This is a genomic window from Nocardia sp. SYP-A9097 (assembly GCF_009649815.1).
In the GTDB taxonomy this organism is placed as follows: Bacteria; Actinomycetota; Actinomycetes; order Mycobacteriales; family Mycobacteriaceae; genus Nocardia.
On record NZ_WJIC01000007.1, the window covers coordinates 115,102 to 229,940 of the forward strand.

The window sequence follows — 114,839 nt, forward strand, 5'->3', positions numbered from 1 at the left end:
GACCACCAGCTCGCCGGTCGAGGCCGGATGACCGTTCGTTTCGGTCGGGTCGCCGGCTGAATTTCGTGCGGCGGCAGGCGTTTCCGATGCCGGGATCGGTGCGGGTGGGTTCGCGGGAGCGGCGGAACGGCCATTGGGCACCGCGCTCCCCCCGCCCGTAGGCACGGTGGACTTGGGACCAGAGCCGTTCGGCGCGACTCCCGGCGCGACCGCGGAGCCGTCCCCCGGCGCGGTCGCGGTGTCCGGCATCGCGGTTTCACCGGCGACGGAAATGGGCGGAACCGGTTGCGCTACGGGCCTTTCCCGGAATGAGACGAGTGCCGCCAGGACGACCGCGACGGCCGCCACCATTGCCAGCACGAGCGCGCCGCGCGGACCCGGATCCCACCTGGTGCCACGGAAGCGCTCGGGCACCAGGCGTTCGTGCCAGAGCGAGACGGGACCGCAGGGCTCGGAAAGCCATGCGGGAGTGCACGAACCGCCGGATTCAGCGGACGCACCACGGGGCGGGTCCAGGTCATATCGCACTTCCGAGTCTGGCATGCGCTCGGACGAGATCAGCCACTCCTCGCGCTCAACCGAATCCGGCCGCAGCTCGCGCTCAACCGAATCCGGGCGCAGCTCCCGGTCAACCGAGTCGAGGCGCTGCCCGCGCTCGATTTGATCCGAGTGCTGATCGCACTCGGATGGGTCGGGCTCCCAGCCGTCGGCGTCGCAGCTGCGGGTCGTTCGGCATGGGGTGCGGAGGGATTCCGCGTTCCAGCGGGGTGGGTGGGGTGGGGTCGGGATGAATTGTGGTGGGGCGCCGGGCGGGTCGGTGAGGCCGCCGAGGCGGCGGCTGACCTCGCTGCGTTCGTCGGTTCGTGGCATGGGTCCGACAGTATGGTCGCGGGCGGATTCGGCCTCGGGGGCGACCTGGGGTTTTGCTGAGCCTGTGGATACTTTTCGGCGTTGTGGACAACGTGATTCCACATCACGTCAATGGCGACGCCAACGCTGTGAACTGCGAATTCGCAGCTTCAGCCGCAACCGTGGGGTACCACGAGCGCGCCGACCGCACCCACTCCGAGGTGCACTCCGAGAGTCGGTCCGAACTCGGCGACAATCAGCTCGCGAATGCCGGGAATGAGGTCGCGGAGTTGACCGGCGATGGTGTTCGCCGCATCCTCCGCACCGAGGTGCTGTACCGCTACCGCCGCGCCATCGTCACCGGCCGCATCGACCGCTGCCGCAACGAGTTTGGCAAACGCCTTCGACCGGGTGCGTGCCTTCTCGCGCAGCTCGAGGCGACCCTCGACCATCTGCAGAATCGGCTTGGTGACCAGTTCGGTGCCGAAGAATGCCGCGGCGCTGCTCAATCGCCCACCGCGGCGCAGTTGTTCGGTGCGGTTGACCACGATGAATGCCCGCCCGCGACTGGCGGCGGCGATCGCCGAGTCGTAGACGACATCCAGTGGCGCCCCGGTGCGAGCCCGCCGGGCGGCGGCCAGCACGGGCAGCCCCGTGCCCAGCCCGGCGCTGAGCGAGTCGACCAGGCGCACGCGGCCGGCTGCGTCCATATCGCGCACCGCCTGCCGCCCGGCCTCCCAGGTACCGGAGAGCTGCCGCGAAATATGCACGGCGACAACACCATCCCCGTCGCTGAGCTCCAGCGCCCGCTCGTACGCGCCCTTCAGATCACCCGGCGACGCCCCGGAGGTCGTGACCGTGGACGAGCTGTAGTCGATCTCGCAGTCGTCCACGCCCTCCCGGATCTCCCGATCGTCGACGAGCACATGCAGCGGTACCGCGAGCACGCCCAGCTCGGCGCCGAGATCGGCGGGCAGGCTGGCCGACGAGTCGGTGACAACCACGACGGCCATCGGCTAGCGATCCTCCTCGCGCGCAACGCCTTTCATACAGTCCGTGCCTGACCGGCGGTCACTTCGGAGAGCACCTTCACCATGGCCTGTGCGACGGCGACGTGCCCTTCCCAGCCCCAGTGGATACCGTCCGGATTGGCTTCACCGTGGAAGACGTTCTCGCGCACGGCTTCTCCGAGGTCCACCAGCGGCACGGAGTTGGCCTCCGCCCACTTGCGCGTCGCCTTGACCATCGGTTCGCGTCCGCTGTGATGCCGCGCGTACGCGTCACACTGATGTACGGACGGCAGCACCGCGACCATGGGCAGCTCGGGTCGCAAGCCCGCCAACGCGTTTCGCGACTGTTCGAGGTAGTCGACGCTGACCGCGGGCGGCAGCGCCACCGGCCAGCCCAATGGAGAAAGCTTGGGCTGCAGCCAGTTATAGGCCGTGCGCACGTGTCGCCGGGCGAAAGACGGTCGTACATAACGGATCAGCTCGCGCAGTGCGGTCGGCAGCGGCGACGGCAGGGAATCCATCCCGCCGGTCGCGAATACCACGGCCCCGGCGCGCGGGACGGTCGCCCACACGCGCGGGTCGCCGATGAGTGCCCAGTAGGCGTCGCGGCAGGTCCAGCCGATCCGCGCGACCAGCTCCACGTCCCAACCGAGTTCGGCCGCAACGAGATTCGGCCAGATCTTGGGATGGTTCGCGGCCAGCCCGCCCCTGGGTCCGAAATAGGACAGCGAGTCGGCGATGACCAACAGCACCGGCCGTTCGGCCGAAGCGGCCGGTTCGGCGCTGAAAGCCGGTGCGGGCGCACCGAACAGCGCGTCCGGCACCTGCCGGACGCTCGTCACCTCCGATGCCTGCCGCAGCAGTTCATCGGAGACTTGCCGTTCTCCGGCAGTGTCAGAGGACATCGGGAGCTACCTTCGCCAGCGCGTTCCATACGTCGAGACGCCAGCCGGGCCGTTCGAGACTCGGACCGTGGCTGGTCAACTGCACCCAACTGGTGTTGGCGAGCCCGCCCATGGCGGGCCAGTTCACCGGCGGGAGGTCGAGGATGGCCGCGGTCAGCGCCGCGATCAACCCACCATGCGCAACCAGGATGATGGTATGGCCCGGCCAATCCGCGCGCTCGGTGAAGAGTTCGTGCACCAGGGGCAGCGCCCGCGCGCCGACCTGCAGTTTGGATTCGCCGCCGGGTGGGGTGAAGTTGGGGTCCAGCCGCCATTCCTTGCGCGCGCCCGGGGAGATGGCGTCGACCTCGTGGTGGGTCAGGCCCTCCCATTGGCCGAGGTTGGTTTCGCGCAGCCGGGTGTCGGTGACGACGGGCAGTCCGGCGTGGTCGCCGACGCAGAGCGCGGTGTCGTGGGCACGCCGCAGATCCGAGGAGATGATGGCGATGACATCATCGGTCGCCATCTCGGGTGCGCAATCCTTGGCCTGGCGGCGGCCGATATCGCTGAGTTCGGTGTCGATCTGGCCCTGCATGCGGTCGGTGGCATTCCATTCGGTTTGCCCGTGCCGCAACAGAATCAACCGGCGGACGCCGGCAAGCTTGCTCACTACTCGGCTCCGGCCTCATCGTCTCCGGCAGCCTCTGCCTTTGCGCGCTGGTCTTCGAGTCCTGCGACGGGCACCTGCGGGCAGTCCTTCCAGAGGCGCTCGAGGCCGTAGAAGTCGCGCTCGTCATTGTGCTGGATGTGGATGACGATCTCGACGTAGTCGAGCAGTGCCCAGCGGCCCTCGCGGGTGCCTTCGCGACGCACCGGCTTGTACCCGGCATCGCGCAGTTTGTCCTCGACATTGTCGACGATCGCGTTGACCTGGCGCTCGTTGGGCGCGGACGCGATCACAAAGCAGTCGGTGATCACCAGCTGTTCCGAGACGTCCAGAATTACTACGTCCGATGCCAGCTTCTCGTCGGCCGCCAATGCGGCCACCGTTGCCATCTTCACCGCTTCGACGGATGCGCTCACCCTGCTGCTACCTTCCCGTTGCTGTCCGGCACATACAGGTGCCGCTTCGATATGTATTGCACGACCCCGTCGGGGACGAGGTACCACACCGGCCGGCCTTCGCCTGCCCGCCTTCTGCATTCGCTGGACGAGATCGCCAGGGCGGGAATCTCGATCATGGTGACGGCGTCGGCGGGGTAGTCGCGGAGGTGTTCGGCCAGATGGTCGATGTTCAATTCGTACCCCGGACGACTCACTCCGACGAATTTCGCCAGTTCGAACAGTTCGGCCCAATCCTGCCAGGTGAGGATGCTGGCCAGCGCGTCGGCACCGGTGATGAAGTACAGATCCGCGTCGGGATACTGTTCTCGCAGCTCACGCAGGGTGTCGACGGTGTAGGTCTTGATGCCGCGGTCGATATCGGTGCGGCTGACCGAGAAACTCGGATTGCTCGCGGTGGCGATGACGGTCATCAGATACCGGTCCTCAGCCGAGGAGACGTACCGGTCGGCTTTCTGCCAAGGCTGGCCCGTCGGAACGAACACCACCTCATCCAGCGCGAACCGATTCGCCACCTCACTGGCCGCGACCAAGTGCCCATGGTGGATGGGGTCGAAGGTGCCGCCCATCACCCCCAACTTGCGGCGCCCGTTCGTATGCACAAAACCCGAGCTTACCGGGGGCTATTGGAACAACCCGGCAGCGGCGGTCCGGACCGGGCAAACCGGGCCTTTTACCCACCCGTCCGGACGTGCTCGCGAACTCCCCACAGCGAGTGGTTCCGATGCCGGACCGCCCGGTGACGGCTCCGAATAGGCCGAGTTCCGCGCACCTGTTCGGCCTGCGGCCACCAGATTCCGGCAATGAGAATCGGCGCGGCGACCGCCACCTGACCGAGCACAACCATCGCGAAGGTGATCCAGTCCGCCATAGCACTCACCGCCCGCCACCGAAGCTGTTCAGCCGCGGCAGAATCAGCCCCGGCGAGCCGACGATCAGATGACACACCCGCTGCACCTCCTCCGGTGCACCGACATGGTCCAGCGTCGGCGTAACCACCGCTTCCGCACCCATCCGCCGCACCACAATCAGCAACCGCGACACCGGTTCCCACACCTGCGGCCCGATTCGCAAGGTCTTGACCAGGTCGTAACGGTGCTGCCCCGCCAGCTCGAGCAACGCCAATTCCTCCCGCTCCCAAGCACTTCCACTCAATTCCAACCGCAGGTACCCCACTGCTTTGGGCAGCGACGACCCCAAAGGCCGCGGAGCCATATACGGACGAGTCATCCCGAACCTCCCTGTGCCGGTGTGAATGAACTCAGCTTCGGTGCCGGGCCAGGTACGAGCGACGGCAGAAAGTGCACCTGCCACAAGTGCAGAATCTGCCGTTGACAAGCAAGGATTGCTCTGATCGATGTCAGAGGTTTCGGTCTGCGACCTAAAGTTCTTCAATGGCATCGACGCGGGGAGGCCCGATGGACGATGAAAGTGGTGGCGCGATATGGGAATTCGCCCCCTTCCGCCAACTGTTGGCGGCAGGCCGAATCGGCCCGGCCCTGGCGCTGGTCCGAAAGGCGATGGGGCTGTCTCAAGCCGATTTCGGTGAGCTCCTGCATTGGGATCGCGCCCATACCGGCCGAGTCGAGCGTGGCGATGTCGCAACGGTTTTCGATGTGCGCGAACTGCGGCGTATCGCCGATGCGCTGGGGATTCCACGTCTGGCTCTACTACCGCTGTTGCTCGAACCGGACGATGCGCGGAGCATCGAAACGGGGGGCCGGGAAGGAGCCGACAACGTGGATCGACGACAGTTCGGGCTAACGGCCGCATTGGCGAGTACCGGAACAGCCGCCTGGACAACACCGATTCAGGTGAAACCAGCGCATCTCGCCTATGTCAGGACGCTGAACGAGCAACTGTGGGTGCACGACAATCTGCACGGCGGTGGCGGGATCGCACGACGCGCGCACCGGCAGTATCGATTCGTTCGCCGATTGGTTGAGAACGGCACGTACAGCCTGTCGGTCGGTCTCGAACTCACCAGCGCCGTAGGTTGGCTGTCGAATACGGTGGCCTGGCTGGCCCGCGACTGCGGCCGACCGCAATTCGCACGGCAACAGCTCATGGAGTCGGTACTACTCGCCGAGCAGAGCCGCGACTTCATCCTGCTCGCCGCGACGGTGGGCGACCTCGCGAACCTCGCGGCGGCCGTCTCGACCACAAACCTCGAACCGGTGCGCCTGGCCCAGCGTTCGACCGAACTTGTACGCAGCGTGTCCTCGGTCCGCCTGAACGCACTCAAAGCCGCAGAAGAGTCGACGGCATACGCGGCGGTCGGCGATCTCCGCGAGTTCGAACGTGCCCTCACCCGGGTCGACCGGGAATGCGACCGCGGCCTCGACAGCGGCGACGATCCGGCCTGGCTGAATCACGTCACCGAAGCCGAACTCCGAGTCCACGAAGCGCGGGGCCGCAAGCTCCTCGGCCAGCACTCCCAAGCCGCGAACCTGTTCCGCGAGAGCATCAATCGCCCCGCAACCCTCCCCCGCGACGAAGCCTCGTATCGCACCTACTACGCCGCTTCTCTCACCGGTCTGGGCGACACAACAACCGCGATCACGGCAGCCCACACCGCCCTGGATCTTCTTGAATCCCAGGTCAATTCCCCCCGCCTGCTCTGCGAACTCCGCCCGATCAGACGCGTAGCCGCACGTATCCGCACGGCCGAAGCCGAACACTTCGCCCAACGTTTCGACGCCCTCACCCAAGCGGCCTGATCGCACCGGGCGTCGCACCCCGTCTCGTCTCATTCGAAACATATTGCTGGACAGGTGATCACGGGTAATAGTGACTCTTCCCGCTCGGGCCGATCCCGCCACCGGTACCCCGCGATCGTCTGACTACCGAGATTCAAGGTGTGATGCCATCTCCCGTCATCCCGGCGTGCTTTTGGCCGGGATCCACACCTGAAGTGGCTCAGCTGATTTCGGTGGATTCCCGCCAAAAGCATGCGGGAATGACGGGGGGTGGTTGACGACATCACGACTTCACGACTTCATTTTCGGTGACTACTGCGGGTCACGTGGTGATGAGGGTTTTCATCTGCGGGGAGAGGACGTTGCAGAGGGTGGACCAGGGGATGGTGATGACGATGTTTCCGGCTGCGTGCGAGGCGATTTCGCCGAAGTAGATGCGCAGGCCGGCGGAGTCGACTGCCCAGTCTCGGTAGTTCTGTTCGGTGGGGAGGATGCCGAGTTTGTAGTAGGTGTCGCCCGCGTTGGTTTTGGGGACGAGGATTGCGGCCTGCTGGGACAGGGCATTCAGGCCCGCGGTGAGGTCGGTGAAGACGTCGGTCAGTTGGAGGGCTTTGCCGTTGTCGGTGTTGGTGGTGTGGGTGACGTACTGCTCGAAGGGGTGGGCACCGTGTTCCTGGTAGAAGTTGACGCCCAATTCGGCGCTCAGGACATGCGGGCCTACATAGCTGAAATTGACCGAGGTGCTGAGGTTCAGGGTGGGGGTCACCTGGGCGATGTACTTGTCGGCGGCCGCGCGCAGGGCGTTGTTGAATTCGTCTCGGGCGGCCAGGTAGGGGCCGTCCACGCCGTCGATGTCCACTCGGGGGACGGAGACCTTGTAGTTGTTGCCCTGCAACACATATTCGGAGGTGCGGAAGCCGGGGATGGCGTCGGCGTGGGCGATCATCGTCGCGGCGGTGGCGGTCTGGGCCGCGACTACGGCGGCGAGGAGCAGGTGGGCGAAGGAGCGTCGGCGCATGCCATCACGGTCCCGGTACCAGCCAATGGTTCACCAATGACGCACTAATCAGGGCCGCTTGGATTTCGGGAGTTTGGCGACGATGGCGTCATACGACTGGTCGATGAGTTCGCGAAGCTCGTCCTCGGGAACCTTCCCGCCGACCTTGATCGCATTCCACCCGTACCGCCCGATGTAGTGCGAGGCCGACACATCCTCGGGGTAGATCGCCACAAGCTCGTCGTCCTCCTGCCGCGTCCCGTACTTGAGCCCGACGGCCTCACCATCACCGAGGAAGGCGAAAATCTTATCGCCGACTTTGGCAACAACATCGCCCTCCCACGGTTCGTCCTGCCAGGCACCGGGTTTGGCCAGGCAGTACGCGAGAACGTCCACGGCGGTCTCCTCAGACGGGGAGTAGGCGGCCTACTACGGCGGTCAGTTGGCGGGCGGAGCGACATTCGTGCATTTCGATTACTTCGGCGTATTTCTTGGCGGCGGAATCGCCTGTGCCCCAGCTCTTCTCGGCTTCGGGGTTGAGCCAATAGGCGTGTTTGGCCACTGCGACAAGCTGTTCCAGAGTGGCGAGGGCGGGGTCGCGGTAGTTGTTGCGGGCGTCGCCGAGGATGAGCAGGGAGGTGCGGCTGGTGACGGCGTCGGGGAAGTTCTCGGCGAAACCCTCCAGCGCGGAGCCGTAGTCGGAGTGGCCTTCTATACCCACGACGTCGGCCTCGGTGAAGATACGGCGGGTGATCTGATCCAGCGGGGTTACCGAATCGAAGAGTTGGGTGACCTCGTCGGAGCGGTCCACGAAGGCGAAGATGCGGACCCGGGAGAACTGTTCACGCAGGGCATTCACCAAAACCATGGTGAAGCTGGAGAATCCGGCCACCGAGCCCGAGATATCGCACAGCAGAACGAGATCGGGGCGGCCGGGGCGAGGCTTGCGGGTCTCCAGGTGGATGGGGACGCCGCCGGTGGACATGGATTTGCGCAGGGTTTTCCGCAGGTCGATTTCGCCGCGACGGGCACGGCGGCGGCGAGAAGCCAGGCGGGAGGCCAGGATTCGGGCCAGGCGCTGACTCGAGCGGCGCAGATCGTCCAGATCGGCCTGCGAGATGCGCAGGAAGTCGGCATCCTCGGCCTGGCGTGCCACACCGTAGGTGGCGACGCGTTCGCGGCCGATCCGCTCGGCGACCCGGCGACGGGTTTCGGCCTCCACGGTGCCACGGAAGGATTTGATGCGCTGGCGAGCCGTACGCCGGGCGACCTCGGTATCGAAGTCGGAGTTGTCCATACCGGCGGTGAGACCGGCGATCAATTTGGCCACCAGGATTTCGGGCTGCAGATCCTTCATGGCCTGATACGCCGAGAAGGACGGCCCGCTCCCCGCCTGATACTGCCCCATCTGATCGACCATCTGCGCGGCCAATGCCTGCAGTTGCCGCTCCCGCTCACCGGACGGGTTCTGAACGAGCAACTCCGCCAGCATCTTTCGCAGCTCGATAATGTCGACGCCGCCATCCGGCCGATACGGGATCTCGACTTCCTCGGCCCCGACCCGCTCGCCCAGCGCGGCCGGGAACCACAGATCGAAGAGTCCGTCATAGGTGGCGCGCTGAGTGGTGCGCCGCAGCAGCGCACACGCCAGGCCCTCGCGCAGGGCTTCGCGATCCATCAGGTCCAGCACGGTGACAACCTGTGCGGCATCCACGGTTTCGGACGGCCCGACCGGAATCCCCCTGGCGCGCAAGGCTTCCACGAATCCCACGAGATGCCCGGAGAACCCGTACTCCACGGCCGGCCCGGGGTCGGGTTGTGCGGCCGCTCCCCCACTCACCGCGCGCATGGCCGCGGAGACCAATCCGCGGGGCGTATTCGATCCGCCGGACATGGTGTCAGGCCAGCTTCAGCTCGGACTGCGCACGCAGATGATCGGCCTGATGCTTGAGCACCACACCGAGGGTGGCGCGCACCGTCTTGTCGTCGAGATCCTTTGCGCCCAAAGCCAGTAGCGTGCGCGCCCAGTCGATGGATTCGGCGACCGAGGGTAGCTTCTTGAGCTGCATACCGCGCAGCACGTGCACGATCCGCACAAGTTGTGCGGCCACGGCGGGCTTGAGCTCGGGTACGCGGCTGGCCAGGATGCGGCGCTCGAGATCCTCATCGGGGAAGTCGATGTGCAGGTACAGGCAGCGGCGCTTCAACGCCTCGGACAGCTCGCGGGTCGCATTGGAGGTGAGCACCACGAACGGCTTACGCGTCGCGGTGATGGTGCCCAATTCCGGGACGGTGACCGAGAAGTCGCTCAAAACCTCGAGCAGCAGGCCCTCGATCTCGACATCGGCCTTATCGGTCTCGTCGATGAGCAGGACCGTCGGCTCGGTGCGCCGAATGGCCGTCAGCAGGGGCCGCGAGAGCAGGAACTCCTCGGTGAAGACATCGGACTTCGTTTCGGCCCAATCGTTTTCGGAGGAAGCCTGAATCCGCAGAATCTGCTTGGCGTGATTCCACTCGTAGAGCGCCCGCGCCTCGTCCACGCCCTCATAGCATTGCAGGCGAACGAGTTCCGCGCCCGCGACCTCGGCGACCGCCTTGGACAGTTCGGTCTTGCCGACACCGGCCGGGCCCTCGATGAGCAGGGGCTTGCCGAGCCGGTCGGCGAGGAAAACCGAAGTGGCGGTGGCCTTATCGGCCAGATAGCCGGTTCCGGCGAGGCGCTCGATCACATCGTCGACCGACGAGAAGATCGGCTCCTGGATCGGTGCTGCGGTAGGAGCCACGGGTGCTGCCCTTTCTTCGAATGAACTAGACGGGCCGGATCTGGCCGTCGCCCCACACAATCCATTTGGTGGAGGTCAGTTCCGGCAGGCCCATGGGGCCGCGGGCATGCAGTTTCTGCGTGGAGATACCGATTTCCGCGCCGAAGCCGAACTGTTCACCATCGGTGAAGGCAGTCGAAGCATTGACCATGACGGCGGCGGCGTCCACCCGGCCGGTGAATTCGCGGGCGGCCTCGAGGGCGCCGGTGACAATGGCCTCGGTGTGGCCGGTGCCCCACCGGTTGATGTGCTCGACGGCGGCATCCAGATCGGGGACGACCTTCAAAGCGATATCGAGGGACAGGTATTCATCCGCCCAATCGGTCTCGGTGGCGGGCACCAGACCGGGCAGATCACCGTGGATGGTGACGCCATTGTCTTCGAGGGCCTTGATCAGGCGCGGCACCGCGGTCTCGGCAATGGCCTCATCGATGAGCACCGTCTCGGCGGTATTGCACACGCTCGGACGACGGGTCTTGGCATTGATCAGAATGGCCTCGGCCATCTCCAGATCGGCATCGCGATGTACGAAGATATGGCAGTTGCCGGTACCGGTCTCGATGGTCGGCACCAGGGCATCCCGCACCACGGCATTGATCAGGCCCGCGCCGCCACGCGGAATCACCACGTCGACCAGGCCGCGCGCCTGAATCAGATGGGTCACGCTGGAGCGATCATCGGCGGGCAGCAGCTGCACCGCGTCCTGCGGAAGCCCCTGCGCCGCAAGCGCTTCCCGCAGCACCGTCACCAGCGCCACATTGGAGCGCACCGCCGAGGACGATCCACGCAGCAGCGCCGCGTTACCGGACTTGAGCGTCAAACCGAAGGCATCGACGGTGACATTGGGCCGCGCCTCGTAAACCATGCCGACCACACCGAGCGGCACCCGCGTCTGCCGGATCTCCAGACCGTTCGGCAGCGTCGACCCGCGCACCACATCGCCCACCGGATCCGGCAGCCCGGCCACCTGCCGCAGTCCGGACGCGATCCCGTCGATCCGAGCCTCGGTCAGTCGCAGCCGATCCAGCTGTGCCTCGGCGGTCCCGCCGGCGCGCGCGATCTCGATGTCCTCGCCATTGGCGATCAGCAGCCGGTCCTTCGCGGCGAGCAGGGCATCGGCGGCGGCGTGCAGCGCGGCATCCTTCTGCGCCGTGGTGAGCTGAGCGAGCGTGCGTGACGCCACCCGAGCCCGGCGCGCCGCGGCATGCACCACCTCGCGGACGTTGTCCAGTTCAGTGGTGGTCGAAGCTGTCATGGGTACAGCCTACTGACCCGGTCATAGCGCCCATTCGGCGACTTCGCCGGAATTGACCCGCCGGTAGTGATTCGCCCGGCCGCTGTCGGTGTGCCGGGCTACCTTGGGCAGATGACCGCGAGCATCAAGCTGTCCTCCGCCGCCGGGCGCTGGGTTCTGCTGGCCACCGTCCTCGGCTCGGGAATGGCGATGCTCGATGCCACCGTCGTGAATGTGGCGCTGCCGAAGATCGGGGACGAATTCGGCTCCTCGATGGCCGGATTGCAGTGGACCGTCAATGCTTACGCGCTCACCCTGGCCGGGTTGATTCTGCTGGGCGGCGCGCTCGGCGATCGGTACGGCCGGCGCCGCGTATTCATTATCGGCGTCATCTGGTTCGCGCTCGCCTCGGCGCTCTGCGGTGCGGCACAGGATATTTCGATGCTGATCGCGGCGCGGGCGCTACAGGGTGTCGGCGGAGCACTGCTCACGCCCGGATCGCTGGCGATCATTCAGGCGTCGTTCGAACCGCAGGATCGAGCACGCGCGGTCGGGGCCTGGTCCGGGCTGGGCGGCGTGGCCGGCGCCATCGGACCGTTCCTGGGCGGCTACCTGGTCGAGTACGCGGGCTGGCGCTGGGTGTTCCTGTTGAATGTGCCACTGGCACTGCTGGTTATCGCGGTCGCCGCGCGGCATGTACCGGAAACCTATGATTCGCAGGCGCACGGCAAATTCGATGTGCTCGGTGCGGCAATGGCGGCGCTGTGCCTGGCCGGGATCACCTACGCGCTCACCACCGCACCGGAACGAGATACCAACCGCGCCTTGGTGATAGGCAGCGCACTGCTGGGCATTGCGGCCGGTATCGCCTTCGTGCTCATAGAACGCCGCCGATCCGCCCGCGATGACGGACCCTCGCCGATGGTGCCGGTGGAGGTCTTCGCCTCCAAGCAGTTCACCGCGATCAACGCCGTCACCTTCGTCATGTACGGCGGGATGAGCGTGGTGTTCTTCCTCCTGGTGCTGACCCTGCAGGTGGTGTCCGGCTTCAGTCCGATCGCGGCGGGTACGGCACTGCTGCCCGGCACCGTGCTGATGCTGCTGTTCTCCGCGCGCGCCGGTGCGCTGGCGCAGCGGATCGGGCCGCGTAAACCGATCACCCTCGGCCTGCTGCTGGTCGCGCTCGGCATGCTGCTCATGACCCGCATCGGCGCGGACTCCTCGTATGTGACCGTGGTGCTACCCGCCGCCATCGTCTTCGGTATCGGCCTGACACTGGCCGTCGCACCGCTCACCGCGACCGTGCTCGCCACCGCCGACGAACGGCATGCGGGCGTGGCCAGCGGGGTCAACAATGCGGTGGCCCGCGCGGCCGGACTCCTTGCCGTGGCGGCCATTCCACCGCTGGCCGGACTCACCGGCGACGCGTACAGCAATCCCTCGACCTTCCAGCACGGCTTCCGCATCGCCCTGCTGACCTGTGTGGTCCTGGTGGTCGCGGCGGCGGCGCTGGCCGTCTTCACCGTCCGCGACGATGCCCTGGCCACCGCACCCGCCTCGGCGGAACCGCTATGCAAGGTGAATTGCGCCGTCGCCGGACCGCCATTGGAGCCCGGCCGGGTCCTATCGGCGAGCGGCGACACCGACTCCGCCTGAGCCGATCGCCGCTGAGCGTATAGGTCCGGGATCTTTCCGAAATCCGCCGAACTCGTGGCCTACCCGTATCGGCACCCGCACGCGACTACCGTGACGATCATGGCGCGGATTGTGGTGGTGGGCAGCATCAATATGGATCTGGTGACGACCGTCAAACGGCGGCCGGAGCCGGGCGAGACGGTGTCCGGGGCGGGGTTCGCGCTGGTGCCCGGCGGGAAGGGCGCCAATCAGGCGATCGCGGCGCGGCGGGCCGGCGCCGAGGTCGGCTTCATCGGCGCGGTCGGTGATGATGTGTTCGCCGATGAGCTGCGCCACGTACTGGTCGATGCGGGCGTGGGTGTTTCGCGGCTGCGGCGGTTGCCCGGACCGAGCGGGGTGGCGGCCATTGTCGTGGACGGCGGCGGGGAGAACAGCATTATCGTGGTGGGCGGGGCCAACTCTCGCCTGACCGTGCTCGACAGGGGCGATCTGGAGGCCATCGCCGAGGCCGATGTGCTGTTGTGCCAGTTGGAGATTCCACAGCAGACGGTGCTGAACGCCGCCCGGCACGCGCGGGCGCACGGCACCGCGGTGCTGCTGAATCCCTCACCGGTGCAAGAACTTTCGGATCAACTGTGGGCCGCGATCGATATCGCCGTGGTGAACGAGGGTGAGGCCGCGCAACTCGGCACGGCGCTGGACGCCGTTCCGAATGTGATCACCACACTGGGCTCGGACGGTGCGGTTTATCGCGGCCCCGACGGAATCACGCTGCCGCATCCGGGAGTTCGGGTCGAGGTGGTCGATACCACCGGCGCGGGAGACACTTTCACCGGCGCGCTGGCCGCGCACTGGGATGAGGGGCCGGAGATCGCCCTGGCCTGGGCCTGCACCGCGGGTGCGCTGGCCACGACGAAACTCGGTGCCAGCACGTCGATTCCGACGCGCAATGCCATCGAGCGGCTGCTCTCCCGCTGATTCAGGCGGCCGAGGTCCGCTTACCGGTGTGCACGGCCACCAGGTCCGCGAGCTGTTTCCCGGCGCGCTCCAGCGGATCGGTGGAGCGGGTGGCCAGTGACATGACGACCGCGCCCTCCACGGCCGCCACAATCGTGGTCGCCAAAGAGCGCGCGGTATCGGGCTCCAAGGCTTCGGCCTCGAGCCGATCGGCGAGGATGCCCTCCCATTCGAGGAAGGTCGCACCCGCCACATCGGCCGCCTCCGGGGATTCGGAGCGCCCGAGCGCCGCGGCCACGATGGGGCAGCCCGCGGTGAAATCGCTGGCGACCACCACATCTCGCCACATGGCCGGGAAGGCCGCGATCACCGTGGCCAGGTCCGCGCCCGCGGTTATCGTCCGCATGAGTGCGCTCGACGCCTCTCCGGCGGTGCGGGTGGCCTCGGCGACCAGTTCGGATTTACCGCCCGGAAAGTTGAGATAGACCGAGCGCCGCGAGATTCCACTGTGCTCGAGCAATTGGGCAATGCCGGTTCCGGCGATGCCCTTACAGCGCATGAGGGCAATGGCGCTGTCGATGAGGCGGTCGCGCGCTCCCATGAACGACTTCCTTCCCTGCCATATACCGATCGGTATACCACCCGAGTGTAGACCGCCACCCCGACCCGCCTGATGAAATCCGCAGGCACAAACACAAAAGACACCCCCACCCCGACCCGGTCAAACGATCACGGGGAACTCACCGTGACCACCTACGGCGTGTCGCCCCGGTCGGTTCCCAGTGATCGTCCAACCACGTGGGTGTCTGGTTTGGTGTCTCCCGAATTGTGTTATCTGGAATTTATTTTCGTGTGATATGTTGGATGCGGACGTCAATTCTCTTGGCTAGCATCGGTTTTCCCGGCGGCTGTTAAGGAGAATTCGATGGATGGCGGAGCCAGTAGAACCGCGATGATGGCGGCGGGTGGGCGAGCGGCGCATCTCGTAGTGGATTGCGCGCCTTACCTATTCGAGGACACCATGGCAAGTCGGCTACTTGGTGAGCAGGCCGAGGAGCTCATCGGTTATCACCTGCAGTTCGGTGATCACGTGGTGCTCAGTGGGACCCGCGCGCAGGTCAATGCACGGAGCAGCTACACCGAGCACCGAGTGGATACCGGCTTCACGCAGTACGTGATCCTCGGGGCGGGGCTGGACACCTTCGCCTATCGGTCTCCGCTCGCCCGGCAGATCGCCGTCTTCGAGGTGGATCATCCAGCGACACAGCAGTGGAAGCGGGAATTGCTGATGGCAGCGGGAATTGACGCCACTGCGGCTCGATTCGTGGGTGTCGATTTCGAAAGCGATGATCTCGCCGCGGAAGTGGCGGCGCACGGATTCAACCAAGCAGCTCCCGCATTGGTGAGCTGGCTCGGCGTGACCATGTACTTGACCGAGGCCGCGATCAGCGCGGCGCTCACCGTCCTGGGCACGTTCGCCCCGGGCACCGAGTTGGTGCTGGAGTACGCACTCCCACCCGAGTTGCGCGATGAATCCGGTTGCGCCTACGCCGAATTCGCCCTCCCAGCCACAGCGGACCAGGGTGAGCCCTGGTTGAGCTTCTTCACCCCAGAAGCCCTCACCGACCTGCTCGACAAACACGGATTCACTGTGGCCGAACATGTTTCGCAGCGCCAGGCCGTCGCCCCCGAACTATGGCAACGCACCGACAACCTGAACCCGGCCGATCTGTGTCGATTGGTGCGCGCGACAGTCCGCGACTGAGACGAACCGAACCCGGCAACGCCGACCCGTCTGGCATCGGGTCTGCGCTGGTCGGGACGACTACAGGTTGGGGCGGACCAGGATTTGGATGTGGTCGTCGGGGTGGCGGAGGGATGCTATGGCGTCGGCTACGCCTTCGAAGCCGACCTGGGTGGTTATCAGGGATTCGGCGTCGATCACCCCTTCGGCTATGCGGTGCAGGGTTTTCGCGTACTCCTCGTGGGGGTAGACCATGCACATTTGCAGGGAGATGTCCTTGTAGATGCCTACGATCGGGCGGATCACGTCGTCGGACATGATCGAGCCGATTTGCAGGATCGCGGTTTCTCTCGGGACCTTGTACATGAGGTCGTTGAGGAGGCCGGGGACGCCGGCGCAGACCCAGACGTGCAGTTTCTGCCCCGGGGAAGCCAGTTCCTGCCAGACCTCTACCGGATCCTCGATACCGGGATCGACCACTCGGTGCGCGCCCAGGCGGAGCGCTGCCTCGCGGCGAAGTTTCGACGGGTCCGATGCCACGATCGGCGCGACGCCGCGTTCGACCAGGGCCGCCACGGTGCCCAATCCGACTGGGCCGCAGCCGATTACGATGCCGGTACCCTCGGGGCCGATGCCGGTGCGCGCCACATTGCCGAAGCCGACCGCCAGGGGTTCGGTCATGGCGGCCACGTGGGGTGGGACGTGCTCGGGGATGGGTTCCAGGGCCATGGCCTGCAAAACCATTCGCTCGCCGAAGCCGCCGGGGAAGTCGTTGGAGTAGCCGACGCCGTGGATACCGCCCGCCGCGTCCAATGCCCATGGGAGCGCAACTACGTTCTGCCCCTCCACGAATGGGGTATCCGGGCCCGCTCCGATGACGCGGGCGGAGAGTTCATGCCCCATCACCATGTCGCGGCACGGATCGAACAGAAAGGTGGGGACGCCGCTGTCGCGGGAGGCTTGCAGGAATTCGTCGGTGTAGTCGAGGGCGGCCTTGTCGGAGCCGCAGATTCCGCAGGCGATCGTCTCCACCAGGACCTGGCCGGGGCCGGGTACGGGATCGGGTACCTCGTCGACGACGAGTTCGCGATTGCGCATTACTACCGCGCGCATGTCACTTCCCTTCCGATTCGGGGGTGAGGGCCGCCGCCAGGGCTTGGCCGTGCCGTTCGAACGCGGCCTCGACGCCGGCCCGCATTCCGGACATGAGGCGTTCGCTATTGGCGTTGGCCCAATCCAGGGAGGCGACGCGGCTCCGATTCGCACCGGTGAAATGCGGAATCACATGCTCGGCAAAGAGTTTCACCGAACGACGGGAGGCCTCCGGATCGGCGACATTGAGCGCCAGCACCAGGAAGGTGCCGAAGCCGCCGGACTGTTCGGCCAGCGCCTCGATCGCCGCGATGGCGTCATCGGGCGAGCCGATGGTGGCGCGGCCGAAGGCCGGGAAGCCCGGACCGGTCCACTGTTCGATGGCCTCGGCGGCGGTATCACCCCACGGCACATCCATACCGCTGAGCCGCTTGATGTAATCCACCAAATGCCCTACGCCCCATTCGGCTTCGCGGCGCGCCTGTTCCCGGGTCTCGGCAATGTGCATGGGTGCGACCAGCCGCCACTTGGCGCGATCGACGGTATGACCGTTGGCGGCCATGGTCTGCTCGTAGACCTTCCAATTCGGCAGCAGCGCTTCGTATCCCGAGGGATCCGAGGCCGCCAGGGACAGCAGGCCCGCGCCGTGCTTACCGGCCAGCACCGATCCGGATGGCGAAATGGTCGATGCCACAGCCATTTCCAGCCCACCCTGCTGATACGGCAGCAGTTGCAGGCGAGCCTCATTGAGCTCGAACCAATCAGTCTTGGCTGTAACGACTTCACCGCGCAGCAGCTGCACGATGGTCTCCATGGACTCGTGCATCATGTCGCGCTGGCGTGGCTGCGGCACACCCATCATGGAGGCGTCCGAGGCCAGCTGACCGGGGCCGATGCCCATCATGACGCGGCCCTTGGTGAGATGGTCGAGCAGGCAGAGCCGGTCGGCCAGCATCATGGGCTGGTGATAGGGCAGGGAATTCACGCCGGTGCCCAGGCGGATCTGGCCGGTGCGCTCGGCCGCGGCGGCGAGGAAGACCTCGGGCGCGGCGATGATCTCCATTCCGGCGGAGTGATGTTCGCCGACCCAGGCTTCCTGATAGCCGAGTTCGTCTGCCAGCTCGACCAATTGGAGATCACGCTGGATCTGCAGGGTCGGATTGCCGTTCAGCGGATGGTAGGGCGCGATGAAGAATCCGAACCGGGTGGGTCCGGAGGTATTGGGCAGAGACAACTTTCGACGCTCCTTTGCGATGTATTCAGTTGTGCTCCGATACGGCCGCGCGTCAGCCGGGGCTCTGGCGGATGCGCGGCCGGGTCTGTGAGCGGATCAGCCCCTAGCCCACTCGTGGCCCCAGTAGCTGTCCGCGGTCATCTCTTCCGCGACGTAGTTGTCGCCGACCAGCATTCCCTCGCAACCGAATTCGAGATCCCAGTTGCCGGGGGTGCGGACGTAGAAGGAGATCATCTTGTCGTTGGTGTGCCGGCCCAGCGTGGAGGAGATGTGGTAGCCCGCCTTGGTGACGCGATCCAGTGCGCGGCCCACATCGTCGAGCGAATCGACCTCGACCATGATGTGCACGATGCCGGGGCCGTCCGGACGCGAGCCCGGGATGAGCGCGAGGCTGTGGTGGCGCGGGTTCACGCCCATGAAGCGAATCCAGATGGGATGTCCGGGCGGGCCGACACGGAACGAGCCGCGCGCGGCGAAACCCAGTACCTCGGTGTAGAACTTGCGCGCGTCCTCGATATCGCGGACCGGCAGCACCACGTGGCCCAGGCCCAGATCACCGTTGATGAAACGCGCGCCGTACTTGGTCAGCACGGGGGTGTGGTCGAGCAGCGGGCCGTGGAACACCTCGATGGTGAAGCCGGACGGGTCGATGAAGCTGATGGCCTCCTCGACATGGCGGTTCGCGGCCTCTTCCGCAGACAGTGTGGCGACCGCGATTCCGGCTTTCTCCAGGGTCTCGCGCACCAGGGCGAGCGCGCGCGTATCCGCGACCTGCCAGCCGATGGCGATCACTTCGTCGCGCTCACCCGGCACCAGCTCCAGGCGGTAGGTGTGCTCATCGGTGCGCAGGTAGATCGAATCCGGATTCGGTCCGGTGCCCTCGGCGAAACCGATGGTGTCGAAGGCGAATTCGCGCCAGGCTTGTACGTCCGCGATGCGGGCCCGCACGTAGCCGAGGGAGCTGAAGGCAGCCATGTTGTACTCCTTGATATTTCAGGAATAGGTGACGGAGACGTCGTCGGTCACCGGAACCGCCTGGCAGGCCAGCACATAGCCGTCGGCCAGGTCGTCGTCTTCGAGGACTTCATTGCGCCGCATGGTGACCGCACCGGAGACCACTCGGCAGACGCAGGCGCTGCACGCACCCTCCTTGCAGGAGAAGGGCGCTTCGATGCCCTCGGCGAGCAGCACATCCAACAGTGTCCGACTGCGCGGCCAGGTGAGTTCGTGGTTTTCGCCATCGAGTTCGACCGCGACGGTGGCATTGTCGCCCTCGATCTCGGCGGCTTCGAGATCGACTGCGGTGGAGTCGGTTTCGAAGGGGTTTCCGGAGAGGGAGACGAACTTCTCGACGTGCACACGCTTGCGGTCCGCGCCGAGGGATGCCATGGCGGCGCTGACCGCATCCATGAACGGGCCTGGTCCGCAGACGAACGCCTCACGGGCAGCCCACGGCTTGGCCAGCGCGGCAAGCTGTTCCACCGACGGCAGGCCCTGCACCGACTGCAACCAGTGCAGCACCAGCAGCCGATCCGGGTGCGCGGCAGCCAATTCCGCGAGCTCGGCGGCGAAAATAACCGAATTCTCATGCTGATTGGCGTAGATCAGCGTGACATGACCGGAGCCCTGCGCCAGCGCGGATTTCAGAATGGACAGCACCGGGGTGATTCCGCTGCCGCCGCCGAAGAGCAGCAGGTCGGAGTCCAGGGAACCCGGCGTGAAGAGTCCGGCGGGCGGCAGCACATCCAAGGACATGCCCTCAACAGCGTTGTCGCACAACCAGTTCGAGCCATAACCTTCGAATGTCCGCTTGACGGTGACCTTCAATGGACCATCCTCGTGCGGCGCACTCGACAGCGAATAGCACCGGCTCACCGACCCGGTCCGCTCGCTCGGAATGCGCAGGGTCAGGAACTGGCCCGGCTTGTAGTCGAACCGCCCGGCGTGGCCGTCCACCGGCGCGAGTTCCAGTGACACCGCGTCGTCGGTCTCCCGCACCACGCGCACGATCCGCACCGACGCGATGCCACCGGCAAGTTGCGCCGGTTCCGGTTCGATGTCTGTCACGGTCATCGCAATTCCATTCCTATGCTGTCCATTTCGTTCGTGCGCCCCCTCTACCCACAGGGACGGGGACGTTCTTCCCGCGGTGGCGGATCACCTACGGCAGGGTCCGGCCGCGAGTACGGACATCTACATCGCGGGTGCTGTCGGGCAGCTCGCCCGCGGCGACGGCCGCGTCGATGCTGTCGCGCAGGGCGTGGCAGGTGTGTGACTTCAGGCCGGTGGTGGAGAGCTCCGTGCAGGCCGCTACGGCGGCTTTGTTCCATTGCACGCTGGTGTGCTGGGGGCTGAATTTCTCCACCAGTACGCAGGTCCCGCAGGACCGGCACGAAACCTGTTCCATGACAGTGCCTTTCAGGCGTCGGATGCGGCGCGCTTGGCGAGGTTGTCGGCGACCTCGGCCTCCCACGCGGTGACGGCGCGGGTGGTGTCGACCTCGAATTCGAAGCGGGTGGTCATCTCCTCGGTGACCGCCGCGGCATCGGTGTAGAACTGCTCGTACCAGCGACGCAGCTGGTAGACCGGCCCGTCCTCCTCGCACAGCAGCGGATTGTTGATGCGCGACTTGCGCTTCCAGATGGCCGCGTCCTGTTCGAAGCCCTTGCCGAGCCCGCCGACGAACTTCTGCGCGATCTCCTCGGCCTGCTCGGGCGAGACACCGGAAGGCCTCTTCGCGATCGCCCCGTACATGAGCACGAACTGGTTCTCATTGATCGGGTAGTGGCAGTTGATCAGATACCCCTCGACCACGAGACCGTTGGCGCTCTCGCTCTTGAGGTAATCGATCATGTAGGAAGGCCCGTAGTAGGCGGCCTCGGATTGCAGAACGTTCTTGCCGCCCAACGCTTTAGCGGTCGCGCCCATCATGTCCTCGCGCGAGACCGAGGTCATGTACTGGCTGGCGGTGTGCCCCTCGAAGACATTCTTGAAGAACGTCGGGAAGCCGTAGTGCACGTAGAAGAAGTGCGCCATATCCACGACATTGTCGATGACCTCGCGGCAATTGGCGTCCACGATCATGGAGTTCCAGGTCCAGTCGGTCCACTCATCGCTGAACGCGGCCTCGACGCGCGGAATGGCGAGCTCGGCCGGCGGCTGCTTGCCCTCCGGGTCGTTCCACACGAACAGCTGCTTGTTCTCGACCATGGTCGGCCACGCCTTGGTGCGGGCCAGCGGCGGCACCCGGCGCGCGTACGGAATACCGGTGCACTTGCCCTTGCCGTTCCAGCGCCAGTCGTGGAACGGGCAGGCCAGCGAGTCACCCTTGACGGTGCCGTCGGCGAGATTGCCGCCCATATGCGGGCAGTACGCGTTGAGCACATTGAGCGTGCCGTCCTCGGCGGCGAACACCACGATCTCGGTGCCGAACGCCTTGACGGTGTGTGGCTTTCCGTCGCGGAAGTCCTCGGCCAGGCCCAAGCAGTGCCAGCCGCGCGCGAATCGGGTGGGCGGTGCGCCCGCGTCGATGACTCGCACTTCGGTGGCACCGTCAGCGGTGGTCATGTGAGTTCCTCTCCCTTGCCTTGTATCGATGGTTGCGGCCGATGTGACGCCGACGACAATGGCTGTCCCACTGGCCGGGAGGTTGCTACTGGTGTGCGAGACGACCGAAGCCTGCTCGATAGAAGAGCAGTGGGGTTGCCTCTGAATGCTCGTTCAAACCGGTCACGCGGGCAATGACCACCGTGTGGTCACCGCCGTCGACCTCTTCGTGCAGTTCGCAGTCGATGGTTGCCAGCGCACCCGTCAGTAGCGGTGAACCGTTCACGGACGGCGTCCAGTCGACCCCGGCGAATTTGTCCGCGCCCGGCCGTCCGAGCTGCCGGCACACCTGATCCTGGTGGTCCGCGAGGATATTCACGGTGAAGCGCCCGGCGCGGCGGATGCGCGGCCAGCTGCTCGAGGTGCGCGCCGGGAAGAAGCTCACCAGCGGCGGTTCGATGGACAGCGACGCGAAGGACTGGCAGGCGAAGCCGACCGGTTCGCCCTCGTCGATGGCGGTGATCACCGTGACGCCCGAGGCGAAGCGCCCCAGGACTGTCTTGAATGCGGCCGGATCGATCTCGATGGGCATCCGATCCACCTCCAGCACCGGTTCCACGGTGACTCCTTTATTTCGGTTCGAAATATGGCTGCCAGTCATAACAGCAGGTCAGGAGCAGGAGGCGTCAATATCGGGGTTCGGTCACCGAGACATGAATCCGTAGACCGGGACAAAAGCTACGTAGTTCTCCCGATTCCGCGGCGTGTGGTCCAGGGCACTGTGATGGGTAGCACAAGGTCCGACTTCGGCACATGCCTAGTCGGAATATCCCTAGACTGGATGTCTGCACCAACGGAGGCTCATATGTCCGTCGCCACGCTCCCCTCGGCGGAAGCTCGAAATACTCATACCCCTATGCGCCCCAAAGAATCTCGTAACGCCAGCGCCGAAGTGCCGGTCTCGATGATCGAGCGGATGACTCTCATCCTGGACGCCTTCGACGCCTCCACCCCCACCCTCACCCTGCTCGGCCTGGTCGAACGCACCGGGCTGCCGCGCTCCACCGTGCACCGGATCCTCGACCAGATGATCAAGCTGCGCTGGCTGGCGCACACCTCCGGCGGTTACCGCCTGGGCATGCGCGCGCTCGAGCTCGGCGGACTCACCGCCGATCACAACGAGATTCGCGATGCCGTCTCTCCGCTGCTACACGAACTGAGCCAGCGCACCGGCATGGTCGGCCACCTCGCGGTGCTCGACGGCCGCGATGTGGTCTACCTGGACAAGGCCGGCGGCCGCTTCGCCGCCAGCCTGCCCACCCGCCTCGGCGGCCGGATGCCCGCGCACGCGACGGGCGTCGGCAAGGCCATGCTCGCCTGTCTCGAACCCAATATCGCCGAGGCCGCACTGCGCGCTCGCCTGCCCCGCCTGACCCCGCGCACCATCTGCGAGCCCGAGGCGCTCGCGCGCGAACTCGCGCAGATCCGCATGCGCCAGGGCGTGGCCATCGACCGTGAAGAGGCCGTCATCGGGATCGCCTGTGTCGCAGCGCCGTTGCGTGGCCGTGGCACCGCCCCCGCCGCCCTCTCGCTCTCGGGTCGCGCCGATGGCATGAGCTACGACCGGCTGGCCCGCGTCGTCCTCGAGGTCGCGCACGAGGCCGGTCGCACCCTGTTCCCGCGCCGCACGCACTGGCGCTGACCGGACCCGTTGACCAGGACAGAAAAGGCAGTCATATGCGGGGGCGATACCCTTCAGCCATGACCGACGGTGGCGCGCGTGGAACGCATGACGAAGAGCCGCAGGCTATTCCGGACCTGCCCACCACCGCCTGGGCGGTGCTCGGCATGCTCTCGCACGCCGATGAGCTCTCGGGCTACGACCTGAAGAAGTGGGCGGACTGGAGTCTGCAGTTCTTCTATTGGAGTCCGTCGTTCAGCCAGATCTACGCCGAACTCAAACGCCTCGAGAAGCACGGCTACGCCACCTCGCGCACCGTGGTCTCCGAGGACGGTATGCGCGGTAAGCGCATGTACGCCATTACCGACAGCGGCCGGGAAGCGGCCTCGCACTGGGTGAATCACTCCCCCGTCGAGGCTCCGGTGCTCAAACACAGTGTGATGCTGCGGGCCTGGCTCGGGCATCTCGCCGAACCCGATCGCATGCGCGAGATCCTCAACCAGCACATCGACTACGCCGAGAAGATGCAGCGGCGCGCGCAGATCGACGCCGATGGCGCGGACTCCAACCCGGAGTGGGCGTATCCGAGCGCCGTATTGCGCTGGTGCGTACGCCATTACGAGGCGGAACGCGAATTCGCGCAGGATCTGCTGACCGATTTGGACAAATTGGCGAAGCAGCGTAGCCGCAAGAAGCCTGCCAAGGTGCAGAATCCGTAAGAATTCCCACCCAGTTCGCGGCATGCTCACTCAACGGACTCGCTCATAGGCGGACCAAGTGGTTCGTGACACGGTTCACACACCGAGTCACCTACCCACCTGAAGGACGCCAATATGTCCACCTCTGTCGATACCGCGGTGCCGCCCGGCACCGCCGACGAGACCGGCCGCCTCGACGGTGCGTCGAAGTTCCGGATCTTCTCGATCCTCGCGGTGATCGTGCTATTCACCGAGGTCGCACCCATGCAGTACGTCATGGTGTCGGCCGCGCTGCGCCAGATCGCGCCCACCTTCCCGAGCCAGGGCGCGAATATCAACTGGGCCATCATCATCTTCGGCGTCGTCGGCGCCGCGACCTCGCCGGTCATCGGCAAGCTCAGCGACATTGTCGGCAAGAAGCGGATGTTCCTGATCTGCGGCGTGCTGTTCATGATCGGCTGCGCCATCTGCGCCGTCACCAGCAATTGGATGCTCTTCCTGGTCGGCCGCGGCCTGCAGGCGACAGCCATTGCCACCGCGGTCATCTCGTACGGCCTCATCCGAGACCTGATGCCGCGCAAGCTCGTTCCGGTCGGCCTGGGCATCGCCTCCACCGGCCTCGGCGTCTCCGCGCTGGCCGGTCCGCTGATCGGCGGCTGGATTGTCGAGCATTACAGCTGGCGCGCCATCTTCTGGTTCCTGTTCGCCTTCACCGTCGTGATGATTCCGCTGGTGATCGCGATCGTGCCCGAGTCCAAGCTGCGCACGCCGCAGAAGCTGGATCTGGTCGGCGCGGTACTGCTCGGCACCGGTCTGGTGCTGACCCTGATCTACCTGGACAACGGGCAGGCGTGGGGCTGGACCGCACCGGGCTCGCTGGCGTACCTGATCGGTGGCCTGATCTTCCTGGCGCTCTTCCCGATTGTGGAGACCCGGGTCAAGCAGCCGATCATGGATATGAAGCTGCTGTTCACCCCGCGCGTGAGTGTGGTGCTGTTCATCGCGCTGCTGGCCTCTTTCATGATCGGCTACCAGTCCTACGCGGTGGGTTATATGACCCAGTCGCCGCCCGCCGCCGAGGTGGTCGAGCAGGTCAAGACCGCCACCTGGGATCAGGTGAAAGCCGGTGCGCTGCAACAGGCGCAGGCGCAGGCCGAAGCGCAGGCCAAGGCCGCGCTGCCACCGGGCGTGGAACTGCCGCCGGGTGCGGTGGTGGTGCCGCCCGAGGCCGTGTACTCGCAGCTGCCGCCGAATATGGTTGATGTGCAATTGGATCCGGGTTACAGCTACGGAGATGGCTTCACGCTGTTGAAGTTCGCCACCCACGTGACCCTGGTGCAGTCGCTGATCGCCATGCTCTTCGGCTTCGTCGGCGGTCTCTGGATTCGGCGCTCGGGTGGTCGTGCGCCACTGGTGTTCGCGTTGGTGATCTTCGTCGGCGCCGCCATCGCCTACGCGCTGACCTCGCACGGCTGGGGCATGCTGACCGCGATCAGCGCGGTGTTCGGTATCGCGTTCGGTCTCTACTACGCGGCCACACCCAACCTGATAGTCGAAGCGGTGCCCGCGGAGCAGCAGGGCATCAGTGCGGGCATGCTGGGCGTCATGCAGGCCATGGGCGCGGGTATCGGGCTCGCGGTGGCCACGGCGTTCCTGAACGCGAATCCGGTGCGGGCGGATGTGACGGTGCTGGGTCAGCCCACGGTCACCAAGGAGATTCCGATGCTCTTCGCGGACAAGGGGTATGAGGTCAGCTTCTACTTCATCGCGGGTGCGGCGCTGATCGCGCTGGTCGGCGCGGTGATCATGAAGGCCGGGCGGACGCCCGCGACGGGCGGCACCGCCTACTGATCGGCAAACATCGGACAACATATGACGAAGACGGCCTGTAGCCAATCACCTACGGGCCGTTTTCGTTTTGATACACCAAGATCGAACCTCGCAGTCCCACTCATCGGGACTGAGTGATCGCCGACACATCTAGACGTGAAACATTCCATGTCACTGTGTTACATAACTCTCTCCGAAGGACGCTGTATGTCCACCTCCGTTGATGCTGCGGTGCCCAAAGGGCCCGAACTCGACGACTCTGCCCGGCTCGAAGGAGCGTCAAAACTGAGGATCTATTCGGTCCTCGCCATCATCGTGCTCTTCACCGAGATCTCTCCGATGCAGTACGTGATGGTCTCAGCAGCCCTGCGGCAAATCGCGCCTTCGTTCCCCGAGCAGGGCGCCAATATCAACTGGGCCATCATCGTTTTCGGTGTTATCGGCGCGGCGGTCTCACCGCTGATCGGCAAGCTCAGCGATATCTGGGGCAAGAAGAAGCTGTTCCTGGTCTGCGGTGTGCTGTTCCTGATCGGCACCGCCATCTGTGCCATCACCAGCAACTGGGGACTGTTCCTGTTCGGTCGCGCCCTCGAGGCCACCGCCATCGCGACCACCGTGGTGTCGTACGGCCTCATCCGCGACCTCATGCCGCGCCGGCTGGTTCCGGTCGGCCTGGGCATCGCCTCCACCGGCCTGGGCGTCTCCGCGCTCATCGGCCCGCTGGTCGGCGGATACATCACCGATCACACCAGCTGGCGCGGGATGTTCTGGTTCCTGTTCATCTTCACCTTGATCATGATTCCGCTGCTGATCGTCGTGGTGCCCGAAACCAAGCTGCGCACCCCGCAGCGACTCGACGTGATGGGCGTACTGCTGCTCGGTGGCGGCTCCACCCTCACCCTCATCTACCTGGACAAGGGTCAGGACTGGGGCTGGCTGAAGCCGACCACACTGGCCTGGCTGATCGTCGGTATCGCACTGCTGGCACTCTTCCCGGTCATCGAAATGCGGGCGAAGCAGCCGATCATGGATATGAAGCTGCTGTTCAACCCGCGCGTGAGTGTGGTGCTGTTCATCGCATTGCTCGGCTCGCTGATGATCGGTGTGCAGTCCTACGGTCCCGCGTACATGATCCAGTCCCCGCCCGCCTCTGAGATCGTGGCGCAGGCCAAGGCGGCGACCTATGAACAGGTGAAGGTGCAGGCGCTCGCCGCCGCCCAGGCGCAAGCCGAGGCGCAGGCGAAGGCCTCGTTGCCGCCCGGAGTGGAACTGCCGCCCGGTGCGGTGCACGTACCCGAGGACATGGTCCTGTCTCAGCTGCCGCCGGATATGGTTCAGGTGCAACTGAATCCGGGCTACACCTACGGCGAGGGCTTCAGCCTGATGAAGTTCGCCAGCCGTGTCACCCTCCCGCAGTCGTTGATCGCCATGCTCTTCGGCTTCCTCGGCGGCCTGTGGATCCGGCGAATCGGCGGACGACGACCACTGATCGTGGCGCTGGGGGTCTTCATCGGCACCGGTATCGCCTACGCGGCGCTCGGGCACGGCTGGGTGACGCTGACATTGATCGGCGCGGTCACCGGTGTCGGGTTCGCGCTGTACTACGCCACCATGCCGAACCTCATAGTCGAGGCGGTGCCCGCGGAACAACAGGGCGTCAGCTCGGGCATGCTGGGCGTCATGCAGGCCATGGGCGTGGCCATCGGAATCGCTGTCGCCACAGCGTTCTTGAATGCCAATCCGGTCAAGGCGGATGTGACGGTGGCGGGTCATCCGACCATCACGCAGGAGATTCCGCTGATATTCGCCGACCGGGGGTATGAACTCAGCTTCTGGTTCGCAGTGATCGCGTCGGCGATCGCGCTGGTCGGCGCGATCATCATGAAGGCGGGTCGTACACCGGCAACCGGCGGTACCGCGTTCTGACCGATCTGATCGACTGAAATGGCCCGGAGGCATTGCCTCCGGGCCATTTTCTTATCCATTGAGCGGGACCCCACCTCGCTGTTCCGCGCTCCGCATATTTCGATTAGGCATAACAGAGGAGGTGGTCGACGATGACCGGTGCACTCGACACAATCGCCACGGCGGTGGCCGCGATCGCGGCAGGCGGCATGGTGCTCGTCGTGGACGACGAGGACCGCGAGAACGAAGGCGATCTCATCCTCGCCGCCGAGCAGGCCACACCCGAGAACATCGCCTTCCTGGTGCGCTACACCAGCGGTGTGGTGTGCGTGCCCATGGCGGGTGAAGACCTCGACCGGCTGCGGCTGCCGCCCATGACGGCGGTCAATCAGGACCCCAAGGGCACCGCGTACACCGTGTCCGTGGATGCGATTTCCGGTGTGAGCACCGGGATTTCGGCCGCGGACCGGGCGCGCACCATGCGGGTACTGGCCGACCCGCGCACCTCCCCCGACGAGCTGTCGCGACCCGGCCATGTGTTCCCGCTGCGCGCGAATCCCCGTGGGGTGCTTGGTCGTCCGGGTCATACCGAGGCGGCGGTGGACCTCATGCGCCTGGCCGGACTGCGCCCCGCCGGGGTGATCGCCGAGGTGGTCAATGACGACGGCAGCATGGCGAGACTGCCCGAGCTGCTCGTCATGTCGGCCGAGCATGTGATTCCGATCATCTCCATCGCCGATCTCATCGAATACCGCAGGAGCCTGGAGAACGGCATCACCCGGGTGGTGGAGACCCGCCTGCCCACCCGCTTCGGCGATTTCCGCGTGATCGGTTATGCCGACGAACACTCCGGCACGGAGCATCTCGCCCTCGTCTACGGCGATCCGTCCGGCGCGGACACCCTGGTGCGTGTCCACTCCGAATGCCTCACCGGTGACGCCTTCGGCTCGCAGCGCTGCGACTGCGGCGAACAACTCGACGCGGCGATGGCAGCCGTGGTGAACGCGGGCCGCGGCATAGTCGTCTACCTGCGCGGCCAGGAAGGCCGAGGCATCGGCCTCCTGAACAAGCTGCGGGCCTATGAACTCCAGGACCAAGGCGCGGACACCGTCGACGCCAATGTTCAACTGGGCCTGCCCATCGACGCCCGCGATTACGGCGCCGCCGCCCGAATTCTCACCGACCTCGCCGTGAATTCGGTTCTCCTGCTGAGCAACAACCCCGCCAAACAATCCGGCCTCGAATCCCACGGCATCCCCGTGGTGGCCCGCATCCCCCTGCAAACCCGGCCCACCGAACACAATGTGCATTACCTGCGCACCAAACGTGACCGCATGAGCCACCATCTCAGCGAAATCGACGCGGCGGGATAGCATCTCGGCAGAGTACTGACGAGGGGAACTGCCATGTCGATGCCGGGGTTCGGACCGCCGGCGCCCGGGCCGCGGCGGAGTTGGTGGCGGTCGCCGGTCGGGGTGTCCTGGGCGTCGGCGGTGCTGGCGGTGGTCTGTGTCGCCGCGGGTGTGGCGCTGTTTCTGCTGTACTCCGGGGAGCATCGGGCGGCGCGGGAATCGGAGAGTGCGGAAAATCAGCTGCGGCAGGATCTTTCGGATGCCGCGCGGAGTGCGGATCGGCGGGCGGCGGCGCAGCGGGCGGCGTGTGAATTCGCGGTCGCGATGACGACCTATGACTCGGCCGATATGGAGAAATACCACTCGGCGATGTTGGATGGGTCGACCGGGGAGTGGCGGCAGTCGTTCACGCAGAACTGGCCGTCATTGCGGTCGGTGATGACGCAGATGCAGACGCGATCCAAGGCGGGTGAGATGCACTGCGGGCTCTCCTCGCTCGGGCCGCACAATGCCGAGGTGCTGGTGTTCGTCACGCAGGTGGTCACCAATTCGGCCAATGACACGCACTCCAGTTCCATCTCCGCGGTGACGCACCTCGACGAGCAGGCCGACGGGCGTTGGCTGGTAAGTGAAATGAAGGTGCCCACGGCGTAGCTGCCGGGCGGTATGGTCGCCGCATGACGGCGTTCCACGCATCTCGGGTGAGCTTTCTGAGTCGTCGGGTAGTCCCCGCCTACCTGCGGATTATTCGGGCGAACCAGGCATTCCTCACGGCTGAGCCCGCACGCAAACATCTCCGCGAGCGGAGCCTGCGACCCAAGACCTACGGCCCGCCGCGGCGACTGCGCTCGGATGTGGTGGTCTCGGTGGACCACAGCCGAGGCTGGCCGATCTACACGCTCATCCCCCGCACCGGGCGACCCCGCAGCAATGTCGTCTATGTACACGGCGGCGCATGGGTCAATGAGATCGCACCGCAGCACTGGCAGCTGGCGGCCGATATCGCCGGCGAGGTGGGCACCACGGTCACCGTGCCGATCTATCCGCTCGTTCCGTTCGGCACCGCCGAGCAGGTGGTGCACATGATCGCGAAACTGGTGCTGGACAACAGGTCGCGCTACGGCGAGGTATGCCTGGCCGGGGACTCGGCGGGCGGCCAGATCGCACTGTCGGCCGCCCAGGTGCTGCGCGACGAGCATGAGTTGCCGCTGCCGCGCACGGTATTGATCTCCCCCGCACTGGACCTGTCGCTGAGCAATCCGGAGATCGATGTGGTGCTGCCCACCGATCCGTGGCTCGGCAAGGAAGGCACCCGGGTCTTCATCGAATTATGGCGCGGCGAACTGCCATTGACCGATCCGCGAGTGAGCCCACTCCTCGGTGACATGCGCGGACTGGGCCCGCTGACCGTCTTCAGCGGCACCCGCGACATCGTGCTCCCCGATACCCGGCTACTGGTCGACAAGGCGCGCGGCGCGGGCGTAGCGGTCGACTATCACGAGGGCGCGGGACTGGTGCACGTCTACCCGCTCACCCCGACCCGCGAGGGACGGCACGGCCGGGCGCAGATTCTCGAGGCCTTGCGCAAGGCCCTGACTCCGGCGAAAACCGCTGCGCCGTAGCGACTTCTGGCGGGCTTTCGCAGGCGGCGAAGCCGGGTCGGTGAAGTTCGCTAATTATTCGCCACACGCATGGCCGGGCCCACCGAGTCGGACAGGCCGGTAGCAACACAGCAGGTCCGCCGGAAACCCGGTTGTAAGCGGGGGCACAGTACTTGGCAAGTACTTACCAGACAGCGCGAACTGGGTTTATGTGCCCGGTGGTGGCAATGAGCGTTGCGGATCACATAGGTTGGTGCTCATGGCGCGGCGTGTCAATGGAAACCTCCCTGCGGAGGTCACCAGTTTCGTCGGCCGCCGCGACGAGCTGGCTAACGCCAAAAGGCTGCTACCCACCACCCGGGTTTTGACGCTGCTCGGTCCTGGCGGCATGGGGAAGACCCGACTGTCTCGACAGATCGGGCAGTTGGTCGCGCGCGCTTTCCCCGATGGGGTGTGGCTGGTCGAGCTCGCCGATCTACAGGATCCGAACCTGGTGACGCTGAGCGTGGCCGAGGCACTGAACCTGCGCGACGAATCCACCGCGCCGCTGCCCCGGCTCACCGAATTCCTCGCCGATAAGCGACTGCTGCTCATTCTCGACAATTGCGAGCACCTCATCGAGGCGTGTGCCACGCTGGTCGGCCGGACCATCGCCACCACACCGGATGTGCGGGTGCTGGCCACCAGTCGCGAGGTGCTCGGGATTCCCGGCGAACAGGTGATGGTGGTGCCGCCGCTCACCGTGCCCGACGCCGATGCCGGCGGCGAGAGCGATGCGCTGCAACTGTTCATCGAACGCGCCAGCGCGGCCAATCCGGAGTTCAAAGCCACCCCGGGCAATTGCGCGGTACTGGCCGAGATCTGCCGGCGGCTCGAAGGTATGCCGCTGGCACTGGAATTGGCGGCGCTGCGGCTGCGCATGTTCACCCCCGAACAGATCCTGCACCGACTCGACGACACCATGGGACTGCTCAGCGCCGGGCCGCGCACCGCGCCCGAACGGCAGCAGACCATCGAGGGCGCGATCCGCTGGAGCTACAACCTGTGTACGCCCGCCGAACAGCTGCTGTGGGAACAGCTTTCGGTCTTCGCGGGCGGCTTCGATATCGAGGCCGCGGAAGCGGTATGCGTACTCGGCAAGGGTTCACTGATCGACGCGCTCACCGGGCTGGTCGACAAATCCGTTGTGGCGCAACGCTATGACGGGGATGTGGCGCGGTACTCCATGCTGGAGCCGATCCGGCAATTCGCCGCCGACCGGCTCACCGAACGCGGGGATGTACAGACCGTGCGGGCCCGGCATCGCGTGCACTACCGGGATCTGGCGCTGCGCGGGCAGACCGCGTACTGGACCACCGACGATGTGCAGTGGTTCCGCGAATTGAGCCGCGAACACGCGAATCTGCGTGCGGCACTGCGCTCCGGGCTCGAAGACGAGCCACTGGAGACCATTGCCACCGTGACGGTGCTGCGGCCGTTCTGGGAGCACAACCGGTTCCTCTCCGAGGGGTACCGGTGGCTCACCGAAGCCCTCGAACGCAATCCGGAGCCGACGGCCGAGCGCGCCAAGGCACTCTCCTCCGCCGCCTCCCTCGCCTCGCTGCTCGGTGATCGGGAATCGGCCGCGAGACTGGTCACCGAATGCCTGGAACTGGCGGCGGCACTGCAGGACTCGGACATCATGGCGGAGGCGGCGCTGGACCGCTCGCTGCTCGCCTTCGCCGACGGTGACCGGCAGGGCTCGCTCGAATTGGTGCGCACCGCCATCGAATTGGCGGCCGAGCACAATCAGCAGGCCATCGAGATGGACAGCCACGCCTTCGCTTTCATGTGCGCCATGGTCCTGGAGGCGCCCGGCCGCACCGAACTCGCGGAGCGCTTCCTGGAGCTGACCACCGCCAGCGGTTCACATCTGATGGGCGGGCTCGCGCTGTGGACGGTCGGTATCGACCACTGGCGGCTCGGCGATCTGGCGGGTTCGGCCGAATTCCACTGTCGCGCAATCGAACAGCTGGCGTTGTTCGACCGCTGTGTCTGGCTCTCCTCCGCCTTCGAGGGCCTGGCCTGGACCGTCTCCGCCAATGGTGACTACGAGCGTGCCGCCCGCCTGCTCGGTGCGGCGGAATCCCTGCAGCGCAGCACCATTCGCCTCGCGCACACCATTACCGTCGCGGTCGGCGACAAGGAACGCCTCAAAGTCCGAGATGCGCTGGGCGAGGACGCCTATCGCGCCGCCTTCGGCTCCGGGGCGAATATGCCCCTCGATGAGGCCATCGACTACGCCCTGGGCCGCACCGCCGCACCCGCCCTCGAACTACCGAAGCCCGCTCCCAAGCACGCACCCCGCAAGTCCGCCGCCACCGCCTCGGAAACGAATATCCTGACCCGCCGCGAAAAAGATGTCGCCCGGCTGATCGCGGCCGGTCACAGCAATAAGCGCATAGCCGCCGACCTGGTCATCTCCATTCGCACCGCGGAGACCCACGTCGAACACATCCTCACCAAACTCGGCTTCACCTCCCGCACCCAGGTCGCCGCCTGGGCCCACGAACACGGGCTGTGAGCCCTCGAGCCGGAGACTGCGTTTCACCTCTCGACCAGCGCTAGCGCTAGCGCTAGCATTAATGCATGGCTGCTATTCATATCCGCAACGTGCCCGAGAAAACGCTACGCGCTCTACGCGAGCGAGCGCACCGGCACGGGCGATCCATGCAGCAGGAGCTTCTCGAGATCATCGAGACCGCCACCACGGAGCCCACCGACAGCCCAGCGCCCGAACCGATCCAATTGACGACCGCACACACATCAGGCAAGTCCACGTGGCGACGGGAAGATCTGTATGACGATAGCGGCCGCTGATCACATCCTGCTCGACACCAATGTCCTGCTTGCCGCCACCGATACCGCCAGAGCCGAGTTCCAAGCTGCCCGTGCCGCTTTGGACATCTGGCCGGGTAAGGGCATCACGCTATACACCAGCGGCCAAATACTGCGTGAGTACCTTTGCGTTGCAACGCGACCGGTCAACCGAAACGGACTCGGTCTCGCCCGGCTGGATGCGCTCGCCAATATCGGTGTGCTCAGCGAGCGGTTGCGCCTGCTCGACGAGAGCCAGAAGGTCCACGGCCGATTGCTCACCCTGATCAACGACACAGAGTGCGCAGGCAAGCAGGTACATGACGCGAATATAGTGGCGACAATGCTCACACACGGCGTCGACGCGATCGCGACACTCAATATCGGCGACTTCACTCGATTCGACAAGCACGTTCGAATCATCAAGCTATAACCCACTGGGTGGGCAAACGACCTTCGCGCCCACCCGACATCAGACCGGTGGCGGGCGCGAAGGGCGCGAATTACAGGCCGTGCTGCAGGAATTCGATGACGGCGCGTTCGAAGGCAGCCTTGCGTTCCACCATTACCCAGTGCCCACAGCGCGAGAAGATGCGCAGATCGGCATTGGGGAGCTGGCGGGCGGGGAAGAGCGCGCCCTCGACCGGGGTGACGCGGTCATCGCGGCCCCACAGCATGAGGACCTCGTGCTGGAGGGACTTCAGGCGTGCCCAGAGTGGTAGCGACTCAGCCATTTTCGGGTTGAAGAAGGTGGCGTAGGCATCGCGCAGGGCGGCCTGGCCGCGCGGGTCGGCCGCGGCCTCGAGGCGGGTCGCCACCAATTCCTCGGTGAGCGTGGCCTCGTTGAAGACCATGGCACGCAGGAAGCCCATCGCCCGCTCGTCACTCGGGTTGGCGTTGTACTCCATGAGCCGCCGAATGCCTTCGGACGGTTCGGGTCCGAGCACATTCACCCCGACACCGCCGGGGGCCATCAGCACCACCCGGTCCACTCGACCCGGATGATCCAGGGCCAGCATGGCCGCGACCCCGCCGCCCATGGAATTGCCCAGCAGATGCGCCTTTTCGATGCCGAGCTCATCGAGCAGTCCGATCACCGCGTCCGCGGCGATGCGAAGGTAGTTGCGCTCGTATACTTCCGGGCGTCCACTCGCGCCGAAGCCGGGCTGATCCAGGATCAGACAGCGGAAGTGCTCGGCCAGTACGGGCAGGTTGTTGCCGAAATTGGCCCAGCCCGAGACGCCCGCGCCGGAGCCGTGCAGCAGCACCAGGGGCGCACCGGAGCCCGCCTCGTGATAACGCAGCTTGTGTCCGTCGACGGTGACCCAGCGCTCGGTATTCTCAACGGTCAGAGTCATTTACAGCATCCGATCCGTGACCTCGAGGCCCATCGCTCCCTTACCGAACATGGCCAGCGCGCGCTCCACGTCATTGATGGCGTGCACGCTGCCCGCGTGCGCGTCGCGCCAGTGCCGCTCGATCGGATTCGGCTTCTTGATGGAGTGGCCGCCGGAGTTCTTGAACAGCAGATCGATTGCCTCCAAAGCACGTTCGGTGCCGCGCACCTGATCGCGGCGGGCGCGCAGGCGGATCTCGAACGGAATCTCCTCGCCCGCTTCGGCATAGCGCAGCTGCTCGGAGGTATTGCGCTCCATCTGGAGAATCGCGGCGTCGATCTCGCTGGCGGCGCGGGCGATTCGCACATGCGCGAACGGATCGTCGGAGACCTTCTGACCGCCGTACGACAGGCGCACGCGCTCACGCTGCTTCTCGATATGCGCCTCGTACGCGCCCTCGGCCGCGCCGATGATGGGAGCGGTAATGGTGTTGGAGAAGACGCTGCCGAACGAAATCTTGTACAGCGGAGCGGTATTCACCTCCTGGCCGGGTCCGATCAGATTGGCCTGATCGGTGGCGGAGTACATGCGGTAGGCCGGGACGAAAGCCTGCTCGATGACAATGTCATTGGAGCCGGTACCGGACAGGCCGGACACGTTCCAGACATCCTCGATGCGGTAGTCGGTGCGCGGCACCAGCACCGTGAAGTAGTCCATGCCCTTCTCGGTGGGCAGCAGCGCGCCCAGGAACACCCACTGCGCGTGATCGCAGCCGGAGGAGAAGCTCCAGCGGCCGGACATCTCGAACCCGCCCTCGACGGCGGTCAGCTTGCCGGTCGGCGCGTAGGAGGACGACACCAGAATGTCCGGGTTCTCGCCCCACACATCCTGCTGCGCGCGATCGTCGAACAGCGCCAGCTGCCACGGGTGCGCACCGAGCACCGAGGCCACCCACGCGGTGGACGGGCAGGCCGTGGCTACCGCGCGCACCACCTGATAGAAGTCCACCGGGGAGGCTTCCGCGCCACCGAAACGCTTGGGTTGCAACATGCGGAACACACCGGCCTCGGTGAGTTCGGCAATGCTGGCGTCGGGCACCCGCCGCTGCTCCTCGGCCTGCACCGCGCGTTCCCGGATAGCGGGCAGCAGATCGCGAACCCGATCGAGCACCTTGTTAGTCATGCGGGTGTTTCCTCCTCGTGCAGTGGTTCCTGCACTCGACGCTATGGCGCGGCGGGCTATGCCGATCAGAAAAGTCCCGGTCAACGGAATTCTCGGCAGGTAGCTGCCATGCCGCACCGGCCGCGCCGACGCCGGTGTATCAGCTATTTGTGGGCATATTCCCAGGTGATGTCCTCGTCGAGGGCTTGGCGAATGCGCTCGGTGAGTTCGGGTGTCCAGTCGGCGGGTTGGGCGACCTCCGCCCAGGCGTCCAGGACCGTGGTGCCGTAGCGGTGGCCGTGACCCGACGGGACCTTCTGCGCGTGCGCTAGATCGGCGCTGACCTGCCAGAAGGTGACGATCGGCCACCAGCGAATGGATTTGGAGACGTCCGCTCCGCGCGGTTCCTTCAGCCAATCCGGTTGTGTGAACAGCAGATCCGGGGACCACCAGACGATCGGGTCGGAGGCGTGCTGGAGATAGCCGATGCGAGGCGAAAGCCATTGCCGGTCCGGGTGTTTCAGGTCGTCGGCGGTCGCGCCGAACCGCACCGCGAGACCGTCCGCGTAGATGGGCAGGATCTCGGGCGTCCCCGGATCGCGGCGCTCGGTGAACTGCTGCCACAGCCGATTCGAATTCGGCGGGCCGACCCACAGCACGCCGTCGACCAGCGTGCGAATGTCATCTAGTCCGGTGAAGGCGGCCTCCGAGCCCTGCGAGCCGAGGCTTTCGCCGTAGATCAGCAGTTTGGGCCGATGCTCCGGAGGCAGGGTCGCCCAGCGCTCGTGTACGGCGTGCACGACCAGTCGACCGGCGTCGGCGGCCTTCTGTTTATCGGAGAGGAACGACAGCACGCTGGGCAGATACGAATATTGGGTCGCCGCGATGGCGCTGTCCCCGCCGTACATGAATTCGATGGATTCGGCGGTGGTGGAGTCCACCCAGCCGGTGCCGGTGGTGGTCACCACCACGAGGGCCTTGCGCTCCCAGGCATTGGTGCGGTCGAGTTCCTCGACCACCAGATCGGCGATGTCCTGCTCGGTGTCGGCCGACTCCAGGCCCGCGTACACCCGAATCGGTTCGCGCGCGGGCTTTCCCGTCACCTGGGCGATGCGGGCGACGGTCGGCACATACGAGACGAACCAGCGCCCCTCCGAGCCGAGGGTGTCCCAGGGGGCGAGCGACTGCGGACTGCCCGAACGCTCCGGCAATTGCGGTTGCACCGCCGACGGCGAGGTATTGCTATTGCGCACGCTGAACGCCGAATTCGCCACGGAGAAGAAGGCTTTCGCGAGTACGCCCTGGAACAGCAGGACGGACAGCACCACGATCACCAGCACCGCGCCCGGCAACGCGACCGCGCGCGGAATCCGCCAGTCGATATTCAGTACCCGGAGGAGCCAGCGGAAGAACCAGCGCACACCGCGGTATGCGCCGATCACCAGCGCCACCGTCGCCGCGGCCAGGAGTTCGGTGCGCAGATAGCTGGAGGTGGCGGTCGGGGCCATTCCCATCAGCGTTTCGAGATCGCGCTGCCACCGCGCCGAGCGCGCCAGCACCGCGGCCGCACCCACGGCCGCGCTCACCATGATCGCGATCTTGGCGAGCTGCCGGGTCCGGTCCGAAGGCTGCCACAGCCCTGCCCATCTGGTGACCGATGCGGGCAGTCGCGGGCGCACCCACTTGCGGAACGCCCAATCCAGGACACACCCGACCCCGTAGCCGATCACCGCGCTGATCCCGCTGACCAGGCCCTGAAAGATCCACTCGCGCGGCAGAAGTGACGGCGACACCGACCAGGCGAAGAAGATCGCGCCCACCACCACCCCGGCATAGTTCGGCCGGACAGCGTGTTCGGCCGCCCGCAGCCAGCCCCGGATTCGTGCGGACAGCGACTCCCCCGGCGGCGACTCGGTACTCATGCCCCGGAGTCTTCCCGGCTTCAGCAACCCTTCGGCTAAGCGACACGCGGCACCCACCGCGCCGATACGCTGAGCTCAGGTGCGCGGCACCGCTCCCGGACGAATCCGCCGGCCGACGGTCCGAGACCTCCAGTCGCACCGGCTTTTCCCGCACAGTATCTACGATTCATCTACGGAGAGGTGGAGGGTCGATGGGTATGACGATCGAGGGCGATCGGATGAGCTGGCTGGTGCCGTGGACCGTGGCGGCGTGGGGTGCGATCACCGCGGTGCTGACGGCTCCCATCGCGGCCGCGCTCATCGGAAGTGTCTATCGGTTTCCGATCCCGTTCGGGGACGATGCGCGCGGGCTCGCCGCCGCCCTCAACGCCGGGCTGGCATCGGTGTTCTATCTGGTCATGGGGGAAGGGGTGGCGCTGGCGGCGCTGGGAGGTGTTGCGGGCTACTTCATTTCGCGTGCCATCGGGCCGTGGTTGATCCGCGCACTGGTCTGTGCGGTACTGGCCGGTTTCGGGCTGGCGGTGCTCGGCGCGCTGGCCCTCGCGACCTTCGGCTAGGACGCTGCCCAGGCCAGCAGATTGTCGACCGGCCAGGTATTGATGATCCGCTCGGCGGGCACGCCATTGTCGAGTGCGCGTTGTGCGCCGTAGCCGAGGAAGTCGAGTTGACCGGGCGCGTGTGCGTCGGTGTCGATGGAGAAGTCGCAGCCGATATCGAGGGCCAGCTTCAGTAGCCGAGTCGGCGGGTCACGACGCTCGGGTCTGGAGTTGATCTCGACGGCGGTGCCATAGTCACGACAGGCCGTGAACACCTGCTCGGCATCGAAGGCCGACTCCGGCCGAGTACCCCGATTCCCCTCGACCAGCCTGCCCGTGCAATGCCCGAGAATGTCGGCCTGCCCGCCCGACACCGCACGCACCATCCGCCTGGTCATCGCGGCGGAGTCCATCTTGAGCTTGGAGTGCACGCTGGCGACCACGATATCCAGTCGCTCGAGCAGCTCAGGTTCCTGATCCAGCGACCCGTCATCGAGTATGTCCACCTCGATCCCCGTCAGAATCCGCATCGGCGCGAACTCCGCCCGCAACCCGTCGATAACGTCGAGCTGCTCCCGCAACCGCTCCGCGGAAAGCCCATTGGCAACGGTCAAACGCGGCGAATGATCGGTCAACGCGCAGTACTCATGCCGCAACGCGAGCGCGGCCCCCATCATCTCCTCGATAGGCGCGACCCCATCCGACCAGTTCGAATGCAGATGCAAATCCCCCTTGAGCGCCGCCCGTACCTCCCCACCCCCCAAATCCTTTGCCGCCCCGCGCAACTGGACCAACACGTCCGGCTCCCGCCCCGCCCAAGCCTGCGCAATCACCGCCGCTGTCTTGGGCCCCACCCCGGCCAGCGACTGCCACCCATTGGTCCGCCCGAATTCCTCCCGCTGCCTCTCGTCCAGCGTCTCCACCACATCGGCCGCCTTCCGATAGGCCATCACCCGCCTGGTTTCCTCGCGGGCCCGGTCCTTGTAGAACGCGATCTGACGCAGTGCAACGACAGGATCCATACCTCCAGTGTGCCCCGTGCACCGACTCACCCGCGCGCTGTCCCGCTACTTCGAGGTGGGGTACCTGACATCGCGGGGATGGCCCGCCCTACAGTGTGAAGCGGCCACCTTTGGTCGCCCACAAAGTGCGACCGCGTTTGGTGAGTTGCCAACCCCTGGAATGGTTTTCGGCCAGACCACGGGCCTCGAGGCGGATCAGAATCCGGCGCACCGCATCATCGGTCAGCGTCATACCGGGACCGATCGGCGGTGCCGCGACTACCTTCCCGACCTGTTCGCCATCCAGCCCATCGACGGTGCTGAGCGCACCCAACACCGCGAGGTCCGAAAGCGCGAGCGGACTTATGCCCGACATCCTCGCCGCCCTCCGAAGTAGCGGGCGTGGTGGGCAGCGGACGGGACAAGAACCGCATCCACATCCGATTCTCGAACCTGATCGACCAGTGATATGGCCGAACACTCAGCGGGCCAGATCAATTCGTATCCAAGCCGCCTGGCGAGGCGGATTAGTTGCGCCCGATCCCATTGCGCCCCAACACCGGACAGTTCGTCATCGAAATATCCGAATGCGGTGGGTATCGCCCTCATGATCGCCCCCTTTTTCGGTGATTCCTACCTCTTTCAGCATTCCGGTTGTCCGTCCTGGCGAACAGCGCAAAACTGTAGGCAAACAAGCGCATCGGACTCATGTGGGGAGAGCCGACGAACGTTCAACTCAGGACATTTCGACTGGCCAGCGGCTTAACACAAGCCGAGCTGGCCGAGCGATTGTGCGATCACGTCGAGTGCGCAACCGGTCATCGCCCAGCAGTCGACGACCAAGCCATCAGCCGGTGAGAGTGCGGTGAGATTGCCTGGCCTCGACGTGCGACGCGTCAAGCGCTCGTGGCTCTGTTGGGAAGCGGTTCGGAGGCAGCACTCGGGCTGTATCCGAAACGAACCAAACGCGACGCCGAAGAGGACGAAGCAACGAAGCGCAGACAATTTCTCGCTGCTGCCGGACTGGCTGCCCCCTTGCTGGGCAGTCAGTCACAGGTACGCGTCGGAGCGATCGACGTCGATCGGATGCGCCGGAAGTTCACCAAGCTCGAAGCACTCGATAGCGAGCACGGTGGCGGCGACACCTTCCACCTGTATTTCACCGAACTGGCTCGCACCGAGCAGATTCTGCACAGCACCAGCCGCCGACTGGCGGTGTCGAAAAGCCTCATCGAACTCGGCGCGCAGCAAGCGCAGCAAGCCGGATGGGCAGCTTTCGATGCCGGTTTCATCGACATCGCCGTCCCCTTGTTCGACTACAGCCGCAGCGCCGCAAAAGAAGTAGGAAGCCGCGAGCTGGAGGCGAACTCACTCGTCCACATCGCCTATGCCACAGGACAATCCGAGTCGATCGAAGCCGCGGATGCCGCATGTGCTGCCGTTGGACGTGACGCGCCGGGGAAGGCGGTTGCGATGCTGCAGTCACGTCTCGCCTGGTCATTCGCTATGGCGGGTCGAACGGATGCGGCGGCGCGAGCGCTCGACGATGCGCGGGCCGGTCTGGACAGCGGTGACGATTCACCGAGTTGGTGCTCGTGGATGAACCACTCCGAGCTGGACATTATGGCCGGACGTGTGTGGTCTGTGCTTCGTAAGCCCGAGCGTGCGATCCCGCCGCTTCAGCGCGCGCTCGCGGACTACCCAAATAGCTGGGCTCGGGACAAGGCTCTGTATCTGACGTGGCTCGCGGACGCCTACCTCGACGCGGGCGACGGCACGCGGGCTGTCGAGACAGCCGGGCGGGCCTTCGCTCTCGCCGGGACGGTGTCGTCGGTGCGTCCGCTCGCACGGGTCCGTGAGACGGCTCAACGGGCATCGGCGGCAGGAGCGGCCGGGGCTAGGGATCTCGCGTGCCGGGCCGCTGCCGCGCGTGCACCTATTCCTGTGCGGCTGTGAACTTTTCGACCCAGTCGGCGTACCGGTCCATTGCCCACTCAACCGGCGAGGCGATGATCTCGGAGCCACCCGCCCAAGGGTGCAGTTCGAGAATCCGGTCCGCCAGCCTGTCTCGGGCGACAGCCGACGTCTTGAGCGTCACGCGCCATTCCTGGCCTTCACCCAGCTCGTCGTTGTGCCAGAACACCGACATCGCGGGTCCGGTCACCTCAGCGCCGGCGGCAAGCCGTTCGGCCACCACGGTTCGAGCGATCTGCTGCGCGTCCTCCTCGGTCGGAGTCGTCGACGTAACTGACCACACCCTCGCAGCTGCCATGAGGCAACAGTAGGCGCTGCTGGACGCCCACGGCGATGTCCGTCAGATCGTGTCCAGTCCACGCAGCGCGACGACAGGATCCACTTCTCCAGTTAACTCCCCACCCGCGCGCAAGATCCGCTGACACCCGGTATCGTCCGCTCCACTTGGACGACAAGGCAATTCATTCCCACGGGGAGTGCGGGGGACGGAATCGATGATCAACCTGGTCCTGATACTCGCGATCCTGGACATAGGACTCATGTCCGTCCTGGTCGTCATCTACTGGATCCCACCCCTGTACCGACTCATAGGCGATATCCCACTGGTGCAACGCTATTGGCGCGCGAACTGGGGCCACCCGAGATCGCTGATCCCGTTCCTCATCCTGGCAGGGGTGGCCATCCTCTGGGGCCTGGTGTACCTCCTCGATGCGCTATAACCAACACCCCCAAACCTGGACACTCGATCACCAGGCACTCACGGTGGGGAAACGGACAAAATCCCTCTACCAGCGCCTGGTGATCGTATGACCAGGTCAGAGCTATTCGGTTCGGGCTGCGGCGGTTCCGGCGCGGCGGCCGAAGAAGGTGCCGTCGCCGAGGGAGGTGCCGGAGATGTAGCCGATGCCGTGTAGGCCGTTGGTGGCGCGGCCGGCGGCGAAGAGGCCGGGGATGCGGTCGCCATTCAGGTCCAGGACGTGGGCGTCCAGGTCGGTGTGCAGGCCGCCGAGGGTGAAGACGGAGGCTCCGGTGCCGCGGCGGTCGCCGGCTTCGGAGGGTGGGCGGATGCCTGCTTTGACGTCGATGGCGGCCAGGGGTGGGGTTAGGGGGCGGAGCCAGCGGGGGGACTTGTGTAGGTCGAGATCGGCTCCGCCCATGGCTAACTCGTTGTAGCGGGCGATGCCGGCGGTCAGCGATCCGGTCGGCAGGGCGGTCAGTTGCTCCAGCTCTTCGGGGGTTTCGGCGACGTGGGTGGGGCGGACGCCCCAGCGCTGGGGTTCGGGGACGTCTTCGAAACCGTCCTCGTCGACGATCACCCAGACGGCGGTGTCGCCGCCGGCCCAGCTGCCGCCCATATTGTTTCGATACAGCGCGGCCTGGCCGATGCGGCCGGGGTAGGTGTCCTCGTTCATGAAGCGCTGACCACGCGCGTTCACGACCATGCCGCGCGCGGCGAGACCGGGAATCAGGGACATGCCCACCTGACCGGAGGACATATGCCGCACGCCCGCCCCGAGCGCCTGCGCCATGCGGATACCGCTGCCGTCATCGGTGCCCGCACTGACCTTGGTGTGGCCCAGCAACTCTGGTGCGTGCGCGGCGAGCATGCCGTCATTGTCGACGAAGCCACCGGTGGTAAGAATGACACCGCGATGCGCGCGGATGGCGATCTCCGTACCGTATTGCCGTGCAACAACTCCCACGACCACCCCGTCGGCGTCCACGATCAGCGCACCGGCCTGGGTATCGAACAACGTTGTCGCACCGGCGGATTCGGCGGCCCGCGACAGGCATTCCATCAGCAGCTTCCCGCCGAAATCATTGGCGGTCGGCCGATGCCCGCGCGGTGCGGGCTTCGCCAATTCGGTGAAGGGCCAACTGTTCTCGCCCAACCACATGAGCCCGTCATCGGTGGGCGGCACCCAGGTGGGCGCGTCCCACATGGTCGGCTTGAACGGCACGCCGCGATGCACCAGCCAGTGGAAGTGTTCGACGCTGCCCGCGCTGTACTCGTCGATCTTGGCGGCATCCGCGCCCGCACCCATGGCGGCCTTCAGGAATGCCGCCATCTCCTCGGGAGTGTCGTCGTATCCGCAGGCGACCTGAATCGGTGTGCCGCCGCCGAGGTAGATCTCGCCGCCGGACATGGCCGAGGCTCCGCCCGCCCCGCCGGACCGCTCCAGGATGAGCACGCGCGCCTCGGTGCGCGCGGCCTCGAAGGCCGCCGCCGCCCCGGCCGCGCCGTAGCCGATGACCAGTACATCGGTCTCGAGGTCGTAGTGGCTCACCTCTGCGGCCGCCCGGGGCGTCACCGAATTCCGCGCTGTCATGCCTGCACGGTGCACCCTCGGGCACGGTGGACATAGCTCTCCATCTTGCTCACCGACTCGCCGATCCCGTTGACCGGGACTGTGACCAGCCCGGGAGCAGCGCACTGGGGATGGTGTGTGAACGCCGTCACTGTGGTTGGGGACGTCGCACGAGTTGGAGGAGAGTCAATGCGGATTCTGGTCACCGGAGTCACCGAGCTGAGCGGTCGTTCAGTGGCGCGCATGCTGCTGGCGGCCGGGCACGATGTCGTCGGTCTGGACCGGCAGCGCAACCGTCTGGTGGATCCGCGCGTCGAGGTGATCGTCGGCGATCTGTCGGATGAGCAGGTCTGCGCCCGCGCCGTCGCCGGTGCCGATGCCGTGGTGCATTCGGCGGGCCGTGCGGTCGCCGGAATCGCCTCGGCCGCAAGCGATGCCGGTGCCCGCCTGGTGATTCCCGTTGCGGCGGGCTCGGATTCGTCCGTCGAGAAGATCGTGGCGGGCAGTGGCGTGGATGCGCTGATCGTGCGCACCGCCCTGGTCGCGGGCCGCCGCATGGATGCCGGGAGCTGGCGCGCGCTGGAGAATCTGGCCGGTGCGCGCGGCAATACCGCCCTGCAGGTGCTGCACTATGACGATCTGGAGCGCTTCCTGGTGCTGGCCGCGCTCTCGCAGCGCAGCGGCACCGTCGGGCTGGCTGCCCCGGGTGAGGTCTCCGGCGATGACGTGCGCGCGGCATTGAAGGACGCGGGCGTGAAATACGCTGCGTGGCTGCCCCGTTCGTCGTCGAACAAGACACAGGTGGACACCACCGCCGCCCGCGAGGAGTGGGGATTCCGCTTCGGCTGGACCGCCCGCGAGACCGTCGCCGATGTGGCGCGCGGCCTGCACGGTCGCAGGGCCGCCGGTTCGGGTATCCGCGACCGCCGGGGCGCGATTCCGCTGCCCTCGCACGTGGTGCCGCAGAACGCGCCGACCTCGGACGGTTATCAGCTCAAAGCCTCTGCGCCCGAAGGACTTCAGGGCGAGTTCGACGATCTGCTGGATGATCGCATCCCGGTCTTCACCGCCACCAATACCTCCGAGGCACTGCCCGGCCCGCTCACCCCGCTCAGCATCGATCTGCAGGCCGGTGCGATCCGCCTGGGCAACGAGGCCATGGGCCATATGATCGCCATCGAGGGAGAAGCGCTGGAGCACTGGGTCTCTCGCGTCACCGGCGTGATGGGCCATCACATGTACATCAACGCCTCCATCGGCGTCTTCTCCGCCGAGAATATGCCCGGCTGGGATGAGGAGAGCGTGCGCCGCGATGTCTACGGCGCGATCGGCGATGTGGAGCTGCATCCCAAGGGCCGCCCCGCCATGGCATCGGGTTTCGCCGCCAAGCTGGGCACCTTCAAGGCGCTCGGCCGGGTCGGCGCGACCGCCATGAGCTTCCGCAAGACCGCCGAGCTCATCAATGCCGCCTCGCACGCGGAAGCCCTTGACCGGGACCGGATTTCGGAGCTCACCGATGAGCAGCTGCACGCCCGCGCCCTGCTGTGGCGGGACCGGCTGAATCAGGCGTGGCAGGCCGCCTCCATCGGCGTCATGATGACCGGCGCCGCCACCGCCGCGCACAAGGGCGAGGTGAAGATCAACCTCGAACGCCTGGAGTCGGCCAAGACCATGCTGGCCGTGGAACGCCTGGCGGCATTGTGCCGCAAGGATTCCGGCCTGCAGGCCATTGCCAAGAGCGGTGACGTGGGTGCCGCCCGGGAGAAGTCGCCGGAGTTCGCCGAGGCCCTGGATCAGGAACTGGCCCGCATCGGCCATCGCGGCCCCGGCGAGTGCGAACTCATCAACCCCACCTTCGGCGACCGCCCCGAATTGCTGGTGACCGCCGCCGGTCGCGCCGCGGAAATGCCCGCGCCGCACCGGGAACCGGTCGCCGAGCCGACCGGCCGCACCGCCAAGATGGCGGTCGGCGCCACCGTCTACCGCGAGCGTGCCCGCGATGCCGTTGTGCGCGTTACCAATTGCCTGCGCCTGGTCACCCAGGAGCGGGCGGCGCGCCTGATCAAGGCGGGCAAGCTCACCGAGATCGAGGATTCGGCCTTCCTGACCCTCGACGAAATCCTGTGGGCCCCCGCCGATCTGAAGGAGCGGGTGGCCCGCCGCCGCGCCGAGCGGATTCGCTTCCGGGGCGTCCGCATGCCCGATGTGATCAATGGCGACTGGGAGCCGGAGGAGATCTCCGGCGCGCTCCCGGTCGGTGAAACCCTCACCGGCCTGGGCGTGAGCCCCGGCGTGGTCGAGGGCACCGTCAAGCGCATCCTGTCCCTGGACGACGATATCGAGCCCGGCGACATCCTGGTCGCCGCCGTCACCGACACCGGCCACACCGCCATGTTCGGTTACGCGGGCGCGGTGGTCACCGATATCGGCGGCAGCGCATCACATGCCGCGATCGTGGCCCGCGAATTCGGCGTCCCCTGCGTGGTGGACACCAAGACCGCGAGCGTCAGCCTGAAGGACGGTCAGCGCGTCCGGGTCGACGGCGCGGCCGGCACCATCACCCTGATCGCCGACGCCGAGTAGGCACCCACGCATCGAAGGTCCCGGCCGCAACCCGAATCCCGCAGGCCGGGACCGAAAGTCCACCCGCCGGTCAGTTCGCGGGGATCTCATCCGCCGTACACCCACCGGCCGAGAATCCAGGGGAACCTGCTCCAGCCCGGCACTCCGGGCAACTTGTGCGCGCAGGCCGCCAGGCGCATTACGCCCGCACGCTCATGAACCCGGGCCGGATATCCACTATTTGGCTCGTGATCGAAAGGAATACCGATAGTGACGATTTCGCGCGCAGTACGCGGAACCCTGACCGGTGTGGCCGCCGCGCTCATCGCCGTCTTCCCCGCCACCATCACCCCTGCGGTCGCAGCCCCGATCTCGGTGGTGCAGTCCCCCAAGGGCACCTCGCTCGAGCTGAGCACCGCACCCAATGCCCGTGATATCGGCGGTATTCCGACCCAGCAGGGCGGCGGCAAGATTCGCGACGGCCTAGTCTACCGCGCCGATGCGCTGAACCGGCTGACCGCCGCCGATCAGCAGGCGCTGGTGGCCGCGGGCATCACCGAGGTGATCGACTTCCGCAGCCCCACCGAGCGCGGTGCGAACCCGGATCAGCTGCCGAGTTCCATTCCGGCACAGTCACTTCCGGTCTACGACCCGAACAACGATTTCTATGTCTTCTTCGGCAAGGCCGTCCAGGGCGGACCGGCCCTGCAGCAGCAGCTGCTGGGTGACGGCAAGGGCGCGCAGTACATGCGCGACTACTACCGCTGGATGATCACCGATGCCACCGCGCGCACCCAGTTCGGCACGGCGCTGAAGGAGATCGCCAATGCCTCGGGCGCGGTGCTCTACCACTGCACGGCGGGTAAGGATCGCACCGGCTGGATGACCGCCATCCTGATGAGCGCGCTGAATGTGCCGAAGGGCCAGATCTACAACAACTACCTGGCCTCCAATGACAATCTGGCCGCCGCCAACAAGGCCACCCTGGACGGTCTGGTGGCCAAGGGCCTGGTGACCGATCCGTCGCTGTTCGAGCCGGTGCTCGGCGTGGACAGCTCGTTCCTGGACGCCTCCTTCGATCAGGTGCAGCAGTCCTTCGGTTCGTTCGACAACTTCCTGACCCAGGGCCTGGGCATCGACTCGGCCACCCGCGACGCCCTCTCGGCGAAGCTGCTGGACAAGCCGGGCAACCGCTAGCCGGTTGACCGCAGAACCCGAGCCGGATACCCACTGTCCGGCTCGTGATGGAAAGGAATACCGCTAGTGACGATTTCGCGCGCAATACGCGGCACCGTGACGGGTGTAGCCGCCGCGCTCATTGCCGTCTTCCCGGTCGCGATGACCCCGGCGTCCGCCGCCCCGATCGCGATCCTGCATCAGGCTCCGGTCGGTGCGGACTTCAAGCTCCAGGCCGCGCCCAACGCCCGTGACATCGGTGGCGTGGGTGCGCAGAACGGAAAGATCAAATCGGGTCTGGTGTTCCGCACCGACGCGCTGAACCGGCTCACCGATGCCGACCAGTCGACACTGACCGCCGCGGGAATCACCAAGATCATCGATTTCCGCAGCCCGGCCGAGCGCGCCGCGAGCCCCGACAAGGTGCCCGCGTCGATCTCGACCATGACCCTGCCGATCTACAACCCCGACCAGGATTTCTACGCCTACATCGGCGGACTCATCCAGGCCGGGCCGGACGCGCAGCAGGCGGCGCTCGGTGACGGCAAGGCCGCGCAGTACATGCGCGACTACTACAAATGGGTCGTCAATGATCCGACCTCCCGCGCGCAGTTCGGTACCGCGCTGAAGGAGATCGCCACCACCTCCGGCGGCGTGCTGTTCCACTGCACCGCCGGTAAGGACCGCACCGGCATGATGACCGCGTTCCTGATGAGCATCCTGGGTACCCCGCAGGATCAGATCTTCGGCAACTTCCTGCTCTCCAACGATCGCCTCGCGGGCAGCACCAAGGCCACCCTCGACGCGCTCGTGGCGCAGGGCCTGATCAAGGACCGCACGCTGTTCGAGCCGGTTCTCGGTGTGCAGAAGGACTACCTGGAATCCGCGTTCTCGCAGGCCGTGGCCTCCTTCGGTGCGGTGAACGATTTCATCTCCCAGGGTCTGGGCATCGACGCGCAGACCTACAAACTGCTGCAGGACAAGCTGATCGAAAAGGGTGGCGTCGCCACCGGTTCGTTCGGTAGCTGATCCCTCTCCCGGATGCCGGCGCCGTGTGTGGGACGGCGCCGGCATTCGCATGTGCGGGGACACTCCCGGACGGCATGTCCGGGACATGCGGGGCCACCACGTGCGAAAATTCGCATGGTGCAGGAGATCTGGCAGCTCGACGGGCGGCGCACCCGCTCGATCAGCGCGGAGAACCCCACCGGCGAGCCCGGTGCGGGCGGGCGCGCCATCGCCGGGACCGGGGCTTTCGCGGCCGCCGGAATGGGTCGCGGCTGGAAGGTCTCGCCGTCCGTCGATATGGAATCCGGACAGACCGTCACCCTCGCCGATATCACCGGACCCGGTGTGATCCGGCACATCTGGATCACCCTCGACCGCACCCTGCTGCGGCACTTCACCCTTCAGGTGTATTGGGACGGCTCACCCGAACCCGCCATCGCGGTACCGCTGGGCGATTTCTTCTGCAATGGCTGGGAGCAGCCGGCACTGGTCAACTCACAGATGGTGGTGGTCGCGCCGGCGGGCGGGCTGAACAGCTACTGGCCCATGCCGTTCGGTTCGAACGCGCTCATCACCCTGCACAATGGCGCGGAACGCACCACCGAGGTCTATTATCAGATCACCTATCTGGAAGAGGATGTGCCGTCCACTGCCGGATATCTGCACGCGCGCTGGCGATGCAGTGATCCTTTGGGCTCACCCGCTGTGCATCCGCTCGTCGAAGTCGTCGGCGGTCCCGGCCGCTATGTGGGTACCTATTTGGCCATCGAACCGCGGGTGCCCGGCTGGTGGGGTGAGGGCGAGTTCAAGTTCTATCTCGATGACGACGGCGAATTCCCGACCATCTGTGGCACCGGCACCGAGGACTATTTCGGCGGCGCTTGGAATTTCGATCTCAATGGCACGCAACTGCCCTACTCGACGCCTTATCTGGGCCTGGTGCAGGTGCAGCCGCACGATCGCATCTACGAACCGCAGCAGCGATTCGGCATGTACCGCTGGCACATTCCCGATCCGATCTGTTTCGAGTACGGTCTGCGCGCGACCGTGCAGGCGCTCGGCTGGCGCGAGGACGGGCACTATCTGCCACTCGAACACGCTCATGTCGCGACGACCGCGCTGTGGTACCAATCGGTTCGTTGAGCCGAATTCACCGATGCCTCCCGCAATCAGGACGAAATGAAATCGACGATGTGATTGCTATTGGGTAAAACGCGCCGAGCGGGCGGCGATCGGGTGCATGGTATGCATATGCGCGCGTTGGTGGTCGAGAAGCCAGGGCAGTTCTCGGTCGAAACAGTGCCGGATCCCGTGCCCGGAGCGGGGGAAGCGGTGGTACGGGTCGATGCGGCCGGGATTTGTGGTACGGATATCCATATCGTCGAGGGGGAATTCCCGCCGACGCCCTATCCGATCATCCCCGGACACGAATTTGCGGGGGAGATCGTGGCTCTCGGCGCCGGGTCGGCCGGAGTACGAGTGGGTGATCGGGTAGCCGTCGATCCCTCACTGTTCTGCGGCAGATGCCATTACTGCGCGATCGGGCGCGGAAATCTCTGCGAGAACTGGGGCGCCATCGGCGATACCGTCGACGGGGCCATGGCCGAGTACGTGAAAGTACCCGCCGCCAACTGTTATCGACTACCCGGGCATCTCTCCGCCGCGCATGGCGCACTGGTGGAACCGCTTTCGTGCGCGGTGCACGGATTCGATGTACTGCCCAGGCGACTCGGCTCGCACTATCTGATCTACGGCGCGGGCACCATGGGGCTGCTCATGCTGCAATTGGCGATCGCGGCGGGGGCGGCCTCGGTTTCGATGGTGGATACCAATGCGGATCGGCTCGCGGTCGCGCGCACGCTCGGCGCGGACGCGGCCACCGTCAGCGCCGACGATATGGATCGGCCGGAGGGCTGGGAGATCGTCATCGATTGCAGCGGAACGATTGCCGCCATCGAAGACGGGCTCGCGCGGGTGCGGCGCGGTGGCACCTATCAGCAATTCGGGGTCGCGGCGGCGGACGCGCGCGCGGCCATCTCCCCGTTCCGTATCTACAACGACGAGATCACCATTGTCGGTTCGATGGCGGTCCTGCACAGTTTCGGGCGAGCCGTGGATCTGCTCGGCGAAGGCGTCATCGACGCCGACACCATGATCACCCACGATTTCGCGCTCGACGAATTCGGTGATGCCCTGCGGACTTTCCGCGCCGGCACCGGCCGCAAAATCCAGCTGCATCCCCGACGGGCGGCACGATAGGGACGGGTAGGGGCCAATGACGGTCGTTGCCGGAGTCGACAGTTCGACGCAATCCTGCAAACTTGTGGTGTGCGATGCAGACACCGGAACGGTGCTGCGGCAGAAGCAGATAGCGCATCCCGAGGGCACCGAGATCGCACCCGCGCTGTGGTGGGATGCGCTACGCGCGGCCTGCGATCGGATGATGCGCGATGTAGAGGCCATCGCGGTCGCCGGGCAGCAGCACGGGCTGGTCGCGCTGGACGGCGCGGGGCTACCGGTGCGGGATGCGCTGCTGTGGAACGACACTCGCTCGGCGGAGGCGGCGGCGCAATTGGTCGCCGAACTCGGCGGGCCGAAGGCATGGGCGGATGCGGTGGGCAGTGTGCCGCTCGCCGCGCATACCGTGGCCAAGCTGCGCTGGTTCGCCGATCATGAACCCGAGTTGGCGGATCGGACTGTGCGGGTGCTGCTTCCGCACGACTATCTGACCTGGCAGTTGCGCGGCGGCGATCCCGATTCGGAGCCGACCACCGATCGCGGGGAGGCATCCGGGACCGGATACTGGTCGCCCGCCACCGGGCAGTATCGCACCGATCTGCTCGCCATGGCGCTGCACGGGCGCAAACCCGGTCTCCCAACGGTTCTCGCACCGGCCGGGGTCGCCGGGCATACCCCCGGTGGCCGGATGGTCGCCGCCGGAACCGGCGACAATGCCGCCGCCGCACTGGGATTGGGTATCGAGGACGGGGATGTGGTGGTCTCGCTGGGCACCAGCGGCACCATCTTCACGCGCTCCCCCGAACCCAGCGCCGACCCTACCGGCGCGGTGAACGGCTTCGCAGATGCCACCGGAGCTTTCCTGCCACTGGTGTGCACCCTGAACGCGGCCCGCGTCCTGGAGGCCACCGCGGTCCTGCTCGGTACCGACCTGTCCGGCCTGGAAGTCCTTGCCGCCCAATCCCCCGCGGGCGCGGACGGCCTCACCCTGCTCCCCTACCTCACCGGTGAACGCACCCCGAATCTCCCGCACGCCACCGGCAGCCTGCACGGCCTGCGCCCCGCGACCATGCGCCAGCACCACCTGGCGCGCGCCGCCATCGAAGGCATGCTCTGCAATATCGCCGACGCCTTCGACCACCTCCCCATCACCACACCCCGGCGCATCCTGCTGATCGGCGGAGCCGCCCGCTCCCGCCTGATAGCCCACGCCGCCGCCACCATCTTCGGCCGCACGGTCGCGGTCCCCACCCCCGCCGAATACGTGGCCCTCGGGGCGGCGCGCCAAGCCGCCTGGGCCCTGCGGGGCGGCCCCCGCCCACCCCGCTGGCCGATTCCCCCCGCCACCGAATTCCACACCGCCACACCGGCAACCGGCGCGGCAATCCGCGCCCGCTACGCCCAAATCCGGGACAGCTACTACAACTGACCGCTGATACCCGTCGTCATCGTGGCAGTCTCACTCGTCATCCCGGCGGTCACACTCGTCAACGCGGCGGTCACACTCGTCAACGCGGCGAGCCCTCTCGTCATCCCGGCATGGTTTTGGCCGGGATCCACACTCCGCTAGCTGAATACCACCGGTTCGTCGGAGAGGTAATCCTCCCAGGTCCGCTGCCGCTCCAAATATGTGCGCAGTGCGTCCCGGGTGATCTCCTGCTTCGACCGTCCCTCGAGTACCGCCTGCGCGTGCAGCGCAGCTTCTTCATGCTCACTGAGCCGCAACGTCCATGCCACGGCGCAAGTTGTACCACCTCCCCGCCCCCGTGTCTCCCGATCGAGCACCCGAACCTGGACATGTGATCAACGGGACCTCCGGGCGCGACACACTCGCGTTTCGCCGCCGTCAGCTCCCGTTCACCTGGTGGGCGGCGCGGTGTTGTTCGGCGGCGAGGAAGTGGGTTGTGGCGCGGGTGGATTCGTAGAGGGTGCGGTAGTGGCGGTAGTAGGGGGCGTAGTGGATGGTGGCGGTGGGGTCGGGGGTGATGGTTTCGGTTATGGGGTTCCAGGTGGAGGTGTCCAGGCCGATGGACTCGGCGGCGAGGAGAGCATCGCCGAGGGCCGCGCCCACCGTGTCCGCGGGGAGTTGCTGTGGGAGGCCGGTGATATCGGAGACTATGCGGGTCCAGAGGCCGCCCTTGGTACCGCCGCCGACGGCTACCAGGCGAGTGGGGGTGCCGCCGGCGGCGGACATGGTCTCCAGGTTGTGGCGGACGCCGTAGCCGATGCCCTCCAGGACCGCGCGGTAGAGGTCGGCGCGCTGGTGGGTGAGGGTGAGGCCCGCGATGATGCCGCGGGCGTCCGGATCGAAGAGTGGGGTGCGTTCACCCGCGAAGTAGGGCAGCACCAGTAGGCCGCGGCTGCCGGGTGGGACACCGGCGGCCTCGTCGATCAGGTCGGCGAAATCGCTGCCGGTGAGCGCGCGCAGCCAATCGGTGACCGCGCCCGAAGTCGCCATGCCGGCGGCGGATGTGTATGTGCCGGGCCAGGTCCCGCAGGTGGTCCACAGGCCGGGATGCGGGCGCGGTTCGGTGAGCACCTGGGTGAGGAACAGGGTGGTGCCGTACATGATCATGACGTCGCCGGGGGCGCGGACACCGACACCGGCGGCTTCGGCCCAGGCGTCGATGGTGCCGGTGGTGACGGGCAGGCCGACCGGAAGTCCGGTCACCGCAGCGGCTTCGGGGGTGACATGGCCGACTATCTCTGTGGGCCAGGCCAATTCGGGGAGCGGTAGACCGGGGGCGACCGAATCCGCCCAGTCGGTGGCCCAGGTGCGCGCCATGAGGTCGTACATGGGCACGCATTGACTGGCCGATTGATGGTCCAGCACATAGCGCCCGGTCAGTCGATGCACCAGAAATGAGCTGGCCATCAGCAGCATTCGGGTCTGCTTCCAGACCTCGGGTTCATGCCGGGCCAGCCAGCGGAGTTTGGGCCCGACGGCCTGACTGGTGAGCGGGGAGCCGCAGCGCTCGAGCACGGTGTCCGCGCCCAATTCCGCGGTCAGCTCGTCGATTTCCATGCCCGCGCGAGTGTCGACGCCGTAGAGGATGGCGGGCCGCAGTGGCCGGCCGTCCCGATCGGCGGGTAGTAGGCACGGCCCGATGCCACTCACCGCTATCGCATCGATGGGCTCGCCGTTCGCGGCCGCCACCAATTCCCTCGCGATGGACAGGAAGTCCGCCCACCACACCGTCTCCGCGTCATGCTCCACCCAGCCGGGCCGGGGCGTCGAAACCCGGTGCGGCCGTTCGGCTCTCAGGGTCACCATGCCGTCGTGGTCGACGAGTACGCCTTTGGAGCCGGAGGTGCCGATATCGATGCCGAGCAGCATGTCAGCCCGCCCTGCTGAATTCGTCGAGGGTGACGCCGAGCAGCTCGCAGGCCGCGCGCACGGTGGCTCTGTGATCACCCGGGACGGCGTGAATGTGGTTGGCCCCGAAGCGGGAGAGGAAATCCCCGGCATGCGCGTCCAGCCGGGCGAAGGCATGCGGCCATTCCCTGGTGGACTGCCTCATGAGCTCCTCATTGGTGGCCTCGTCGTAGGTCTCGAAATCCCCGAGCATCAACTGCATTCGGTAGTCGCCATTCTTACGGGTGAGGCGGGCTAGGGTCATCTGCCCGGGTGCGGCCAGGTGGTGCACCGACGCGCCACCGGCAGGGAAGAAGAACACCTCCGGATACAGGTGCACGCTGGCGAGGTTCTCCGCCGGATCGTCACTGCGGGCGGCGAACCAGGTGGCGTGCTGCCCGGAATTGCACAGATCCCAGATATCGCGATCCGCGTGATAGTGCCGGACATCGGCGAAAAGCACTGGCGTGCCGCTGATCTGCTTCAACAGCTGCATGGTGAGCGCGCCGTCCATATCGGCCTCGGTGGCGCAGACGTGCGGCTGTTTCGGGCCGTTCCAATCGTAGGGGTCGTTCAGGAACGCCTCGGCGATATCCATGGTGGCGAAGTACTGGGTGAGCTCGGGCTGGCCCTTGATTCCGGAGAAGTCCAGGTGCCACTCCGCGATGAGATCGCGCATGGCGAGGTAGGAGCGGATCTGCCGCTCCAGCAGTTCGGGGGTCAGTTTGAGGCCGTCATAGTGCACGCCGGCGGTATTGCGCTCCAGCCACTCTCGCGCGCCCTTGGCCTCACCCGGATCGGCGAGGTCGGCGCGGCGCACGATCTCCCACTGGTCGATCTCCTCCACATCGACGCCGAAGACGCGCTGCCACTGATCGGTATTGGCGACGGCGGTATTCATGCCCATGGGCCGTCCACCGATCCGGCCGAAAGTATTGCCGCGCAAGCTCTCCACCGCTGCGGCGGCGCGGGCTTGCACGCCTATGGCTTCGATGAGTTCCCGGTCTCCCGGATCACCCCATAGTCGGGTGTGTGCCCGCCCGATCTGATCGAGCGCCCCGCCCGCCGCCAGCATGCCGACCATACCCGGCTGCACCGGATCGATATTCGACAGCAGCAGTAGCGGACTCGTCAATTGCCCGGCCGCCAGCATGGTGAAATGCGGGAACGCCCAGACCGCGTAGTGCAGCACGGTGAGGTCCACCCCCGCCGCCCGCACCTGCCGGGCGACCACCACCGCCTGCCGATTGCTTCCCACCGGTTCACGACCGCGAACCACGGTGTGCCCGGCCGCGGTCAGTTCGGCGACCAGCCGATCCTCCACGGTACGAATGAATCCGACGATTCCCCCGTGCACATAGTCACGACCGTCGGAAATGCTGATAACGCCGATCCGGGCCATTGCCTTGCCTCCCCACACTGGGTGGACAACTCGACTCCGCTCCAGAATCTCAGCTCTGCGGGACTCGCACGCCCGAATCAGGAAGATCGACTGTGGACGGGAACCGTAAAGGGGCCAGCCAGACTCCCCGTTGACCCCAGCCCGCCCGAGTGATCCAGTACTGTCCGGCATCCCAGACGACCTCGGCCGCATGGGCCGCGACACGGCCCGCGCAGTCGGTGTGGCGGAAGTGGAAAGGGTTGTCACTGCGAAAGATTTCGGTGCGGGTGTAGTCCGGGCGGGGGCCGATGAACAGGTACCAGTGCCCGGCCTCGCGCACTACGAACGGCGATTCGGTATTGCCCGCCTCGGTACCGGTGGACGGATCGGTGTAGGCGATCCGGCGTTCGCTCCAGTGCAGCAGATCGGGGCTGGTGCGATAGGCCACCACGTGATTGCCGCCTTCAGGGGTGCTGGTAGCGCAGTAGTACATGACCCATTCGCCGTCGATGCGCAGGACCATGGGGTCGCGGGCGTCGTAGCCGTCGCGGAAGAGCGGATCTGGGCCGTGGCGAGTCCAATCGAAGAGGTTCGTGGAGGTGGCCAGGCGGATGCCGGTGGCGGTGCGATCGCGGCCGCCGCCGTCGTAGAACATGAGGTAACGCTCGCCGTCGTGCACCACGAATGGAGCCCACAGGTGTGTCTCACCTAGTGCGCGATCGACTCGTAACACCGGAATCCGTTGAGTCCATGAGCCGGTCAGGGTCTTCGCGGTGGCGTGCAGGAAGACCGTCTCGTCGAACGGGTCCGCGGGTTCGCGATGCGTGATTCCGAACATATGCCAGCGTCCCTGGGCATCCCGAATCACGGTGTGGTCGTTGACATACCAGCGTCCGCCATCGCGCTCCGGCTCGAAGATCCGCCGGAACCGGCCCGCCGTCACCCGCTGGCGCATGCTCCGAGTGTGCAGGATGAGTAGCTACGGCCCGGCCGGATTCGGCGACGCCGCCACACGGTGCAGCGTCGCTACCCGGCGCCGACTGGATTCAGCGACAGGCGAAGAGCGACCTGCTCGCCAAATTCCGGTCCACCGCAAGCAGATACGCCACCGGCGACTGCTCCCGCAGCGCCCGCCGGGCCTTGATGCGCCCCGCCACATACGGGGCGACGGTGAGAGTTACGCCCGCCGCCGCGACCAGCGGTTGCCCGGCCGCCGCGGCCAAACCACCCACCACGGTGCCGGAGGCGAGATCGACCTTCAGCCCGAGCATGCCGGTGCTCGATTCGACTCCGAAAGCCCGCAGGGCGCGGCGCAGCTCCTCCAACTGCGGTTGGGTCGTGGAACGGTAGATGCCGTACATATGCGCGTGTGCCGCAACGGGATTCTCGACGGCGGCGATGGTGCCCAGTTCCTCCGACAGCGATCCGACATGTTTCCGGAAGGCCGCGAGCTCGCCCGCATAGCGTTCGCGGAAGTCGATCAGTGTGCGCACCGGGATATCGACGATCTGCCCGGGCCGGATCACCGCCTCCACCGCGAGATGAATGTAGGCGTGATCGATATCGCCGATGGCGGGCCGCCGCGCGCCCTTCTCCAACAGCAGTTCGTAGAGCCGGTCGAGAGTGCCGACGGCGCTGTACACATCGAGATCGTCGGTGACAGGGGACAGTAGGGAATGCGCCGCCATCGTGTCCGCGAGAGCCGTCATATAGATGCGGGCGAAGAACGGGTGCAGACCGACATGGGTGACGCCGTCCTCGTCCTGGACCACGGCCAGTTCCGCGGTGACCAGCGACAGCAGCAGCGAATGCGTCATCTTGCGGCCGACGCCGCCCGCGTACACCCACACCAGGCCCGGATACCTGGCGCGCAGGCCGGTCGCGTCCGGGGTATGCGGGGCCGCTTCGACGGCGCTCCGCACGGAGAATCGGGCACGCAGTTCGGGACCGCCGAGTTCGACGATCTGGCCGAAGCTCTCCCCTACCGCGTCCAGATCCCGCTCGCTCGGTTCCAGATCGAAGAGGAAATCGGTCTCCGCGCGCAGCTGCCGGGCCAGGTCGGAGTCGGTGTCCATGGTCAGCCGAGGCCGGATCCGCCCCACCTGATCCCAGGTCAGCATGGCCAGTTTCAGCCACTCCTCGCTTCGGAAACGCATCCGGGGGTAGTACAGCGCAATCGTCGACACCGCCCCAGCATGACAGCTCCGATCGCACCCCGGTTCAAGATTCTTTTTCGACTCTCCTTGCGCGCCAGTGCATTCGAATTCGCGGATGCACAGCCGCAATACGAGCCACAATTACCGGCCGAGATAGGACAGAAACTGTCCTAGTTCGGTTCGACAATGGAGTCATGACGGTGATCTCCCCGCGCCAGCTGAACCGAACCCTGCTCATGCGCCAGCTGCTGACCGAGCGGGTCACCATGCCCGCCGCGGACCTGATCCACCATCTGATCGCGGTACAGGGCCAGGAGGCCAACTGGCCGTTCATCGGCCTGTGGACCCGCCTCACCGATTTCCGCCCCGCCGAATTGGATTCACTGCTGCATGATCGAACCATCGTGCGCAGCACCACGATTCGACGCACTGTGCACCTCACCACCGCCGACGACTACCGCTGGCTCTTCCCCACCGTCCGCCCGATGATCGAACAATCCCTGAAGCTCGCTTACTACCGCGAAGCATTCGGCGATCTCGACCACACCGAATTCGCCACCGCCGGAAGAGAACTCCTCACCGGACGCACCCTGGCCCGCACCGAACTCGGCCGCACCCTGTCCGAACGTTTCCCCACCCCGCACCCCGAGCGCCTGGCCGCAATCCTCGGCCATCTGACCCCCCTGGTCCACCACGCCGAAGCAGGCGTCTGGGGCAGCTGGCGCAACCGTCGAGTAGCGGTAGCCCTCGCCGAGGAATGGATCGGCGGACCCCTCGACACCGAACCCGACCAAGAGAAAATGGTCCTCCGCTACCTGGCCGCGTTCGGACCGGCCACCGTGGCCGATATCCAATCCTGGTCCGGCATAACCCGTTTGGCGGAGGTAATCACCCGGCTACGCCCCCAACTCCGCACTCTCCGAGACGATTCCGGCCGCGAACTCTACGACCTCCCCGACGCCCCGCTGGCCGACCCCGACCTCCCCGCCCCGGTCCGCTTCCTCCCCGCTTTCGACAACGCCCTCCTCGCCCACAAAGATCGCCGCCGAGTAATCACCGACGAAGACCGCTCCCGCATAACCAAAATCGCCTCCGGAGGCGTCCCCATGTACCTCGTCGACGGCTTCGTCCACGGCCGCTGGGACCTCGACGGCCCGAATCTCCGCATCACCCCCTGGCATCCGCTCTCCCCCGCAGCCGAAGTCGCCGTCCACGCCGAGGCCGAAAAGCTACTGCCGACATTGACTTCCGATGCGGACGGCAAGATCATCTTCGAACGTCGCTGAAATCCTCAGCAGGCCGGCACTACTGCGCGGAATTCACAGCGCTCTTCCCCGCCCTGATTGCCCTCATGCAATGGGGCGACCGCCATCTGCGGCCCGGCAACGGACCCCTCGAATTCCACCACTCAAATTGCGGCGGCCTGACAACCGCCCAATGGACCTGCGAATGCGGGCATTCCGCACAAACTTCCGAGCTGGTGCCCACCCTGTGGCAGTCATAGTCAGTGGCAGGCCGGGATTTACCTACCGACCGGCAGGGTGCTCGCCGAGTGTGCAGCTGTGGCGGGCGAGTGTGCAGCTGTGGTGGGGAAAGAGGACAAAACACCGCCATGAGTGCACACTCGGCACATCGGTGGGGGCATCACGGGTGTGCCCTGGGATCGGATCGCGGTTCGAGGCCGCCCAATGCGGCGACGGTTGCATTTTGCGCATGCGATTTCCGTGGCAAAGCAGGCATCGCTGGGCACGTCGCCTGCCGTACCCGACCTGAGCTACCGGACTACACCCGGATCGTCCCGTTCCCTGCGGGAAGACCGGCCGTGGTTACCTTCTCGAGCCCAAAGACCAAAGACAAAGACACCAAAACAGACCCTCGCGATGTTGGACGATCGATCACCGGGAACTCACAGTGCGACACGCCGCACGACACCACGCTCATGTCCCAGTGATCGCATGTCCAGGTCGAAGGTGGGTGTTTTGTCCTATTTTTCTTCTCGTCTTGTTTTCTCTTGTCTTGTTCTTCGTTCTTCTTGTCCTGGCGTCTTTTGTCTTTGAGTCTTTTGTTCTTGTGGCTCTTGGTCTTTACGCTACGAGGGCTTCCTGTAGTGCCTGGAGTTCTTCCTCCGAAAGGCCGTTGGCCAGTAGCCAGTTCGCTGCGCCGCCGTGGTCGGTGTGGAGGTTTTCCAGGAAGCCGAGCATTACCTGGGGTGTGATGGCCAGGATTCCGGTGTTTGCTTGGGGCAGGCCCGCGTACGACGGGAGGGCGTCCAGGCGGTCGCGGACTCGCTGCATGCGTTCGTTGGTTAGGACGTAGTCGTCGGCGATTGCTTCGGCGGGGACGCCTACTGCGTCCAGGAGGATTGCGGCCAGGACTCCGGTGCGGTCTTTGCCTGCGGCGCAGTGGAATAGGACTGAGCGGCGGTCAGGGGTGATGATCAGGCGGACTGCTTCGACGATGTGGTCGCCGCTGCCTGCCAGTAGGAGGCCGTAGAGTTCGGTCAGGTCTACGCGGGTCTTGTCGGGGACGAGATCTCTTGCGGCCAGCGAGGATTGGGGGGATTTGCGGATCGGGAGATTCGCAATGTGAATCGCCGCGCTCGCGAAGAGGCCGTAGCCTTCGCGTTCCACCTCATCTGGCAGGCGTAGGTCGATGATCGTGCGCAGGCCGAGTGGCTCCAGCAGGTGGGTGAGGTCCTCACAGGTTGCCTGCTGGAGGGTGCTGGAGCGGTAGGCGACGCCGAAACGGGTTGTGCCGCCGCCGGTTATGGGGAGGCCGCCCAGGTCGCGGACGTTGTCGATTTCGGCGAAGTCGAGCCAGCGGGTGGGGGCGGTCGTGGGGTCAGTGGGCACGGCCGGCTGCTGCCTCTTCGGCGCGGGTGAGGCCGCACAGGCCGATCAGGTCTTCGTGCAGTTCGAACCAGACGGTGTGGTAGCTGTCCATGATGGGGCGGGCCACGTAGGTGTGATCGCCTTCGGCTATGCGCTCGATGGCGCGGTCGAGGCGAGCGGTGTAGTCGGTCAGGCGGGGTGCCAGGCCGCCGAGGCGCTGGACCAGGGGGCGCAGGGCACGGTGGGTTTCGGCCAGGCGGGTGAGAACGGCTGTGTCGTAGTCGGTGTCGGCGTGGTCGTTGACCGTGGCCGGGTCCTTCATCTGCCAGTCGGTGATGATCACCTTGAGATCGGCGTTGTAGACACAGAATTCGTCGTAGGCGGCGGAGAGGGCGGCGGAGTCGACGGTGCCGCGCTCCTCGGTGAGTAGCTGCTCCAGGCGGGGGCGGCCCTCGGGGGTTAGGCGGAAGCCCGCGGGAGTGTTGGCGCAGAGGCCGGAGTCCACCAGAACCGTACAGTGCGAGGCGATTTCGGTCGCGTCGGCGAACAGGCTGAGCGCCAGATTGTCGGCGTTCACGCGGCCCTTGATGCCGACCAGGCGCAGCAGCGCGAGCTCGGTGATGGGGGTGTGCACTGAAACCTCTTCCTGCTCGGCGCTTTCCGGAGTGGTAGCGCGTTCTTCGAGGCGTTCGGCCAGGCGGGTGTTGTCCACGCCCGCCCACTGGGCGAGCTGGGCGACATCGTCGAGGATGATCTGTTCGACCGGCTTGGCGACGACCTCACCGTCCAGGACCAGGCCCGCGCCGCCGTCGACGGTGACCGTACGGCCGACCAGCGCGTCAACCACGCCGGGGCCGCAGCCGACCACGCAGGGGCGGCCGAGTTCGCGGCTCACCAGGGCGGCATGCGAAGTGGTGCCGCCCAATTCGGTGACGATGGCGCGGGCGGCGATCATGCCGTGCAGATCGTCGGGGCTGGTGGTGGGGCGTACCAGGATGACGTCCTCACCGGCCTCCGAACGGGCCTCGGCCTCATCGGGATCGGTGACGACGACACCGGAAGCCAGTCCGGGGCAGGCGGATTCGCCACGAGCGAGGGGGTCGCGGCCGGTGGTGTCACCGGAGGCGGGGCGCAGTACCTCACGCACCTGATCGGCGGTGATGCGATCGAGGGCCTCATCGGCGGAGATCAGACCCTCGGCGACCATGGCGACGGCGGTGCGCACCGCGGCGCGGGCCGAACGCTTGGCCGCGCGGGACTGCAGCATCCACAGCGTTCCGGCCTCCACAGTGAACTCGATGTCCTGTAGGTCGCGGCCGTCGCGCTCGAGCAGCTGGGTGGCGGCGATCAGGCGCTCGTGCACCTCGGGCTGGGTGGCGGCGAGGTCGTCGAGCGGGCGCGGGGTGAGGCGGCCGGAGACCACATCCTCGCCCTGCCCGCCGACCAGCCACTCACCGTAGACGGGTCCGTCACCGGTATTTGGGTTGCGGCTGAAGAGAACTCCGGTGCCGGAACGCTCGTCGAGATTGCCGAACACCATGGCCTGCACGGTGACCGCGGTGCCGAGGGTGTCGGGCACACCGCGATTGCGGCGATAGGTCTTGGCGCGCGCGGAATCCCAGGAGCGGAAGACCGCTTCGATGGCACCGCGCAACTGATCCCACGGGTCAGCCGGGACCGCGCCGGCGGCGTCACCGAGCACGGTCTCCCGGTACTGGTGCACGAAACGCTGACGAGTGTCGTTGGCGTACACCGGATTCGAGGTCTCATCGGCGAGCGCTTGCTGGACCGCGTCGGTCATGCCGAGGTTCAGGACGGTGTCCATCATGCCGGGCATGGAGATGGCCGCACCCGAGCGCACCGAAACCAGCAGCGGCTTATCGGCCGAACCGAACCGCCGCCCGGTACCGCGCTCGATCATGGCGACCCCGGCGCGCACCTGCTCCCAGATCTCGGCCGCGATCGCACCGCGCCGGGTGTAGTCGGCCCAGCCCGCGGTGGTGATGACGAACGCGGGCGGCACCGGCAGCCCGAGGGCCCGCATGTGATTGATGCTCCACGCCTTGCCGCCGATCTGCTGCCGCGACAGCTCGCACGCACCGTCGAGTTCGACGACGGTCACGGCGTCGGCCGCCACATCGGGTCGCTGCGCAAGCTCCGCTCCGGCGGTCATGTCACTCCTTCGATGTTCTGAATTCATCAGCACTCCAGCGCTCGCCACTCCAGCGGCCTGCCGGGCCTATGCCGTACGAAACCGCGACGGCATTTCTCTGATATCGAGCGTGCCGCGTGACCCCCCTCACCCCCAACCCGCATCCCAATCAGCGGAACAACGGGGTCAGCCGTCCTGGAGTGTGGATCCCGGCCAAAAGCACGCCGGGATGACGGAAACTCCCCGGACAGGACAGGGCAACGACATACACACGAAGGTCGCGGACCGAGCCTAAAAGGGCCGCGACCCGCCCGGAGCGAAGCGGAGGGCAAATAAACACAGGCACGCCCGGTCAGCGGGATGGCACGGGGAAAACGGGCATTGGGTGCGGGCGGGTGCGGCAGGATGGGCGCATGGATCGGCGGTATGCGGCATCCATCGGTGGCGGTTCCGCGAGCGCCCCGGTATCGACCATTCCGGCCCTGGTGGCTGATCGTGCGCGGCGGTATCCGGATGCGGTGGCCATTGCGGGGCCGATGGGGCGGTTGACCTTTGCCGAGTTGGCCGCGGAGGTCGGGGCGGTGACGCGGGCCGCCATTGCCTCGGGGATCGAGGCCGGGGATCGGGTGGGGATCTGGGCTCCGAACAGCAATCGGTGGATTGTGACCGCACTGGGCATGCTGGCGGCGGGGGCGACGCTGGTGCCGATCAGTACCCGGCTGCGCGGGGCGGAGGCGGCGGAGGTGCTGACCCGCAGCGGGGCCAAAGCGGTGTGCACGGTGCAGGAATTTCTGGGCAGGGACTATCCGGCGATGCTGGCCGAGTCCGGATATCCGCTTCCTGCGCTGGAAAACCTTATCCTGCTGGATGATTCGCGGGGCGAGGCCGCGAAGACCTGGGATATCAGTTCCTGGGCAGGGTTTCTCGCGCCCGGCACGGTGGTGCCGCCGGAGGCGGTGGCCGAACGCACCGCGCAGGTCGATCCGGAGTCCATCTCCGATATTCTCTTCACCTCCGGCACCACGGGTGCGCCGAAAGGTGTACTCGCCACGCACCGGCAGACTTTGGAAGTCTTCTCGCTCTGGGCCGACGTGGTGACGCTGCGCCCGCGCGACCGGTATCTGCTGGTGAATCCGTTCTCGCACACCTTCGGATACAAGGCGGGCATCATCGCCTGCCTACTGTGCACCGCCACCATGATCCCGATGGAACGCTTCGACGCCGATGCGGCCCTGCGCATTGTGGAGAGTGAGCGGATCACCGTATTGGCCGGTCCCCCAACACTCTTCACCGATCTGTTGAAGGCGGACCACAGCGATTACCTACTGGGTTCACTGCGCCTGGCGGGCACCGGTGGCGCGACCATCCCGGCCGAACTGGTGGAGCGGATTCGCACGGATCTCGGTGTGCCCTATGTCTTCACGGCCTACGGTCTCACCGAATCGATCGGCGTCGTCACGGTCTGCCCGCCCGACGCGCCCGCCGAACTACTCTCCGATACGGTCGGAAAAGCCCTGCCCGGCACCGAGATCCGCATTGTCGACAAGGACGGCACGGACGTGGCCCCCGGTGAGCCGGGCGAGATAATCCTCGAGGGCCCCAATGTGATGCGCGGCTACCTCGATGACCCCGAGGCCACCGCCGCCGTCATAGATTCCGCCGGCTACCTGCACACCGGCGATATCGGCACCCTCGCCGAGGACGGCTACCTGCGCATCACCGACCGCCTCAAGGACATGTTCATAGTCGGCGGATTCAATGCCTACCCCGCCGAGATCGAGCGAGTCCTGTTGCAGCACCCGGCAATTCGAGATGTCGCCGTCATCGGAATTCCCGATGAGCGACTCGGCGAGGTCGGCCGCGCGGTAGTCGTCCCGGAGGATGGCGCCGGTGGCGATGCCGGCGCGATTATCGAATGGTCCAGGGCGAGGCTCGCCGGTTACAAGGTGCCGCGCGAGGTCGTCTTCACCGAGAGCCTGCCGCGCAATGCCGGCGGCAAGGTGATCAAGGGACGCCTGCGGCATCCGGCTTGATCGCGACCTTGCCGCCGACAGCGCGTCAGATTTCCTTGCGCATCTGCGCGGTCAGCGGCTTCATGTAGCCGGAGCCGAGCAGGCGTTGCATCCAGTTCATGGCCTTGGCGTCGGTGCCGATGAGGATGAGCGGCTTGTTCTTCTTGATGCCGTTCAGAATGGTCTGGGCGCACGATTCGGGGGTGGTCTTGGCCAGCCCGTCGAAATTCTGCGCCAGCGCATCCCGGTCACGATTGGCCGAAGCTCTTGCCTTCCAGGCGATTTCGGTCTTGATCATGCCCGGATGCACGCTGGAGACGCCCACATTATGGCCCGCGATGATCATCTCCTGGCGCAGCGCGTCGGTGAAGGCACGCATGGCGAACTTCGAAGAGCTGTAACCACTCTGGGATGGGCAGGCCACCAGGCCGAACATGGAGGACACATTGGCGATGTGGCCATCACCCGAGGCGATGACATGCGGCAGGAATGCCTTGGTGCCGTTGGCCGTTCCCCAGAAATTGATACTGAAGATCCACTCGAAGTCCTCCCACGAGACGTCCTCGATATTGGCGGTCAACGAGACACCGGCATTGTTGATGACGATATTGACCTTGCCGAAATCGGCGACGACCTCATCGGCATGCGCGTAGACAGCCGCCCGGTCGGTGACATCCAGCCTGTAGGCGCGCGCCTTGGCGCCTTCCTTCTCGCACAGCGCCGCCGTCTCGGCGACACTCTCGAGATTGCGGCCGGACAGCGCCAACTGCGCACCGCCACGGGCGAATTCGATGGCCATGGCACGGCCGATACCGGCGCCCGCGCCGGTGATGACGGCGACTTTGCCGTGGAAGTCCTTCATGGCAGTTCCTTCTTACTGAGTGGTGAAGCCGCCGTCGGCGATGAATTCCGACCCGGTGCTGTAGGAGGACTCGTCGGAGATGAGGAACAGCACCAGGTTGGCGAGTTCCTCGGGGGTGCCCGGCCGCGCGATGGGTTGTTTGGCCGCAATGGAAGTGGATCGATCGGAGCTGGCGACCATTTCGGTGGCGACAATGCCCGGGTGCACCGAGTTCACGCGCACATTGTCGGGAGCGAACTCCTGCGCCGCGGTCTTGGACATACCGCGCACCGCCCACTTGGACGCCACATAGCCGATGATGTTCGAGTAGCCGATGATGCCGCCGGTCGAGGAGATATTCACGATCGAGCCGACCCCGGCCTTGCGCATGGAGCCGATGACGGCCTTCATGCCCAGGAATACGCCGAGCTGATTGACGTCGATGACCTTGCGGTAGTCGGCTTCGGAGAGCTTCTCAATCGGATCCACATGCACGATGCCCGCGTTGTTGACCAGACCCGAGACCGGACCGAACTTCGACTCCGCCTGTGCGACAACGTCATTCCAGACCGCCTCGTCGGTGACGTCCAGCGGCAGGAACAGCGCCGAGTCACCGAGTTCGGCGGCCAGCGCCGCACCCTCGGCGCCCAGCACATCGGTGATGACCACGGTCGCGCCCTCGTCGACCAGCTTGCGCGCGAAGGCCGCGCCCATACCGCGCGCACCGCCGGTGACGATGACGTTCTTGGTGCTTACCCGTCCCATATCGTCCTCCTAGTCCTGTGCTGCGGCAGTGGATGCCGCATTGTGCTGAGCCGCACCGCGTCGCGCGGTCTTCTTGGCCGGAGCAGGAACCGCTTCGCCGGGCTCGGCATCGGCCATATGGTTGGCGGCGATATAGCCGAACACCATGGCGGGTCCGATGGTCGCGCCCGCGCCGGCGTAGTCATTACCCATGACGGCGGCCGAATTATTGCCCGCCGCATACAGACCCGCGATGACGGCGCCGCTCTCGTCGAGCACCCGCGAGTGCTCATCGGTGACCAGACCACCCTTGGTGCCGAGGTCGCCGGGAACCATTTCGACCGCGTAGAACGGCCCGCGCGTGAGCGGAGCCAGGGTCGGATTGGGCTTGACCGTCGGATCGCCGTAGTAGCGGTCGTAGGCGGAGTCGCCGCGCAGGAAGTCCTCATCGCGCCCGGCCTCGGCGAAACCATTGAAGCGCTGCACGGTCGCGGCCAGCTTGCCGGCCGGAATGCCCAGCTTGCCGGCCAGTTCCGCGAGGGTATCGGCCTGCTTGATGATGCCCTTGTCGAAATACGCCTGCGGCAGTGGACGTTTGGGGAAGTTACCCAGGAACAGGTACCGGTCGCGGAAGTTCTGGTCGAAGATGAAGTGCGCCGGAATGCTGCCGGTGCCATTCGCCTCGTCCTCGTACATCTTGTGCACGACATTCACGTACGGCGCGGATTCATTGACGAAGCGCTCGCCATTGTTGTTGACCATGATCGCGCCCGGCTGCGAACGCTCGGCCAGGCAGAAGAACGGCGGGCGGCCCTCGGGGCTGCGCACCGACGGACCCCACCAGGCGTCATCCATGAGATCGACTGCCGCGCCGATATTCTGGCCCGCCACAATGCCTTCACCGACATTCTCGATCGCGCCGACGGTCCATTCGGTGGACTGCGGGCCGGAGATGTACTTCTTGCGCATCTCCAGGTTGTGCTCGAAACCGCCCGCGGCGAGCACGACTCCACGCTTGGCCTTGATGACCACGGGACGGCCCTCATGCTCGGCGCGTACGCCGACCACCACGCCGTTCTCCGTAATCAGTTCGGTGAGAGGGGTATTCAGCCACACCGGCACACCGGCATCGCGCAGCGACAGCCAGAGCCGCGCTGCCAGGGCCTTGCCCAGGCTCAGCGGCAGCGCACCCTTGGCGAGGGCCAATGCGGTGCGCGCGCCGACCTTCACGGCGGTCTTCTTGCCGGCCCAGGTGCGGGCGATCATATTCAGGTCGTGGAAGTCGCTGACCGTGATGGCGATTCCCTTGGGCGCGGACATGGTCGGCTGATTGATCTTGTGCAGATCGCCGCCGAGCAGTCGGCCGTCGATCACGGCGGGCTCGATACTGCGGCCCTGCGCCAGACCACCCGGGAACTCGGGGTGGTAGTCGGAATACCCGCGGTCGTAGACGAATTCCCAATGCTTGGAGCGAGCCCCGATGTAGGAGAACATCTCCGGGCCGTGATCCAGGAACGCCCGCTGCTTCGCCTCCGGAACCCGGTCGCCGACAACGGCTTTCAGATAGGTCTTGGCCATGGTCGGGCTGTCCGGCACCCCGGCGGCTTGCAGCACAGGGTTATTGGGCACCCATACACCGCCGCCGGAGCGCGCGGTCGAGCCGCCGAACAACCGGCTCTTCTCGATGAGGGTCACCGACAGTCCGCGATAGGCGGCGGTCAGCGCGGCGGTCATACCGGCCGCACCGGAGCCGACGACAACGACGTCGAATTCGAATTCCATTGCGTATCAGTCCTTAGTAGCCGCAGCTGGTGAGCATGCCGCCGTCGACGACGAATTCGCCGCCGGTGCAGTAGCTCGAGGCATCGGAGGCCAGGAAGAGTGCCACCTCGGACACCTCGACCGGCTGACCCCAGCGCGGAATGGGCAGATCGGAGAAGAAACTATTGCCGTCCAACCCGGTCGCGCCCGCCACGGCGGCGGTCATCGGGGTGGCGATACCGCCGGGATGAATGGAGTTCACCCGGATACCCGAATGCCCCAACTCCCGCGCGGCCGACTTGGTGAGCCCGCGCAGCGCGAACTTGCTCGCGCTGTAGGCGGACAGTCCGGCAGCGCCGACGAAACCCTCTACCGAGGACACGTTGACGATGGAACCCGCGCCGGCATCGATCATGGCGGGCGCGGCATGCTTGATACCCAGGAACGCGCCCGTCACATTGATGCCCTGCATCAGGTTCCACTCGTCCAGACTCATTTCGAGCAACTTCTTGAAACGAAGAATGCCCGCATTGTTGACCAGCACGTCCAGGCGGCCGAAACGCGTTACTGTCTCGGAAACCGCTGCCTGCCAATCGCTTTCACTGGTGACATCGTGATGCACATAGTGGACCGCGTCGCCGAGTTCGGCGGCCAGTGCCTTGCCCTCGTCATCGAGCACATCGCCGAACACGACCTGCGCGCCCGCGGCCACGAAGCGGCGCACATGCTCGGCACCCATGCCGCGCGCACCACCCGTAACCAGGGCGACCTTCCCGTCCAGCTGTCCCACCGGTGACCGTCCTTCCTCAGTGTTCGAACCGACGCTAAGACCGGCGGCGAGGTGCGGCACGGTGAGGTCCCGGCCACTGAGACAACCGAATGACCTGAAGCTATGAGTCCTGAACTATTCCGGTTAGGCATAGCGGCCGCACCGGCCTGACTCGAGGCGGCAAGGAGCACCGGATGAAGTTCTCGATGATCTTCGAAGCGCAGATGACGGACCCCACCGCCGCGCACGAGGCGCAGGTGTTGCGCGATTGTGTGGAGCAGGCCGTGCTCGCCGATCAGGTCGGGTTCGACACCGTATGGGCGGTCGAACATCACGGGCTCAAGTGGTACGCGCATATGAGCGCGCCGGAGATCTTCCTGACCTGGGTGGCGGCGAAGACCGAGCGGATTCGTATCGGACACGGCGTGGTGTGTATGCCGTTCAACTTCAATCATCCGGTGCGGGCGGCCGAGCGCGCGGCCATGCTCGATGTGCTGTCCGGTGGACGGCTCAATCTGGGCGCGGGGCGCGGGGCCACCGCCGTGGAGACCTCCATGTGTGGTGTCGATCCCGCCCGCACCTATCAGGAGGTGGAGGAATCACTCCGCATGATCGCCGCCGCCTGGCAGGATCCGGAGGGCGAATTCTCCTACCACGGTGAGCTTTTGGATATCGAGCCGCATCATCTGCTGCCGCGGCCGGTGCAGCGCCCGCATCCACCGCTGTTCATGGCGTGCACCAAGAAGGACACCCTCAAACTCGCCGCCGACTACGGTATCGGCGCGCTGGTGCTCGGCTTCGCCGGTATCGAGGAGATCGCCGAACTGCGCCGCGTCTACGACACCGCGATCGCCGAGCGCACCGGGGAACGCTTCGTCTCCACCGTGGTCAATGACCATTTCGCGGCGCTGTGCCCGACCATCGTGCTCGATGATCGCGAACGTGCCCGGCAGATCGGTGCGCGCGGGCAGCGGTTCTTCGCACAGTCCATCAAGTACTACTACGGCGCGGGACCGGTACCGGACGAAGCCGTCGAATCGGGCGTCGACCAGGTCGCCAAAATGCGCGAGGCCGCCGACGAGCACGTCGCCTACCTGCACGAAGCCAAGATTCCGGTGAAGACCGGTTCCACCGCCATATTCAATACCGAGCACGCCTACGGCACCGCCGAGGACGCCATCGCGTATGTGGAACGCCTGCAGAAAGCCGGTGCGGACGAGATTCTGTGCCTGATCCAGATGGGCACCGTGCCGCAGGACGCCTGCATGGAAACCATCCGCCAATGGGGCGAGAAGGTCATCCCCCACTTCCGCAACACCAAGTAGAAGGAACCGAAATGGCTGATCTCACAGGCAAAGTCGCCCTTATCACCGGTGCCGCGCGCGGCCAGGGCGCGGCCGAGGCCCGACTGTTCGTGGCGCGTGGCGCACAGGTCGTGATCACCGACGTGCTGGAGACCGAGGGCAAGGAGCTCGCCGAATCCCTCGGCGACGCAGCGCGTTTCGTCAAGCACGATGTCTCGGACACCGACAGCTGGAATGCCGCCGTGGCCGTGGCGGTTTCCACCTTCGGCAAGCTCGACGTGCTGGTCAACAATGCCGCTATCTACACCATGAAGCCGATCATGGAGACCGAATCGGCTGAGCTGGAACGCATTCTGAAGGTCAACCTGATCGGCGCGTTCAACGGCATCAAGGCGGCGGTTCCGGCCATGCAGGCCGTCGGTGGCGGATCGATCATCAATATCTCCTCACAGTCCGGGCTCGAGGGCCTGATGAACCATGCCGCCTACGGCTCCTCCAAGTGGGGTCTGCGCGGGCTGAGCAAGGTCGCCGCCCTGGAGCTGGGCCTGTCCCAGATCCGGGTCAACTCGGTGTACCCCGGCCCCATCGCCACCCCGATGGTGCCCTACCTGACCACCGGCCCGGGCAGCTTCCCGAACCTGCCGCTGGAGCGCACCGGCCTGCCCGAGGAGGTCGCCGAACTGGTCGCCTTCCTGGCCTCGGATGCCTCTGCGTACATCACCGGAGCCGAAGTCGCCATCGACGGTGGGCTGGCCGCGGGCAAGTTCATTCCGCGCGGCATGTAGACCATCCGCGCGGAGTTGTCCACGGACGCTCCACACGGGTCTGTGCGCCGCCCGCACCTGCGAGGCGGGCGGCGCACCATTTCACTCGAAAACCCTTGTCCAGCTGAGGAGTCCGCGATGCCACTGTCGCCGGAATGGCAAACCTTCGTCGACGCGGCCACCGCCGCCTTCCCGGTCCTGGGTACCGAAGTGGTCGATGCGGCGCAGGCCCGGGCCTTCCTTGCCGCCCGCCCCGCACCGCCCGCCGCCGAGCCGATTCCCGTTGCGGCAGTGGAGGACTGGCTGGTCCCCGGACCCAACGGCGCACCCGAGGTGCCGGTCCGCATCTACCGTCCGCTCGACGCCGAGCAGACACCGGGCGTGGTGGTCTTCTATCACGGCGGCGGTTTCGTACTCTGCAATCTCGACAGCCACGACAAGTTCTGCCGGGTAATGGCGAATGAGGCCGGGGTACTGGTGATTTCGGTGGATTACCGCCGTGCGCCGGAGGCCCGCTTTCCCGCCGCCGCCGACGACGCCTACGCCGTCCTGCGGTGGGTCGCGGACAATGCCGAAGCCCTCGGCGGCGATCCCGCCCGGATAGCGGTCGCCGGTGACAGCGCGGGCGGCAATCTCGCCACCGTCGCCGCCCTCCAGGCCCGTGACAACGGCGGCGCGGATCTCGCCTTCCAACTACTGCTGTACCCGATGCTGGACCCGGCCTGCGATACCGCCTCCTACACCGAGAACGCCGAGGGCTACTTCACCACCGCGCCCCAATTGCGTTGGTACTGGCAGCAATACCTGAACTCGGCGACCGAGGCGGACGACCCGTTCGCCAATCCGCTGCGAGCCGATCTCACCGGTCTGCCGCCCGCGTATATCGCCACCGCCGAATTCGATCCGCTGCGCGATGAGGGCGAAACCTACGGCCGACAGCTGCGCGAGGCGGGCGTGCCCACCGAAATCCGGCGCTGGGACGGGACCATCCACGGCTTCATGTCCATGGCCTGGCATCTCCCGCAAACCCAGCGCGCCAATGCCAGCGCCTTCGCCGCTCTGCGCAGCGCCCTCACCCGGACGGCCTCGCAGGCACGCTGATCGCACGCCGGCGTTTCACGAACTCGACTGAGCCCCTTCACCGAAGCCGACCTGGCGCGCAAGGTCGATCGTCTACTATCGGCCTCGTTCGCCCAGTTTCTGAAACGTCAGGAATTCTCTTGTCGGTTGCTCGAATCACCGTCCTCACCGCGGCCGTGACCATGTCCTGCGGCCTGGCCGCCGCCGGTACGGCGGACGCCGCCGCGCAGTACTACGGGACCATCGCGGTCTCCAAACTCAAGAACGCCGGTGTGGTCACCGCCGAGAACACCAAGGTCACCGCCGATGCCGCCGCCATTCGCGACTGCGCCAACTACGACTGCGAAATCGTCTTCCGGTTCACCGACGGATGCGGTGCCCTGGCCCAGGGCGCGGACGGTCAATTCGGCTGGGCCGCACGCGGTTCCCGCGAAGAAGCCGAGGCGGCCGCGGTCGCCGGACTCGGGGAGAGCAATCCCCCGTTCCCAGATCTGGGTAGCGCCAGCCCGCGGGCGGCCAAGGTCGTCGCCTCGGCCTGCACCAAGAACATCCAGTAGCTCGCACCGGTGCGGCAGCAGCACGAGGGGTCGCCCGAACGACGCTATCGCCCGTAGCGGGCCTCATAGGACGCCCGCTCGGCAGCACGCCGCGAAGCCTGCGTCGGATTCTCCAAATCCGCTGGCAGACCATGTTTTCCCAGCCGGTGCGCGCGATTCATCGGCATGTACGCGATGATGTAGAACGCGGCCAGCAGCACCGCGAGCAGAATCATCGAGGCTCGCAGCCACAACTCACCGGGGAAGAGCAGGAAGGCCGCGAAGATCGGCAGCAGCGGGAACATGCCACGCACCAAATGCCTTGGCACCGCGAAGGTTCCGGTCAGGTCATTGCGGACCCACTCCTGTAGCGAATCCGGAAGTCGCATACCGCACGAATAGCCGATCCATTGGATGGGGTTGGGGCGCTTCATTTCCGGGTTCCCTTCGCCGTCTCCGCGGCGGACAGCACCGAACGGCGTGCCGCGTCGTTCACACGGGTGAGCACCTCGCGCAGATCCTCCAGATCGGCCAGGCTCACGCCGAGCCGCTCGACCACCGCGGGCGGAATCCTCTCCGCCTCATTACGCAATTCGCGCCCGGCCGCGGTCAGGTCGACGACCAGATTGCGCTCATCGTGGCTGTCCCGCCGCCGGGTAATCAGCCCGGCGGCTTCGAGCCGCTTGAGCAGCGGCGACAGCGTCGGCGAATCGAGTTGAATGGCCTCGCCGATATCCTTGACCGACATCGGGGCCTCACCCCACAGCGCCAGCATGACCAGATACTGCGGATGGGTGAGCCCCATGGGTTCGAGCAGTGGTCGGTAGACAGCCAGCACCGCGCGATTGGCGACCGCCAGCGCGAAGCAGACCTGCCGGTCCAGCCGTAGCGGATCCTCGATGTCCTGCACCAGTCCTCCTCGATCAGTACCGTTAGTGCAACAATACTTAATGCACTAACTATTGGCACGCGATCGAGTGGGTCACATGGGTCACATCTCTCGCATCTGCTGGACCATGGCGGCGATTCGGTTCGTATCCATGTAGTCGCGGAAGAGCACCACCTGACCGTCGCGGACCTGAACCACATTCACCGAAGTCCGCACCCGCGCCCGCCCCATACCCGGCCGGGTCAGGTCGACATCGTTCTCCACCAGGAAGAGTCCGGGTTCGGTGGTCTCGTGGATGGTCGGGTGAATGCCGTGCACCACGACGCCGGACATGCGCTGCGGCGACCACCAGCGGTCGAGATGGGCACGAATCTCCTCGCGCCCCTCGAACCTGTTCGGGAAGCCCGGAATGACGAACGGGATTTCGAAAACGGCATCCGGGGCCAGGAGTGCCACGAAGGCTTCGGCATCGCGAGCGGGTAGCCCGTGAAAGAGTCGTTCTACCAGTTCACGAGGGGTTTCTACAGCAGTGGACATAGCGCCTCCACGGTGTCGGAATTAAACGGAACGTACGACCCGGTTAGTATTCGGGGCGTGCGCCCCGCTTGTCAATGGGTAGGCTGCGGGAGATGACCGAACGCCCGCTCCGCGCCGACGCCCGCCGCAATCGCGAGCGGGTACTGGCCGCCGCACAGGAAGCCTTTGCGGCGGAAGGCATTTCGGTCCCCCTCGACGAAATCGCGCGACGCGCCGGAGTCGGCGCCGGCACCGTGTACCGCCACTTCCCCACCAAGGAAGCACTTTTCGAGGCCGCCATCGTCGATCGCGTGGATCGCATGACCGGGCGCGCACGCGATGCGCTGAACGCCGACGACGCCGGGACAGCATTCTTCGCCTTCCTACGGCAGATGGACTCCGGCGGCGGAGTCAAACGCGATCTCGTCGACGCGCTCGGACCGCGCGGGGAACAGGTCTACGCCGGACCAACCCGCGAACTACAGACCGCCATCGGCGAATTACTGTCCAAAGCACAGCAGGCCGGAGCCGTACGCACCGATATCGGCCTCGGCGATCTCATGTCGGTCCTCAAGGGATTCTTCATCGCCATACATATGGACAGCGCGGATTCCGCACAACGCGAACGAACCTTCGCCGTCATCCTGGATGGCCTGCGGACCCGCTGAAGTCCAAAAGACTTGGGCCGCTGGGGCGTACTGCGCGCATCTCTCTTCGCAGGTGGAGGCTCCGCACGAAATAATCCAGTGCGCATGGACAAGCTTCAGCCCTACCTTTAAGGCAATCCGAAGGAAGGAATGTCCAATGTTTCCCGTAGAGCTGCGCGGAACTCGAGCGCAGACGCTCATGTGGGCCCACGAGCACGAGGTCGAACCGGCCGCACTGCAGCAGTTGCGCAATATCGCGAAGCTGGAGTGGGTGTACGGGGTTCGGGTCATGCCGGATGTGCACCTCGGTAAGGGGGCCACGGTCGGCTCGGTCATCGCGATGAAGGACGCGGTCTCACCCGCGGCGGTCGGCGTCGATATCGGGTGCGGCATGGAGGCCGTGCGGACCTCACTGAAGGCGAGCGATCTGCCCGACAACCTGCATGGCCTGCGGTCGCGAATCGAGGCTGCGGTGCCGGTCGGCTTTGCCGCGCACGATGATTCGGTGAACGTGAACCGGCTGAACGCCGAGGTCTCCGGACATCAGGCGAGCAATGCGCAGCGCGCCGGGTGGGATCGGTTCTGGAAGGGATTCGAGTCACTCGATCCCGCTGTTCATGCTCGGGAATCCAAGGCACGTAAGCAGATTGGGACGCTGGGATCCGGCAATCATTTTGTCGAGATTTGCATCGCTGAAGATCAGCAGATTTGGGTTCTGCTGCATTCCGGCAGCCGGAATATCGGTAAGGAACTTGCCGAGCGGCATATGACGGTTGCGCGCGCCTTGCCGCACAACCAGGAGCTGCCCGACAAGGATCTTGCGGTATTCGTTTCCGGGACGCCGGAAATGGATGCTTATCGGCGGGATCTGAACTGGGCTCAGGAGTATGCCGCGCGGAATCGGGCTGTGATGTTGGCGCTGGTTTGCAAGGCTGTGCGGGATGAGTTCGGTGAGCGAGAAGTGTTGTTCGACAAGCCGATTTCTTGCCATCACAACTATGTGAATGAGGAGATTATCGACGGTATGCCGATGCTGGTCACTCGTAAGGGTGCGGTTCGCGCCGGCAAGGGTGATTTGGCGCTGATTCCGGGTTCGATGGGGACGCGGTCGTATGTGGTTCGGGGGAAGGGGAATCCGGACTCGTTCTACTCGGCTTCGCATGGGGCGGGGCGGCGGATGAGTCGGAGTGCGGCCAAGCGGCAGTTCACCGTTGCGGATCTCGTCAAGCAGACCGAGGGGGTGGAGTCTCGGAAGGATGCGGGGGTGGTGGATGAGATTCCGGCGGCATACAAGGACATCGATCAGGTGATCGCGGCACAGGGGAATCTGGTGGATGTGGTGCACACACTGCGACAGGTGTTGTGCGTCAAGGGATGACGGTCATCGGCGGCGGAGGGTTGCGGCCCCTCCGGCGCCGATGAGCAGAATGCCCACTATCAGTGGGAATCCGGTCTGTAGCCACTGAAAGAGTGCTATGTGCATATCGTCGGAGACCGGGAGATCACCGATCAGGCGGAAGGTGTCGTCCGGGAAGATCAGATAGATGACTCCCGGTAGCACGCCCCAAACCAGGCCGCCCACAATCGTTCCCGCCGCCGAATAGGCGGCCAGCGCGGCCACCAGCAGGAACAGCACCGCCGCCACCAGGATCTGCAAGGTGGCGCCCAACCGGTCGGCGAAATCGCCCAGAATCACCCACTGCCTGGTGCCGGCGGCCCCGCGCGCCGCGAAGCCGATACCGATGGGCGTCACTATCAGACCGACGAGCGCACCGACGATGGTTCGCGAAAACCCTCCGCTGCTTCGGAATTGCGCACCCGGCGGAGTCCACCCCGCGGGCGACGGAAACTTCTCCGACATCACCGTCTCCCTGCTCACCGGAGGACAACGCGGCTCCGATACCTCATTGTCCGCCTCGGCAGGGGTTTACGTGCGATCTTGACCGCACCGCAACGAAGCCGGTCACACGGTGAGCGGTATGCCCGGATTCAGCACGCGCACTTCCGTCTCCGGCGCGAGATCGCCTGCCGCATCGCGATATAGATCCGGGCGATTGCGCTCGGACTTGGTCATGATGCGATCGCCCAGCGGACCGCTGGTGAAGGCGTAGTGGATCGGCACCGCCAGGCGCGGGCGCAGCGCGTGGGTGAGGTCGGCGGCCTCCACCGCATCCATGACGACCCGGTGATTCAGGATGGGGCGAATGCGCAGACCATTGATGGGGAGCAGGGCCAGATCGATCTCCGGGAAGCGGCGGGCGACCTCGTCGAGTTCGGGAATCCGCAGCGTATCGGCCCCGAAGAAGACGGTGTCGCCCTCGGCGCGCAGTACGAAAGTCACTTCGGGGACACCGTGTTTCGCGGGTGCGGCTGTCACCTCGACGGGGCCGAGGTGGGTGCGCTGCCAGGGCGCGAGCTCGGTGACATTGCGGAAGCCCGCCGCCCGGACCTTCGCGGCCAGGCCGGGGACCACCGCGAAAGGCACTGTCTTGTCCGGATATCCGATCAGGGCATCCAGATCGCAGTGATCGTAATGACCGTGGCTGATCACAATGCCCGCGAGCTCGGGCAGGTCGGCGGCGGTGGCGATACTGCGCGGCTCGCCCTGGTAGTAGAAGCGGCGTTCGGAGAACCAAGGGTCGGTGAGGATGCGCGCACCGCCGAAATCGAGCAGAACGCTGGCGTGGACGACGCGGGTAACTGTGAGCATGAGCACTTCCTTAACAAGACAGTCGTCTGCTTACATATGTAAGTAGACGACTGTCTTGCTATGCTGTCAAGGTGTCGGACAAACCCATTCGCAGCCGTAATCGCCGTGGCGAAGGCGCGCGCCTGCGCGATGAACTCGTCAGCGCGGCCAGCACATTGCTCGAAGATCTGGACGGTCAGGAAGCGCTGTCGCTGCGCGCCGTGGCCAGGGCGGCCGGAATCGCGCCACAGAGCGTCTACCTGCATTTCAATGACAGACGCGAACTGCTGACCGCCGTGTACCAGGTCCGATTCGGCGAGTTGCATGCCGCGTTGGCCACCGCCCGCGATGCTGTCCCGAAAGATGCTGCCGCCGAACGACTCTCGGCAATCTGCCACGCCTATATCGACTACGGCACCCGGAACCCGGGCCATTACCGCGTACTCTTCGGCACCGCGGGCACCCCCGGCTGGGAGCCGACCGAAGGGCAATTGCCCGGACTGCCGACCATCCAACTGCTCATCGAGGCCGCCGCGGACTGCGGGAGCACCGACCCGAACGCCACCGCGGTATGCCTCTGGGCGGCCATGCACGGCCTGATCACGCTGCGGCAGGATCGCCCCAGTTTCCCCTGGCCGCCATTGGAGACACTCGTGCGAACCATGGTGGACGCCCACCTCGCCGCGGCGGACTGACCCATTCGTCATCCCGGCGCGCGTTCGGCCGGGATCCACCTCGGGCTGTGGATCCCGGCCGAAAACGTGCCGGGATGACGGGGGGATGGACCGCCGAAGTATCGGGGGCCACGGCGCGCCGGAGGACGAAGGGGTGCGAAGTCGCTGTCGGGCTAGGTGGTGTCGGTCGGGTGAGGCACGATGGAGCGCGTGACCTCGACCGACGCGACCAGAACCGGAACCTCCAGCGACCTGCGGGAGGATGCCGAGCGGTTGTTGCGCGAACTGGCCGGGCCGTCCGCGCGCTTGCGCGAGGATCAGTGGGTGGCCATCGAGGCGCTGGTGGTGCAGAAGCGGCGGGCACTCGTCGTGCAGCGCACCGGGTGGGGTAAGTCGGCGGTGTACTTCATCTCCGCCAAGCTGTTGCGGGCGGCGGGGCGCGGGCCGACGGTGATCGTGTCACCGCTGCTGGCGCTCATGCGCAATCAGGTGTCCTCCGCCGAGCGCGCGGGAGTGGTTGCGGCGACCATCAATTCGGGCAATGTCACCGAATGGGACGAGATCCACGCGCAGGTCGCGGCGGGCGAGGTGGACGTGCTGCTGGTGAGCCCGGAGCGGCTCAACAATCCCGACTTCCGGGATGCGGTACTGCCCAAGCTGGCCGCCGATGCCGGACTCGTGGTGATCGACGAGGCGCACTGTGTCTCGGACTGGGGTCATGATTTCCGGCCCGACTATCGCCGAATCCGTACGCTCATAGCCGATCTCGGCTCCGATGTGCCGGTACTCGCCACCACCGCCACCGCCAATGACCGCGTGGTCACCGATGTGGCGACCCAGATCGGCACGGACACACTGGTGCTGCGCGGCGGCCTGGACCGCGAATCCCTGCATCTGTCGGTGGTGCGCATTCCCGACGCGGTGGAGCGCACCGCCTGGCTGAGCCGCAAACTGCACGAATTGCCCGGCAGCGGAATCGTTTACGCCCTCACCGTAGCCGCCGCCCACGACCTGGCCGATGTGCTGAACTCACACGGCCATCACGTCGCCGCCTATACCGGCCAGACCGATCCCACCGAGCGCGAGGCCCTGGAGGCGGCGCTGCTCAACAATGAGGTCAAAGCGCTCATCGCCACCTCGGCCCTGGGCATGGGCTTCGACAAACCCGATCTCGGCTTCGTCGTGCATGTCGGCGCGCCCTCCTCCCCCATCTCGTACTACCAGCAGGTCGGCCGTGCGGGCCGTGGCACCGAACGCGCCGAGGTGGTGCTGCTGCCCGGGCCGGAAGACCGCCAGATCTGGAGCTACTTCGCCTCGGTGGCCTTCCCCCGCGAGCACATCGTCCGCTCGGTGCTGGCGGCCTTGAATACCGATCGCGCACTCTCGACCGCGGCACTCGAACCCCTGGTGGAGCTCAATCGCTCCCGCTTGGAGATGGTGCTCAAAGTCCTCGATGTGGACGGTGCGGTGCAGCGCGTGCGTGGCGGCTGGATCAATACCGGCCAGCCCTGGGAGTACGACACCGAACGCTATGAGCGCCTGAGCATTGCTCGAAATGCCGAGCAGCAGGCCATGATCGACTACCAATCCACCGATGCGTGCCGGATGAACTTCCTGCGCGGCCAACTCGACGATCCCGGCCTGCGAGCCGACTCCCCCGGCTGTGGCCGCTGCGACAACTGCACCGGCACCCGCCAGAACACCGCCGTGGATGCCACCGATCTGGCCGCCATTCGCGCCCGCCTGGATCGCCCCGGTATCGACCTCGCACCCCGCAAACAGTGGCCCACCGGTATGGCCAAACTCGGAATCTCATTGTCCGGCAAGATCACCCAGGGTGCGGAGACCGGCCGTGTACTCGGCCGCCTCAGCGATCTCGGCTGGGGTCAGCGCCTGCGCGCCCTCCTCGATGCCCCCGACGCCCCCATTCCGGATGAGGTCTTCCGCGCCTGCACCACCGTGCTGCGCGAATGGGATTGGGCCGATCGCCCCACCGCGGTCATCGCCCTGGAGTCCCCCGGCCGCCCCAAGCTCACCGCATCCCTCGCGGCCCGCCTCGCCGAAGTCGGCCGGCTGCGCGATCTCGGCACCATGTACCTGCGCCCCGATCTGCCACCGGTCTCGGCCGTCAACTCCGCACACCGTGTGGCCGCACTCCACAATGCTTGGGAGACACCGGATCTCACCGGCGTAGACGGCCCTATCCTGCTGGTCGACGCCCTCACCGATACCGGCTGGACCTTCACCATGGCGACCCGCACGCTCCGCGCCGCGGGCGCGGACGCCGTCTTACCCTTCGCCCTCGCGACGCCCTCGTAACCGTTCGGCACCTCCCGAGACGCGCCGAGGGTCCCGAGTCACCCGGTGCCGCAACAGCAATCGCGGCATCAGGCGTCTTTGGCGAGCCCTCGATCCTTCAGGCCGTCGAGGGATTCGACGTACTGGAGCATGAGCCGGGCGAAGTCGAGCCGATCCCGCTCGGACCAGTCCGCGGTGATGTAGTCGAAGGCATCGCGCTGATGCCTGCGGAATCGGTCCATCAATGCCAGGCCGTCGGAGCTCAACTCCAGCACCGTGCGGCGGCCGTCCTGCTGGGAGGCGGCGCGCACCAGGTACCCGGCCTTGATGTTGTCGCTGACCATGCGACTGGCCACCGACGGGTCGGTGCCGAGTAGTTCGGCGACCTTGCCGACCGTCACTTCCGCGCCGGGCCCGTGACTGTTCTCCGCGACGATATTGAGCACCAGTGTGCGGCTCAGATCCTTTGCGGAGATGGGGTTCTCGACCTCCAGCAGGTTGGTTCGGCGCAGCTTCGCGAACGCCGGACCCACGGCATTGAGCAGGTCATCGGCGGTTCGTGTGTCCTTCGCTGTCATATGGCCATCGTATATCCATGAAATTTCGAAGACATGTGTTGACACGCAATCGTGTGCATGACAACATACATATGTACACAAACACGGAACACTAGCCAGATGGAGCACCCCATGACCACCCTCATCACCGGAGCCCGCGGCAAGGTCGGCCAGGCGGTTATCGCCCGCCTGCACGCCGCCCACCTGCCCGTCCGCGCCGCCAGCGCCGACCCGGCCGAACTCACCGTCCCCTCCGGAGTCGAGATCGCCGAACTGCGCCTGGACGCCCCCGAGACCTTCGACGCCGCCCTCGAAGGCGTCCGCCAGGTTTTCCTCTACCCGAACCCGGAGGGCATCGACGCCTTCCTCACCGCCGCCGAGTCCGCCGGGGTCGAGCACATCGTGTTGCTCTCCTCCGCCTCGGTGCTGGCTCCCGACGCCGCGAACGACCCCATGGGCAAGCACAATCTCGCCGTCGAACAGGCGCTGCTCGCCTCCGGCCTGCCCACCACCCTGCTGCGCGCCGGCGCCTTCGCCAGCAACGCACTCGGCTGGAGCTGGCCCATCGGCAACAACCAGCCGATCCGGCACGCCTTCCCCGACGCGGGTATCGCGCTCATCCACCCCCTCGATATCGCCGATATCGCCGTCGCCGCGCTCACCGGCACCGAATTGCGCGGCCGCGCACTGGCTCTCACCGGCCCGCAGACGCTGACCTTCCGCGAGCAGCTCGCCATCGTCTCCACCGCGATCGGCCGCGAGGTCCCGCTCGTCACCATCACCCGCGATGAGGCCGCCGCAGATATGGCGCAGTACATGTCGCCCGACTACGCCGGCTCGCTGCTGTCCTTCTGGGCCGCCGCCGACGCGCAGCCCGAAACCATCTGTGACACCACCGAATCCCTGCTCGGCACGCCCGCCCGCACCTTCGCGCAGTGGGCCGGCGAGAACGCGACCGCGTTCTCCCGCAACTGATTCCGGTCTCGCCCCGGCGAGACCCCTCTCCCCCAAGGCATTTCATGTCCTCCCCGGCCCTCCAGCCCAGCACCGACGCTCCGGAGACGCGACGCATGATCCGCGCCCGCTGGGCCGTACTCGCCGTCATCCTCTTCGCCGAAATCCTCGATCTACTCGACTCCACCATCACCACCATTGCCGCCCCGACCATTGCCGCCGATCTCGGCGGCGGCGCGGCCCTGATCCAATGGCTCGGTGCGGCCTACGCACTCGCCATGGGCGTACTGCTGGTGGTCGGCGGACGACTCGGCGACAAATTCGGCCGCCGCCGCCTGTTCCTGATCGGCATCATCGGCTTCACCCTCGCCTCGGTCGCCTGCGGACTCGCCTTCGGCCCCGCCGCGATCATCGTCTTCCGCCTGCTACAGGGCGCTTTCGGCGCACTACTCATCCCGCAGGGCTTCGGCATTCTCGGCGCGATCTTCCCCCGCGACGAACTCGGCAAGGCGTTCGGCGTCTTCGCCCCCGCCCTCGGACTCTCCGCCATCTGCGGACCCATCCTCGCCGGATTCCTCATCGACGCAGACCTTTTCGGGCTCGGCTGGCGTTCCATGTTCCTGATCAATATCGTGCTGGGCGGTCTCGCGACCGCTCTCGCGGTCAAACTGCTACCACGCGATTCCGGTGATCGCACGGTGAGCATCGACGGCCTCGGCTCCACGCTGCTCGCCGCCGCCATGCTCGGCGTGCTCTACGGCCTCATCGACGGTCCGGCCAATGGCTGGACCGCCCGCCCCATCCTCGCGCTCGCCGCCGGATCCGTCTTCTTCGCCGGGTTCTGCCTGCGTCAGCGTCACGCCGCCGCACCGCTCATCGAACCCTCACTACTGCGCAATCGCGGCTTCACCTCCGGCCTGCTGCTCGGCCTGGTCTACTTCGCCGCCACCTCCGGACTGCTCTATGTGCTCTCGCTCTTCCTGCAGGATGTACTGGGCCGCACGCCGACCCAGGCCGCGATCGCCCTCGCCCCGCTCGCCATCGGCATTATCGTGGCCTCCATCGCCACCCATCAGCTACTCGAACGCCTGGGTCGCAGGCTGGTTCTGATCGGCCTGCTGCTCACCCTGACCGGCAGCCTCATCCTCTACGCGCTCATCGATCAGCGCGGCGCGGACCTGTCCGGCTGGGTGCTCATCGCGCCCATCCTGCTCACCGGCCTGGGCCTCGGCGCCTGCTTCGGCACCATCTTCCGGGTCACCCTCGGCACCATCGATCCCGTCGAATCCGGCAGTGCCAGCGGCACGCTCTCAGCGGTACAGCAGCTCGCCAACAGTATCGGCGCGGCCGCGGTCACCACCGTCTACTTCCACACCTCCGGCGGCGCGCCCACCAGCCTGCTGGTCATCGCCGCCCTCACCCTCGCCTGCTGTCTCGTCTACCGGCTGCTGCCCGAACACGCCGCCGCCGAATCACACTGAAGGACAAGGATTCCCATGAAGCCCATCGGCTACTGGCTCAATCGCACCGATCGCGCCATCACCCACTACATGAACAATGCCCTCGCCGAATTCGGCCTCACCCGGCTCGCCTGGCAGGTCCTCAATGTCGTCCGCGATGGCGGCGACGTCGCCGACGACGCGGTGCACAGCATCCTGGTCGCCAATGCCGATACCGCCGATCTCGACACCGCCATCAGCCTGGTGCTCACCGACGGCTGGGTCTCCCGCCCGGCCCCCGCACACCTCGCCCTCACCGATCACGGCCGTGAACGACTCGTCGAGGTCGGCGAACGGATCAATACCTTCCGCGAGGTCTCCCTCGCCGGCGTCACAGATGACGAATACCGCACCGCCGTCTCGGTTCTCGAGCGTATGACCAGCAATCTCGAAGCCCGCGCGTAGGCTCAACCCATTCGATTGCCGAGCATTCCAGTCCCCGAAACCGGTTGGAGTTGATCATGGCGTCCACACCCGCGAAAGTTCCGCCGCTCCCCCTGCTGCGCGCACTCGGATGGTTCCGCGACGGTCTCGCGGCCGTCCACCGGCGGCTGGTACCCGGGCATATCGCCCTACTCGAATTGAATATGACCGGGTTCCTCACCCAGGCCATCAATGCGGCGGCCGAACTCGGGATCGCCGACGCACTACGCGACGGGCCCCGGAAACCGGAGGAACTCGCCCGGACCCTCGGCGTGGACGAGGACGCACTGCGGCGGCTCATGCGGCTGCTGATCAGCTTCGACGTCTTCACCCAGCGGCGCAATGGGGCCTACACGCTCACCGGCATCTCACAGGCGCTCCGCAGTGATGCGGAGGTCACGCTGCGAGACATATTCCTGTTCTTCGGCTCCGGATTCCACCGCAAACACTGGACGCATCTGGCCGACGCGGTGCGCACCGGACATTCGGTCGGGCCCGCGCTGGACGGGATGCCGTTCTTCGAATACGCCGCCGCGCACCGGGATATCGGAGACATGTTCGACAGGGCCATGACCAGTGTCAGCACCCTGAGTACCGAACCACTGTTCGCCGCATACGATTTCGGGCGCTTCGACACGCTCGTGGATGTGGGCGGGGGGCACGGCAGCCTGCTCACCGAAATCCTGGAACGCACCGCCGCCGGGCGCGGCATCATCTTCGATCTGCCCGAGGTCGTCACCGAACTACCCGCGCAGATTACGAAACTCGGCCTGGCGGAACGGCTTTCGGTGCAGACAGGATCATTCTTCGAGGCCGTGCCCAAGGGCGGGGACGCCTACATTCTCAAACACATCATCCACGACTGGTCCGATGCGGAGGCCGAACGCATTCTGCGCACGATGCGCACCGCCATGGAACCCGATGCGTGCGTACTCATCATCGATATCGTGCTGCCCGGTCACCAGCGCCCGCACGCCGGAAAATTCATCGACCTGGAGATGCTGGTCAATGCCACCGGCCGGGAACGCACCGAACAGGAGTTCCGGAACCTGTTGGCCCGCAGCGGTTTCACCCTCACCCGCATCGTGCCCACCGCCGCCCCGGAATCCGTGCTGGAGGCCCGCCCGGCACGCTGATCTCCCCCGGCGGTGATCGGCCCCCTTGCGCCGATCACCGCCAGCACGGGTACGTGCCGTAGCACCGGAATCCTCGGACAACCGCCGCACCCGAGGCGTCCAACACCACAACACAACCCAACCCGGCGCACCCATTCGCCACCGGGGTGATCACCCCGGCGCTCAAGCCGGGCGCTGCAGGCGCTGCGAGGGCGGAGCAGCTCTTCGTTCCTGCGTACCGAGAACATTCGCCGCGCGGTCCGTCCACCCGGCCGCCATTTCGGCCAGGTCGTACCAGGCGGCGTGCACCTGTTCATCCGAGACCCGGTCCACCGTTCTCAGCAGATGCACCGCGTACACGTGCGCGGCGGCCATGGCGTCGATGAGCGAACCGAGGGATTCGGTGCGCGTTCCCCTCCGCCGCACCCGTCTCGCCACCCACTCATCGATGAAAGTGACTGTCCGGGCGCGCCGTTCATCGACGGCACGGGTATCGGCCGCACCAGGATCACCGCGTTCCGCGCCACGCTCCAAATGCAGTTCGGCCAGGCCACGAGCCCAGCGGGTGACGGGATGGTCGTCGGACTGGTCGCCTATATGACCGCAGAAGGCGGCCAGCAATTCGTGCCAGTCGGGTAGTAGGGGGCGGTGCGCGAAGACATTGTCACGGCCACTCGCCCACGACAGCTGGGTGTCGTCCGGTTGCGGTATGTACATACCTACCTCCACGGCGGTGCGGGCGCACCCGGCGCCGCGGGCGGTCACCGGACCGCGAGCCCGGCGCGGCAAGGGCGGACCGCGCCGGATCCTGGCGACCGCGTATCGGCGAAGGGCACATCTACGATGCGGCGCCGGGTGCAAGTTCCAGGATGCGCCGCAAACCCGTCCCGCCCACTGCCCTTTCCATGGCCTTCCGATGCCCCTGAGTCGCCGCGCCGTGCCGACACGCACGGAAATACGCTATAAGCGACCGACCGGTTGGTGAAAGGTGCCGGGTCAGACCTTGACCAGATCGTCCGCGTGCACGACCGGGCGCTGCATACCATCCGAAAGTTCGCTCGTGGAGCGGCCTTTCATGGATTCCAGCTCTTCGCTGTCGTAGGCCGCTACGCCGCGCGCGACGATCGTGCCGTCCGGGGAGATCAGGTCGATTACATCGCCGCCGTAGAAGCGACCCGCGACCTTGGTGATGCCGGCGGCCAGCAGGGAGTGGCGGCGCTCGGCCACCGCCGAGACCGCGCCCGCGTCGATGTGGACCGCACCGTGGCTGTCGGCGGCGTGGCGGACCCAGAATTTGCGGGCGGAGAGACGGACCGGACGAGCGGCGAAGGCCGTGCCCACGGTTGCGCCGGAGAGCGCCGCGGCCGCATCGGAGGCCGCCGCCAGCAGGACGGGAACGCCCGCGTCGGCGGCCAGGCGCGCGGCGGAGAGCTTGGAGGCCATGCCGCCGGTGCCCAAAGCGCCTCCGCTGCCTGCGATTACGCCGTCCAGGTCGGCGCTGCTGCGCACCTCGGGAATGAAGTTGGCGGCGCCCTTGCGGGGGTCGCCGTCGTAGAGGCCGTCCACGTCGGAGAGCAGGATCAACGCGTCCGCGCCGACCAGATGGGCGACCAGCGCCGCCAGGCGGTCGTTATCGCCGAACCGGATCTCTTCCGTTGCGACGGTGTCGTTTTCGTTCACCACGGCGATAGCGTGCAGGGACCGCAGACGGTCCAGGGTGCGCTGGGCATTGCGGTGATGTTCGCGGCGGCCGAAGTCACCCGCGCTGAGCAGGACCTGTCCGACCACGCGGTCATAACGGGAGAACGAGGTACCCCAGGCGTGCGCGAGAGCCAGCTGACCGACGCTCGCGGCGGCCTGTTTGGTGGCCAGATCCTTTGGGCGCTTGGACAATCCGAGCGGCGCGATACCCGCGCCGATGGCCCCGGAGGACACCACCACCACATCGGATCCGGCGCGCATGCGGGCCTCGACGGCATCGGCCAGTCGATCCAGGCGTTCGGTCTCCAGACCGCCCTCGAGACTGGTCAGCGCCGAGGAGCCGATCTTGACGACCACACTGCGCGCCGTCGCGATGGCCTGCCGGGCCGCGCTCAGCTCCGACTCCACCCGCGTGATACTCGAACTCACCTGCACCACACCTCAATTCGCCCGCGGTACGGTACCGCCGCCTCGAATCACTATCACCCGCACCGGTATTCGCGCGAATCCCGGTGCGGTCGTATTGCTATCCCTCGTTGTCGATCAGGCCGCGGCGCGCCCGCGAGGCGTGCTTACGCTCGGCCGCGCCGATGCGCTCGGTCTGATCCAGGCGCGCGTCCGCGCCACGGCGGGTCATCATGGTCTCCACACCGGCGGAGATCTGCGGCTCCCAATCGAAGTAGAAGTCGCCGATGGTCACCGGTGCGCCCGGCTCCGCGCCGAGCTTGACCAGCTCCTCCTCGATACCGAGGCGAGCCAGGCGGTCGGCCAGGTAACCCACGGCCTCCTCATTGTCGAACTGGGTCTGCGCCACCCAGCGCTCGGGCCGCTCACCGGTGACGATGAAGCCACCCTCGACCTCGGGATCGCGAATAACCTGGAAACCGCTGTCGCCCTTGATAACCGGACGGATGACCGCGCGCTTGGCCTCGGCCTTGGGATGCTCCTCGCGGTACTGCCGAATCATCTCCGCCAGCGCGAAGGTCAACGGCCGCAGGCCCTCCCGGCTCACCGCCGAGATCGTGAACACCGGCCAGCCACGCTTCTTCAACTCCGGAGTCACCATCTCCGCGAGCTCGGCGGCATCGGGCACGTCCGCCTTGTTGAGAATGACCACGCGCGGCCGGTCCGCCAGATCGCCCAGTCCCTCATCGCCCTTCAGCGCGGGCTGGTACGCGGCGAGCTCGGCCTCGAGCGCGTCGATATCGGAGATCGGATCGCGACCCGGATCCAGAGTCGCGCAATCCACCACGTGCGCCAGCACGGCGCAGCGCTCCAGATGCCGCAGGAAGTCCAGGCCCAGACCCCGGCCCTCGCTCGCGCCCGGAATCAGACCCGGCACATCGGCCACGGTGAAAGTGGTCTCACCCGAAAGCACCACACCGAGATTCGGCACCAGCGTGGTGAACGGGTAATCGGCGATCTTCGGCTTGGCCGCGGACAACACCGAAACCAGCGAGGACTTACCGGCCGACGGGAAGCCCACCAGGCCCACATCCGCCACCGACTTCAGCTCGAGAACCAGATCCCGCTCCTGGCCCTCCTCGCCGAGCAGCGCGAAACCGGGAGCCTTGCGCGCCTTGGACACCAGCGCGGCATTGCCCAGCCCGCCCCTGCCACCCAGCGCGGCGACATACTGGGTGCCGATGCCGACCATATCGGCCAGCACCTCCCCCTCGGGAGTCATCACGACGGTGCCGTCCGGCACCTTCAGCAGCAGCCCCTCGCCGCGCTTACCACTGCGATCATTGCCCTCACCCGGCTTGCCGTTGCCGCCCCTGGCATGCGGGTGGAAGTGGAAGTCCAAGAGGGTGTGGACGTTTCCGTCGACCTCGAGGATGACGTCACCGCCATTACCGCCATTACCGCCATCGGGTCCGCCCAACGGCATGAACTTCTCTCGGCGTACCGAGGAACATCCGTGCCCACCCTTGCCCGCAGCCACGTGCAGCACCACACGGTCGATGAATTTGGACATATCGGTGATCATCCTCCTTCAGGACAGTCGGCTCGCTATCGCACGGCCAAGGCTGGCACGTGTTCGTATCAGTCTGTGAAAACAGCGAAGCGGGCCAGGGCTATTTCAACCCTGACCCGCGTCGCGAAGTGCGTGTGGATTAGCTCCAGTGCGGCATCAGGCCGACACGGGCTCCGGAACCACGATGTTGATGGTCTTGCGACCACGCTTGGTGCCGAACTGCACCGAACCCGCCGCGAGGGCGAACAGCGTGTCGTCGCCGCCACGGCCGACGTTCACGCCGGGGTGGAAGTGCGTACCACGCTGGCGAACCAGGATCTCGCCGGACTTGACGACCTGGCCGCCGAAGCGCTTGACGCCGAGCCGCTGGGCATTCGAATCGCGACCATTGCGCGAGCTGGATGCACCCTTCTTATGTGCCATTTCAGAACTCCTCGTGCCGGGGTGACGAACCCCAAGTCGGATTACTTGATGCCGGTGACCTTCAGGACCGTCAGCTTCTGACGGTGGCCCTGACGCTTGTGGTAGCCGGTCTTGTTCTTGAACTTGTGGATACGGATCTTCGGGCCCTTGGTCTGCTCGACCACCTCGGCGGACACGGAAACCTTCGCCAGCTTGTCAGCATCGGTGGTCAGCTCGGCGCCATCAACCAGCAGCACCGGCGCCAGCGACACGGAAGTGCCCGGCAGACCCTCGATCTTCTCGACCTTCACCAGGTCACCAACCGCGACCTTGTACTGCTTTCCGCCGGTCTTGACGATTGCGTACGTTGCCATCGGTCGGCTGCCCTTCTTCCTGTAGTACTACACGGCTGATCCACCGGCTTTGCACCGGGAACCGCCGAATGACTGGTCTGGTATTCACCGCCGCCTCGGGCCTGAAGGTTCACATTGGAACCGGACCCTCGTTCTCACAGCGCATTTGCCGAAACATGCGGCAGAGCACTGTCGCCGGGGGCAGCGACTGTCCAAGAGTACAGGACTGGCCCGGGGCGTCCAAACCGGGGGTTCTGCGCACCTGAACGGCGATGAAACCCGCCTGGCCTGGGCGTCTGACACACACCGCCTCCACCTCCGACGGAGTGTGGCCCCACCGTTGCTACGGCGGGGCCACACTCGCTGTCAGAACAGAGCGGTCAGTTCTCGCCCTCTGGAGCGCCCGCAGGACGTCCGGCGGCGCGACGGCGCGGACGAGCCCGCGGCGTCACCTCCACGGGAGCCAGATCCGCGAGGGACAGGCTCGGAGCCTGCGGCTGATCCGCGCTGGAGAGCACGAAGACCGCGCCCTCACTGGCCGAGGCCGGGGCGGTGACCGCACGGGCCACCCGGCGACGGCCGGCCCGGCGGGCGGGCTGGGAGGAGACCTGCGCGGTCACCTCCGGCTCGGACACCCGCGCGGATTCGGCGGCCTGCGCCTGATCCACCAGCACCGCGGCCGCGGCGGCGGCCACTTCGGCCTCCTCCTCGACCACGGTGTCCGCGGCCTCGGATTCGACTGTGCGCGGGGCGGTTCCGTTGGTGCCGTTGGCCGAAACGTGCACCGGCTCGGCACTGGCCGCGGCCTCGGCGACCGCTTCCGCACCGGCGACCGCGGCTTGCGCCAGGGCCTGCTGGGCGTAGGCCACCTCATCGGCGACCTGATCGTCCTCGTCGTTGTACGCCTCGTCGTGATGCAGATCATCGTCGTGGTGCGCGGCCATGGCGAGCGCGACCGGATGAGCGCGCCGGGCGGCGGCCTTCTCCTTGCTCTCCGCGGTCTCCACCTCGACCACCGGGGCGGCCTCGACCACGACCGGCGCCTCGGGCGCGGCATTGCCGCGGTCCTTGCGGCGGCGACGCGAACCCTCGCGACGGCCGACGCCGCCCTCCTCGACCGGAGCCGATTCGACGGGGTAGTTGTGCACGATCAGACCGCGACCGTGGCAGTGCTCACAGGTGCTGGAGAACGCCTCGACCAGGCCGGTGCCCAGCTTCTTACGGGTCATCTGGACCAGGCCCAGCGAGGTGACCTCGGAGACCTGATGACGCGTGCGATCGCGGCCCAGGGCCTCGGTCAGCCTGCGCAGCACCAGATCTCGATTGGACTCGAGGACCATATCGATGAAGTCGACGACGATCATGCCGCCGATATCGCGCAACCGCATCTGGCGCACGATCTCCTCGGCCGCCTCCAGATTGTTCCGGGTGACGGTCTCTTCCAGGTTCGAGCCGCCCGCACCGGTGAACTTGCCGGTATTGACGTCGATGACCGTCATGGCCTCGGTGCGATCGATCACCAGGGTGCCGCCCGAGGGCAGCCACACCTTGCGATCCAGGGCCTTGGCCAACTGCTCGTCGATCCGCAGGCTGCCGAACACGTCGACGCCGTTGTTGTCGTGCTTCTGCACGCGGACAAGCAGATCCGGGGCGACCGTGCGGACGTAGTTCTCCACGGTCGTCCAGGCGCGCTCACCCTCGATGACCAACTTGGAGAAGTCCTCGTTGAACAGATCGCGAACCACCTTGACCAGCAGGTCGGGCTCTTCATACAGCGTCTTGGGCGTATTCGAACCGCCCTTGGACTGCTCCTCGATGGAACGCCAAGTCTGTTGCAGGCGTTCGACATCGCGCGCCAGCTCGTTCTCTTCCACACCCTCGGACGCGGTGCGGATGATGACGCCCGCGTCCTGCGGCACGATATCGCGCAGGATCTCCTTGAGCCGCTTGCGCTCGGTGTCCGGCAGCTTGCGCGAGATACCGGTGGAGGTACCGCCCGGCACGTACACCAGGAAGCGACCGGCCAGGCTGATCTGCGTGGTCAGGCGGGCACCCTTATGTCCCACCGGATCCTTGGAGACCTGCACCAGCACGGTGTCACCGGGCCGCAGCGCCTGCTCGATCTTGCGCTCCCTGCCACCGAGTCCGGCGGCCTCCCAATTCACCTCGCCCGCGTACAGCACGCCATTACGGCCACGGCCGATATCGACGAACGCCGCTTCCATGGACGGCAGCACATTCTGCACCTTGCCCAGGTAGACATTGCCCACCATGGACGCCGACCCGGTGCTGGTCACGAAGTGCTCGACCAGCACGCCGTCCTCGAGCACCGCGACCTGCGTGGTGGAGGTCGGGTGATCGGCGAAGTGCTTGTCGCGCACCACCATTACCCGGTCCACCGATTCCCGGCGGGCCAGGAATTCGGACTCGGTCAGGATGGGCGGGCGACGGCGACCGGCCTCGCGACCGTCCCGGCGACGCTGACGCTTGGCCTCGAGTCGAGTCGACCCGCTGATGCCCTGCACCTCGTCGGGATTGCTCTCCTTCGCGGCGGCGCGGCGCTTACTGCGCGGCTCACGCTCGTGCACGACGGTGTTCGGCGGATCGTCGTCCGCCACCTCGGGCTCGTTCTCGGTATCGTCCCCGCCCTTGCGGCGACGGCGGCGACGGCGGCGACGGCTGCTCGAACCCTCCGGCACGGCCGAATCGTCGGCGTCGTCCTCGGACTCCTCGGCTTCGGCCTCGGCATCGGCGCGCAGCTGATCCTCGATCTCGGGATCGATCTCGCCGTTCTCGTCATCGGGATGCTGTTCGCCACGACCCCGGCCACGACCGCGACGGCCGCGACGACGCCGGCGCGAGGCACCGTCTCCGCGCTGTTCGCCGCCGTCCCAGTCCTGCTCGTCATCGGATTCGTCGGCGGCGGTCTCCTCGGCGGCCTTCTCCTCGACAGCCTTGGTCTCGACCCGGACCTGCTCCTCGACCTTGGCCTTCTCGGCCTTCTCCGCGCGCGGCTTGTCCTCGCGGACCTGCTCCTCGCGGGGCTTGTCCTCGACCTTGGGCTTGCGCTCGGTGCGCAGCTTGCGGCGGGTCTCCTCCGCGGCGGCCACATCGGGCGAGAGGAACAGCGGTGCCGCGACGGGCGCGGACGGCTGATAGACCACCGGCTCCTCGACCGGCAGCTCCGGCTGCTGGAACGGGCTGGTGAAAAGTTTGGGGGCGCGTTTGCGCGTGGGGGTGCTGACCGCGGCCTCGGCGGCCTCCACCTCTTCGGCGGCGAGTTCATCGGCGGCGAGCTCGTCACCCGCGATGATGGCCTCGTCGACGGTCGCGGGCACTTCGACCGAGCGCGGCCCGAAGGCCTCGCGAACGGTTTCGGCGACCGTGCGGTCCAGACTCGATTGGGGGCTGCGGGCTTGCGCGCCCATCTCGGTCAGGTGGGCCAGGATACGTTTGCTGGTGGTGCCCAGCAGCTTCGCCAGTGCGTGCACTCGGATCCGTTCCGGCAACTGTTCGGCAGCCGAGACGGTGTCCGCGGCCTCCCCGTCGGCGTTCACCTGTGTTGCTTCCTGCGGCTCTTTTTCGGCCACGAAATCTCCTTGGGCCCCCGGGCGCGTCCCTCCGAAGAGTGACAGAGTGACGCGGCCGACGCGGGGGCACTGTCTTCGCCTCGCGCCCTCAGGGGCGCGAGATCAATGGTCTGCGCGCCGCGTGCCCGTTATCACGTTTTTCTCGTCGTTCGGGCTAACTGGTCACGTGGCGCCTGGGTGGTTTGGCTCAACCCCACCACACGAGCGTTCATCCAGCGTGCGAGCCGACAACCGAGTCTTTGAAGCCGTCGGCGGCAGCGATGATCGTCCGTCGTGCCGTGGTGTCAATCAGAGGTGGCACTCACCTGCCGCTAATGACGGGCAGTGACCACTTCCGGTGCCAGTATCCCACATGACGCCGCTGCCCCCGCAGCGGCGCACAAGAGTCCCCGGGTTCGGGACTTGGTCAGTACGTGAATTCGGGGAACCAGAGCGAGATTTCGCGCTTGGCGGACTCGGGCGCGTCCGAGCCGTGAACCAGGTTGTACTGGGTCTCCAGGGCATAGTCGCCGCGAATGCTGCCGGGGACGGCCTTCTCGACCGGATCGGTGCCGCCGGCGAGCTGGCGGAAGGCGGCGATGGCGCGGGGGCCTTCGAGGACGGCCGCGATGACCGGACCCGAGGTGATGAATTCGATCAGCGATCCGAAGAACGCCTTCTCACGGTGCTCGGCGTAGTGCGCCACGGCGATCTCTTCGGAGACATTCACCTGCTTGAGCGCCGCGATCTTGAGACCCTTGCGCTCGATGCGAGTGATGATCTCCCCGATCAGGCCGCGGGCCACGCCGTCGGGCTTGATGAGTACCAACGTCTGCTCAGTCACGGGCGTAGCCTAGCTCCCCCGCCTCCCCGGAACTTAAACGCCCAACTAAGAGCCCCAACAGTCCCATTCGCGTACCGGCGGTTGAGTGCCCCTTGGGCTATGGACGTCCCCCCGGAGTTACCCCGACCTCGCGAAATCAGCCGTTGCGTCGGATCAGGCTCCGGACATTCGCTGGCTGGGGAGCAGGCCCGCCTCTATGCGCTTACGGACATCGGCGCGCAGGAACAGGATGAAGAGCCAGACCGCGGCGAAGACCACACCGATGACCAGGATGGACAGGTGGATGAAACCGCCTGCCAGCAGGGCCGCCTGCAGGGTGAGGTTGAAGGGCATGGCCCAGGGGCGGCGCTGGACGCCCGCGCCCAGGAACATGAGCACCGCGAGGCCGACCAGGTAGAGGACGGACCACCACTTCAGGCCGCCGCCGACCGCGCCGACCACGGGTAGCGCGAGCAGCACGGTGATGGCCTCGAGGACGAGGGTTCCGGCCATGACGCCGCGGAAACCCTTCCACGGGTCGGTGGTGGGTTCGGGTACGCCTGCGGGCACCTCGGCACTCATGCGGGGTCCTTTCCGAACAGTGAGCGGGCCGTCCCGGCGGTGACGACCGATCCGGTGACCACGATGCCCGCACCGGAGACCAGTTCGCCACTCTCGCCTTCTTCGGCGAGCGCGATCGCGGTTTCGATGGCGTCGGTGAGGTCGTTGGCCACCGCTACGCGCTCGTCACCGAAGCGTTGTACGGCGAGGTTGGCGAGATCGTCCACGGGAAGGGCGCGGGGAGAACCGTTCTCGGTGACGACGATTTCGTCGAGGATGGGTTCGAGGGCGTCCAGGATGCCCGCGGCGTCCTTGTCCCCGAGGACCGCGACGACTCCGACCAGTTTGCGGAAGTCGAATTCGCTGGTGAGCGTTGCCGCGAGGGCCTGTGCGCCGTGCGGGTTGTGCGCGGCGTCGATGAAGATGGTCGGCGCGCTGCGCATGCGCTCCATCCGGCCGGGGCTCTGCACGGAGGCGAAACCTGCTCTGACGGCATCGATATCGAGTTGCCGGGATGCGCCCGCGCCGAAGAAGGCTTCGACCGCGGCGAGTGCGAGCACGGCATTGCGGGCCTGATGCTCACCGTGCAGCGGCAGGAAGATGTCGTCGTAGACGCCGCCGAGGCCCTGCAGTTCCAGGACCTGGCCGCCGATGGCGACGCGGCGGGTCAGGACTCGGAACTCCGAACCTTCGCGTGCCACAGCCGCATCCATGTCGACGGCGCGGCGCAGCAGGACTTCCATGACTTCGGGCTGCTGTTCGGCGATGACCGCGACGGTGTCGCGCGGAACCAGTTCGTCGGCCGGGGCCTTCTTGATGATTCCGGCCTTCTCCCCCGCGATGGACCCGAGGTCCGAGCCGAGGAAGTCGGTGTGGTCCAAGCCGATCGGGGTGATGACAGCGACCTGGCCGTCGATCACATTGGTGGCGTCCCAGGTGCCGCCCAGGCCGGTCTCGACGACGGCGACATCGACGGGCGCCTCGGCGAATTTCGCGTAGGCCATGGCGGTGAGCACTTCGAACTTGCTCAGCGCCGGGCCGCCGGACGCGATGGACTGTTTGTCGACCATCTCGAGGAACGGCAGCAGTTCGCGGTACAGCTCGACGTACTGGCCGGGCGTGATGGGCGCGTTGTCGATGGCGATGCGCTCGGTCGCCAATTGCAGGTGCGGGCTGGTGATTCGCCCGGTGCGCCGGTGCAGGGCGGTGAGCAGCGCGTCGATCATGCGGGTGACCGAGGTCTTGCCATTGGTACCCGCGATATGGATTGCCGGGTAGCCGTGCTGCGGCGAACCCAGCAGATCCATGAGGGTGGCGATGCGGGTCAGCGAGGGTTCGATCTTGGTCTCGGGCCAGCGCTTGTCGAGTTCGGCTTCGACCAATGCCATTTCTGCCAGATCCACCGGGGAGGTGATGATCGGGCCTGCCGCGTACTGACGCTCGGGTTCGTCGTTCACTTGCGCTCCGCCAGCTTCGCGATCTCGGCGAGGCGGGCGCCGATGCGCTCGACCTCGGACTCGGCAATTTCCTTGCGCGCCTTGATCTTCGCGACCACGTCGTCGGGGGCCTTGGCCAGGAAGCCCTGGTTGCCGAGCTTGCCGGTGGTGCCCGCGAGTTCCTTCTGCGCGGCGGCGAGATCCTTTTCGAGGCGGCGGGCCTCGGCCTCGAGGTCGACGGTCCCGGAGGTGTCGATCTCGACGGTGACGGTGGACGAGCTCAACCGTACCTCGACCGCGGCGGTGGCGGCGAAGTCGTCGCCGGGTGCGGTGAGGCGGGCCAGGTTGGTGATTTCGGTCTGCTGGGCGAGTAGATCCGCGGTGTCCAGGCCGATGAGCTTGGCCGAGACCTTCTGGCTGTCGGACAGGCCCTGGTCGCTGCGGAAGCGGCGGATCTCGGTGATGAGGCGCTGGGCGTCGGCGATGCGGGTGGCTGAAACCTGGTCGGCGGCAAGGCCGGTGGCCCGCGGCCAGGCGGCGACCACGACGGATTCACCGCCGGTGAGCGCCAGCCACAGCTGTTCGGTCACGAACGGGATGGCCGGATGCAGCAGGCGCAGTACCGAGTCGAGCACATTGCCGAGCACGATGCGGGTGCTGGCGGCGCGCTCGGAGGATTCGGCGAACTGCACCTTGGCCAATTCCAGGTACCAGCTGCAGAATTCGTCCCAGGCGAAGTGGTAGAGCGCCTCGCAGGCCTTGCCGAATTCGTAGCGGTCGAAGCTGGCGTCGACCTCGGCGCGCACCTCTTCGAGGCGGTCCAGGATCCAGCGGTCGGTATCGGTGAGTATCTCGCGGGCGGGCAGTTCGCCCGGCTGCGCACCGTTCATGAGCGCGAACTTGGTGGCATTGAACAGCTTGGTGACGAAGCTGCGCGAGGCGGTCACATGCGCGGTGCCGACCGAGAGGTCGCCGCCGGGCTGTGCGCCGCGGGCCAGGGTGAATCGGGTTGCGTCCGCACCGTATTCGTCGATCCAGTCCAGCGGGTCGATGCCGTTGCCGCGCGACTTGGACATCTTCTTGCCGTGTTCGTCGCGAATCAGGCCGTGCAGGAACACATCCTGGAACGGGACCTGCTTCTGCTCGGCATCCTTGCCTGTGGTGAGCACCGGATCGTCGGAGACGAACATGCCGAACATCATCATGCGGGCGACCCAGAAGAACAGGATGTCGTAGCCGGTGACGAGAACGCTGGTGGGATAGAACTTCTCGAGTTCGGCGGTGTTGTCCGGCCAGCCCATGGTGGAGAAGGGCCATAGGCCCGACGAGAACCAGGTGTCAAGGACGTCCGGGTCCTGCACGTAGCCCTCGGGGGCCTGCTCGTCCGGGCCGACGCAGACGATCTCGCCCGCGGGGCCGTACCAGATCGGGATGCGGTGGCCCCACCACAGCTGACGCGAGATGTTCCAGTCGTGCATATTGTCGACCCAGTCGAACCAGCGCGGTTCCTGGCTGGCGGGGTGAATCGTGACGTCCCCGTTGCGGACCGCGTCGCCGGCCGCCTTGGCAATGCCCTCGACCTTGACCCACCACTGCATGGACAGGCGCGGTTCGATGGGTTCGCCGGAGCGCTCGGAGTGGCCGACCTGATGCTTGTACGGGTAGACGCGGCCGACCACGCGGCCCTCGGCCTCGAGGCGTTCGCGGATCTTGAGCCGGGCTTCGAAGCGGTCCATACCGTCGAATTCGGTTCCGCTGTCGGCGATCTTGCCGGTCTTGTCCATGATGGTCGGCATGGGCAGGTTGTGCCGCAGGCCGAGCTCGAAGTCATTGGGGTCGTGCGCTGGGGTGATCTTGACTGCGCCGGAACCGAATTCGGGGTCGACGTAGTCGTCGGCGACGATCGGGATCTGGCGGCCGGTGATCGGGTGGTAGAGCGTGGTGCCGATGAGTGCCAGGTAGCGCTCGTCATCGGGGTGCACGGCCACGGCGGTATCGCCGAGCATGGTCTCCACGCGGGTGGTGGCCACGATCACATGCGGCTCATTGTCGTTCAGTGAGCCGTAGCGCAGTGAGACGAGTTCGCCGTCGACCTCTTTATGGTCGACCTCGAGGTCGGAGATGCCGGTCTCGAGCACCGGCGACCAGTTCACCAGGCGCTCGGCGCGGTAGATCAAGCCCGCTTCGTAGAGGCGCTTGAAGATGGTCTGCACGGCGCGGGAGAGTCCGTCGTCCATGGTGAAGCGGTCGCGGCTCCAGTCGACGCCGTCGCCTAGGCGGCGCATCTGGCCCTGGATCTGGCCGCCGGACTGGCGCTTCCAGTCCCAGACCTTGTCGATGAAGAGTTCGCGGCCGAAGTCTTCCTTGGTCTTGCCGTCGACGGCGAGCTGCTTCTCCACCACGGATTGGGTGGCAATGCCGGCGTGATCCATGCCCGGCAGCCAGAGCACCTCATATCCCTGCATGCGCTTGCGGCGGGTGAGCAGGTCCATCAGGGTGTGGTCGAGGGCGTGGCCCATATGCAGGGTGCCGGTGACATTCGGCGGGGGCAGCACGATCGAGTACGCGGGCTTTTCACTGCTCGCATCGGCGGTGAAGTAACCAGCGGCTACCCAGCGCTCGTACAGGTCGGCCTCTACCTCACTGGGGTTCCAGCTTTTGGGGAGGGCATCGGCACGATTACGCGGGTTCTCAGAGGCTGTGCTGGTCACCGTGCGATTCTAATTGAGACCCCGGCAGGGCTTGACAGCGCGGCTGCGACGGGTGTGAGGGCCGGAAGATTTCCGGAGAAAGCCGAAGGGCGGAACCTTCGGCGGATGAGGGACACCGAAGGCCCCGCCTTCGAAGGTAAGCCTACCGCCGATTCCGGCGGGTCTCTCGGATCCATAAGCAATTCTCAGGTTCTGGGCCAAATGCGCCAGGGTAGGCCACAATTCGTTGCATGTGCGTTGCGTGGGCCGCATGGCCTTCGCTACCCGCAGCGGAGCTGCGTAGGCGCAGAGGCGAATCCGGGCAAGACCCGAATATTATTGGCGGCCAGCGGTTTTCGAATACTCCGGCGGTTCTGACTGCATTGCATTTCACACTCCGAGTCGGGTTTGCGGGCCGGGCGACTGTCGTAAAGTCCGAAGATGCCGTACGTAGCTCGTGGGGGCGCGAAGATCCACTACACCGATACGGGAGGGGATGGACCGGCGGTTTTGCTGGGGCACAGCTTCTTCATGGACCACGAGAGCTTCGCCCCGCAGCGGGCCGCGCTGGGTCCGCACTATCGGCTCATCTGTATCGACTCCCGTGGTCATGGACTCTCCGAGGACGACGGAACACCGTTCAGCTATTGGGACCTGGCGCGCGACGCCTGGGCGGTGGCCGATCACCTCGGTATCGAGCGCGCCGTGGTCGGCGGGGTCGGGCACGGCGCGTTCACCGCGGTCCGGATGGCACTGCTGGCCCGGCCGCGATCCCGGGGAGTGATCGCGATCGGCTCCACCGCCGATGCCATGCCCGCACGCCGCAAACCCGGATACCGCGAGGTCCTCGATGCCTGGGCCGGGACCGCGCCGCTGACCCCGATCATCAAAATGGTGTCGGCGCTGACCATCGGCGGGACCGATGACGATAAACAACCGTGGCGCGACAAATGGCTGGCCGGTGATCGCACCCGGCTGCGGCTCTCCACCGACTGCCTGATCAACCGGGATTCGGTACTTCCGCTACTCGGCGAGATCGATTGTCCCGCGCTGGTTTTGCGTGGCGTCGGGGATCAGACCGCCGATCCGGACGAGGTATCGCGGATGGCGCGGGCGTTCGGGGTGCCGACGACGGTGCACACCATCGCGGGGGCCGCCATGTCCCCGAATCTCACACACCCGGACGCGGTGAACGCCCTGTTGCGGGGCTTTCTCGACGGGCTGCCGGACTGATCACGCCGCACCGGCTCCGAGCAGGCCGATGAAGAGTTGATGCGTGAATTGCGGTGTGGTGCTGCGGTAGCGCTGCACGATCACGTCGAAGACACTGGCGGTCTTCGGGTTTCGCAACCGGATCCGGAATTCCGGACGGCCGATCCGCACATGCGCGTCCTCCCAGAGGCGGCGGAAGTCGGCGTGCTCGCCGAGATCGCCGAGCAGCAGGTCGATTTCGTCGCGATCGTTGACAGCGGCGGCATAGGCGCGGAAACGGCCGACCATGAGCCGGGCCTCCTGCTCCCACTCCTCTATAACTATGCGGGCACGCGGATCGGTGAAGAGCCAGCGCAATACGTGCCCGCCACGACCCAGACCCGGAAACGCTTCGCCGAAGGCGCTATTGCAGTCGACGATGTACCAGCCCTCGTCCAGGGCGGCGGCCAGGTGCGGGAGCAGTGCGTCCAGGGTGGTGCGCACCATGCTCGCGGCGGTGCTGTTGGGCCGCAAGGGTTCCGGGATCGGCGGGGTGGGGCGCTGCTGCGCCAGATGGTAGAGGTGCACGCGTTCGGCGGCGTCCAGGCAGAGCACGCCGGCGAGTGAATCCAGAATGGCCGGACCGGGATTGAGCGCCTCACCCTGTTCGATCTTGGCGATATAGCCGAGGCTGGCGTGGGTGGCCTCGGCCAGTTGTTTGCGGGTCAGGCCCGCCGGATGCTTCGGAGTGGGGCCGGTACGGCGTTCCCGGACGAACTCGGCGAGGGTGGGGGTGCGCAACAGCTCCACGGTGGCCACCGCGATGTCATTGTCGGACAACAGTTCTCCGCTCCACAGCTCCGGCCCCCGAATCGCACCCTACCGGGCGACGGCGCACTCCCCCAGCCTGCGGGCGATCGCGTGCTACCCCTGCCGGTGGCACCGCGACAAGGGGGTGTCTCGGCGAGTGGTACCTGTGCGCGGCGCAGATCCTGACTGGGGTATCCCAGCGGTTGCCGAATTCCGGCCCGTCACTTGATATTTGGCTCGGGGCAGCAGCGAGACCGGGCAGGAGCTAGGGCATGGGCATCACTTCGCGCACCATTCGGATCGGCGAGCAAAGCTATCGGTACTCCTTCGGCGAGGATTGTCTCGCCGAAATAGCGGACGGTATCTCCGAATTGCAGGCCGACACCTTGATATTCGTCACCGACGATACGGTGCTCGGGCTGTACCGCACGGTCATCGAGCGGCTGTCGGGCAATACCCCGGCGATTGTGCTCAGCCATCATGCGGGTGAATCCATGAAGACGCTCTCCTGCCTCACCGAACACCTGGAGTCGGCGCTGCGGGCGGGCGCGACCCGGCGCTCGGTGGTGGTGGCCCTGGGTGGCGGGGTGCCCGGAAACCTGGCCGGGCTCATGGCGAATCTGCTGTTCCGGGGTGTGCGACTGGTGCATGTACCGACCACGACCATCGCCGCCATGGATTCGGTGCTGTCGCTGAAACAGGCGATCAACTCCCCGGTCGGAAAGAATCACCTGGGCACCTACTACGCGCCGACCGCGGTCTATGCCGATGTGCGACTCTTCGCGACACTGCCGGCGGACGAATTACGCTCCGGCTACTGCGAAATGGCGAAGAACTGCCTCGCCATTCGACCTGCGGCAGCGGAGCGGCTACGCGCGATAATCGACGCCGGCGAATTGGCCACACCGGCCGCCCTCACCTGGCTGCTGGATGCGAGCATCGATGCCAAAACCGCTGTCACCCGGGAAGATACCTTCGAACGCCGGTCCGGATTGGTGCTGGAATACGGGCACACCGCCGGGCATGCCATTGAAATCTGTGATCACCGGGCGCGCGGCGCGGCCGGTATTTCGCATGGCGCGGCGATTGCGGTGGGAATGCTGGTGGCGGCGCATATCTCGCATGCGCGCGGCTGGCTGTCCGATGACGAGGTGAGCGCGCACTACGAGATCATCACCGGACTCGGGGTGGAACCCTGCCTGCCGCAAGCGGTTTCGGCGGCCGATGTGCTCGAGGTGATGGACGACGACAATAAGAAGGGCTACCTCGACTCGCGCCCCGATTCGCTGCCGTTCGTGCTGCTGCGCGGACTCGGCCGCCCCGCGATGACGGATGACCTTCCGCTGGTCCACGTTTCGAGGCCCGAGATTCGAGAGGCCCTGGAAGTAATCACCAAGACCTTCCCGGGCGAACCCCTAACTCCCCCGTCATCCCGGCATGCTTTTGGCCGGGATCCACACCTGGAGTGGCTCAGCTGATTTCGGTGGATTCCCGCCAAAAGCATGCGGGAATGACGGGGTTGGTCGACGACATCACGACTTCATCTTCAGTAGGAGGATCATGCTCGCGATTCATGGTGGTGAACCCGTACGAGGCGCGGCTGCTTGGCCGCGGTGGCCACAGTACGACGAGCGGACCGAGGCGGAACTGCTTGCCGCACTGCGGTCTTCGCGGTGGTCGGTGAGCTGGTACGCGCCCGAGGGTGGGAAGTCCCGGGAGCGGCTGTTCGGTGAAGCGTTCGCGCGGTACAACGGTGCGGCGTACGGGGTGAGTGTCGATCATGGTTCCAGTGCGCTGGTCATCGCACTGGAGGCGCTGGGGGTCGGTCCGGGTGATGAGGTGATCGTGCCCGCGCTCACCTGGGTTGCGCCCGCGACCGCAGTCCTGCGGGTCGGGGCGCTGCCGGTACTGGTCGATGTCGATCCCGACACCGGTTGTGTGACAGCGGATCAGGTGCGGGCGGCGCTGTCCGGGCGCACCCGGGCGGTGATCGCGGTACATCTGGCGTGCACGGTGGCGCGCGTCGACGAGCTGGTCGCGGTCACCAGCGCGGCGGGTATCGCGCTGATCGAGGACTGTTCGCAGTCGCATGGTGCGCGCTGGTCGGGGCGCGCGGTCGGTACCTTCGGCGATATCGGGGTGTTCAGTCTCGGTGCGGCCAAATCCCTGGCGGCGGGCGAGGCCGGCGCGGCCATCACCGACAGCCTCGAGCTGTATCGGCGAATGCTCATGCTGCGCGCCGATTCTCGTGGCTACAGCGAGGGACCGCCCGGGGCCGGGGAGTACGAGTTGGTCGAGCTCGGCGAGATCATGGGCGGCAATTACTGCATGTCCGAGCTGACCGCTGGGATACTGCTGGATCAGCTGCCACGCCTGAACGATCAACACGCCCGGCGGGCCGTGCGGGCAACGGAACTGGAGGACGGGCTGGCGCGGATTCCCGGCCTGAGCTCGATTCCCGTTCCGGCCCAGGTGGATCGCCGGGCCGTCTACGAGTACGGCATTCGATTCGAGCCGGGAACCTTCGGTACCGCGCCGGTAGAACACGTCGCGGCGGCCTTGACCGCAGAGCTGGGCACCAAGGTGTATCCGCCACGCGCCCCCCTACCGCGCAGCAATCTGCTTCGCCCACAGTCGAAACCACGCTTCGCACGGTTCTGGGATGACGACCGGGCCTTCGGGCGCACCTTCCCGGGCGCGGAGCACTACCGCGAGCACACCCTGCTCCTGCATCACAGCGTCCTACTCGGCGAACGCGCCGATATCGACGACATTCTCACCGCTCTGGCGAAGGTCCATGCGCTCTCGGATGCCTTCGATGGCGCGGATTCCGCTGTACGGAAAGGTATTTCGGCATGACTTCGGAGCTGATCTCCAGCCAGGAGGGCATCTGTCCCGTCACCGGTGCACGGGCGTCCGGTATGAGTCGCACGCTGACACCGACCGGCGATCCGGCGTGGCTGGCCACCGGATATCACCTGGTGCGGGAGTTGTTCGTGGAGCCGAATCTGGGTCGCTCGCATCCGAATCCCGAAACCGCTTCTCGCATGGGCGAATCCGCGTTCTTCGGTGGTCCGGTCGGGAATTTCGCCAGTGAGCGCGCGGATCATCTGCGCATGAAATCTCTTTTGCAGCCGCACTTCTCGGTGCGTCGGATGCGGGAGTTCCAACCGCGCGTGGAGGCCATCACCGCGCGGCTTATCGACGATATGGCGGCGCAGGGGTCTGCGGCGGATCTACACACCGCGCTCGCCGTGCCGCTCCCGCTGCTGGTGATCTGCGAACTACTCGGCGTGCCATATGAGGATCAGGATCGGTTCCGCGAGTGGGTTTCCGCGGTGGGCAATGTGTCCGACCGCGCGAAAGCGGAATGGGGTGTGGGCGAACTCTTCGAGTACTGCCGTCAGTCGGTGCAGCGCAAGCGCCGTGATCCCGGCGATGATGTCACCTCGCGACTGTGCGCCGATCCCGAACTGAGCGAACAGGAGATCGCCACCTTCGCCATGATGCTGCTGTTCGCCGGGCATGAGACCTCGGTCGTGCATATCGGGGTCGGGGTGCTCATGCTGCTGGCGGAGCCGTCGCTGTGGCGCACGCTGCACGAGAATCCGGCGCTGCTGCCCACCGCCACCGAGGAATTGCTGCGCGCCTGCGAACCCACCAACCTGCCGCGCTATGCCCGCACCGACCTGGACGTGCGCGGAGTGCGGGTGGCCGCCGGTGATCTGGTACTGCTCGGACTGACCTCCGCCAACCATGATCCGACCGTGTTCACCGAACCGAGCCGGGTGGACTTCACTCGCCAGGAGGGCACGCACTTCACCTTCGGCTACGGTGCGCGGTACTGCATCGGCGCACCGCTGGCGCGGATCGAACTGCAAGCCGCCTTCGGACAATTGGTTTCACGGTTTCCGGATATGCGACTCGCGGTGGACAAGGAGACCCTGATCATGCGGGACGAGGTCTTCACCGGCGGATTGCATACCCTGCCGGTGCGGTGGTGAGGCGGTACAACCGCGTGCACCGATACCGGATTCCGGGATATATCAGGGGAAATCCCGGTTGTCCCAGCGGATTCCACTGCCGATGCTGGAGGAGTGACCAAACCGTTGGAACCGGCCACCGCCGCCGACCCCGCGTATCTACAGCCGCGCACAATGGCACCGCATCAGGTGCATGACCTGCGCGGCCGGCTCGTTCGCGAATTGCGTTATCCCGCAACAGCTGCCGTGATCTTCACCGGCGTCCCCGGCGCCGGGAAGAGCACCGCCCTGCGAAAACTGTTCGGGGACTACCCCGATGCCATCATCCCCGCCCGCAGCCCCGCCGGCGCGGTCCTGGTCGATTCCCAGCAGTCCCGCAAATGGTGGCAGCGCCACCTGAGCGCGGTCCCCTACCCCCTGCTGCTGCCGGTAGTGCACCTCACGCACTACCTGCGCATTCGCGCCGCATTGACCCGCACGGACGGCCCGGTCGTCATCCACGACTGCGGCACCCGCAAATGGGTGCGCCGCCTGGTCACGACCTGGGCCCGCAGCCGAGGCCGCGAGGTCCACGAGATCATGATCGACGCACCCGCCGAACTCGCACGCGCAGGCCAGATCTCTCGCGGCCGCACCGTGAGCACCCTCAGCTTCCAATGGCACTGCATGCGCTGGCAACACCTCGTCGACCGCGCCGGAGCGGGCGTAAAGCCCGACCCCGCCCCCAATTCGGTAGTAATCCTGGACCGCGCCGCAGCAACCGCCCTGACCAAGGTCTCCTTCACCGCCTGACTCGCGAGCACACCACGCACAACGAAACCGCCATCCCGGCATGCCCCTTCCGCGATCCCGGCAGGACCCCTTCGTCATCCCGGCGCGTGTTTGGCCGGGATCCCCCTACCGCGGACGAAGTCCGAGGGTGGTGAGGTCGAGTAGGCGTTCCCAGTCACCACTGCCTGCGCGAATCGTGGCCGAGATCGCGCCGACCAGCATGTAGACGTCCGGCACCGTGCAGTCGGCGCGCACGGTGCCCGCTTCCTGATCGCGGGTGATGACGTCGCCGATGACGACTTCCAGCCGGGTGCGGGATTCGCCGCGCGGTTCACTACCGGCGGTATGCCGGGCCGATTCTATTGCGGCGGAGAGGGTTTGGTCGGTGGCCAGCAGGGAGCCGACGTGGCGGAGATAGCGGTCCAAGCCCTGACCCGGCGGGGTCTTGGTAAGGCATTCGGTGCGGGCGAACTCCTCGATCTCCTCGAAGCGCTGTGCGGCGACGGCCTCGATGAGGTCGGCCTGGGTCGGGAAGTGGCGGTAGACGGTTCCCATGCCGACTCCGGCGGCGCGCGCTATCTCCGGGAGTTGGACGCGGCTTCCGTTCTCGGCCAGCAGGATTCGCGCGGTCTCCAGCAGCCGGTCGCGATTGCGGGAGGCGTCGGCCCGGGGTTTGCGGGGGGTTGACATGAATGTTCCTTCTCGGGTTTGCTTTAAACGGAGCCGGACTCCGGTTCCGTTTCACCTGAAAGGGTATCAGCATGTCCCAGAATCGTTTTCTCCTGCTCCAGCCCGGCGAAGTACGGCCGGGTCGCATCCCGCTGCCGCCGGCCTTCGCGGTCAAGGCGGCGACCGCCGATACCGAGGGCCACTTCTCCATGCTGGAGGTAACCCTCGCGCGCGATATCCCCAGGCACACCCATCATGTCGCCGACGAGTCGATCTATGTGCTGGACGGCGTGCTCGAGGTCGAATTCGACGATCGCGTCCTGACGGTGACGGCGGGCATGTTCGTGCTGCTCCCGCACGGGATTCCGCACGCGCTGCGCTGCGGGTCCACCCCGCCGCCGCGACTGCTGCAGATCTCCTCGCCCGGCGGCTGGGAATGCTATCTGGAGGATCTCTTCGAGGCCGGGCCGAGCGTGCTCACCAATGGTGCGCTGGACCCGGCGAAGATCAACCCCATTGCCGCGAAGTACGACATTCGATACGAGGAGACCGCCACGCCGCGGACTTGAAACGGCTGTGCCCCGCACACTCCGGTGCGGGCACAGTCGATTACGCTGCGCGGTAAGCGCTTTCGGATCAGGGTACGAGAATGTCCAAGGCGCCCCGGTGCGCGATGAAGGTGGCGGGCAGCTTGCCCGCCGGGTCGCCGTCCGCCGTCGCGGGGGCATCGGGCGCGGTGAGGGTGAACCGCGCCGCCCGGTACTGGGTGGTGGCCGGATGTTCGATCCGCTTGCCCGCCGACAGTGCGGGCAAGAGCCGCAACAGGTCTCGCCGCGGCATGGCACCCACGACGGTGAGGTCCAGCAGTCCGTCGTCGATGACCGCGTCCGGAGTGATGAGCATGCCACCGCCGTAGGTGCGGGTATTGCCGACCGCGACCATGATGGCGTCCCGCTCGATCACGGTGCCGTCCGGATGATCGGGCGAGCCGTGCAATTCGATGCGGTACGGCACCGCGAGCTTGCCGACCAACTCCAGCAGCGCCGCCGCGGTGTAGCGCATCGGCCCCTTCGGCCAGCGCATCTCATTGGCGCGCAGCGTGACTCGCGCGTCGAAGCCGGTACCGGTGACGGTCGCGAACCACATGGGCCGGTCGGCGGTCTCGGCCTGTACGGTGCCCAGGTCGATGGTGCGGGTCCGGCCGCGCAGCACCGTATCGACGGCGGCGGCCGTGTCATCGGGAATGCCGACCTCGCGGGCCAGATCGTTGCCGGTGCCGCCGGGCACCAGTCCGAGCGGCACCCGGGTGCCGACCAGGGCCTGCAACACCACGCAGGTGAGGCCGTCACCACCCGCCGCGATCACGGCATCGGGGCGAATCTCCGTATCCGCGAGCGCCTTTCGCAGCCGGTCTTCGGTATCGGCCGCCGAATCGCCGCGAATCTCGGTGACCCGCACGCCGCGATCGGTGAACAGGTTGGCGGCGGTGACCGCGACCTGCACGCCCTTGCCGTGACCGGAGAGCGGGTTGGTCACCAGCAGGATGGAGTGAATCTCTGTCACGGAATGAGCTTTCCAGGGTTCATGATTCCGGCAGGGTCCACGGCATTCTTCACCGCGCGCAGCACCTGGACGCCGAGATCACCGACTTCGTCGGTCATCCACGGACGGTGGTCCGCGCCGACGGCATGGTGGTGGGTGATGGTGCCGCCCGCCGCGACAATCGCATCGCCGACGGCACGCTTTGCCTTGGCCCACTGGGCGATCGGGTCGTCGGCCTGTTTGGCCACAATGGTGAAGTAGAGCGACGCACCGGTCTGGTACGTGTGCGAGATATGGCACATGACCAGGGCGGGAGCGCCCTGCGCGGTGAGCGAATCCGTCAGCGCGGTGGTGACTTTCGCCTTCAGATTCTCGAGATTCGACCAGTTGGTGGCGGTTTCGAGGGTCTCGCAGAGAATCCCGGAGTCCAGCAGCGCGTCTCGCAGATACGGTGCGGCGAAGCGGCCGTGCTCCCATTCCCGGGCCGGCTTCTCGCCGAGTGCGATACCGCCGGCTGCGGTGAGCAGGTCGGCGGCCTCGGTGCCGCGATGCGCGACATGCGCCGGGGTGCCCTCGAAGGTGGTGACGGCCAGGCAGCCGCCGACGGTCGCACCGCCGATATCGCCGGCGCGGGCCAGGTTCAGCCCGGTCTCGGCCTCATCGGAGAGGCGCATGACGGTGGGGGCCGCGCCCGCCTGGATCACCGTGCGCAGCGCGTGCGCGCCGGTGGCGAAGTCGGGGAACGACCAGGCTTGGTAGGCGGTGGTTTCCGGTACCGGGTGCACGCGCAGGGTGACGGCGGTAATGATGCCGAGGGTGCCCTCCGAGCCGGAGAAGAGTTCCCGCAGATCCGGTCCGGCCGCCGAGGCGGGGGCCCGGCCCAGGTCGAGACTGCCTGCGGGCGTGGCGATTCGGAGCCGCTGGATCATATCGTCGAAGCGGCCGTAGCCGGCCGAGGCCTGACCCGAGGAGCGGGTGGCGGCGAAGCCGCCGATGGTGGCGTATTCGAAGCTCTGCGGGAAGTGGCCGAGCGAAAGTCCGTGCTCGGCAAGGAGTTCCTCGGCGCGCGGACCGGTGAGGCCCGCGCCCAGGGTGACGGTGCCGCTGATCGGATCGACCTCGGTAATGGTGTCGAGGCGGCGCAGGTCCAGGGCGATGACGGTCGCGAAAATGCCTCGGGCCGGGTCCAATCCGCCGACGACGCTGGTGCCGCCACCGAAAGGAACCACGGCGATTCCACTGGCACTGCAGTATTCGAGCAGTGCGGTGACCTCGTCATGATCTGCGGGGAAGAGCACGGCGTCGGGGGCGTCCTGCGGTGCGGTATCGCGGCGGCGCAGCAGATCCGGGGTGCTCTTGCCACCCGCGTGCCGCAGGCGGTCGCGGTGGTCGAGGGAGATATTGTCCGTACCGACCACCGCGCCGAGCCCGGCATGCTGTTCCGGGGAGAGGACCGATGTGCGCAACGGCACGTCGCCCTCATCGCGACGGGTCGCCGGTTCACCGGATACCCCGAATACCTGCGCGAGCAGTCCCCGGATCTGTTCGGGCAGCGGTTTGTGTCCGGACGGGGAGCCCCAGGCGTCCCACACCATACTCGCGCGGGCCTGCGGCTCGCCCGGGTTTGCCGTGGATGCGGAGGCTGCTCGTGTATCGACCATGCGTTACAGTCTGACATAGAATGTCAAGCAGTAACGAAACCCTCCCAAGGATGGTGGCAATCATGGCCTCGACCGAACCATCCTCCGCCGTCGATCTGGCCATCCTCGACGCGGCGCGCGCCTGCGTGGCCGAGTTCGGGGTGCGGCGCACCACCCTCACCGAGGTCGCCCGCCGCGCCGGGGTGAGCCGGCCGACCGTGTACCGGCGGTGGGCCGATACCGGATCGCTGGTGGCGGACCTGCTGGTGCGCGAACTCCGCGAAATCATGGCCGAGGTCATACCCGGGGGCGGCACCGCCCGCGCCCGGCTGGTCGGCGCGATTGTCGGCGGCGGATCCATGATGCGACGGAATCCGCTGTTCGCCAAGATCTTCCGCACCGACGCCGATGTCATGCTCACCTATGTCTTCGAACGGCTGGGCCGCAATCAGCGCGCGCTCATCGGACTGTTCGCCGAAACCATTCGAGAAGGCCAGCGGGAAGGGTCGATTCGCGACGGGGAGCCCGAACAGCTGGCGGCCATGCTGCTGCTGCTGGCGCAGTCGGCCGTCCAATCCGCGGGCACGGTCACCGATTTCCTCGACTCCGAGCACCTCGATCTCGAGCTCACCCGCGCCATCGACGGATACCTGGCACCCGAGGGAAAACCGTAGCGGCGCACCGTCATCCCGCTCACCCACACTTGCAGCACAGCGAAAGGTCTTCCAATGAACGGCACTTCGGCTCAGCCCAGCTCGGCGCTCAATGCCGAACGGCGGCAACGTGAATGGGCGGCGCTCGGAGCGGGCGAGACCATCGATGTGCTGGTGATCGGGGGCGGGATCACCGGGGCGGGCGTGGCGCTGGACGCCGCCTCGCGCGGACTGCGCACCGTGCTGGTGGAGAAGCACGATCTGGCCTTCGGAACCAGCCGGTGGAGCTCCAAACTGGTGCACGGCGGACTGCGGTATCTGGCCAGTGGCGGTGTCGGCATCGCACACGAGAGTGCGGTGGAGCGCGATATTCTGCTCACCCGGACCGCACCGCATCTGACTCGGGCACTGCCGCAGGTGGTGCCGCTACTGCCGAATATCGGTGTGGCACAGAAGACTCTGGTGCGAATCGGCTTCCTCGCCGGCGATGTGCTGCGCCGGACGGCGGGCACCTCGGCCTCGGTGCTGCCGCGCTCACGGCGGGTGGCGGCGGCCGAGGCACTGCGGCTCGCGCCGACCGTGCGGCGGGCCGGATTGCGCGGCGGACTGCTCGCCTGGGACGGGCAGCTCGTCGATGATGCCCGACTGGTGGTGGGCATCGCGCGCACCGCCGCGCTGCACGGGGCATCGATTCTCACCCGGGTCGAGGCGACCGATGTCACCGGCACCACGGCTCTGCTGACCGACCGGCTCACCGGCGAAACCCGTTCCGTCACAGCGCGTTCGGTGATCAATGCGACCGGGGTCTGGGCCGATCAGGTCGACCCGAGTATCGAACTGCGGCCCTCGCGCGGCACCCATCTAGTGTTCGATGCCGCGGCCTTCGGGGGACTCACCGCCTCGCTGACGGTGCCGATTCCGGGCAGCACCAGCCGCTTCATCTTCGCCTTCCCCGCCGCGCACAATCGCGTCTACCTGGGTCTCACCGATGAGGAAGCTCCCGGGCCCGTGCCGGATGTCCCGCACGCCACCGAAGCCGAGATCGACTTCCTGCTCGATACCGTGAATACAGTCCTGCGAGAACCCCTCACCCGCAACGATATTCGCGGCAGCTACGCGGGCCTGCGACCGCTGCTGCGCACCGGCGACGACAGCACCGCCGACATCTCCCGCGAACACGCCGTGCTCACCTCCCCCACCGGCGTGATCACCGTGGTCGGCGGCAAACTCACCACCTACCGCAAAATGGCCGAGGACACCGTGGACGCCGCCATCGCGCACGCCCACCTCACCGCATCCCCCTGCCGCACCCGCAATCTGCCGCTGATCGGCGCGGTCTCCGGCAAGGCCCGCGACGGCATCGAAGCCCCCAACCGCCTGGTCGAACGCTACGGCAGCGAGGCGACCGCCATCCTCCAACTGGCCCAGCAGAATCCGGCCCTGGCCGAACCGGTGGCCCCCGGAATCAACGTCACCGCAGCCGAATTCGTCTTCGCCACCACCCACGAGGGCGCCCTCGACATAGACGACCTCCTGGACCGCCGCACCCGCATCGGCCTCGTCGACTCCGACCGCAAAGCCGCCACCCCCGCCGCCGAGGCCGCCCTCCCCCACCCCTGACCCAAGATCAACGGGACCTGACGCAGGCATCGGCCGGAGAACGGCCCGCCCGCAGGTCCCGTTGATCTCGAATTCGAGCGCGTTCAGAAGAAGACGCCGCAGCCGGAGCCGGTGGGCAGACCGGTGCCCACGGTGAGGTCCAGCCACGGGATGACGTCCTCGCCGGGCATGCTGTGCTGGATTATCGTGATGCGGTGCGCACCCGGAGTCGCGGGCGTCCAACGCCCGATAGCGAGCCTGCCGGATGGTTTGGCCACCGCGAACTGGATGCCGTTGTCATAGAAGACAACCGGCGTCGACGGATCATCCACATACCCGTTGATCGCATAACTACACCCGGTGCCGTAATTGGTCCCCAAACCGAAACTCTGCCCGGGTTCCGCCCCGACCTGGGTACCCGTGGCCCCGGCGGGCGCGGCGAGCCCGGTAAACGCAGCCGCAACCGCCAGCACAGCGAGGGCCGCGGCAGATGCGGAGCGAGCGCCGCCGGTCACCGACCTGGCTGAGCCACCCGCCGATCCGACCGCAGCCCCACATGAAGCGGGAGTGCTCGCTGCTGCCACCGGGCGGATAGCGCGCCAGTTCCTGGTAATCGTGGCCATAGGTTCGGTCCTCATCGGGTATGCCGGAGCCGGATGCCCCGGCACGATCCCCCGATCCTCGCGCGCCGGACCGGACTGCGCCGAGTATTGCCACAAATCTGGCGAGTCCCTATCCCACAAACAGTCTCGTCGTCGACCCATGCGGGGCGGACGGACGCGGCCCACACGGTCCGCGGCGGGATCGAGCGCGGCGGACGATCCGGTGATGCCCGACGGTTCAGCGCGGCCCGACGGTTCGGCGCGGCCGGCGATTCAGCGCGGCCAGGCGATTCGGCACGGTCGGCGATTCAGCGCGGCCAGGCGATTCGGCGCGGTCGGCGGGTTCGACCTCGGCGGACCGGTTGGCACAATTCGCGACGGCTGCGCGGAGGGTGCGAAGGGTCCTATGCTGGGCACGATATTGGCGGGCGCCGGATAGGAGGCCCGAATGGGGCGGATTCCGACCACTGTCGGGCTGATGCGCGGGGACGGGCTGGTCGCGCGGTTCGGCAGTGTGGTCATCTATCTGGCCGGGGCGAGCCCCTCCACCGAGCGGATTCTCGGGGCGGCCGAGACGGCGGCGACCGCGGCCGATCCCGGGGTGGCGATCGCGCAGCGGCTGGCGGCGACGGTATTCAGCAGTGGGTCGGCGCAACCGCCCGCGTTCGGGGTCGTCGCGCCTACCGCGGGCGGGATTCTGGTGCTGCTGCGGGGGTCGGTGCGCGCGGTCGTCGACGGGCCGGAGGGGGCACGGCAGCTCTCCGGGGTGCGGGCCATGACCTGGGTCGATGAGATCCTGCGTGATCCGGTACGCAAACTGTCGGTCGCCGCGGAGACCGATCCGGGCACCGTGATCCCGCACACCGACCTGCGCTCCGGCGTGGTCGCGGCGGGCGGATTCCTCATGCACGCCCCGCCCACCGGCAGCACACCCCACGCCCGCACCACCGCCGCCACCCCGAAACCCCCACCACCCGAAACCCACCCGGCAGTCCCCACCCGCGACCCGACCAGACGCGCCCCGATCCCCACCCCCTCCCACACCCGCTTCTCCACCCCAGGCAATCCGGAACAGCCGCAACGAGATTCCGCCGCCACCCCGGGTGATTCGGAGCCGGGCCGCCGCCCGCCCGGAAGATCGGAGGGAAGCCCTCACCCGCCTGGCGAATCGGAGGGTCGCCCTCGCACACCGGACGAATTGCAGAGCCGTCCCCGCACACCCGGCGAATTGCAGAGTCGACCCCGCACATCGGGGAGTTCAGAGGATCGCCCTCGCACGCCCGGGAGTTCGGAGCCTGTTCGGCCCGCTTCCGGGGACTCCGAGCCGATGCGGCGGCAGGCTGCGACCACGCCGGCGGTGCCGCCACCGGAGGAGACGCAGGCTGTTTCCGCGGTGCATGCCGAGCACGATCGGGCGGCCGGTTCGGGCCCGATCCGCACTGGCCCGGCCTCCGATCGCACGCCGGATCAGGAGGCGGCGGGCGGGCCGAATCTCGCGAAAGCGGTGCAGCGCGAGGCCAGTGCGGTGAGTTCTCCCTCGGCCGAGACGTACTTGGATGCGGCCGATCTGCCGCCCACCGCCGCCTATGATGCGAAATCGGCTGCTGCCGAGGAGGATTCGGCTCCCAAGGTGAAACCGTTTGCGGGCCGGGCGGAGCCGGAGACAGATAAGCTCGGTGGCCGCCTCGGCGCGCTCACCAGCACGGATGGTGCGGTCTACCCGTTGGACCGGCCCTATGTGATCGGGCGCGATCCCATGATCGACGAATCGATTCGCCGCGCGGCCGCCGCACCCATTGTCATCCCCCGCGATAGGCACGTATCCCGTGTCCACGCCCACGTTTTCATCGATAAGGGCACCGTCCTGGTGCGCGATGCCGCCACCCCGGGCGGGACCTTCATGGCCGCCCCGGGCGCGCCGGACTGGATCCGCGTGGGCCAGCGGCCGGTGGAACTCAAACCCGGGTGGAGTCTGCGGGTAGGTGAACGCATCCTCACCTACCGTCCCAACCAGGCACGCCGCTGAACCGCTAGGAGCGCTCTCCCATCACGCCGCCGAACCGCTAGGCACGCTCTCGCATACGGAGCACGCGGACGTATCGGAAGCGTTTGCCGACACGACGGCAGCCGATCGCGAGGGCAGCACCGGAAGCGGCTCCCACTGTGGCGCAAAGGATTACGGCGGAGATAGCCGGCTCCTGACCGAGTAGCACCCAGGACGCACCCGCGCCGGCTACGCCGAGCAGGGCCGCACTGAGGGCGAGGCCGACTGTGGCCGCAATGCGGGAACTGCCCCGGCGCAGGGTGCGGGCGTTGGATTCGGCGTACGCGGCGGCGAACAGGACCAGGAGCAACAGTCCGATGGCGGTGGCGGTCGTGGTGGCGCGCTGGGTGGAATGCACCCCGAATCGGTAGGCCGCGACCTCGGAACCATTGCGGGACAGGGTCAATTCGCCGGTCATATCTCCGGCCAGCACGTACGGATTCACCGGCGGCGAAACCTCGGCCTCGGTCCCCGGTTGCAAGGCGGTGGCCGCTCCACCGACCTTCGTCCCCAGCACATTCAGTGACAGCCGGACCGAATCCGCGTCCGCCCCAACCACAGTGACCGGCACCGGCTTAGACAGATCCAGTTCCACCCGGCTCACCGCGGCCGGATCCACCCCCGCGATCCGAACCGCCCCGGCCGCCGGAAGCTCCCGCCCCGGCCCCGCCCCGATCCCCAGCACCGCGACCCCGCCCACCACCGCGGCCAGTACCGCGGCCGCCAGAAACGGCATCCGTGGCGACCGCAGCGTGACCACCCGCTGCACCGGCACCAGATCCTTACGATCCACATCGACCAACCGAACCCCGTTGTGCTGTATGGGTTCCAATGGCCGCACCCGAATCATCGGGCCACCCATCCACCCTGCGGCCGCCATGGCCTGCCCCCGGTCCGGTGGCC

Annotated in this window: 107 protein-coding genes and 1 pseudogene (2 of these 108 only partly in view); 47 read left to right on the plus strand and 61 right to left on the minus strand. The window is 66.5% G+C overall.

Going from position 1 to position 114,839, the window contains the following annotated elements:
* The 8 genes from GFY24_RS16775 to GFY24_RS16810 form a co-directional block, all read right to left on the minus strand.
* A protein-coding gene (locus GFY24_RS16775; RefSeq protein ID WP_153805987.1) for a ComEA family DNA-binding protein crosses the window boundary here: on the minus strand, window positions 1-870 show its 5' portion. 471 nt of this gene lie to the left of the window's left edge; only the first 870 of its 1,341 coding nucleotides appear in the window; the start codon lies at window positions 868-870; the stop codon falls past the left edge of the window.
* 149 nt (window positions 871-1,019) lie between these two features.
* On the minus strand, window positions 1,020-1,862 hold the full coding sequence (locus GFY24_RS16780; protein WP_153805988.1) for a DegV family protein: 843 nt from the start codon (window positions 1,860-1,862) through the stop codon (window positions 1,020-1,022).
* A gap of 32 nt (window positions 1,863-1,894) precedes the next feature.
* Entirely contained in the window at window positions 1,895-2,764 is an 870-nt protein-coding gene (gene octT, locus GFY24_RS16785; RefSeq protein WP_228566387.1) for a diglucosylglycerate octanoyltransferase, read from the minus strand.
* Window positions 2,754-3,413 (minus strand): histidine phosphatase family protein, encoded by a 660-nt coding sequence (locus tag GFY24_RS16790; RefSeq protein WP_309230950.1) that lies wholly within the window; start codon window positions 3,411-3,413, stop codon window positions 2,754-2,756. Before GFY24_RS16790 ends, octT begins: the two co-directional genes overlap by 11 nt.
* Window positions 3,413-3,826 (minus strand): ribosome silencing factor, encoded by a 414-nt coding sequence (rsfS, locus tag GFY24_RS16795; RefSeq protein WP_309230951.1) that lies wholly within the window; start codon window positions 3,824-3,826, stop codon window positions 3,413-3,415. Before rsfS ends, GFY24_RS16790 begins: the two co-directional genes overlap by 1 nt.
* Window positions 3,823-4,467 (minus strand): nicotinate-nucleotide adenylyltransferase, encoded by a 645-nt coding sequence (nadD, locus tag GFY24_RS16800; RefSeq protein ID WP_375336055.1) that lies wholly within the window; start codon window positions 4,465-4,467, stop codon window positions 3,823-3,825. Before nadD ends, rsfS begins: the two co-directional genes overlap by 4 nt.
* A 71-nt stretch (window positions 4,468-4,538) precedes the next feature.
* A complete protein-coding gene (locus GFY24_RS16805) occupies window positions 4,539-4,736 on the minus strand; it encodes a hypothetical protein (protein WP_153805989.1) in 198 nt (65 codons plus the stop codon).
* A gap of 5 nt (window positions 4,737-4,741) precedes the next feature.
* Window positions 4,742-5,095, minus strand: coding sequence for a hypothetical protein (locus GFY24_RS16810; protein ID WP_153805990.1), 354 nt, complete (start codon window positions 5,093-5,095; stop codon window positions 4,742-4,744).
* 188 nt (window positions 5,096-5,283) lie between these two features.
* Between GFY24_RS16810 and GFY24_RS16815 the strand changes: the two genes are divergently transcribed.
* Window positions 5,284-6,585: a helix-turn-helix domain-containing protein gene (locus GFY24_RS16815; protein ID WP_194852901.1), complete on the plus strand. Its 1,302-nt coding sequence runs from the start codon at window positions 5,284-5,286 to the stop codon at window positions 6,583-6,585.
* A gap of 301 nt (window positions 6,586-6,886) precedes the next feature.
* On the opposite strand, the gene GFY24_RS16820 is transcribed toward GFY24_RS16815, so the two are convergent.
* From GFY24_RS16820 to GFY24_RS16840, 5 genes are read right to left on the minus strand one after another with little or no spacing between them, the layout of a single operon-like run.
* Window positions 6,887-7,582 (minus strand): RsiV family protein, encoded by a 696-nt coding sequence (locus GFY24_RS16820; RefSeq protein ID WP_153805992.1) that lies wholly within the window; start codon window positions 7,580-7,582, stop codon window positions 6,887-6,889.
* 48 nt (window positions 7,583-7,630) lie between these two features.
* Entirely contained in the window at window positions 7,631-7,957 is a 327-nt protein-coding gene (locus GFY24_RS16825; RefSeq protein WP_309230952.1) for an MmcQ/YjbR family DNA-binding protein, read from the minus strand.
* Between the two features lie 10 nt (window positions 7,958-7,967).
* A complete protein-coding gene (locus GFY24_RS16830) occupies window positions 7,968-9,410 on the minus strand; it encodes a VWA domain-containing protein (RefSeq protein ID WP_153806225.1) in 1,443 nt (480 codons plus the stop codon).
* A 49-nt stretch (window positions 9,411-9,459) separates the two neighbouring features.
* A complete protein-coding gene (locus tag GFY24_RS16835; RefSeq protein ID WP_309230953.1) occupies window positions 9,460-10,344 on the minus strand; it encodes a MoxR family ATPase in 885 nt (294 codons plus the stop codon).
* Window positions 10,345-10,369: 25 nt separating this feature from the next.
* Complete coding sequence (locus GFY24_RS16840) at window positions 10,370-11,638, minus strand: glutamate-5-semialdehyde dehydrogenase (RefSeq protein ID WP_153805993.1); 1,269 nt, start codon at window positions 11,636-11,638, stop codon at window positions 10,370-10,372.
* Between the two features lie 111 nt (window positions 11,639-11,749).
* Here GFY24_RS16840 and GFY24_RS16845 point away from each other — a divergent pair, with 111 nt between their 5' ends.
* Window positions 11,750-13,273, plus strand: a complete 1,524-nt coding sequence (locus GFY24_RS16845) for an MFS transporter (protein WP_153805994.1) — start codon at window positions 11,750-11,752, stop codon at window positions 13,271-13,273.
* Between the two features lie 99 nt (window positions 13,274-13,372).
* Window positions 13,373-14,230 (plus strand): ribokinase, encoded by an 858-nt coding sequence (locus GFY24_RS16850; RefSeq protein ID WP_153805995.1) that lies wholly within the window; start codon window positions 13,373-13,375, stop codon window positions 14,228-14,230.
* A 1-nt stretch (window position 14,231) separates the two neighbouring features.
* Here GFY24_RS16850 and GFY24_RS16855 read toward each other — a convergent pair whose 3' ends face one another.
* On the minus strand, window positions 14,232-14,810 hold the full coding sequence (locus tag GFY24_RS16855; RefSeq protein ID WP_153805996.1) for a TetR/AcrR family transcriptional regulator: 579 nt from the start codon (window positions 14,808-14,810) through the stop codon (window positions 14,232-14,234).
* Between the two features lie 324 nt (window positions 14,811-15,134).
* On the opposite strand from GFY24_RS16855, the gene GFY24_RS16860 reads away from it, so the two are divergent.
* Complete coding sequence (locus GFY24_RS16860; RefSeq protein ID WP_228566388.1) at window positions 15,135-15,974, plus strand: SAM-dependent methyltransferase; 840 nt, start codon at window positions 15,135-15,137, stop codon at window positions 15,972-15,974.
* 60 nt (window positions 15,975-16,034) lie between these two features.
* On the opposite strand, the gene GFY24_RS16865 is transcribed toward GFY24_RS16860, so the two are convergent.
* The 7 genes from GFY24_RS16865 to GFY24_RS16895 all read right to left on the minus strand — a co-directional run bounded on the left by GFY24_RS16865 (window position 16,035) and on the right by GFY24_RS16895 (window position 22,444).
* Window positions 16,035-17,066 carry a zinc-binding dehydrogenase gene (locus tag GFY24_RS16865; RefSeq protein WP_153805997.1) on the minus strand — a complete coding sequence of 344 codons (1,032 nt, stop codon included), beginning with the start codon at window positions 17,064-17,066 and terminating at the stop codon, window positions 16,035-16,037.
* 1 nt (window position 17,067) lies between these two features.
* Window positions 17,068-18,279 (minus strand): LLM class flavin-dependent oxidoreductase, encoded by a 1,212-nt coding sequence (locus tag GFY24_RS16870; protein WP_228566389.1) that lies wholly within the window; start codon window positions 18,277-18,279, stop codon window positions 17,068-17,070.
* A 96-nt stretch (window positions 18,280-18,375) separates the two neighbouring features.
* Complete coding sequence (locus GFY24_RS16875) at window positions 18,376-19,254, minus strand: VOC family protein (RefSeq protein ID WP_153805998.1); 879 nt, start codon at window positions 19,252-19,254, stop codon at window positions 18,376-18,378.
* An 18-nt stretch (window positions 19,255-19,272) separates the two neighbouring features.
* Window positions 19,273-20,346 carry a 2Fe-2S iron-sulfur cluster-binding protein gene (locus tag GFY24_RS16880; RefSeq protein WP_375336060.1) on the minus strand — a complete coding sequence of 358 codons (1,074 nt, stop codon included), beginning with the start codon at window positions 20,344-20,346 and terminating at the stop codon, window positions 19,273-19,275.
* Between the two features lie 94 nt (window positions 20,347-20,440).
* Complete coding sequence (locus GFY24_RS16885; protein ID WP_153806000.1) at window positions 20,441-20,686, minus strand: hypothetical protein; 246 nt, start codon at window positions 20,684-20,686, stop codon at window positions 20,441-20,443.
* 11 nt (window positions 20,687-20,697) lie between these two features.
* The gene (locus tag GFY24_RS16890; protein ID WP_153806001.1) at window positions 20,698-21,846 is read right to left on the minus strand and encodes a Rieske 2Fe-2S domain-containing protein; all 1,149 of its coding nucleotides are present in this window, start codon (window positions 21,844-21,846) and stop codon (window positions 20,698-20,700) included.
* Between the two features lie 85 nt (window positions 21,847-21,931).
* Entirely contained in the window at window positions 21,932-22,444 is a 513-nt protein-coding gene (locus GFY24_RS16895; protein WP_309230954.1) for a flavin reductase family protein, read from the minus strand.
* Window positions 22,445-22,741: 297 nt separating this feature from the next.
* Between GFY24_RS16895 and GFY24_RS16900 the strand changes: the two genes are divergently transcribed.
* The 10 genes from GFY24_RS16900 to GFY24_RS16945 all read left to right on the plus strand — a co-directional run bounded on the left by GFY24_RS16900 (window position 22,742) and on the right by GFY24_RS16945 (window position 34,181).
* A complete protein-coding gene (locus GFY24_RS16900) occupies window positions 22,742-23,527 on the plus strand; it encodes an IclR family transcriptional regulator (protein WP_153806002.1) in 786 nt (261 codons plus the stop codon).
* A gap of 59 nt (window positions 23,528-23,586) precedes the next feature.
* The gene (locus GFY24_RS16905) at window positions 23,587-24,225 is read left to right on the plus strand and encodes a PadR family transcriptional regulator (protein ID WP_153806003.1); all 639 of its coding nucleotides are present in this window, start codon (window positions 23,587-23,589) and stop codon (window positions 24,223-24,225) included.
* 114 nt (window positions 24,226-24,339) lie between these two features.
* Window positions 24,340-26,055, plus strand: coding sequence for an MFS transporter (locus GFY24_RS16910; RefSeq protein ID WP_153806004.1), 1,716 nt, complete (start codon window positions 24,340-24,342; stop codon window positions 26,053-26,055).
* A 186-nt stretch (window positions 26,056-26,241) separates the two neighbouring features.
* Window positions 26,242-27,960: an MFS transporter gene (locus GFY24_RS16915; RefSeq protein WP_153806005.1), complete on the plus strand. Its 1,719-nt coding sequence runs from the start codon at window positions 26,242-26,244 to the stop codon at window positions 27,958-27,960.
* Window positions 27,961-28,091: 131 nt separating this feature from the next.
* Window positions 28,092-29,312 (plus strand): bifunctional 3,4-dihydroxy-2-butanone-4-phosphate synthase/GTP cyclohydrolase II, encoded by a 1,221-nt coding sequence (locus tag GFY24_RS16920; protein ID WP_153806006.1) that lies wholly within the window; start codon window positions 28,092-28,094, stop codon window positions 29,310-29,312.
* 33 nt (window positions 29,313-29,345) lie between these two features.
* On the plus strand, window positions 29,346-29,945 hold the full coding sequence (locus GFY24_RS16925; RefSeq protein WP_153806007.1) for a hypothetical protein: 600 nt from the start codon (window positions 29,346-29,348) through the stop codon (window positions 29,943-29,945).
* 23 nt (window positions 29,946-29,968) lie between these two features.
* Window positions 29,969-30,913, plus strand: a complete 945-nt coding sequence (locus GFY24_RS16930) for an alpha/beta hydrolase fold domain-containing protein (protein ID WP_153806008.1) — start codon at window positions 29,969-29,971, stop codon at window positions 30,911-30,913.
* A gap of 238 nt (window positions 30,914-31,151) precedes the next feature.
* Window positions 31,152-33,455, plus strand: a complete 2,304-nt coding sequence (locus tag GFY24_RS16935; protein ID WP_153806009.1) for a LuxR C-terminal-related transcriptional regulator — start codon at window positions 31,152-31,154, stop codon at window positions 33,453-33,455.
* Between the two features lie 65 nt (window positions 33,456-33,520).
* The gene (locus tag GFY24_RS16940; RefSeq protein ID WP_153806010.1) at window positions 33,521-33,751 is read left to right on the plus strand and encodes an Arc family DNA-binding protein; all 231 of its coding nucleotides are present in this window, start codon (window positions 33,521-33,523) and stop codon (window positions 33,749-33,751) included.
* Window positions 33,732-34,181, plus strand: a complete 450-nt coding sequence (locus tag GFY24_RS16945; RefSeq protein WP_153806011.1) for a PIN domain-containing protein — start codon at window positions 33,732-33,734, stop codon at window positions 34,179-34,181. Before GFY24_RS16940 ends, GFY24_RS16945 begins: the two co-directional genes overlap by 20 nt.
* Window positions 34,182-34,251: 70 nt before the next feature.
* Here the strand turns inward: GFY24_RS16945 and GFY24_RS16950 are convergent, their stop codons facing one another.
* From GFY24_RS16950 to GFY24_RS16960, 3 genes are all read right to left on the minus strand, one after another.
* On the minus strand, window positions 34,252-35,106 hold the full coding sequence (locus GFY24_RS16950) for an alpha/beta fold hydrolase (protein WP_153806012.1): 855 nt from the start codon (window positions 35,104-35,106) through the stop codon (window positions 34,252-34,254).
* Window positions 35,107-36,267 carry a 3-hydroxy-9,10-secoandrosta-1,3,5(10)-triene-9,17-dione monooxygenase oxygenase subunit gene (hsaA, locus tag GFY24_RS16955; protein ID WP_153806013.1) on the minus strand — a complete coding sequence of 387 codons (1,161 nt, stop codon included), beginning with the start codon at window positions 36,265-36,267 and terminating at the stop codon, window positions 35,107-35,109.
* Window positions 36,268-36,410: 143 nt separating this feature from the next.
* Window positions 36,411-38,168 carry an alpha/beta-hydrolase family protein gene (locus GFY24_RS16960; RefSeq protein WP_153806014.1) on the minus strand — a complete coding sequence of 586 codons (1,758 nt, stop codon included), beginning with the start codon at window positions 38,166-38,168 and terminating at the stop codon, window positions 36,411-36,413.
* A gap of 191 nt (window positions 38,169-38,359) precedes the next feature.
* Here GFY24_RS16960 and GFY24_RS16965 point away from each other — a divergent pair, with 191 nt between their 5' ends.
* The gene (locus GFY24_RS16965) at window positions 38,360-38,725 is read left to right on the plus strand and encodes a hypothetical protein (RefSeq protein WP_153806015.1); all 366 of its coding nucleotides are present in this window, start codon (window positions 38,360-38,362) and stop codon (window positions 38,723-38,725) included.
* Here GFY24_RS16965 and GFY24_RS16970 read toward each other — a convergent pair.
* Together GFY24_RS16970 and GFY24_RS16975 are read right to left on the minus strand one after the other, a co-directional pair.
* Window positions 38,722-39,726 carry a PHP domain-containing protein gene (locus tag GFY24_RS16970; protein WP_153806016.1) on the minus strand — a complete coding sequence of 335 codons (1,005 nt, stop codon included), beginning with the start codon at window positions 39,724-39,726 and terminating at the stop codon, window positions 38,722-38,724. The genes GFY24_RS16965 and GFY24_RS16970 overlap by 4 nt on opposite strands.
* Before the next feature lie 88 nt (window positions 39,727-39,814).
* A complete protein-coding gene (locus GFY24_RS16975) occupies window positions 39,815-40,081 on the minus strand; it encodes a hypothetical protein (protein ID WP_153806017.1) in 267 nt (88 codons plus the stop codon).
* A 530-nt stretch (window positions 40,082-40,611) separates the two neighbouring features.
* On the opposite strand from GFY24_RS16975, the gene GFY24_RS16980 reads away from it, so the two are divergent.
* Entirely contained in the window at window positions 40,612-41,661 is a 1,050-nt protein-coding gene (locus GFY24_RS16980) for a tol-pal system YbgF family protein (RefSeq protein WP_153806018.1), read from the plus strand.
* Here GFY24_RS16980 and cutA read toward each other — a convergent pair.
* Entirely contained in the window at window positions 41,642-41,977 is a 336-nt protein-coding gene (gene cutA / locus GFY24_RS16985) for a divalent-cation tolerance protein CutA (RefSeq protein WP_153806019.1), read from the minus strand. The genes GFY24_RS16980 and cutA overlap by 20 nt on opposite strands.
* A gap of 196 nt (window positions 41,978-42,173) precedes the next feature.
* On the opposite strand from cutA, the gene GFY24_RS16990 reads away from it, so the two are divergent.
* Window positions 42,174-42,398, plus strand: coding sequence for a hypothetical protein (locus tag GFY24_RS16990; protein ID WP_153806020.1), 225 nt, complete (start codon window positions 42,174-42,176; stop codon window positions 42,396-42,398).
* Window positions 42,399-42,500: 102 nt separating this feature from the next.
* Here the strand turns inward: GFY24_RS16990 and GFY24_RS16995 are convergent, their stop codons facing one another.
* A complete protein-coding gene (locus GFY24_RS16995) occupies window positions 42,501-44,009 on the minus strand; it encodes an FAD-dependent oxidoreductase (RefSeq protein ID WP_153806021.1) in 1,509 nt (502 codons plus the stop codon).
* Window positions 44,010-44,177: 168 nt separating this feature from the next.
* On the opposite strand from GFY24_RS16995, the gene GFY24_RS17000 reads away from it, so the two are divergent.
* The 6 genes from GFY24_RS17000 (at window position 44,178) to xylB (ending at window position 52,401) form a co-directional block, all read left to right on the plus strand.
* Window positions 44,178-46,571, plus strand: coding sequence for a PEP-utilizing enzyme (locus GFY24_RS17000; RefSeq protein WP_153806022.1), 2,394 nt, complete (start codon window positions 44,178-44,180; stop codon window positions 46,569-46,571).
* A gap of 249 nt (window positions 46,572-46,820) precedes the next feature.
* Window positions 46,821-47,747, plus strand: a complete 927-nt coding sequence (locus GFY24_RS17005; RefSeq protein WP_309230955.1) for a tyrosine-protein phosphatase — start codon at window positions 46,821-46,823, stop codon at window positions 47,745-47,747.
* A gap of 66 nt (window positions 47,748-47,813) precedes the next feature.
* Window positions 47,814-48,755 (plus strand): tyrosine-protein phosphatase, encoded by a 942-nt coding sequence (locus tag GFY24_RS17010; protein ID WP_153806023.1) that lies wholly within the window; start codon window positions 47,814-47,816, stop codon window positions 48,753-48,755.
* Between the two features lie 114 nt (window positions 48,756-48,869).
* Window positions 48,870-49,877, plus strand: coding sequence for a glycoside hydrolase family 172 protein (locus GFY24_RS17015; protein WP_153806024.1), 1,008 nt, complete (start codon window positions 48,870-48,872; stop codon window positions 49,875-49,877).
* A gap of 108 nt (window positions 49,878-49,985) precedes the next feature.
* A complete protein-coding gene (locus tag GFY24_RS17020) occupies window positions 49,986-50,993 on the plus strand; it encodes a zinc-dependent alcohol dehydrogenase family protein (RefSeq protein ID WP_153806025.1) in 1,008 nt (335 codons plus the stop codon).
* 16 nt (window positions 50,994-51,009) lie between these two features.
* Entirely contained in the window at window positions 51,010-52,401 is a 1,392-nt protein-coding gene (xylB, locus tag GFY24_RS17025; protein ID WP_153806026.1) for a xylulokinase, read from the plus strand.
* Window positions 52,402-52,538: 137 nt separating this feature from the next.
* Here xylB and GFY24_RS17030 read toward each other — a convergent pair whose 3' ends face one another.
* From GFY24_RS17030 to GFY24_RS17050, 5 genes are all read right to left on the minus strand, one after another.
* Window positions 52,539-52,709, minus strand: coding sequence for a CopG family transcriptional regulator (locus tag GFY24_RS17030; RefSeq protein ID WP_153806027.1), 171 nt, complete (start codon window positions 52,707-52,709; stop codon window positions 52,539-52,541).
* 109 nt (window positions 52,710-52,818) lie between these two features.
* Window positions 52,819-54,309, minus strand: coding sequence for an FGGY-family carbohydrate kinase (locus GFY24_RS17035; RefSeq protein WP_153806028.1), 1,491 nt, complete (start codon window positions 54,307-54,309; stop codon window positions 52,819-52,821).
* A 1-nt stretch (window position 54,310) separates the two neighbouring features.
* Window positions 54,311-55,729: an L-fucose/L-arabinose isomerase family protein gene (locus tag GFY24_RS17040; RefSeq protein WP_153806029.1), complete on the minus strand. Its 1,419-nt coding sequence runs from the start codon at window positions 55,727-55,729 to the stop codon at window positions 54,311-54,313.
* A gap of 49 nt (window positions 55,730-55,778) precedes the next feature.
* Window positions 55,779-56,663, minus strand: a complete 885-nt coding sequence (locus GFY24_RS17045; RefSeq protein WP_153806030.1) for a family 43 glycosylhydrolase — start codon at window positions 56,661-56,663, stop codon at window positions 55,779-55,781.
* A gap of 91 nt (window positions 56,664-56,754) precedes the next feature.
* Window positions 56,755-57,864 carry a DUF6236 family protein gene (locus GFY24_RS17050; protein ID WP_153806031.1) on the minus strand — a complete coding sequence of 370 codons (1,110 nt, stop codon included), beginning with the start codon at window positions 57,862-57,864 and terminating at the stop codon, window positions 56,755-56,757.
* Window positions 57,865-58,058: 194 nt separating this feature from the next.
* Here GFY24_RS17050 and GFY24_RS17055 point away from each other — a divergent pair, with 194 nt between their 5' ends.
* Complete coding sequence (locus GFY24_RS17055; RefSeq protein WP_153806032.1) at window positions 58,059-59,150, plus strand: winged helix DNA-binding domain-containing protein; 1,092 nt, start codon at window positions 58,059-58,061, stop codon at window positions 59,148-59,150.
* 798 nt (window positions 59,151-59,948) lie between these two features.
* Here the strand turns inward: GFY24_RS17055 and GFY24_RS17060 are convergent.
* Complete coding sequence (locus GFY24_RS17060) at window positions 59,949-60,716, minus strand: tyrosine-protein phosphatase (protein ID WP_153806033.1); 768 nt, start codon at window positions 60,714-60,716, stop codon at window positions 59,949-59,951.
* 598 nt (window positions 60,717-61,314) lie between these two features.
* Window positions 61,315-62,868, minus strand: a pseudogene (locus GFY24_RS17065) (pyruvate, phosphate dikinase); the annotation flags it as partial.
* 392 nt (window positions 62,869-63,260) lie between these two features.
* On the opposite strand from GFY24_RS17065, the gene GFY24_RS17070 reads away from it, so the two are divergent.
* Window positions 63,261-64,880: a FadD3 family acyl-CoA ligase gene (locus tag GFY24_RS17070; RefSeq protein ID WP_153806035.1), complete on the plus strand. Its 1,620-nt coding sequence runs from the start codon at window positions 63,261-63,263 to the stop codon at window positions 64,878-64,880.
* A gap of 25 nt (window positions 64,881-64,905) precedes the next feature.
* On the opposite strand, the gene GFY24_RS17075 is transcribed toward GFY24_RS17070, so the two are convergent.
* From GFY24_RS17075 to GFY24_RS17090, 4 genes are read right to left on the minus strand one after another with little or no spacing between them, the layout of a single operon-like run.
* Window positions 64,906-65,721 carry an SDR family oxidoreductase gene (locus GFY24_RS17075; protein WP_153806036.1) on the minus strand — a complete coding sequence of 272 codons (816 nt, stop codon included), beginning with the start codon at window positions 65,719-65,721 and terminating at the stop codon, window positions 64,906-64,908.
* 12 nt (window positions 65,722-65,733) lie between these two features.
* Entirely contained in the window at window positions 65,734-66,465 is a 732-nt protein-coding gene (locus tag GFY24_RS17080) for an SDR family NAD(P)-dependent oxidoreductase (protein WP_153806037.1), read from the minus strand.
* Window positions 66,466-66,474: 9 nt separating this feature from the next.
* Window positions 66,475-68,226: a 3-oxosteroid 1-dehydrogenase gene (gene kstD, locus GFY24_RS17085; RefSeq protein WP_153806038.1), complete on the minus strand. Its 1,752-nt coding sequence runs from the start codon at window positions 68,224-68,226 to the stop codon at window positions 66,475-66,477.
* Window positions 68,227-68,239: 13 nt separating this feature from the next.
* Entirely contained in the window at window positions 68,240-68,995 is a 756-nt protein-coding gene (locus GFY24_RS17090; protein ID WP_309230956.1) for a glucose 1-dehydrogenase, read from the minus strand.
* Between the two features lie 173 nt (window positions 68,996-69,168).
* Between GFY24_RS17090 and GFY24_RS17095 the strand changes: the two genes are divergently transcribed.
* The 4 genes from GFY24_RS17095 (at window position 69,169) to GFY24_RS17110 (ending at window position 72,679) form a co-directional block, all read left to right on the plus strand.
* Window positions 69,169-70,299, plus strand: a complete 1,131-nt coding sequence (locus tag GFY24_RS17095) for an LLM class flavin-dependent oxidoreductase (RefSeq protein ID WP_153806039.1) — start codon at window positions 69,169-69,171, stop codon at window positions 70,297-70,299.
* Between the two features lie 11 nt (window positions 70,300-70,310).
* On the plus strand, window positions 70,311-71,063 hold the full coding sequence (locus tag GFY24_RS17100; protein WP_153806040.1) for a glucose 1-dehydrogenase: 753 nt from the start codon (window positions 70,311-70,313) through the stop codon (window positions 71,061-71,063).
* 117 nt (window positions 71,064-71,180) lie between these two features.
* Window positions 71,181-72,143 carry an alpha/beta hydrolase gene (locus GFY24_RS17105; RefSeq protein WP_153806041.1) on the plus strand — a complete coding sequence of 321 codons (963 nt, stop codon included), beginning with the start codon at window positions 71,181-71,183 and terminating at the stop codon, window positions 72,141-72,143.
* A gap of 119 nt (window positions 72,144-72,262) precedes the next feature.
* Complete coding sequence (locus GFY24_RS17110; RefSeq protein ID WP_228566390.1) at window positions 72,263-72,679, plus strand: DUF4189 domain-containing protein; 417 nt, start codon at window positions 72,263-72,265, stop codon at window positions 72,677-72,679.
* A gap of 44 nt (window positions 72,680-72,723) precedes the next feature.
* Here the strand turns inward: GFY24_RS17110 and GFY24_RS17115 are convergent, their stop codons facing one another.
* The 3 genes from GFY24_RS17115 to GFY24_RS17125 all read right to left on the minus strand — a co-directional run bounded on the left by GFY24_RS17115 (window position 72,724) and on the right by GFY24_RS17125 (window position 74,084).
* Window positions 72,724-73,092 (minus strand): DUF5313 family protein, encoded by a 369-nt coding sequence (locus GFY24_RS17115; RefSeq protein ID WP_153806042.1) that lies wholly within the window; start codon window positions 73,090-73,092, stop codon window positions 72,724-72,726.
* Window positions 73,089-73,568, minus strand: coding sequence for a MarR family transcriptional regulator (locus GFY24_RS17120; protein ID WP_309230957.1), 480 nt, complete (start codon window positions 73,566-73,568; stop codon window positions 73,089-73,091). Before GFY24_RS17120 ends, GFY24_RS17115 begins: the two co-directional genes overlap by 4 nt.
* A gap of 81 nt (window positions 73,569-73,649) precedes the next feature.
* The gene (locus GFY24_RS17125; RefSeq protein WP_153806044.1) at window positions 73,650-74,084 is read right to left on the minus strand and encodes a nuclear transport factor 2 family protein; all 435 of its coding nucleotides are present in this window, start codon (window positions 74,082-74,084) and stop codon (window positions 73,650-73,652) included.
* Between the two features lie 92 nt (window positions 74,085-74,176).
* Between GFY24_RS17125 and GFY24_RS17130 the strand changes: the two genes are divergently transcribed.
* Both GFY24_RS17130 and GFY24_RS17135 read left to right on the plus strand, forming a co-directional pair.
* On the plus strand, window positions 74,177-74,731 hold the full coding sequence (locus GFY24_RS17130) for a TetR/AcrR family transcriptional regulator (protein ID WP_153806045.1): 555 nt from the start codon (window positions 74,177-74,179) through the stop codon (window positions 74,729-74,731).
* Window positions 74,732-74,867: 136 nt separating this feature from the next.
* Window positions 74,868-76,088: an RtcB family protein gene (locus tag GFY24_RS17135; RefSeq protein WP_153806046.1), complete on the plus strand. Its 1,221-nt coding sequence runs from the start codon at window positions 74,868-74,870 to the stop codon at window positions 76,086-76,088.
* Window positions 76,089-76,091: 3 nt separating this feature from the next.
* Here the strand turns inward: GFY24_RS17135 and GFY24_RS17140 are convergent, their stop codons facing one another.
* Together GFY24_RS17140 and GFY24_RS17145 are read right to left on the minus strand one after the other, a co-directional pair.
* Window positions 76,092-76,571, minus strand: coding sequence for a hypothetical protein (locus GFY24_RS17140; RefSeq protein ID WP_153806047.1), 480 nt, complete (start codon window positions 76,569-76,571; stop codon window positions 76,092-76,094).
* Window positions 76,572-76,673: 102 nt separating this feature from the next.
* Window positions 76,674-77,420 carry an MBL fold metallo-hydrolase gene (locus tag GFY24_RS17145; RefSeq protein WP_153806048.1) on the minus strand — a complete coding sequence of 249 codons (747 nt, stop codon included), beginning with the start codon at window positions 77,418-77,420 and terminating at the stop codon, window positions 76,674-76,676.
* Between the two features lie 71 nt (window positions 77,421-77,491).
* On the opposite strand from GFY24_RS17145, the gene GFY24_RS17150 reads away from it, so the two are divergent.
* Both GFY24_RS17150 and GFY24_RS17155 read left to right on the plus strand, forming a co-directional pair.
* Window positions 77,492-78,094 carry a TetR/AcrR family transcriptional regulator gene (locus GFY24_RS17150; RefSeq protein ID WP_153806049.1) on the plus strand — a complete coding sequence of 201 codons (603 nt, stop codon included), beginning with the start codon at window positions 77,492-77,494 and terminating at the stop codon, window positions 78,092-78,094.
* A 180-nt stretch (window positions 78,095-78,274) separates the two neighbouring features.
* Complete coding sequence (locus GFY24_RS17155; protein ID WP_153806050.1) at window positions 78,275-80,392, plus strand: ATP-dependent DNA helicase RecQ; 2,118 nt, start codon at window positions 78,275-78,277, stop codon at window positions 80,390-80,392.
* A 68-nt stretch (window positions 80,393-80,460) separates the two neighbouring features.
* On the opposite strand, the gene GFY24_RS17160 is transcribed toward GFY24_RS17155, so the two are convergent.
* Window positions 80,461-80,949 carry a MarR family winged helix-turn-helix transcriptional regulator gene (locus GFY24_RS17160; protein ID WP_153806051.1) on the minus strand — a complete coding sequence of 163 codons (489 nt, stop codon included), beginning with the start codon at window positions 80,947-80,949 and terminating at the stop codon, window positions 80,461-80,463.
* A 111-nt stretch (window positions 80,950-81,060) separates the two neighbouring features.
* Here GFY24_RS17160 and GFY24_RS17165 point away from each other — a divergent pair, with 111 nt between their 5' ends.
* Genes GFY24_RS17165 through GFY24_RS17180 form a run of 4 tightly spaced genes read left to right on the plus strand, consistent with a single transcriptional unit; the run spans window position 81,061 to window position 84,940 of the window.
* Window positions 81,061-81,903, plus strand: coding sequence for an NAD(P)H-binding protein (locus tag GFY24_RS17165; RefSeq protein ID WP_153806052.1), 843 nt, complete (start codon window positions 81,061-81,063; stop codon window positions 81,901-81,903).
* A gap of 44 nt (window positions 81,904-81,947) precedes the next feature.
* Window positions 81,948-83,363, plus strand: a complete 1,416-nt coding sequence (locus tag GFY24_RS17170) for an MFS transporter (RefSeq protein ID WP_153806053.1) — start codon at window positions 81,948-81,950, stop codon at window positions 83,361-83,363.
* A gap of 15 nt (window positions 83,364-83,378) precedes the next feature.
* The gene (locus GFY24_RS17175; protein ID WP_153806054.1) at window positions 83,379-83,786 is read left to right on the plus strand and encodes a MarR family winged helix-turn-helix transcriptional regulator; all 408 of its coding nucleotides are present in this window, start codon (window positions 83,379-83,381) and stop codon (window positions 83,784-83,786) included.
* Between the two features lie 56 nt (window positions 83,787-83,842).
* Complete coding sequence (locus GFY24_RS17180) at window positions 83,843-84,940, plus strand: methyltransferase (RefSeq protein ID WP_153806055.1); 1,098 nt, start codon at window positions 83,843-83,845, stop codon at window positions 84,938-84,940.
* 162 nt (window positions 84,941-85,102) lie between these two features.
* Here the strand turns inward: GFY24_RS17180 and GFY24_RS17185 are convergent, their stop codons facing one another.
* The 10 genes from GFY24_RS17185 to GFY24_RS17230 form a co-directional block, all read right to left on the minus strand.
* Complete coding sequence (locus GFY24_RS17185) at window positions 85,103-85,636, minus strand: DUF4254 domain-containing protein (RefSeq protein ID WP_194852903.1); 534 nt, start codon at window positions 85,634-85,636, stop codon at window positions 85,103-85,105.
* Between the two features lie 279 nt (window positions 85,637-85,915).
* Window positions 85,916-87,016: a glutamate 5-kinase gene (proB, locus tag GFY24_RS17190; RefSeq protein WP_153806232.1), complete on the minus strand. Its 1,101-nt coding sequence runs from the start codon at window positions 87,014-87,016 to the stop codon at window positions 85,916-85,918.
* A 130-nt stretch (window positions 87,017-87,146) separates the two neighbouring features.
* Window positions 87,147-88,598, minus strand: a complete 1,452-nt coding sequence (gene obgE, locus GFY24_RS17195; protein WP_153806056.1) for a GTPase ObgE — start codon at window positions 88,596-88,598, stop codon at window positions 87,147-87,149.
* Between the two features lie 156 nt (window positions 88,599-88,754).
* Entirely contained in the window at window positions 88,755-89,021 is a 267-nt protein-coding gene (gene rpmA, locus GFY24_RS17200; RefSeq protein ID WP_153806057.1) for a 50S ribosomal protein L27, read from the minus strand.
* A gap of 41 nt (window positions 89,022-89,062) precedes the next feature.
* On the minus strand, window positions 89,063-89,374 hold the full coding sequence (gene rplU, locus GFY24_RS17205; RefSeq protein ID WP_067568881.1) for a 50S ribosomal protein L21: 312 nt from the start codon (window positions 89,372-89,374) through the stop codon (window positions 89,063-89,065).
* Window positions 89,375-89,733: 359 nt separating this feature from the next.
* Window positions 89,734-92,943: a translation initiation factor IF-2 N-terminal domain-containing protein gene (locus GFY24_RS17210; protein WP_375336056.1), complete on the minus strand. Its 3,210-nt coding sequence runs from the start codon at window positions 92,941-92,943 to the stop codon at window positions 89,734-89,736.
* A gap of 406 nt (window positions 92,944-93,349) precedes the next feature.
* Window positions 93,350-93,766 (minus strand): nucleoside-diphosphate kinase, encoded by a 417-nt coding sequence (gene ndk / locus GFY24_RS17215; protein WP_309230958.1) that lies wholly within the window; start codon window positions 93,764-93,766, stop codon window positions 93,350-93,352.
* Window positions 93,767-93,919: 153 nt separating this feature from the next.
* Window positions 93,920-94,327: a DUF4233 domain-containing protein gene (locus GFY24_RS17220; protein WP_194852904.1), complete on the minus strand. Its 408-nt coding sequence runs from the start codon at window positions 94,325-94,327 to the stop codon at window positions 93,920-93,922.
* Window positions 94,324-95,694: a folylpolyglutamate synthase/dihydrofolate synthase family protein gene (locus tag GFY24_RS17225; RefSeq protein WP_153806237.1), complete on the minus strand. Its 1,371-nt coding sequence runs from the start codon at window positions 95,692-95,694 to the stop codon at window positions 94,324-94,326. The genes GFY24_RS17220 and GFY24_RS17225 overlap by 4 nt, the downstream gene beginning before the upstream one ends.
* A gap of 65 nt (window positions 95,695-95,759) precedes the next feature.
* Window positions 95,760-98,453, minus strand: coding sequence for a valine--tRNA ligase (locus tag GFY24_RS17230; protein ID WP_309230959.1), 2,694 nt, complete (start codon window positions 98,451-98,453; stop codon window positions 95,760-95,762).
* Between the two features lie 420 nt (window positions 98,454-98,873).
* Between GFY24_RS17230 and GFY24_RS17235 the strand changes: the two genes are divergently transcribed.
* On the plus strand, window positions 98,874-99,665 hold the full coding sequence (locus tag GFY24_RS17235) for an alpha/beta fold hydrolase (RefSeq protein ID WP_153806058.1): 792 nt from the start codon (window positions 98,874-98,876) through the stop codon (window positions 99,663-99,665).
* Here GFY24_RS17235 and GFY24_RS17240 read toward each other — a convergent pair whose 3' ends face one another.
* A complete protein-coding gene (locus GFY24_RS17240; RefSeq protein ID WP_153806059.1) occupies window positions 99,666-100,463 on the minus strand; it encodes a helix-turn-helix domain-containing protein in 798 nt (265 codons plus the stop codon).
* Window positions 100,464-100,705: 242 nt separating this feature from the next.
* Here GFY24_RS17240 and GFY24_RS17245 point away from each other — a divergent pair, with 242 nt between their 5' ends.
* The 4 genes from GFY24_RS17245 (at window position 100,706) to GFY24_RS17260 (ending at window position 105,208) form a co-directional block, all read left to right on the plus strand.
* Window positions 100,706-101,911 (plus strand): 2-deoxy-scyllo-inosose synthase, encoded by a 1,206-nt coding sequence (locus GFY24_RS17245; RefSeq protein ID WP_153806060.1) that lies wholly within the window; start codon window positions 100,706-100,708, stop codon window positions 101,909-101,911.
* 82 nt (window positions 101,912-101,993) lie between these two features.
* Window positions 101,994-103,292, plus strand: coding sequence for a DegT/DnrJ/EryC1/StrS aminotransferase family protein (locus tag GFY24_RS17250; RefSeq protein ID WP_194852905.1), 1,299 nt, complete (start codon window positions 101,994-101,996; stop codon window positions 103,290-103,292).
* Window positions 103,289-104,437, plus strand: a complete 1,149-nt coding sequence (locus GFY24_RS17255) for a cytochrome P450 (protein WP_228566391.1) — start codon at window positions 103,289-103,291, stop codon at window positions 104,435-104,437. The genes GFY24_RS17250 and GFY24_RS17255 overlap by 4 nt, the downstream gene beginning before the upstream one ends.
* 93 nt (window positions 104,438-104,530) lie before the next feature.
* Entirely contained in the window at window positions 104,531-105,208 is a 678-nt protein-coding gene (locus GFY24_RS17260; RefSeq protein WP_309230960.1) for an AAA family ATPase, read from the plus strand.
* A gap of 105 nt (window positions 105,209-105,313) precedes the next feature.
* Here GFY24_RS17260 and GFY24_RS17265 read toward each other — a convergent pair whose 3' ends face one another.
* Window positions 105,314-105,877 (minus strand): TetR/AcrR family transcriptional regulator, encoded by a 564-nt coding sequence (locus tag GFY24_RS17265; protein ID WP_153806062.1) that lies wholly within the window; start codon window positions 105,875-105,877, stop codon window positions 105,314-105,316.
* Window positions 105,878-105,948: 71 nt separating this feature from the next.
* Between GFY24_RS17265 and GFY24_RS17270 the strand changes: the two genes are divergently transcribed.
* Window positions 105,949-106,425 (plus strand): cupin domain-containing protein, encoded by a 477-nt coding sequence (locus GFY24_RS17270; RefSeq protein WP_153806063.1) that lies wholly within the window; start codon window positions 105,949-105,951, stop codon window positions 106,423-106,425.
* A gap of 67 nt (window positions 106,426-106,492) precedes the next feature.
* On the opposite strand, the gene GFY24_RS17275 is transcribed toward GFY24_RS17270, so the two are convergent.
* Complete coding sequence (locus GFY24_RS17275; protein WP_309230961.1) at window positions 106,493-107,419, minus strand: YegS/Rv2252/BmrU family lipid kinase; 927 nt, start codon at window positions 107,417-107,419, stop codon at window positions 106,493-106,495.
* Entirely contained in the window at window positions 107,416-108,993 is a 1,578-nt protein-coding gene (locus tag GFY24_RS17280; protein WP_153806241.1) for an FAD-binding oxidoreductase, read from the minus strand. Before GFY24_RS17280 ends, GFY24_RS17275 begins: the two co-directional genes overlap by 4 nt.
* Before the next feature lie 128 nt (window positions 108,994-109,121).
* Between GFY24_RS17280 and GFY24_RS17285 the strand changes: the two genes are divergently transcribed.
* Both GFY24_RS17285 and GFY24_RS17290 read left to right on the plus strand, forming a co-directional pair.
* The gene (locus GFY24_RS17285; RefSeq protein WP_228566392.1) at window positions 109,122-109,712 is read left to right on the plus strand and encodes a TetR/AcrR family transcriptional regulator; all 591 of its coding nucleotides are present in this window, start codon (window positions 109,122-109,124) and stop codon (window positions 109,710-109,712) included.
* Window positions 109,713-109,766: 54 nt separating this feature from the next.
* A complete protein-coding gene (locus tag GFY24_RS17290; protein WP_153806065.1) occupies window positions 109,767-111,311 on the plus strand; it encodes a glycerol-3-phosphate dehydrogenase/oxidase in 1,545 nt (514 codons plus the stop codon).
* Between the two features lie 83 nt (window positions 111,312-111,394).
* On the opposite strand, the gene GFY24_RS17295 is transcribed toward GFY24_RS17290, so the two are convergent.
* Window positions 111,395-111,805 (minus strand): hypothetical protein, encoded by a 411-nt coding sequence (locus GFY24_RS17295; RefSeq protein WP_153806066.1) that lies wholly within the window; start codon window positions 111,803-111,805, stop codon window positions 111,395-111,397.
* Window positions 111,806-112,118: 313 nt separating this feature from the next.
* On the opposite strand from GFY24_RS17295, the gene GFY24_RS17300 reads away from it, so the two are divergent.
* Together GFY24_RS17300 and GFY24_RS17305 are read left to right on the plus strand one after the other, a co-directional pair.
* The gene (locus GFY24_RS17300) at window positions 112,119-112,331 is read left to right on the plus strand and encodes a hypothetical protein (protein WP_153806067.1); all 213 of its coding nucleotides are present in this window, start codon (window positions 112,119-112,121) and stop codon (window positions 112,329-112,331) included.
* A 9-nt stretch (window positions 112,332-112,340) separates the two neighbouring features.
* Entirely contained in the window at window positions 112,341-113,918 is a 1,578-nt protein-coding gene (locus tag GFY24_RS17305) for an FHA domain-containing protein (protein WP_153806068.1), read from the plus strand.
* A 37-nt stretch (window positions 113,919-113,955) separates the two neighbouring features.
* On the opposite strand, the gene GFY24_RS17310 is transcribed toward GFY24_RS17305, so the two are convergent.
* On the minus strand, window positions 113,956-114,839 hold the 3' end of the coding sequence (locus GFY24_RS17310) for a serine/threonine-protein kinase (RefSeq protein WP_153806069.1). 1,297 nt of this gene lie beyond the right edge of the window; only the last 884 of its 2,181 coding nucleotides appear in the window; the start codon falls outside the window, past its right edge — the gene reads right to left on this strand; the stop codon is at window positions 113,956-113,958.

Coding starts and splice junctions, on each gene's coding strand:
- GFY24_RS16970 (WP_153806016.1), bottom strand. CDS start 39,726: ATGGATCCTGTCGTTGCACTGCGTCAGATCGCGTTCTACAAGGACCGG.
- GFY24_RS17235 (WP_153806058.1), top strand. CDS start 98,874: ATGCCGTACGTAGCTCGTGGGGGCGCGAAGATCCACTACACCGATACG.
- GFY24_RS16990 (WP_153806020.1), top strand. CDS start 42,174: ATGATCAACCTGGTCCTGATACTCGCGATCCTGGACATAGGACTCATG.
- kstD (WP_153806038.1), bottom strand. CDS start 68,226: ATGGAATTCGAATTCGACGTCGTTGTCGTCGGCTCCGGTGCGGCCGGT.
- GFY24_RS17035 (WP_153806028.1), bottom strand. CDS start 54,309: ATGCTGCTCGGCATCGATATCGGCACCTCCGGCTCCAAAGGCGTACTC.
- GFY24_RS17105 (WP_153806041.1), top strand. CDS start 71,181: ATGCCACTGTCGCCGGAATGGCAAACCTTCGTCGACGCGGCCACCGCC.
- GFY24_RS16945 (WP_153806011.1), top strand. CDS start 33,732: ATGACGATAGCGGCCGCTGATCACATCCTGCTCGACACCAATGTCCTG.
- GFY24_RS17225 (WP_153806237.1), bottom strand. CDS start 95,694: ATGGCATTGGTCGAAGCCGAACTCGACAAGCGCTGGCCCGAGACCAAG.
- GFY24_RS16915 (WP_153806005.1), top strand. CDS start 26,242: ATGTCCACCTCCGTTGATGCTGCGGTGCCCAAAGGGCCCGAACTCGAC.
- GFY24_RS16850 (WP_153805995.1), top strand. CDS start 13,373: ATGGCGCGGATTGTGGTGGTGGGCAGCATCAATATGGATCTGGTGACG.
- GFY24_RS16830 (WP_153806225.1), bottom strand. CDS start 9,410: ATGCGCGCGGTGAGTGGGGGAGCGGCCGCACAACCCGACCCCGGGCCG.
- GFY24_RS17155 (WP_153806050.1), top strand. CDS start 78,275: ATGGAGCGCGTGACCTCGACCGACGCGACCAGAACCGGAACCTCCAGC.
- GFY24_RS17145 (WP_153806048.1), bottom strand. CDS start 77,420: ATGCTCACAGTTACCCGCGTCGTCCACGCCAGCGTTCTGCTCGATTTC.
- GFY24_RS17250 (WP_194852905.1), top strand. CDS start 101,994: ATGCTCGCGATTCATGGTGGTGAACCCGTACGAGGCGCGGCTGCTTGG.
- GFY24_RS17020 (WP_153806025.1), top strand. CDS start 49,986: ATGCGCGCGTTGGTGGTCGAGAAGCCAGGGCAGTTCTCGGTCGAAACA.
- GFY24_RS16975 (WP_153806017.1), bottom strand. CDS start 40,081: ATGTCGGGCATAAGTCCGCTCGCGCTTTCGGACCTCGCGGTGTTGGGT.
- GFY24_RS17055 (WP_153806032.1), top strand. CDS start 58,059: ATGACGGTGATCTCCCCGCGCCAGCTGAACCGAACCCTGCTCATGCGC.
- GFY24_RS16995 (WP_153806021.1), bottom strand. CDS start 44,009: ATGACAGCGCGGAATTCGGTGACGCCCCGGGCGGCCGCAGAGGTGAGC.
- GFY24_RS16900 (WP_153806002.1), top strand. CDS start 22,742: ATGCGCCCCAAAGAATCTCGTAACGCCAGCGCCGAAGTGCCGGTCTCG.
- GFY24_RS17270 (WP_153806063.1), top strand. CDS start 105,949: ATGTCCCAGAATCGTTTTCTCCTGCTCCAGCCCGGCGAAGTACGGCCG.
- cutA (WP_153806019.1), bottom strand. CDS start 41,977: ATGGCAGCTGCGAGGGTGTGGTCAGTTACGTCGACGACTCCGACCGAG.
- hsaA (WP_153806013.1), bottom strand. CDS start 36,267: ATGACTAACAAGGTGCTCGATCGGGTTCGCGATCTGCTGCCCGCTATC.
- GFY24_RS16875 (WP_153805998.1), bottom strand. CDS start 19,254: ATGGCTGCCTTCAGCTCCCTCGGCTACGTGCGGGCCCGCATCGCGGAC.
- GFY24_RS17265 (WP_153806062.1), bottom strand. CDS start 105,877: ATGTCAACCCCCCGCAAACCCCGGGCCGACGCCTCCCGCAATCGCGAC.
- GFY24_RS17160 (WP_153806051.1), bottom strand. CDS start 80,949: ATGACAGCGAAGGACACACGAACCGCCGATGACCTGCTCAATGCCGTG.
- GFY24_RS16805 (WP_153805989.1), bottom strand. CDS start 4,736: ATGGCGGACTGGATCACCTTCGCGATGGTTGTGCTCGGTCAGGTGGCG.
- rpmA (WP_153806057.1), bottom strand. CDS start 89,021: ATGGCACATAAGAAGGGTGCATCCAGCTCGCGCAATGGTCGCGATTCG.
- GFY24_RS16845 (WP_153805994.1), top strand. CDS start 11,750: ATGACCGCGAGCATCAAGCTGTCCTCCGCCGCCGGGCGCTGGGTTCTG.
- GFY24_RS17170 (WP_153806053.1), top strand. CDS start 81,948: ATGTCCTCCCCGGCCCTCCAGCCCAGCACCGACGCTCCGGAGACGCGA.
- GFY24_RS17080 (WP_153806037.1), bottom strand. CDS start 66,465: ATGGGACGGGTAAGCACCAAGAACGTCATCGTCACCGGCGGTGCGCGC.
- GFY24_RS17130 (WP_153806045.1), top strand. CDS start 74,177: ATGACCGAACGCCCGCTCCGCGCCGACGCCCGCCGCAATCGCGAGCGG.
- GFY24_RS16910 (WP_153806004.1), top strand. CDS start 24,340: ATGTCCACCTCTGTCGATACCGCGGTGCCGCCCGGCACCGCCGACGAG.
- xylB (WP_153806026.1), top strand. CDS start 51,010: ATGACGGTCGTTGCCGGAGTCGACAGTTCGACGCAATCCTGCAAACTT.
- GFY24_RS17165 (WP_153806052.1), top strand. CDS start 81,061: ATGACCACCCTCATCACCGGAGCCCGCGGCAAGGTCGGCCAGGCGGTT.
- GFY24_RS17290 (WP_153806065.1), top strand. CDS start 109,767: ATGAACGGCACTTCGGCTCAGCCCAGCTCGGCGCTCAATGCCGAACGG.
- GFY24_RS16905 (WP_153806003.1), top strand. CDS start 23,587: ATGACCGACGGTGGCGCGCGTGGAACGCATGACGAAGAGCCGCAGGCT.
- GFY24_RS17245 (WP_153806060.1), top strand. CDS start 100,706: ATGGGCATCACTTCGCGCACCATTCGGATCGGCGAGCAAAGCTATCGG.
- GFY24_RS16890 (WP_153806001.1), bottom strand. CDS start 21,846: ATGACCACCGCTGACGGTGCCACCGAAGTGCGAGTCATCGACGCGGGC.
- GFY24_RS17285 (WP_228566392.1), top strand. CDS start 109,122: ATGGCCTCGACCGAACCATCCTCCGCCGTCGATCTGGCCATCCTCGAC.
- GFY24_RS16935 (WP_153806009.1), top strand. CDS start 31,152: ATGGCGCGGCGTGTCAATGGAAACCTCCCTGCGGAGGTCACCAGTTTC.
- GFY24_RS16950 (WP_153806012.1), bottom strand. CDS start 35,106: ATGACTCTGACCGTTGAGAATACCGAGCGCTGGGTCACCGTCGACGGA.
- GFY24_RS17255 (WP_228566391.1), top strand. CDS start 103,289: ATGACTTCGGAGCTGATCTCCAGCCAGGAGGGCATCTGTCCCGTCACC.
- GFY24_RS17135 (WP_153806046.1), top strand. CDS start 74,868: ATGTTTCCCGTAGAGCTGCGCGGAACTCGAGCGCAGACGCTCATGTGG.
- GFY24_RS16930 (WP_153806008.1), top strand. CDS start 29,969: ATGACGGCGTTCCACGCATCTCGGGTGAGCTTTCTGAGTCGTCGGGTA.
- GFY24_RS17180 (WP_153806055.1), top strand. CDS start 83,843: ATGGCGTCCACACCCGCGAAAGTTCCGCCGCTCCCCCTGCTGCGCGCA.
- GFY24_RS16965 (WP_153806015.1), top strand. CDS start 38,360: ATGGGTATGACGATCGAGGGCGATCGGATGAGCTGGCTGGTGCCGTGG.
- GFY24_RS17015 (WP_153806024.1), top strand. CDS start 48,870: ATGGTGCAGGAGATCTGGCAGCTCGACGGGCGGCGCACCCGCTCGATC.
- GFY24_RS17095 (WP_153806039.1), top strand. CDS start 69,169: ATGAAGTTCTCGATGATCTTCGAAGCGCAGATGACGGACCCCACCGCC.
- octT (WP_228566387.1), bottom strand. CDS start 2,764: ATGTCCTCTGACACTGCCGGAGAACGGCAAGTCTCCGATGAACTGCTG.
- GFY24_RS17185 (WP_194852903.1), bottom strand. CDS start 85,636: ATGTACATACCGCAACCGGACGACACCCAGCTGTCGTGGGCGAGTGGC.
- GFY24_RS17300 (WP_153806067.1), top strand. CDS start 112,119: ATGCCCGACGGTTCAGCGCGGCCCGACGGTTCGGCGCGGCCGGCGATT.
- GFY24_RS16810 (WP_153805990.1), bottom strand. CDS start 5,095: ATGACTCGTCCGTATATGGCTCCGCGGCCTTTGGGGTCGTCGCTGCCC.
- GFY24_RS17280 (WP_153806241.1), bottom strand. CDS start 108,993: ATGGTGTGGGACGCCTGGGGCTCCCCGTCCGGACACAAACCGCTGCCC.
- GFY24_RS17140 (WP_153806047.1), bottom strand. CDS start 76,571: ATGTCGGAGAAGTTTCCGTCGCCCGCGGGGTGGACTCCGCCGGGTGCG.
- GFY24_RS17045 (WP_153806030.1), bottom strand. CDS start 56,663: ATGCGCCAGCGGGTGACGGCGGGCCGGTTCCGGCGGATCTTCGAGCCG.
- GFY24_RS17070 (WP_153806035.1), top strand. CDS start 63,261: ATGGATCGGCGGTATGCGGCATCCATCGGTGGCGGTTCCGCGAGCGCC.
- GFY24_RS16780 (WP_153805988.1), bottom strand. CDS start 1,862: ATGGCCGTCGTGGTTGTCACCGACTCGTCGGCCAGCCTGCCCGCCGAT.
- GFY24_RS16860 (WP_228566388.1), top strand. CDS start 15,135: ATGGATGGCGGAGCCAGTAGAACCGCGATGATGGCGGCGGGTGGGCGA.
- GFY24_RS17305 (WP_153806068.1), top strand. CDS start 112,341: ATGGGGCGGATTCCGACCACTGTCGGGCTGATGCGCGGGGACGGGCTG.
- GFY24_RS17125 (WP_153806044.1), bottom strand. CDS start 74,084: ATGTCCACTGCTGTAGAAACCCCTCGTGAACTGGTAGAACGACTCTTT.
- GFY24_RS16815 (WP_194852901.1), top strand. CDS start 5,284: ATGGACGATGAAAGTGGTGGCGCGATATGGGAATTCGCCCCCTTCCGC.
- GFY24_RS17040 (WP_153806029.1), bottom strand. CDS start 55,729: ATGGCCCGGATCGGCGTTATCAGCATTTCCGACGGTCGTGACTATGTG.
- GFY24_RS17000 (WP_153806022.1), top strand. CDS start 44,178: ATGCGGATTCTGGTCACCGGAGTCACCGAGCTGAGCGGTCGTTCAGTG.
- GFY24_RS16885 (WP_153806000.1), bottom strand. CDS start 20,686: ATGGAACAGGTTTCGTGCCGGTCCTGCGGGACCTGCGTACTGGTGGAG.
- obgE (WP_153806056.1), bottom strand. CDS start 88,598: ATGTCCAAATTCATCGACCGTGTGGTGCTGCACGTGGCTGCGGGCAAG.
- GFY24_RS16960 (WP_153806014.1), bottom strand. CDS start 38,168: ATGAGTACCGAGTCGCCGCCGGGGGAGTCGCTGTCCGCACGAATCCGG.
- GFY24_RS17115 (WP_153806042.1), bottom strand. CDS start 73,092: ATGAAGCGCCCCAACCCCATCCAATGGATCGGCTATTCGTGCGGTATG.
- GFY24_RS17220 (WP_194852904.1), bottom strand. CDS start 94,327: ATGAGTGCCGAGGTGCCCGCAGGCGTACCCGAACCCACCACCGACCCG.
- GFY24_RS17100 (WP_153806040.1), top strand. CDS start 70,311: ATGGCTGATCTCACAGGCAAAGTCGCCCTTATCACCGGTGCCGCGCGC.
- GFY24_RS17175 (WP_153806054.1), top strand. CDS start 83,379: ATGAAGCCCATCGGCTACTGGCTCAATCGCACCGATCGCGCCATCACC.
- GFY24_RS17050 (WP_153806031.1), bottom strand. CDS start 57,864: ATGCGTTTCCGAAGCGAGGAGTGGCTGAAACTGGCCATGCTGACCTGG.
- GFY24_RS16820 (WP_153805992.1), bottom strand. CDS start 7,582: ATGCGCCGACGCTCCTTCGCCCACCTGCTCCTCGCCGCCGTAGTCGCG.
- GFY24_RS16925 (WP_153806007.1), top strand. CDS start 29,346: ATGTCGATGCCGGGGTTCGGACCGCCGGCGCCCGGGCCGCGGCGGAGT.
- GFY24_RS16920 (WP_153806006.1), top strand. CDS start 28,092: ATGACCGGTGCACTCGACACAATCGCCACGGCGGTGGCCGCGATCGCG.
- GFY24_RS16865 (WP_153805997.1), bottom strand. CDS start 17,066: ATGCGCGCGGTAGTAATGCGCAATCGCGAACTCGTCGTCGACGAGGTA.
- GFY24_RS16940 (WP_153806010.1), top strand. CDS start 33,521: ATGGCTGCTATTCATATCCGCAACGTGCCCGAGAAAACGCTACGCGCT.
- GFY24_RS16855 (WP_153805996.1), bottom strand. CDS start 14,810: ATGGGAGCGCGCGACCGCCTCATCGACAGCGCCATTGCCCTCATGCGC.
- GFY24_RS16840 (WP_153805993.1), bottom strand. CDS start 11,638: ATGACAGCTTCGACCACCACTGAACTGGACAACGTCCGCGAGGTGGTG.
- GFY24_RS17075 (WP_153806036.1), bottom strand. CDS start 65,721: ATGAAGGACTTCCACGGCAAAGTCGCCGTCATCACCGGCGCGGGCGCC.
- rplU (WP_067568881.1), bottom strand. CDS start 89,374: ATGGCAACGTACGCAATCGTCAAGACCGGCGGAAAGCAGTACAAGGTC.